Genomic DNA, 115,343 nt, shown 5'->3' with positions numbered 1-115,343 from the left:
TACTGATAGAACCCAGTTGGAAGAACAATTGGCAGAAACTGGTCAAAATGTTGGATTTACAATAAAGGTTGCCAATTTCATAAATCAAAAAACAAATCCTGATGGACAAAGCTTAAAGGAATTATTATCAAATGATAATTCAGATTTGGTAATGGCTATGATTCACAAATTTCAGGAAAATGGAGATTTGACTGGTTTGGAATTATTTCCAGAATTAAACCAAAGTCCTAATGTTTTGATAATGACTGATGAAGCACATAGGTCACAATATTCAATTTTGGCTGCAAATTTAGATAAGGCATTACCTAATGCAACATCTATCGGTTTTACTGGTACACCTACAGACAAAACTGAAAAGAAATATAAGGATTACATTGATAAATATACAATGCGTCAAGCAATTGATGATGGTGTTACTTTAGAGATAGTCTATCAAGGATTTACAAATAATGCGGAGGTAGAAGATGCAGATGGTATGGACAAAAAATTCGAAGATGTATTTAGTGAGTACAATTTAACCGAGAGAATGAAAATACTTGGTTTTGGTAGTAGAGATGCATATTTAGAAGCCATAGAAACCATACGCTCAAAGGCAAAAAGTATGATAGGCCATTATGTTGAGCATATTTTCTCAAATAAGTTTAAAGCGCAAATTGTAGCAAACTCAAGAGAATCAGCGGTTAGATATAAAGCAGCAATCGATGAAGCATTAAAAGTAAGAATTACAGAATTAAAGCAGGAAAATCCCTTGAAAGTGGATTTAACCTTATTAGAGAAATTGGAAACTGCAGTTGTTATTTCCGGTAGTCATAATGATGAACCACATATAAAAGTATTTACTAACAAAGCATACCATAAGAAAAGTATAAAAAGGTTTAAACTGCCTTTTGAGAATATTGATGAAGAAGATAATTCTATTGATGGAAATGTGGGTATTATAATAGTGAATAACATGCTGTTGACTGGTTTTGACGCACCAATTGAACAAGTTATGTATATTGATAGAATTATTGTAGCGCATAATTTATTACAAACTATAGCTAGAGTTAATCGTATTGGTCCAGAAGGTAAGGATAAAGGTTTTGTGGTAGACTATGTTGGTGTTGGTCATCATATCAAAAGAGCTTTAGACACCTATTCTGATAAAGAAGCTCAAGATATAATTAATTGTTTATCAAATGATGAAGAAGAATTGAATGAACTTAGGAAACTGCATAATGAGATTTGGAAGTTTTTAAAGGACAATGGTTTGGATGATTTAGAAGATATTGACGCGTTTTATGATGTTTTTTATGACGAAGACATACGATTCGACTATATCAACCTATATAAGCAATTAACAACGGCGTTTAATACAGTTTTACCAAGAAAGGAGGCTCTTGATTATCTCCATGATTGGCGTTCATTTACTGAAATAAATGTATTGGCAAAAAGGCATTTCAGAGATGATCGTTTTAGCATGAAAGGTATTCCAAAAAAATTGAGAGGTATTGCTGATGAGTTTTTAAAGTCTAAAGGGATTGAAGAAAAAGTAGCACCCATTTCAATAATTGCAGACGATTTTCAAAAAAATGTAACTAACAAAAAAAGGGAGAAAACAAAAGCAGCCGAAGTTGAACATGCTATTCGGCATTATATAGATATAAACATAGATGAGGATCCAGAGTTATTTGCATCCTTTTCACAAGCGTTAGAAGAGATTCTTAAAAACTTTCAGGGAAATTGGAAATTGATATATGAAGAATTGGAGAAATTGAGGGAAAAGATTAAGAACCGTGAAAAAGAAGAAACTTATGGGTTAGATAGGAAAAAGCAAATGCCATTCTTCAGGATATTTAAAGCTGAAATATTCGATAATCGTGATTTAACTGAAGATGAAATAGCTCAAAATGTTAATCTCACTCAACACAGCTATAATTTGGTCAAGACAGAGTTAGAATTAACTGGTTTTTGGGAAAGTCCACCAGCACAATTAAAATTAAAAGCAGAGTTACAAAAATTACTATTGTCACCTCAATTTAGTAAGCTGCCCAAGATAATTGCGAACAGAAAAGCAATAGTGTCAAGAGTTATGGAAGTTGCAAAAACTAATCATTATAAAATTATTGATTAATGCAGTTGGAATACATTGTAAAATATAGTGATAGAAAAACATTGAACATTACCGTTGAGAGAGATAGGTCTATAGTTGTAAGAGCGCCTAAAAGCTTATCAAGTGAGAGAATCAAAGAGATGGTATATGAAAAGAGACAATGGATTAAAGAAAAAATGAATCATATTCAGAAGTATCCACTTAATTATTCTCCAAAAGAGTTCGTTTCCGGAGAGACGTTATTGTATTTGGGGAAAAACTATCAGTTGTTAATTAAAGAAGAGGATTTTGATGGAGTAGAGTTTAATCAAAGGTTTATGATTTCAAAATGCCATCAACAAGAATCAAATCGACTGTTTACGGTTTGGTATAAAATCAAAGCGCAAGAAAAATTAGTACCTCTTGCAAAAAAGTATGCTAAAAATTTAGGGGTTGAGTTTAATGAATGTAAGGTGTCAGAAATGAAATATAGGTGGGCTTCCTGTACACCTAAAAATAACATTATTTTTAATTGGAGAATCATAAAGGCTCCAATGTATGTAGTTGAGTATTTAGTCGCTCACGAGTTGGTTCATTTAATTGAAAATAATCACACGCAAAGGTTTTGGCATATTTTATCAATTCAGATTCCTAATTACGAAAAAGCCAAAAATTGGTTAAAACTAAATGGATATTTGTTAGAAGTTGATTTTTGATTGATAAATCAACGTTCATAATATGCAGATATTGAAGAATAAGGCGCATATACTTACACCTGATTTTACACCTCAAAAAATAAACCCCTGTAAATCAATTGATTACAAGGGTTTTTGCGGAGAAAGAGGGATTCGAACCCCCGGAGGTGTGACCCTCAACAGTTTTCAAGACTGCCGCATTCGACCACTCTGCCATTTCTCCAGTGTCTTTTGCGTTTGCCTTTCAGCGGGCTTGCCCGCCGAAGCGATGCCAGAGGCATTGCGTAGGCGGGTGCAAATATAGAACCCTTTTTTAATTCTTTCAAATAAAACCTTATCTTTTTAAATAAATTTACACCATTTCACGATTGCCATATTTTATGGCCTTTTTTGAAAAAATAACGTTTTCAAACCTTATTTTTGCACAAATGGAAACAGCAATAATGGACACGGTGAAGCAGTTAAAATGGAGGTACGCCACTAAAAAATTTGATGCTCAAAAAAAACTTTCCAAAGAAAAGTTAGAGGTACTAAAGCAGGCGTTTAATCTAACCGCAACCTCTTATGGGCTACAAACCATTAAAATGGTGGTATTAGAAAACAAGGCCGTCAGGGAACCGCTGGTGGAGCACGCCTTTAACCAAAAGCAGGTTTTGGATGCCTCGCACCTGCTGATAATTTGTATCCAAAATAACATTCTTGATGAGGACGTCGTTAAATATTATGACAACATCAAGGGTATACGAAATACCGCCGAAACCATTTTGAAACCTTACCGTGAAGGCCTTATACAAATGATGGAAAAGATGTCCGTTGACGAACGCCAAAGATGGTCTACTAATCAAGCGTACATCGCCTTGGGCAACCTCATGACCGTCTGCGCTATGGAAAGTATAGATTCCTGCCCAATGGAAGGTTTCGTTCCAGCAAAGTTTGACGACATTTTAAAGCTAACCGACAAGGGCTTAAAATCCGTATTACTGTTACCCGTAGGTTATCGCGCGGAAGACGATATGTTTTCAGAATTCAAAAAAGTTAGAAAACCAATAGAGGAAGCCGTCGTAGAGATATAAATTATTTGGGCGTTACCCGCAAGGGGTCGGGCTTTCACTACTCGCTCTCTGCGAGGAGCTCAAACAGGCCGTTCAATCCCTAACGCAAAGCCCAGAAAGAAAAAAATAAGAAACATATGCCAGGATTTGAATTATTTGGAAATTTAGAGAGAAAGGAAGTCAACGACGTGTTGGACAATGGCGTCATCATGCGCTATGGATTTGACGGCATGCGCAAAGGCCATTGGAAAGCTAAAGAACTTGAGAAGGAATTGCAGAGCACCTTTCAATCCAAATATGTGCAATTGGTATCCAGTGGTACTGCGGCCGTTTCAGTAGCTTTGGCATCAGCTGGTGTTGGAGCAGGGGATGAGGTAATTATGCCCACTTTTACATTTGTGGCCAGTTTTGAGGCCATAATGATGCTCGGGGCCATTCCCATTTTGGTGGATGTGGATGACACTTTAGGCCTATGTCCTAAATCTGTAGAAAAAGCCATTACCCCAAAAACAAAAGCCATTATGGTGGTACATATGTGCGGTAGTATGGCCAATATGGATGCACTTCTGGCGATAGCTGACAAACATAATTTACTGGTAGTGGAGGATGCTTGTCAGGCGATTGGAGGCACTTACAAAGGAAAACCCCTAGGAAGTATTGGCGATTTAGGCTGTTTCTCTTTCGATTTTGTAAAAACCATTACCTGTGGTGAGGGAGGCGCCGTAATCACTGATAACGAACAATTTTACTTAAACGCTGACCATTATAGCGACCATGGTCATGACCACATTGGTAATGACCGAGGAGCAGAATCGCATCCGTTTTTGGGCTATAATTTTAGAATTTCAGAATTGCACGCTGCTGTGGGATTGGCTCAAGCTAGGCGTCTTCCTGAATTTTTGGCCATTCAAAAGCGAAATTTTGAAATTATTAGGGAGGCCTTAGCTGAGATTCCAGAAGTAACTTTTAGAACAGTTCCTGAGGGAGGAGCGGAAAGTTGTGCCTTTTTAAATTTTTCATTGCCAGATTTAGAAACAGCCACAAAAGTATCGGAGGCCTTCAAGCAAAACGGTGTGGATGCCTGTTGGAATTACTACAATAACAATTGGCATTACATCAGGAAGTGGGAGCATCTTAAAGACTTAAAATCTTTGCACCCGATTTCAAAAGAAGTCAAGGATGGACTTAGGTATCTTCAAACCAAATCATTCGAGCAATCCGATCATTTTATCGGCCGTAATATCTCGTGTTTGATAAAACTGTCTTGGACAGAGAGAGAAGTGGCAGAAAGGGCGAAAAAGATGGTTGAAGCGATAAAAGTATCTCTGTAGATTAATATTCCTCGGATTGTATTGTTTTTGTAGTGGTGGAATTGTTTTTTACCAATTGGATGATATCTAAATTTGTAAAAAACGCCATCCATGAAGAAAAAATACTATTTCTCTTATTTAGTCCTTTTCATTTGTTTACAATTAAGTTTTGCCCAACAAACCCCAATAGATTTCTCAAATAGTTCACATACATTTTCTAGTTGGGGGGGTAGTTCCTTTTCGGTTATTCCGGATCCGGTTGATTCCAATAACGATGTCGGTAACTTTTTTCGAAACACTTCGCCTTTAGAACAGGGGAATTATATTGACTTAAGTAGGCCAATAGATTTGGATGTGGAAGATGAAATTACATTAAGATTTTATGCCGACGACCCGCTTATTCATACAATTATAGTAAAGCTTGAAAATGGAACGAACCCTAGTGTTGAGGTGAGTCAAACTTTATCTTCAGAAAAAACATGGACAAATTTGACATTCGATTTTTCCACCGTTGCCGGCACTGGTCAATATAGCAGATTAACTATACGGATTGATGACGGTAGCACCACCCCTGGGGCGTTTCAAATTGATGATATCAATGATGGCAATGTAGTTACAGACCCTAATGCCTTGGACGTAATCTATAATGATTTGGTTTGGTCAGATGAATTTGATAGTAGTACAAGTCCTGAAGTTATTGATGGCTCTAAGTGGCATCATCAAACCATTGGCCCTAACGGCGGACAATGGTTCAATTTTGAAGAACAGCACTACACGGACAGAATTAATAATTCCTTTATGGTAAATGGGAACTTGCACATTGTTGCCAGAAAAGAAACGTACACCAATCAAGGTGTTACTTTGGATTATACTTCCGCTAGATTGAACTCCAAGTTTGCATTTACTTACGGGAGGGTAGACGTTAGGGCGCAATTGCCTGCGGGCACAGATGGCACATGGCCTGCCATTTGGACTTTGGGCAAAAATATTACTGAAACAGGAGCGTATTGGCAAACCCAAGGTTTTGGAACTACACCTTGGCCAGATTGTGGTGAAATAGATATAATGGAGCACGGTTTGCACGACGCTACCAACGAAACTTCGGTCGCCATACATACCCCTTCCAGTAATGGCAATACTGTAAATACGGATAAGCAAGTGTTAAGCGATGTCACTACCAATTTTCATGTTTATTCAGTTAATTGGTCTCCCAATCAAATTACATTTTTAGTGGATGGAGTGGGGTTTTATACTTATAATCCCGCAGTAAAAGACGCCAGTACCTGGCCATTTGATTTAGATCAGTATTTGATTTTGAACGTAGCTATGGGCGGTATATCCGGTGCTATTGATCCGTCGTTTACACAAAGTGCCATGGTGATTGATTATGTGAGGGTGTACCAAAATAACGGTCTGAGCATTGATGAAAATGATACAAACTTGTTCAAAGTTTATCCCAACCCTTCCGAAACCAAAATTAATATTCAAGGGAATGGCGCTATTGATAACATTGAGCTTTTCGATACCTATGGCAAGTTGATAAAACGTCAACGAAACGCCATATCCACTTTGGATGTTTCGGATGTATCCTCAGGATTATACTTGCTCAGTATTCAGTCTGGTTCTAAAACGGAAATCAAAAAAGTATTGGTTCAATAAATGCTCATTTTTTTAAGTTCGTTTTAAAAAAAATTGTAATTTTAAAGAAGTTAAAAGGCTGGCATTATTGTAATTATGTCAGTGACATTCTTTTTAGTTTCTCATCCTTTTCCATACCTGATGATAGCACAATGGTAAGTCAAAAAAGGAATAGTTTCAAATGAATTGCTATTCGCATATGATTTGTAGTGTGGTGTATTTCTATCAATTTTCAATATTGTAAGACATTACATGGTCTTTGACTCTACCATTTTTTAGAAATTATTAATCTTTTAAAAAATGTGCTATGACATCAAAAATTACAATCCTCTCCGTTTTTTAAGGTTTCGATGCTCACGTTTCGAAATAGGTTCGATGTAAAAGAAAGGAAGCAGAAATCTTAAGTCATTGTTTTAAATCGACAATCGACTTAAATACTATAAAAATTCTTTCTGAAAATTCTTAAAATGCTATTAACCAAGGAAAGGGGAGATGCTGTTTACTAGCGCTTCCCTTTTAGTATTTCACATACTCCGTAATCTCCAGCCCATAACCGATCATGCCCACACGTTTGGTTCTTTCGCTGTTAGAAATCAGGCGAAGCTTATGGATGTTTAGATCATGAAGGATTTGTGCCCCTATTCCAAAATCTCTAGTGTCCATATTAATTTTTGGAGCTTTAGAAATAATATTGTTTTGCTGATGCGCCTTCAAGTAGGCCAATCGACTAAGAATATTTGTTGCCTTTACTTCTTGGTTGATAAAAATAATAGCCCCTTTGCCCTTATCGTTAATTGTTTTGAACATGGCGTCCAGTTGCTCGTCGATATTGTTCGTAAGCGTACCAAGAATATCATTGTTCACCAAAGTGGAATTAATTCTGGTCAAAACAGGTTCGTCATCCTTCCATTGACCTTTTGTCAAGGCAATATGTATTTGGTTGTTAGTAGTCTGCTTGTAAGCTCTTAATCGATATCTTCCAAATCGCGTTTCGATTTCAAAATCTTCTTTTTTCTCGATTAAAGAATCATGTTGCATCCGGTAGGCCACCAGATCTTCAATAGACACAATTTTTAAATCAAATTTTTTGGCTACTTCTATCAATTGAGGGAGCCGTGCCATGGTGCCGTCTTCGTTCATAATCTCGACAATAACACCTGCTGGTTTAAGCCCGGCCAAACGGGCAAAATCTATAGCGGCTTCGGTATGCCCCGTTCGTCGTAAAACACCACCTTCTTTGGCAACCAATGGGAAAATATGCCCGGGTCGAGCAAGTTCAAATGATTTTGTTCCTTGATCGATGAGGGCCTTTATGGTTTTTGCTCTATCGCCGGCAGATATACCCGTGGTAACACCATTACCTCTTAAATCCACAGAAACTGTGAATGCCGTTTCCATGGGGTCCGTATTGTTATTTACCATCATGTTCAGCTCCAATTCCTTGCAACGGGTTTCGGTCAAAGGCGTACAGATTAAACCTCGCCCGTGAGTGGCCATAAAGTTAATCATTTGCGGAGTTACCTTGTCCGCTGCCGCAACAAAATCCCCTTCGTTTTCCCGATTCTGGTCATCTACCACAATGATAACCTTGCCATTTCTAATATCTTCAATGGCATCATGGATGGTGTTTAATTTGAATACAGGGGTATGGTTCGTTGTCATAGGTTCTGCTATCATTTTGCAAAGATATGTCTTATTTTAAACTCTCCAGACAATTTCGTTTTAAGTCTTCCTTGTGTTTGAATCTAAAAAACACAAAGGTTATGAAATATAGCGGAAACCCAAAAATGAGAACTAGGAGGTTGGGTTTCCTTCTAGGCTTTTTGATGTGCGTGTAAAATGTATTGAGATTCAAAATGGATTTAAGATAGTATATGGCATACAAAATAAAAGACACCATGCTAAGTTGAATAGATGCCGATGCAACTGAGGGCAATTTGTTGTTTTTGAACACAAAAAACAGAACCAATAAGATAGCTCCAATTGTGTAGAGCGTTATCGCGAATTTTGAGTGGTCTACATAATCTTTTGAAATATCCTGAGAAGTCTCAAAATCATTGCTTATTTCAATTCCTTTTTCATTGAATTCACTGGTGGGTATTTCGCGACTGTTCAAAAGTTTAATAGCTTCGTAGCGGGTATTTTCGCTGTAACCCAAAGATTCATAATTATTAATCGCATCAGCAAGTTTTTCATTTGTAAATGATTGTAAAAACTTAAAACTTTCTTTATTCTTTTCTTTGATGTTGAAAGCCCTTTTCAACGGAACAGTAATGCTGTCGAAATCGAATAGACTTCGATCTGCCGTTGCCCTTCTTGTTAGAAATACGCTTAACGGCAACATAATCAAAGTAGAAAACCAGCTGGCCAAAACAGGGTTGAAGTCTCCAGATTTGGCACTGTTCAAAGCGAAAATTCCAATAAAGTGGTAGGTTAAAAACAACAGAATAGCGATCACCATGGGCAGGCCAATACCTCCCTTTCTGATCAATGCACCCAATGGTGCACCTACAAAGAAAAGGATGACGCAAGCAAATCCTAATGCCAATTTTTCATGAAAAGCAATAATATGTTTGTTGAACCAAACCTTTTTCGGTTTTAGGGTTGACTTCTTATTACGAATTACCTGTGTGGCACTATTGACCACGCTAATGGCGTTTGTAAGGTAGCCAATGTTTTTCTTATTACTAAACAGCTCCAAAATATTCCCTGCGTAGATAGAATCCACATCAACAATCTTTTTTTTCTTGGTTTCATCGATATTATCAAAACCTACATCGTCAGGTAAACCTGCTGCCTTTTTTAGGCTTTCCCTATCTTCTGTTATTTGAACATACTTCGTAATACTGGCGCGATTGTAAAGTACTTTGCTAAACTGCTCAATGCTTTTGTCGTGCTCAATCGTGAGTGAATCAATGGTATAATCCAAATCACTTAAATTAAGCATGTTGTATTTGTTGGTATAGGACTTATCCTCAATATCCACATTGTTGAATTGCGATAAATCGATATTAATAATATACTGGTCAAAAGTGCTCTTTACGAAAGGTTTTTTCTTGCGCTCCTTTATTTTTCTTGGATACAAATCATTGTAATAGTTGCCGTCCTTTAAAATCAATTTTAAAACATCCGAATCTTCACTACCCTCCAATTCACCTGTTTTGGATACAATAGTGGTGCTATTCCGTAGGCCGCTTTTGTCTTTAATATGAATGACAACATCTTTAAGAAATTGTCCTCTGTCTCCAGACTTTTCTTCAACCTTAATATTGTAGGTGCCAATTTCGTTAAACTGTCCCTCAGCAATTGCCATGGCAGGTTTTAGCTTGGCGATGTTTTTCCTAAGGTTATAGGAATTGTATTCGGCCCATGGAATCACATTGTTTGAAAAGAAAAATGTAGTGATGGCCAAGAGTACAATAAAGACACTGAGGCCAGACATAGCGCGTTGTAATGAAATCCCGGTAGATTTCATGGCAGCAAACTCGTAGTTTTCGGCAAAATTCCCAAAAACCATAATGGAGGTGAGCAGAATGGTAAGTGGAAGCACCAAAGGCATCAGCTTCGGGAGGAAATAAACAATGAATTTGACAATTATGCCGATATCCAAATCCTTTCCCGCCAATTCCTTGATATATAGCCAAATGGTCTGTAGGACAAAAATCAAGACCAAAATGACAAAGACGCTAAGAAACGTCTTTAGATATGTGGTTAGTATGTAGCGGTCTAGAATCTTCAATTCGGCAATTTACCTAATCCAGTTTATTGATATAATAATCCTGATATTTTGAGGCATCAAAGGTAAATAAGGTTTTCGATAAAGGTTCGTTCGTTTTGAAAGAATTAACGGTTAATGTCGTTTTTGTCCCGTTTTTACCTACCTGAATCAAATTGTAAATATGCTTTGTGGTAGCATCAACGCCTAAAAGGATATATTTTATTTCAGAATTGGAATCGATGGGCGTCAGCTTCACATATTGAATTTTTCGACCCTTTATATTCTGGACGATATCCATTTCATAAGTGTATCCATCTTCATAAAACGACAGCATTTTGCTAGGAGTGATAGCATCGGCTTGGTCTTCCGCCTGTGATGAAATGGTTACCTCTTCGTCCTCTGGGCTGATGGTATATAGTGTTTTGCCATCGAACATGCGGGTGATGCCTAAAATATTCAATTTGTAATTATCACCTTGAAGAATCACATCGCCACGGGTTTCTTGTTTTACATTTTCAGCAGTATTTTCTAAAATGTATTTAAAATCAATTTCTATGTTATCGTAACCTTTCACTTTTTGGGATACTTCGTTTAGTAAGTCTTTTCCCTTATTTTGGGCAATTCCCGAAAGGATTGAAAAAGTTAGGAATAGAATCGTGATAATCGGTTTCATTTTTTTTGAATTAAATTTCGTTTTCTAACATTTGGTCCAAGGTCGTCAAATCTGGCACTAAAACTTGCCTAGCCTTGCTACCTTCAAAAGGGCCCACTATACCTGCGGCTTCCAATTGGTCAATCAATCTCCCTGCTCTATTGTAGCCCAGTTTCAGCTTTCGTTGCAATAACGATGCAGAGCCTTGCTGTGCAGTAACAATCACCACGGCTGCATCTTTAAAAAGGCTGTCCCTTTCCGATATGTCTATATCAATACCTGTGCCACTTTCCTCGCCTATATATTCAGGGAGCATATATGCATCGGGGTATGCCTTTTGGGAGCCAATAAAGTCTGTAATTTGTTCTACTTCGGGAGTGTCCACAAAGGCACATTGTACTCTTATAACGTCATTTCCTTGGGTAAAAAGCATGTCGCCTCTCCCAATGAGTTGATCGGCTCCCGAACTATCCAAAATGGTTCGTGAATCGATTTTCGAAGTTACCCTAAAAGCAATCCGTGCAGGGAAGTTGGCTTTGATGATACCCGTGATAACGTTTACCGAGGGGCGTTGTGTGGCAATGATTAAGTGAATGCCAATGGCACGGGCTAGCTGCGCTAAACGCGCAATTGGGGCTTCAACCTCTTTTCCAGCTGTCATAATTAAATCGGCAAACTCATCCACCACTAAGACGATGTAAGGCAAAAATTGATGGCCTTCATTCGGGTTTAACTTCCGTTCCTTAAACTTTTTGTTGTACTCGGCAATGTTACGGCACATGGCATTTTTGAGCAACTCGTAGCGGTTGTCCATTTCAATACAAAGGGAATTCAACGTATGGATCACTTTGGTATTGTCTGTAATAATCGCCTCTTCGCTATCCGGTAGTTTGGCCAAATAATGGCGCTCGATTTTATTGAAAAGGGTTAGTTCCACCTTTTTCGGGTCCACCAAAATAAACTTTACTTCTGCGGGATGTTTTTTGTAAAGCAATGAAGTCAAAACAGCATTTAAACCAACGGACTTACCTTGCCCTGTAGCACCTGCCATTAGGAGGTGGGGCATTTTTGCCAAATCTACCACAAAGGTTTCATTACTGATGGTTTTTCCTAAGGCAATCGGCAACTGCATTTTTGAGCCTTGAAATTTTTTGGAGGCAATTACCGATCGCATGGACACAATCGTCGCATTTTTGTTAGGCACTTCAATACCTATGGTGCCTTTTCCGGGAATAGGCGCAATAATTCGGATACCGAGCGCGGCAAGGGATAGGGCAATATCGTCTTCTAGGTTTTTAATTTTCGAAATCCGAATCCCTGCCTCAGGAACAATTTCATAGAGCGTTACAGTAGGCCCAATCGTCGCTTTTATGCTGGCAATCCCAATTTTATAGTTATTGAGGGTCTCAACAATTTTATTTTTGTTTTCTTCAAGTTCTTCTTGATTGATGGTAATACCCTCAGTGTCGTATTTCTTTAAAAGGTCAAGCGTTGGAAACTGATATTTTGCCAATTCTAAGGTTGGGTCAAACTGGCCAAAATCCTCCACCAATTTGTTGGCAATATTATTCGTTTCTGAAACCTCTTCTTTAACGGCTTCAACTTTTATCTCAAGTTCAGGTTCTTCAATCACCTTTTTTTTAGAAGGTTTAGCAACTTCTGTTTTAACTTCAACTTTAGGCTTTGAAACTACCTCTATATCCGTATCGTTTTTATCCAATGGGATTTCATATGCCGATTTGATGGATGCCGCTTCTTCGGATAAATTGTTGTCAAAAGCTATTATTGTATCTTCGGAAGCGTCATCTTTAGGTTTTGAAAACTCTGTTTTGATATTCTTTTTAGCTGATTTGAAGAGATTGGTAATGCTTTCAAAAGTCACCTTAAAACGCATAGCCAGATAGGTAATCAAGCCAAAAACCAAAAGAAGAACAGTACCGACTTTCCCTATAAAATCTTGTAAAAAAGTATTGATTTCAAACCCGATAGTACCTCCAAGGATATCATTTTCGTTACCAAAAAAACCAAAAAGGATAGAGCACCAGATCACAATAAGAGTCCCCCAAAACCAGTGCTGTCGCAGTTTCGCTTTGCGGATATTCATGAGTACGTAAACTCCCGAAAGGAATATCAAACCAGCAAAAATAAACGAGGCGATACCAAAGCCCCTCTCAATAAAAAAATGGCTTAACCAAGCACCGAACTGGCTTGCCCAGTTTTTGGTTTTGGTATCCCTGGAAGGAAAGGTGTCTATGGCACTTTGGTCGGCTTCACCAGTAAATATGAAGGAAACGAAAGAAATAAATAACAAGAGCCCCACAATCACCAAAAAACTGCCAAACACCAATTTCTGCTGGTTGGACAGCTTAAAACTGGGTTTTTTGAATGTCTTTTTAGTAGGTTTTTTAGTTTTGGTTCTCTTCGCCATTATGAGCGCTAGTTTCAGCAAAAATACAAATTACTAACGTTTATCCTAGGTGGAATAGTATTTTAATAGGGCAGTATTGTCGATATATATGGGGGTGTTTTATTTCACGATTTGATTGACGTGATGTTCCAAGTGAATGACGTAATCGTTAATTAAAAATCTCAAATCCGAAACGTGGCCTTCATTCAACTGCACCATAAAGTTTAATGTCGTTTCAGTTTGTTGCCCAATAATAAACAATATTCTTTTATTGAGGGCCAACCATAAATCGATAAGTTCTTTTGTGTCTGAGTTTTGATAATTATTTGCATTAATCAATCCTAATTGGCTATAGGGCCTGTATATGTAGGGTTTGTTTTCGAATTGAATCTCAGTAAATCGTTGTAAGTTATTAATGGCGGAATCAATTAAATGCCCTAAAATTTCTTTTTTAGACCATTTTGACGGTGAAGGCTTTCTTTTCAAATCTGACTCTGACGCATTTTTCAAATATCCGTGCCCAGCTGATATCAAGCGCTTCAGATTTTCCGGAGTCGTTTCCATTTACATATTTTTAAACAAGTTTCGGGAAGTAAATAATACAGCCGATAATCACACCAAAAACAGCCGCAAAAAAGACAGCTCCCGCCGAGATGTCCTTAATTAGACCAATTTTCTTGTGGTGTTCGGGATGGATGAAGTTTGCAATTTCCTCAATGGCCGTATTTAAACCTTCAATGCTCATAACTAGCGCAATGGTTAAAATTTGAATGACCCACTCCGTAGATGAAATTTCAAAAAGAAATCCAGCTACGGTTACCAAAAGGGCAATCACGAACTGGATTTTTATGCTGGCCTCCGTTCTTAAAAGCAACAAGGCACCTTTAAAGGCGTAGCCCACACTTTTAATCCGGTTTTGCAAAAAGGACTCCTTTTTATTCATCTAAAAGGGCTTCCAGAGCCGCTTTGTAATTAGGTTCTTCGCCAGTTTCAGGTACTTGCTCTGAGTAAAGCACCTTGCCAGAAGCGTCCGCAACCACAACACTTCGAGACAACAACGCATCAAATGCACCGCTGGTAAACATAACTCCATAGTCCTTACCGAATTGCCCAGTCTTAAAATCCGAAAGCATTACTACATTATCAAGCCCTTCGGCTGCGCAAAATTGTTTCTGCGCAAAAGGTAAATCCCTCGAAATACACAACACTACGGTATTGTCCAGTTCATTAGCTTCCGTATTGAACTGTCTTACAGATGTGGCGCAAACACTGGTATTAACACTTGGAAAGATATTCAGTACCAATTTTTTTCCCTTGAAATCCGTTAGTGATTTGGTGGACATATCCGTCGCTACTAATAAAAAGTCTTTAATTTGAGTACCCACTTTAGGTAGCGATCCGCTAGTTTCTACGGGCGTTCCGCCCAAGGTAATATTAGCCATTTTTTTATGTTTTGATTAGGGCAACTAAAATAAGAATATTTAAAATGTTAAAGCATGAAATGGTCGAATCTTTAAGAAATAATTTTTACAGTGGTTTTCCAATTATCAATAAAAACTATGGCTTCAATTTGGGTAATAAATTTTTTCAATTTTGTTATAGTTTATTAAAATGTTTTCAGGTTCAACTTATCAAAACAATTACTAATTTTAAGTACTTGAAAAATTTAAAAATTAATTAAAAACTTTACAATAAAATGCACGCAACAGACAGCAATGACATTAGTAAGTGCCCTTTTATGAGCGGCGCGCAAAAACAGCCGGCCGGTGGTGGAACTCGAAATCGCGACTGGTGGCCCAACGAACTTAAATTAAATATTTTGCGTCAACACGGGAAAGGTTCCAATCCTTACGATACCGATTTTGATTATGCCAAAGCATTTAATAGTATAGACTTTCCAACCTTGAAACAAGAGGTGATTGATTTGATGACCGATTCGCAAGATTGGTGGCCTGCAGATTATGGGCATTATGGGCCCTTTATGATTCGGATGGCATGGCATAGTGCCGGAACTTATAGAGTTGGTGATGGTCGTGGTGGTGGAGCATCTGGAACGCAGCGTTTTGCACCGTTGAACAGTTGGCCTGATAATGGAAATTTGGACAAAGCTAGATTGTTGTTATGGCCAGTAAAAAAGAAATATGGTAAGGCGCTTTCATGGGCAGATTTGATGATTTTAGCAGGAAACTGTGCGTTGGAATCTATGGGCTTTAAAACCTTTGGTTTTGCCGGAGGACGCGAAGACGTGTGGGAGCCTGAGCAGGATGTGTATTGGGGAAGCGAGACTGGTTGGTTGGATAATGATGACCGATACGATACCAGTGATGGCGATTTGGAAGGGCACTTGGGTGCCGTACACATGGGATTGATTTATGTGAACCCGGAAGGGCCTAATGGCGTTCCGGATCCTATGAAGTCAGCGCACGACATTAGAATTACGTTTGGAAGAATGGCGATGAACGACGAGGAAACCGTTGCTTTGGTTGCCGGAGGTCATACCTTTGGAAAGGCACATGGTGCCGCAGATGCGGATAAATATGTGGGTCCGGAACCTCATGGGGCGTCCATCGAGGAAATGAGCACGGGTTGGAAAAACACCTACAATTCTGGTGTTTTGGATGATGCGATAACCAGCGGATTGGAAGGACCATGGACACCAAACCCAGTACAATGGGATCACGATTATTTTGATGTATTGCTGAACTACGATTGGGAACTTACCAAAAGTCCGGCAGGGGCACATCAATGGACGCCTAAAAATTCGGATGCTAGAAAGGCACCTACGGCAAGCGGGAATGGCTCACAAGCCTTAATGATGTCCACTGCAGATATAGCCTTGAAGACCGATCCTAAATATTTAGAGATTTCAAAACGTTTTCATAAAGACCACAAAGCGTTTGAAGAGGCTTTTGCGAGAGCCTGGTATAAACTGACCCATCGTGATATGGGACCAATTGATCGCTATTTGGGACCCGAAGTGCCACAGGAAGAATTGATTTGGCAAGACCCAATTCCAAAGGTAAGTTATACATTAAGTGATTCTGATATAGCGCAATTGAAGAAAATGGTATTGGCCTCGGGCTTAACCATTTCCCAAATGGTAACTACGGCTTGGGCTTCAGCTTCCACGTATAGAGATTCTGATAAGCGAGGAGGGGCCAATGGAGCACGTATCCGTTTAGAGCCGCAACGTAGTTGGGAAGCCAATAATCCTTCTGAATTGGAAAAGGTGCTGAACGTTTTAGAAGGTATTCAAAAAGATTTTAGCGGTGAAGTATCTATGGCTGATTTGATTGTGCTTGCTGGAAATGCAGGAATAGAAGAAGCTGCAAGAAATGCAGGTCATAGTGTAGAAGTACCATTTTCTCAAGGTAGAGGGGATGCATCTCAAGCTCAAACAGATTTAGAATCGTTTAGTTATTTGGAGCCTTTAGCTGATGGTTTTAGAAATTATATAAAAAGTGGCTTGGATGTAAAAGCCGAGGATCTATTGGTGGATCGCGCTAATTTAATGAACCTGTCCATTCCAGAAATGACGGCTTTGGTCGGTGGGATGAGGGTAATTGGTGCTAATTATGATGGCTCTAAGCATGGCGTATTCACGCATAATATAGGGCATTTAACCAATGATTTCTTTTCAAATATTCTTGATTTCGCATATACTTGGAGCGCAACGTCTTCTGATGACTCCATTTTCGAAGGTAAGGACAGAAGAACAGGTATTGTGAAATTTACGGGAACGCGTGCCGATTTAATTTTTGGTTCAAATACTGAATTAAGGGCCATTGCAGAAGTTTACGGAGCCAACGACGGCGAAGAAAAATTTGTAAACGATTTTGTTAAGGCCTGGGCCAAAGTGATGGATGCTGACAGATTTGATTTAAAGTAAATAGAATGAACAACAATTGGGATAGGTGTTTTTTAGCGCCTGTCCCAATATTTTTATGCAAGACGTATGAATGAAAACGATCTGTTTTTTAATATTATAAAGTCTGGGAATGCCGAAACTGTAGAGGCCAAGCTCAAACAAAACCCAAGTTTGGCAAACATAAAGGATTCCAGGGGTTTTACGCCGTTAATTTTTGCCACCTATTTTGACCAAAAAGCTGTGGTTAAGTTATTGCTAAAACATAACGCTAAAGTGGATGCCACAGATGCTTCTGGCAATACGGCTTTGATAGGCGTGGCCTTTAAAGGGAATGTCGATTTTGCTGAACAACTTTTAAAAAAAGGGGCCAACATCAATGCGCAGAACAATTTAGGTTATACGCCTTTGATTTTTGCCACATTATACGGGCAGATAAAAATGGTGGAGCTATTGCTGAAGCACAATGCTGATACAGCTCTAAAAGATAAGGAAGGGAAAACAGCTTTGGTTTATGCTAAGGAAAAAGGGGCGGAAGAAATCGTTCCACTTTTGGAGTGATTTTAGGTGTGTGTTCTACTTAAAGGGCCTTAAGAGAAGCTAGCAGAAAAATTTTATAAGGTCAAGTTATTGCAAACAAAAAACCACCTTAATCAAAGGTGGTTTTTAGATGGCTTTTTCTATTTCAATTATGTGTCAATAGACCCCATAACACGTCCCATAAAACTATTTAAAGCTTCTTTTTTTGGTGTACCTTCTTTAGTCATTTTGTGCACTTCTATAGCGCCGTACATATTGGAAATTAACTCTCCAATAACATCCAATTCCTCGTCTTTTAAAGAAGGTACTTCGGTTAGGGCTTCCAAAGTTTCTATCGTTTCCACTATGAAATCTTCGTCGTTATCCTCGATAAAATTGGTTAAATGCTTAATTACTGGTAACTTCATTTACTAAGTCTTTTAAAACATCAAACTTGTTGGTTTGTACCTGATTTACAAATGCCCCTTTTTTAAATGTGGCAAATGTTGGCAGGTTATCCACTGTGGCCAATTTTCTAGATTCTGGGAACTTCTCCGCGTCAGCAATTACAAAAGTAACGTCTTCCAATTCAGAAGCTAGCTTTTTTACCTTTGGTTTCATGATACGGCAGTTACCGCACCAACTGGCAGAATATTGCACCACAACGGTTTCATTATCAGTAACTACTTCTTGTAAATTATCTTGATCTAGTTCTTTTACCATAACTTTTTAATTTTCAATCCCGATGACAATCGGTGCTAAGTCCCAAATTAAAAATGAGTAATTTTGGAATTTGGAACTTAAATTGTTTGGAATTTGTATTAAATGTGTGCTGCCAAATACTCAGCAACGCCTGTTCTGTTAGCATTCATTGCGTCTTTGCCTTCTTCCCAGTTTGCCGGACAAACCTCACCTTTTTCTTGAACGTGTGTTAACGCATCCACTAAACGCAAATACTCTTGTACGTTTCTGCCCAAAGGCATGTTGTTGATGCTCTCGTGTTGCACAATTCCATCTTCATCGATAATGTAGGTTGCTCTATAAGTCACATTATCACCATCCACAAGAATCACTCCAGTGTCTTCATTATAAGTTTCGCTGGTGATATCTAAAATGCCAAGAGTGGAAGCTAAATTTCTATTGGAATCAGCTAAAAGGGGATAGGTTACACCTTCAATGCCTCCGTTATCCTTTTCTGTGTTTAACCATGCAAAATGTACTTCAGGGGTGTCACAGGATGCTCCAATTATAATGGTGTTTCGTTTTTCAAATTCCCCTATAGCGGCTTGAAATGCATGAAGTTCCGTAGGACATACAAAGGTGAAATCCTTTGGGTACCAAAACAATACCACTTTTTTCTTGTTCTTAACTGCTTCTTCCAAAACGTTTAACTTAAAAGTGTCGCCCATTTCGTTCATCGCGTCAACATTTAAACTTGGAAATTTTTTCCCTACAAATGCCATAATATTCTATGTTTTAATATGATTAATAATTTCAATTTGAAGCAAATCTAGTATTTCAAAATACCCTTGAAAATAGAATACAATTATTAAATCTTATATGATAATAGTGAATGCATATCGGATAAAAAAAGAGGTTGTTTTTTTAAGAATTACATAAAAAAACAGCATTCAAATTACGGACTTCTTAACAGTTTTAGATATAGCCTGAAATATGCTTATTTGGAATTTGAAAGTTCTTTTATCTTTATCCTGAAGGCGGCAAAAAGAAGGGTCATGAAAGGACTCAGCCAATTAAAAATGGCATAGAAGAAATAGTCAAAAACACTAACGCCAAGAACGCTACTATGGTAGGCTCCGCAGGTGTTCCAGGGTATCAATGGTGAGGTTACTGTTCCCGAATCCTCAAGGGTTCTGCTCAAATTTTCTGGAGCAAGCCCTCTATCCTCAAAGGCTTTTTTAAACATTTTACCAGGAACAACCAAAGCGAGATATTGATCAGACGCTGTTACATTTATTGCCAAACAGCTCACTACTGTGCTTGCAAACAATCCAAAAGTCGATGTGGCCAGGTTTAGTAATTCTTTGCTGATTTTGGAAAGTGCGCCAATGGCGTCCATTACACCTCCAAAAACTACGGCGCAGATTATTAACCAAACAGTCCCCAGCATACCGTGCATGCCACCAGATGTAAAAAGGTCGTTTAAGCTTTTATTTGATGTGTCTATGGCAATATCAACCGTCATCGCATTCATTATGCCCTTGTAAGCAGATTGAAAAGTTAATGAGTCCGCTCCGGTAATGTCCTTAACAATTTCAGGCTGCGCAATAATGGCTACTAGGCCTCCAAGTAGCGTTCCAATAAGAAGTGCAACAAGAGGAGGTGTTTTTTTTACAATTAAAACAACAAGAACAAGGGGAACAAGAAACAACCACCCGCTAATATTGAATGTCGTATCGATGGTTGTTAGAATGGAGGAGGTGTCGGTCACCCCGCTAGTATCTACCGTAAAACCAATAATAATGAAGACTATAAGGGTAATGATTACCGTGGGTACAGTTGTTAAAGTCATGTACTTGATATGCGAGAACAGTTCGCCTCCGGCCATTATTGGGGTCAAGTTAGTGGTGTCACTAAGCGGTGACATTTTATCTCCAAAATAGGCGCCCGACAGTACAGCACCGGCTGTCATACCAAGTGATATGCCCAGAGCTTCCCCGATTCCAATCAATGCAATCCCGACTGTAGCAGCGGTCGTCCAAGAGCTACCTGTGGCTATAGAGGTAATTGAACAAATAATAACACATGCAGCCAAGAATATATTGGGATTTAAAATCTGTAGCCCATAGTACATCATGGACGGGATTATACCACTTATTAACCAAGTTCCGGCCAATGCTCCCACCATTAAAAGAATAAGAATAGCTCCGGTTGCAGATTTAATGCTTTCAGAAACTTCGTCCAGCATTATGCTGTAAGAAACCTTGTTATAAAAGCCTACAATCGCAGCAACAGCCGCACCAAGTAACAGAATAAATTGATTGGAGCCACTCAAAGCATCATCTCCATAAACATAAACATTGTAGGCTAACATTCCCACCAGGGCAAATAATGGGATTAGTGCTTCCCAAATGTTCAATTCGGTATTTTCAATAATATTTTGGTCGTTGGCTTTAAATTTAGTGATATTCTTGTCGTCTTTCATAGTCAATTTTTAGGTACGTAATGTTACGATTTTATTGACTGCTTTCAAAATGATGTGACATTTGCATAGAAATGGGTCTTAAACAATAAGAAACCTAAAAATCCCGAAAATTCTGTTTTGTGCAATTTCCATATTAATAGCAATGGCAGCATGCTTTTTCCTGTATGTGATCCTTATTATTATAGTTGTTTTAAAGGCAAAGGACTCAAGTATTAAGAATAGAACCCCAAATTTATAGCTATGTTTTTGCTTTAGCAATTTCAAGCTTTGTTTGTGAAAATTTAATAGTGCGAATGAATTAAGGTTTCTGGTATAAAGAAAGAACACTCAGATAAAAATATAAAATAATGTATCCTTTGTTTTTAGGATATTTTAAACATAAAATTGTAAAAACTACTGATTTTCAATACTATTTCAGTAATTTTTCGTTAATATTGTTAGGAATTTGTAAATATTGCTATAACAAAAAAATGAAAAGGATTCTCTCACAATTCCTTTTATTATTGTCGTGTAATGTATTTGCCCAAGTTGGTATTGGAACTACCGCTCCGGTATCAACATTGGACGTAAATGGCTCTTTTTCTGCAGATGTCTCAACTACGTCTGGAAACCTTACCTTGGATGACACACATCACACAATTGTTTTAGGTGGAAATCATAATATTACCTTACCTGTTGCGAATACCTGTGATGGAAGAATATATGTAATAAAAAATCCAACAACAAATACACCCACTATTTCAAGTTACAATGATTTAAATGGTACTGCTACCACTACTTTGCAAAGCCAAACTACAATTTGGGTGCAAAGCGATGGCACAAACTGGGAGCAGATAGGCAAAAACAAAATTGCTTACGAGAAAGTAGTAATCTGGGCAGAAGAAGCTGGTAATATCGGCAATAACAATATGCAATGGTCCTATGGAAATGGGGATGCCGGTTTTATTGGTATACCCTTACCAGAAAGTTGGGAAGCCTATGCCGTAAGTTTTCATGCAGACAACACTTCAAATGCTTCTAACACCTTGATTGTAGCTGTGGTAGATATTTCTGGTAATGGCGCATTCACTGAATTTTTTAGGTTCACTGCATCAGGTGCCAATGATAACATGTCTTACACTGAAATTTTAGCAACTCCCGTTGCTATTCCTTCTGGTACTACCTTGGGTTTTCGTTCCATTACGGAATCGGGGAATATCAACAGCGCGCGCGTTGCCGTGTGGTTGAGGCGCATCCCATAAATTTATGATACCGCAATACAAAATAGTTGGTTAACTTTGCCAACTTAAATGGATTCACTCACTCAAATAGTTTTAGGAGCCGCTTGCGGAGAAGCCGTTCTCGGAAAAAAAATAGGCAATAGGGCATTGCTGTTTGGAGCTATTGGTGGTACAATCCCAGATTTGGACGTATACGTTGGGAGTTGGATTTACGGCAATGAAATTGATGCCATGCTGTTCCATCGTGGTTTTATGCATTCTATTGTATTTTCCGTTTTGGCGGCCATTGTTTTAGGCTGGTTGGTGCATAAACTATACAATTGGGGGAAACGATTGAATATGACCACAAGAAACGACTGGATTAGTTTGTTTTTCTGGTCCTTGTTTACCCACCCCATTTTAGATGCGTTTACGCCATACGGCACACAATTATTTGCACCCTTTAGTAATTATCGAGTGGCGCTTAATAATATTGCCGTGGCTGATCCTGCCTACACTTTGCCGTTTTTAATCTGTATGATTGTTCTAATGTTTTTTAAAAGAACATCGGTTAAACGCCGTTTGTGGTTAAAATGGGGGATTGGCATCAGTTCGGCATACCTGATTTTCACTTTAGGAAATAAATTGTACGTGGATTCGGTATTTAGAAAATCGTTGAAGGATGCCGAAATCGAAGCTGTGCGGTTTACTAACCAGCCTGCAATTTTCACCAATTTATTGTGGTATGCCATCGCCGAGACTGAAACCGATTATTATGTTGGGAATTATTCCTTGTTCGACAGTAAAAACCGTTTTTTGAATTTTAGAAAGGTACCCAAACAAAGGGATTTGAATCCTGCGGATTATGACGATATCAAGGGGCTGGCATGGTTTAGCAATTGGTATTACAGTATTTATAAGTTGAAGGAAAACGAATACCGCTACAATGATTTGCGCTATCCCCTTCTAGATGAAGAAGACCCCAATACCTCAGTGTTCAGTTTTGTGCTTTACGAAAATGGAAATCGTCTCAATATGCGCCCCTTTGAACCTAAATTTGATGGGATGGGCGAGGTTTTGAAATCCATTTGGGAACGTACTAAAGGTATTTAACCCACCTTTAGTTTTTGTGCTGTGGGCAGGATATCTAATTCCTCCATGCAATCCCGCATCATTTTATAGGTGCGTTCAATGTCGGCATCCAAACCTATGGAAAAACGAATCAATCCATCGCTTAGCCCCATTTCTTTCTGTTCATCCTCCGGTATTTCAGAAGAGGTTGAAGTTCCTGGGGCTGAAAATAAAGTTTTGTAAAAGCCTAAACTTACGGCCAAATAGCCTAAGTTTCGGTGTTGCATCAGTTCCATCAACTCGTTGGCCTTATCCAGCGACCCTACATCAATGGTCAACATACCGCCGAAACCGTATTCGGCATTCATCATCGATTTAAATAAATTGTGAGAAGGGTGGGATGACAAACCTGGATAGACTGTTTTCAAACCGTCGTTTTCAAATTTTTGCGCCAAATACAATCCATTTTTGCTGTGCTGTTGCATCCGAATATGAAGTGTTCTCAGGTTTTTTAAAACGGAAGATGCCCGCAAACTGTCCATTGTAGAACCGAGCAACATGCTGGCACCGTCATTTACATTTCTCAAATGATTAATGAAATCTTGAGTACCGCAAACCACACCACCCACAGTATCGCTCGAACCGTTGATAAATTTGGTTAAACTATGAATCACAACATCTGCTCCAAGAATTGCCGGGGAAATTGAAAGTGGCGAAAAGGTATTGTCCACTACCAACTTCAAACCATGTTTTTTAGCTATGTCGGCTAGACCTTTTATATCCGCAACCTCCAAAAGGGGATTACTAATGGATTCACAGTAAATTATTTTGGTGTTTTTAGTGACAGAAGCCTCAACGGCATCCAAATTTGTAATATCAACAAAAGTGGTGTCAATTTTAAATTTAGGGGTGAAGTTCTTAAAAAAAGCATAAGTGCCCCCGTAAATGGTTCGGCTGGACACAATATGGTCGTCCGCATTACATAATTGTAAGATGGTGGAAGTAATAGCGCCCATACCAGAAGCCGTAACGTTAGCCGTTTCGGTATGCTCCATGGCTGCCAAAGCTTCACCTAGATATAGGTTGGAAGGGGAGGAGTGGCGAGAGTAAAGGTAGCACCCGTCAGCATTGCCTTCAAAGGTATCAAACATTGTCTTTGCCGATAAAAAAGTATAGGTGGAGGAATCGGAAATGGATGGATTTACCCCTCCAAATTCGCCAAAATACTGTAAGTCTTGAATGTTATTCGCTGGTTTAAAACTCATCATCTTAGGGATTTAATCATACTAAATTAGATGAAATAGGAATAAAAATCAATGATGTATTATTTATTTAGAAAATAAAACTAAAATTTAATAATTTAATAGAGTTATTATTTATATTTCGTAAATTCAAACGATACAAAGCGAAAATTTTTCAATTATGATTTTTGACCAAACTGATAAAAAATTATTGGAACTCCTTCAAACTGATAGCAAACAGACTAATAAGGAATTGTCCAACAAGTTAGGGCTTTCCGTAACAGCGGTTTATGAGCGGATTAAGAAACTAGAAAAAGAAGGTTTTATTGATGGATACACAACTTTGATCAATAAGCAGAAAATTGGCAGAAATTTTGTAGTTTTCTGTCATGTAAAGCTATTGCAACATAGCCAAGAATATGTGGTGAGCTTTGAAAGGGAAGTCAATCGACTAAATGAAGTGCTGGAGTGTTATCACATTAGTGGGGATTATGATTATTTACTTAAAGTAATTGTTGAAAATATGGAAGCGTTTCGAGAATTTATGGTGAAAAAATTGACCACCATTAACCATATAGGCAGTACCCATAGTATGTTCGTCATAAGTGAAGTAAAGCAAAATCATGTCATTCTGTTATGATCAAAACATTTTATTATAAGTGCGTAGAGTTTTTTGTTTTGTTTGTGATGTTGCCCATTAGTTTTGTGGTAGGCACCTCGCCAATCGTTAAAACCGCAACAGGCCTAATCGGTTTTCTGTATGTGGTTTATGTGCTTTTGGTAGTAGAAAAAGAAAAATTTAGACTTGCGAGGGACCTTAAATGGATTTTGTTCTGGCGGGATACCTTATTGAAGTTTTCTGTGATTATTGCGCTAACTACCATATTCGTTAGTGTAACCAATAGGGAAGCCTTGTTTCAGGTAGTGCTGAACAAACCAAAATTATGGGTTTTCATTCTTTTCGTTTATACATTACTTTCCGTTTACCCCCAAGAAATCATTTTCCGCACATTTTTCTTTAAAAGATACGAAAGGTTCTTTAGGGACAAGCGATTGCTCATTTTGGTAAATGCCATACTTTTTTCGTTGGCCCATTTGTTTTATGGCAATAATTTTGTGCTGTTGATAACCTTTTTAGGAGGTTTGCTGTTTGCCTGGACCTATGTTGAAACAAAATCCACAATAATGGTTTCCATTGAGCATGCCATTTACGGGTGTTGGCTTTTTACTGTTGGTATGGGGGAAATGTTAGGCTTTCCTACCTGAAAACTTACAGGAAATCGCACATAGTAAAATCTTTTTGCTATTTTTAAGCAAGCTATTGTTAACCAAAAACTTAATTAAATATGAAAAAATTAGGATTACTTATTGTTGGATTTATCATTGGTGCCGTGTTGACGTACTATTTTTGTCCACGTGAAGCTGCTCCGAATACGGAAATGGAGGACAAAATGGAAATTGTAAAACCAAAAGGTGTGATTTCGGTCGCCGAGGCCAAATTATTAAATGATAATTGGACGAAATTAAGGAAGAGTGTTCTGGATTCTATTACAGAGAGAAGCGTCGGGAAAGAAGACAACCGTTCAACTTGGTGGTCGATTGATGATGTTGAGAAATATATAGGTTATGCAAAAAGTGAGGCTAGTAAAAGCGGAAATACTTTGACCGGTCTGCGTGTTTACCTCGGAGTTTATGGAAGCAACGCAGGGGAAAGTAAAAAAGATTTAACTACTATGTTTGTAGTTCCAACTGGTGAAAAGTCGACTTCGGAGGCGAGTTTCATCAATTTTAGTTTACAAAACAATAATGACTTACCGATACCTCCATTAAACGAAGGCGGTGGTTCTCCACCTCCATATAATCCTTAAAGACGGATATCTTTGAAAGAGATTTTTCTTGATAACTATAGTCTCTTAACGCATATTGTAGAATCTCTGGCTGCTGGAATTGGTTTATTGTATTACAAGAAATACAAGCATTCTACAGCCAGATATTTTATTGTTTTTCTTGTATATGTGGCAATATGTGATTTTTTAGGAGCATATTCAATATTAATAGATCAAAATAAGGGATTAAGTTTTCTAAAGGGAACATTAATCGAGAAAAATTATTGGTGGTATACTTTGTTTTGGAAAATTGGTGCAATTTTATTTTTTGCCTACTATTACCGTAAAGTCATAAAAAGTAAAAAGTTCAAAACTGTTTTGAAGTTCAGCGCCTATGGTTTTCTGACGGTCTCTTTATGTCAAATAATCCTAAAATGGGAATCATTCTTTACTGGTTATTTTCCTATTATCAGTGTTTTAGGAGCAATAATCGTTTTGCTCTGTACCTGTTTTTATTTTATTGAGATTTTAAATACTGATAAGATTTTGAGCTTTTATAAATCCGTTAACTTCTACATCACATCATCTATATTCATTTGGTGGCTAATTTTGACGCCACTGGTTTTCTTTGATATTTATGGTGCTTATGAAGTAAACAGTCCATTTAGGGATAATGAATATCTTGTACTAAGAAGATATATTTACTTATTTGCCAATTTGTTTTTGTATTTAACTTTTACCTTTGCCTTGATATGGTGCAGACCGGAGAAAAATTAACAAGTACGCCGGCCGAGCGTTATTTGCTGGTGTACATGATTTTGGTGCTGATAGTGATAACGGCATTGGTTATCGTGTTTTTTGTGGTATTCCAAAGACGGAAAAACAAGTTGCTACTAGATAAAGTGAAACAGCAACAGGCGTTTGAGGAAGAAATCATTCAGGCGCAAACGGAAGCCCAAGAGCAAACCCTTAAGAATATTGGTTGGGAACTGCATGATAATGTGGGGCAATTATTGTCCTTTGCAAATATGCAATTGAGTATTTTAAAAATGCAGGTTTCTGATGAGGTTAAGGGAAAATTCAAGGATACCACCGAAGCACTCAGTAATGGGCTAAAAGAGGTGAGGGCATTGTCCCGAACGTTGAATAACGATGTGGTTTTAAATATCGGTTTTGAAAAATCAATCACCAACGAATTGGACCGATTAAAACGGATGAAGTTCAAGTCGGCAGGGATTAATATTCAAGGTGAAAGATTAGAATTTAAAGACCGAAAACACGAGATTGTTGTTTTTCGAATTCTACAGGAGTTTTTGTCCAATTCGGTAAAATACTCAGAGGCAGAAAACATAAATATCACAATAAAATATCAAGGGGACAACATTCTGATTACCGCCAAAGATGACGGCAAAGGGTTTGATGAGAATAAAGTTGAAAAAGGCGCAGGGCTTATCAACATGAAAAGCCGCGCAGAGTTGATTGGCGCTACTCTGGACTTAAAATCCCAACCTAACGAAGGAGTTGAGTTAAAATTAATTTATCCATTAAAATCCTAATTTAGCCCAAATATTTAAAGACCTTTTTAAGAAAATTCAATTTGCTAGAGTATGGCGGGTAACGGAAAGGCATATCCAGCCAAGTACCCCTTTTCAATATGGATTTTTCATGCGAAAAGGTATCGAAACCATGTTTTCCGTGGTATTTGCCCATGCCACTGTTACCAATGCCTCCAAAGGGCAAGTTTGGGTTGCCAAAATGTACCATGGTGTCATTAATTGCTCCACCTCCAAAATTGAATTTCTCAATGGTTTCAGCAACAAAATCCTTGTTTTTAGAAAATATGTAGAATGCCAAAGGTCTCTCTAAATTCCATATAATTTCTTCGATGTCCTTTTTGGTTTCATAAGTCAAAATCGGCAGTATGGGCCCAAAAATTTCTTCAGTCATAATTGGGCTTTTTAGGCCAGGATTGTCGATTAGGGTAGGACCGATATAACTGTCTGTCGCATCAATCTCTCCTCCAAATATCACGGTCTCTTGTGCTATCAACTCTTTCAGTCGATTTAAATTTCTTGAATTGATGATTCGTGGGAAATCAATAGATTTTTGTGGATTAATGCCGTATCGCCTTATAATCTCATTTTTTAGAACTTCAATTAAAGTGTCTTTTGTGCTGGATTTTACAATAACATAGTCTGGTGCAATACAAGTCTGCCCGCCGTTTAAGAGTTTGCCCCATACTATACGTCTAGCAACTAATTTTAAGTCGACCGTACCATCAATGATACAAGGCGTTTTTCCTCCCAGTTCTAATGTGGTGGGGATTAAATGTAGGGCCGCTGCTTTAGCCACGATTTTGCCCACCTTAGGGCTTCCTGTAAAGAAGATGTAATCCCATTTTTGTGCTAGCAATTCCGTGGACGTTTCCACACCGCCTTCAACACATATGGCTATTTCGGGAGGGAACACTTTGCCGATAATTTCAGAAATTAATGTGGAGGTGTTAGTTGTAAGTTCGCTGGGTTTTAATACAACTGTGTTTCCGGCTGCAATCGCCATTATAAAGGGTTCTATGGCCAACAAAAAAGGGTAGTTCCAGGGAGCGATGATTAAAACTGTACCATAAGGCTCTTTGTAAATGTAGTCTCTTGAAGGAAAGGTTAACAGGGAAGAAGAGACACGCTTTGGTCTTGCCCATTTTTTAAGTTTTTTAATGGCCAAATCCAATTCAGAAACCACTAGTCCAAGTTCGCTCAGGTAGGTTTCGAATTCAGATTTTTTAAAGTCAGCATAAAGCGCTTCGTATATTTGTTTTTCTCTATTTAAAAGCTCTGTTTTTAAATCTCTCAATAGCGATAGCCTGCATGAGATATTTTTTGTTTTCTGTGATCTGAAGCATTGCCGTTGTGCATCAACAATATTTTGAATGGTATCCAAAGAAAAATGGTTTTCATAAAGATATTTAATTTAAGATAAACAGGCATTCCAAACAGGATCACTTGGCAATGGTGCCTCAACGGAAATGGGCTCCTTTTTCACCGGATGGATAAATTCAATATGCCTGGCATGTAGATGAATACTGGCATCTTTATTGCTTCTGTCAAAACCATATTTCAGGTCGCCTTTAATCGGGCAACCAATTTTTGATAATTGTGAACGGATTTGGTGGTGTCTTCCTGTTTCCAGTTGGATTTCAAGAAGATAATAATTGTCTAGTTTTTTGATGGTTTTATAGTTAAGAATAGCCTTTTTACTGTCTCTTATTTCCTTTGGGTGAGCCGTAGATTTATTGTTTTTGGGATTTTTTTTTAACCAATGGATAAGGGTGTCCTCTCGTTTTGGAGTCTCTTTTTTTACAACCGCCCAATAAGTTTTTTGAATGTCTTTAGAAAGAAATAGTTTGTTGAGTCTTGGCAGTGCTTTACCGGTTTTAGCAAATATTACAAGACCTGTTGTAGGCCTGTCCAAACGGTGAACGGTGCCCAGAAACACATTTCCAGGTTTATTGTACTTGTCTTTTATGTACGCTTTCACCACATCACTCAAAGGTGTATCACCTGTTTTATCTCCTTGTACAATGTCACCAGCCCTTTTGTTTACCATTATGAGATGGTTGTCTTCGTATAAAACTTGAAGATTATCTTTATTTGAAACTATTTTATAGGACACAAATTTTCGAATATTTTTTGCTAAAAGCTACTAATACGACTCACTTTCATTAGGAAAATCCTGAGATTTGACATCATCTACATACTTCGAAATAGCATTGGTCATATCCTCATATAAACTTAAGTAGCGCCTTAAAAACCTAGGATTGAATTCGTGGGTCATCCCGATCATGTCATGGAGTACCAGAACTTGACCGTCTACTTCGGGTCCCGCTCCGATTCCGATAATGGGAATACTAACGCTTTCTGCAACCTGCTTAGCCAGTTTTGCGGGAATCTTTTCGAGGACAATTGCAAAACAGCCCAAACGTTCTAGCATTTTGGCATCTTCAATAAGTTGCTCGGCTTCTTGTTCTTCTTTTGCACGGACAGTATAAGTGCCAAATTTATAAATAGATTGTGGGGTTAACCCTAAATGTCCCATTACGGGTATACCAGCATTTAAAATACGTTTGATGGATTCCTTTATTTCTTTACCACCTTCTAATTTAACCGAATGCGCACCGCTTTCTTTCATGATCCTAATGGCAGAACGCAACGCCTCTTTCGGGTCACTTTGATAGCTCCCAAAAGGCAGGTCAACAACAATCAAAGCACGATAAATAGCGCGAACCACTGAAGAGGCATGGTAAATCATTTGGTCTAATGTGATTGGCAAGGTGGTTTCATGCCCGGCCATCACATTACTGGCAGAATCTCCAACCAAAATAACGTCAACCCCGGAACCGTCCACTATTTTTGCCATCGTATAATCGTACGCCGTTAACATAGATATCTTTTCGCCCGCGGCCTTCATGTCAACTAAGGATTTTACGGTAACGCGTTTGTACTCTTTCTTGGCTGTGGACATGTTGCTTCAGTTTTAGTTAGCACGTAAAAATACTAAATAAAGCAGATACTGTTAAACTTTTCTTTAAGCCTGTAATCACGGCTTGGTTATGTGCTACTTTAGTGAAAAGTTATTTTCTATGGTCAGGTTTGTTTTTTATTTAGTGCTTTTAGTTGTTTCAACCGTTCAGTCGCAATCAGTCGAAAATACTAGTGCTAAGGCAACAATTGAAACATTTTTTGAAGGTTTTCATAAAGGGGATACAATCCTAATGAAATCGGTATGGCTGATAAGGTTTTGATGCAGACCGCTTTTAGGAATAAAAAAGGGGAGGACGTTTTGATGACTGATGACCCGGCTAAATTTATCGATGCGATAGCCAACAGGCCAGCTGACCAAAAATGGGAGGAGCGTCTATTGGATTATAGCATTCAGATTGATGGAAATATGGCCAATGTTTGGACACCTTATGAGTTTTGGTTTAATGGTGAATTCAGTCATTGTGGTGTGAATTCTTTTCAGTTGTTTAATGACGGAGGGCAATGGAAGATTATTTATATGATTGATACCAGAAGACGTTCAACTTGTGATGTTGAAACAGAAAATTAAAAGGATTTTGACATTCATATAGAAACCATAAAATAGTATTGTGAATAGAAGAAAACTATTAGCCCTAATTGGAATAAGTCCGCTAGCATTTATTTCGTCCAAACTTCCAGTTACCGAAACCACCATAGTCAATATTCTTATCAAAAGATGGAAAAAATCAAAAACATATACCTTGGCTGTTTTTGAGGCCATGCCACAAGAGGCTATTGAATATAGCCCCAATATCGAGCAAATGAGTTTTGCACAACATTTTATGCATATTGGTTTTACTAATAACTCCTTTATAGGCGTATTAATGGACAAACAAACCTATCCGGATTTTGAGGGCCTCCTCAAAGCCGATTTTTTTATTGATAGGCCCGATGGGGTGAGTTTATTTCATCCCGATTTTATGAAAACAAAGGGCTCTAAAGCAAAGAAAGGTTTGGTTAAGAAATATTTGGAAGATACTTTTGATTATGTAATTTCAAGTCTTTCTAAGCTTGATGACGACACTTTAAAAAGGGGGGCAGCCAAAGAAAAGCCATGGTACTTGCAAGGACATACGCATTTAGACCTTGTTTTAAGGGCCGAAAATCATACTTCGCATCATCGGGCGCAAGCTATTGGCTACTTAAGGTTGAATGGAATTAGACCGCCAGGATATTCAAAGCACAATACTCTTTAATGACACTTATATTGAATTTACTTCCGTTTAATCAATTTAAACGTTTTTTCTTTTCCGTTTTGGTTGATTTTCAAAATATAGATGCCTACGGAAAGTACTCCCGCATTGATAGGTAAGCGATAATTTTGTTGATTTTCAGCTAAATCTATGCTATTACTGGTGATGGACCTACCCATGATGTCGTATAAATGATAGGACACTGGAGCGTTTTGCTCCAAAGCCACGATTCTAAGATTGATATCACTTTGAAACGGATTAGGATAAATAGAAGCATTAAAGCCCTCTTCTTCGTTAACCACAATAAATGGGTCTGTTATAGCTATTTTTATTTCACTCATGGCCATGCAGTCTCCCCCATAGTTTGTATTTGGAGTTATCAGCACATACCTTGCTTTTGTACCTTCAAAATCAGGTCCTTCTGCGCCTTCGTAAGTTGATGAGCCAGAAGCTTGGTCCATAGTGAAACTACCCAGATTATCCCACGTAAAACCATCTAATGAATAATCAATGGTGTATTCGTTGATGCCATAATCCAGATGTTTTGGTTGATTAGCGTTCCATATTTTGGTTTCATTCAAAACATAGTCGTATCCCAAATCATATAAAATCCAATGGGTGCTACCATAGGATGAAATAGGGTTAGGGGAAGGTTCACAGGATACCCAGCCGTCGTACCAATTGGTGCTATGCCTATCGGGGTAGCACTGAGACTGAATCGTCAAACAACCTGTAACAAAAATTAAAATAGTCAGTATGTGTAATCGTTTCATCATATCTGATTCATATTCATAAAGCCCAATGGTGGCGTACCGCTATTGGTATCATAGAATTTTGAAAGGTTCGGCAATATTGTACTTAGTTCAGAGGGTGCCACGCCAAACCAAAGGGCCAATTCGGCCATATATAAATCCGCTGCAGTGGTGGGAATCATTACGCCATCGCGTAAATCTTGTTCGCTATCCAATGCCAATGTAGGGTAGTCCCCATAAATTTCCTTTCCGTTTACAGCACCTCCCATCATAAAGGCGTTGCCACCCCAAGCATGATCGGTTCCGTTCCCATTTGACGTTAACGTTCTGGCAAAGTCTGATACACTAAATGTGGTCACGCAATCATTGGTATTCAGCTCAAACATCAAACTATTAAAATAGCTAAGCGCATCATTCACTTGCGTCAATTTATCGGCTTGATTTATCAATAATTCATCGTGGTGGTCCCAACCGCCCAGTTGTACAAAAAATATTTGTCTTGAAAACCCAAGGGTATTTCTTGAGGCAATGGTTTTGGCTACCATTCTCAGTTGTGCCGCCAAATCGTTTTCCTCCGGAAGCGGAGTTACAAATTCCGGAATACTATCGACTGCTGACTGAAATTCCAAATTGGATTCGTTTGAGGCTTTGATGGTATTTTTGTAAGTATTCTTGAAAATATCCTGATAATCCCTTTCCAATATTGAATTAAGAGCATCGGTTCTAAGGCTATTGAATAGGTCGTCTTCACCGTACCCTCTAATACCAACACTCCCTTCGTTGCCAATGGCATAGGGAATAATTTGGTCTCCACGCTGAAAAACATTACTGCCTCTTAGAGAAATGTTCATTGAAATCTTATTGCTGGAATTCATCGATTGCACTAAATCTGCAATTTTACCTCCCCAGCCGATATTGGTTCGCTCGTTGGGTCTTCCCGTTTGCCATTGCTGAATCTGGTCGGCATGAGAAAAAAGTCCCAAAGGTGTTTTGACGACATTATTTTTTATATCAGATTTGGTTGATGGTTCTATTAAAGTACCAACATTGGCCAAAAACGCCAAGTTGCCACTTTCAAAAATTTGCCTGATATCCGGCATAGATGGATGCAAGCCAAATGTTCTGCCATCACTGGTATTTGGATTTATTTGTAACACCTCGTTTTGGGCAATTGCCAAATTAGAGCGTGTGGTAGCATATTCATTATATTCGTTATTTCCTTTCGGAATGAGCATATTAAAGGAATCATTACCGCCACCTAGCATCAAGCACACCAAGGCTTTGTAATTCCCATTAGCCGTGATGACGGCCGAATTGTCCATGGCCGATGCTGCCATCGCTTTCAGATTAATCAACGATGAAAATAGTGTTGTATATCCCAGTGCTGCACAGGAATCCCCAATGAACTTTCGTCGTGACATGGTATTTTTATTATGTTTTGTCATGATGTGTCTATTTCAGTATGGCATAATCTGGGCTGACCATGATAAGGTAAAGCGCCATTTTTACCCTTAAATCCGTGTATTCAACATCTCCCCAACCTCTAAGAATTGGGTCAATGGCTTCCACGATGGTTTGTTTGGTTTCGGTTGAAAGCAGCCCATGGGTGAACAATTTATCTAATTGATTTACCAAGACTTCACTGTCTTTTGCGTAATATTTTAATTTCTCAAAATCTAGAGGAGTACCTTCCATGCCAAGGTCCCAAGTTCTCAGTACGTCATACCATCGGTTGTTGGTCCAGGCATCTACTTGATTTAAATAGTTGATACTGGTGGCGGAGTTATGAATTTCAAACTCTGGCCCAACCATTTTGGCATCGGTAAATTCTTGATTTGGGACATATTCGGGTAAAAAGAAGTTGAATACATGAGGCGCAGACAATGGTGCCTGGCCAGTATTTTTATAAAAATCCCAAGCAATGTTCCAGTAAATGCCGTCGTTGTTGTTTAAATCGATTTGCCTTACAACATTAAAATACCTTACCATCGGCTCAATTAACTTGCCGCTTGAAGGGTTTTCAATCCAGCTACAGCTTCTGGCTTCGTCATCCAGCAAAATAGCTTTAATGACCGCTTTCATGTCACCGCGAACTCCTTTTGTATTATTAAAAGCGGCACTTGCCCTTGCCACATAGGCAGGAGATGGGTTGGACTTTACCAATTGTTGAATCAATCGGGTAACGATAAACGGGCCTGTATTTGGGTGTTTGAACAAATTGTCAATGGCCGAATCAATATCCTGCATTCCTGACTGTCCGCTGGGCACTACTAGACCATTTAATAATCGTTTTTCGCCCGGTTGGTGCCACTCGTCGTACATCACCATGGGCTTAGTTTTTATGGCCACCCAATGACCCACACCAAAATCAGGTGACGATACCCACTCGTTTGGTCGTATATCTGCCGGGCCAAGACCCGTAAAAATTTTTGCAAATTCTTTGATATCATTATTGTCATAAGTCGGGATTCTATCGCCGTTGCCGTCTAAAACGTAGGTGCCATCTGGATTTAGCTCATAAAGCCCGATGCTAAACAATTGCATAATTTCACGCGCAAAATTTTCGTCGGGATGGATGTTCAGGTTTGGGACACTTTTTGGATTGTTATAATGGCTTAAATAAATGCCCATCATTGGATGAAGCGCTATGCCCTTTAATAAATCTCGGAAGTTGCCAAAGGCGTTATCTTTTAATACATCGTAATAATCGGCCAAGCCTAGGCCATAACTGGCAAGATTTGAGTCCCGCGAAATCACCAAAATTTCACTCAAGGCCAAAGCCACTTTTTGCCTTAACAAATCTTCATTATTAATATTGGCCTGCCACCAAGCAAACATAAAATGTTGCCAATCGGGGCGCTCATAATTCTCTGCATTGCCACCGTTTGCGATGAATCTTGAACGGGCCTGTTCAAAAATGGATTGGGTGAGTTGTTCCAGGGCCGGGGAATTGGCAGCGAACTGTTGGTCAATCCAATCCTCGAAAGGGTTTTCGGCAACTTGTTTAATGTATTCCAAATTTGCGCCAAAAGAAGCTTGTGCTAAAAAACGAGAGGTTTCCAATAATCGTCCATCCAAACCTGAACCGTTAATGGTGTTTATGCCACTGGCCTGTTCATTCCAATCGGTTTTAGTTTGCTGGCTACTGGAGGTTACGATAATGCCATTACTATGGCCCGCACCCAAATAGTCATTGTAGGATTGCGCTAGGATAAAAATAGGCAAGCATAAAAGTGTGGACAGTAAAGTTCTTTTCATTGCAATTTGGGTGATTTTAATAAAAATTGTAGGTTTTTTATTTCTTAAATCATTCAAATATAATTAAATATAGGTTGAAAGTATTATTTTTTCGATGAATGGTAATTCTGAATTAGGATTTCTCAACATTATGTGACTTTAAACGATAAAACTGGGTAAGGTATTGTTAATCAATGGGTTTTTGTGGAGAGGTTGGCGTTTAGAAATGTTGTTTAATGGAGGAACTGATTTTGGGACCCTTGCGCCCAAATAATCCCACTAACCCCCAAAGGGGGAATATTCATGTGTACAGAATGCTACGGTTTTTAAAGTACTGCCTACTGCTACTGCCCACTGCGACTAATCCCGATAGCTATCGAGACTGACACTGTGTCATGCTTTTTGTATTGGCATAAAGATTGACTTATGTAAATCGAATTTGAAAAACGAACATTCAACACAATAAAAAACATATTATGAGCAAAATTATTGGAATTGATTTAGGGACGACCAACTCTTGCGTTTCCGTGATGGAGGGTAACGAGCCGGTGGTGATTCCTAATGCAGAAGGAAAAAGGACGACGCCATCTGTGATTGCCTTTGTTGAAGGCGGTGAAATCAAGGTGGGCGACCCTGCAAAGCGTCAAGCCGTAACCAACCCAACTAAAACGGTGTATTCGATTAAGCGTTTTATGGGGAATAAATATTCTGAATCTAAAAAAGAGGCCGAGCGCGTGCCATATAAAGTAGTGAAGGGTGACAACGATACGCCAAGAGTGGATATCGAGGGCCGTTTGTACACACCACAGGAATTGTCAGCTATGATTCTACAGAAAATGAAGAAAACTGCTGAGGATTACTTGGGAACTGATGTGAGCAGAGCTGTAATTACTGTGCCTGCTTATTTTAACGACAGTCAGCGTCAGGCTACAAAAGAGGCTGGCGAGATTTCGGGTTTGAAAGTAGAGCGTATTATTAACGAGCCAACTGCTGCGGCATTGGCTTACGGATTGGACAAAAAAGGTACGGACCAAAAGATTGTTGTATTTGACTTTGGTGGAGGTACACATGACGTTTCTATTTTAGAATTGGGTGACGGCGTATTTGAAGTATTATCTACTGATGGTGATACACACTTAGGTGGTGATGATGTTGACGAAAAAATCATCAACTGGTTGGCTGATGAGTTTAAGGCTGAGGAGAGTATGGATTTGAGAGAGGATCCTATGTCTTTACAGCGTTTGAAGGAAGCTGCTGAAAAGGCAAAGATTGAATTGTCTTCTTCATCCCAAACTGAAATTAACTTGCCATATATTACGGCAACTGCTAGTGGACCAAAGCACTTGGTGCGTACGTTAACACGTTCTAAGTTTGAGCAATTGATTGACGATTTGGTAAAACGTACTATTGAGCCATGCCAGACGGCGTTGAAAGCGGCCGGATTGAGCAAAAGCGATATTGATGAGATTATTTTGGTTGGTGGTTCTACAAGGATTCCAGCGGTACAGACTGCTGTTGAAAAATTCTTTGGAAAAGCCCCAAGTAAAGGTGTAAACCCGGATGAGGTGGTGTCTTTAGGTGCTGCTATCCAAGGTGGTGTATTGACTGGTGATGTAAAAGATGTATTGCTACTTGACGTTACGCCTTTATCTTTAGGTATTGAAACAATGGGTAATGTATTCACCAAATTGATTGATGCGAATACAACAATCCCTACCAAGAAATCACAAGTATTCTCTACGGCAGCGGATAATCAGCCATCAGTAGAAATCCATGTATTGCAAGGTGAAAGAGCAATGGCAGCGGATAACAAAACTATCGGACGTTTCCACTTGGACGGTATTCCACCAGCAAGACGTGGTACGCCACAAATTGAGGTAACGTTTGATATTGATGCCAATGGTATCATCAAAGTATCTGCTGAAGATAAAGCGACTGGTAAGAAACAGGATATTAGAATTGAGGCATCTTCTGGATTGACCGAGGAGGAAATCGAGAAAATGAAAGCTGATGCTGAGGCGAATGCTGAGGCTGATAAAGCGGCTGCTGAACAAGCTCAAAAGCTGAATGAGGCGGATTCTATGATTTTCCAAACGGAAAAGCAATTAGAAGAGTTTGGTGATAAATTGTCCGATGATAAGAAAAAGCCAATCGAGGAAGCTTTAGAAGAGTTGAAGAAGGCTTATGAAACTAAAGATTTGGCACAGATTGAGCCTGCTTTAGAGAAAATAAACGAAGCTTGGAAAGTAGCTTCAGAAGAAATGTACAAAGCACAAGCCGAAGCACAACAAGCGGGAGGTGCGCAACCAGGACCAGATGCTGGAGCTGGAGAGCAAGCACAGTCTGAAGGCAATGATGTTGAGGATGTTGATTTTGAGGAAGTAAAGTAATTTATGTCATACTGAACTTGTTTCAGTATCTCATCAAAAGCACTCTGTGCGTCGTGGGTTCGATTCCCACAGTCTCCACAAATAATTTTTTGACTTGGGGACTTAGCTCAGTTGGTAGAGCGGCAGGTTAATATAGAGAAAAACGCAACCACTTCTGGTTGCGTTTTTTTTATTTAGCGAATTTATTAGGTAGGATTTTATCCAATTAAGCTGTTATATTATAAATTATAAAATTTATTAAAATACCTACTTATGAAAAACTTATTACAGTTAGCCTTAGTATTATGCCTTATTTGTACCAGTAGCACATTAGCTCAAGACAATAAAACCATGTATGTTTTTGGGCATAGCCTTATTGTTCATGCCACATCCTCTGATGAAACAACCGTACCCCACTGGTTGCATTTATTAGCCCAGGAAGCAGGACACACTATTTCAGTTTCAGGACAATATGGGTTTTTACCACAACATGCTGACCTACCACCTATTGCTCAATGGGGATTTAGTGAAGTGCCATCTGCATGGGAATCTGATACCCAAGAGTTTTCAGAAGCAAATTTTAATACCATCTTACTCACAGCTGCTAATTTTATACAATATCAGCCATCAAATGTAAATTACCATGGAAATCCAACAACATCTCCGCTATCAGCAACATTAGATATTGTAGATTGGATTGACAACCAAGAAGAAAGCGCGGTAACTTACATATACGAAAACTGGCCAGATATGGCTACTTTTATTGCTGGTGAGGGTTTTCCTCCTTCCGGAACTGAGTTTGAGAATTACAATAATTACACAACAGGTGATTTTCATAATTGGTGGATTGATTATCAAGATTATGTTCAAGCTGCGCGCCCAAGTGAAAATGTTAGAATGATCCCTGTTGGGCCAGTGCTAAGTAAGCTATTAACAGATACGCCTTTAAGCCAGGTCCCAATTTTAGAGCTATATGAAGATAATGCGCCACACGGAGAGCCAACGCTTTACTTTTTAGCTGGTTTGATAACTTATATGGCCATTTATGAAGAAAAAGCACCAGTAACCTATACAATTCCAAATACCGTTAATGCACTGGTTCAAAGTAATTTTCAAAGTACTATAGATTTTATTTGGAATGAGTTGCTAGCATTCAACTATAGCAATGGAAGCAGTAGGGTTTTCAATAACAATCCATTACATACTGATTCTAAAGATTATAATGAACTATCCATATTTCCAAACCCAACAAAAGATATTATCAAGATAACCAATCATAATTTTCCTTATACCTTTGAGTTGTTTGACTCAAAAGGGTTAATGGTAAATCAAAAGTTTGATAATGTTGGGGATAGTATCAATATTTCGAATTTATCAGATGGTTTGTACTTTTTAAAAATACAGATAAATGGAAATCAAGTTATCAAAAAAATAGTCAAACACTAAAAGCTGAATTTCATTGATAAACGTACCTTCATAACCATAATTTATGAAGGTATTTTTTTTGGGTTAAGGGCGATAATTTTTTAATTGATTTAAAACCGATATTTTTAGGGCACGCAAACATGTTATGCCATTCAAGACTAAAATAAAATCTAATTTTCAATCCAAAAGACTTGCAGTAAAACTGAATGCTAAAGGCGAACAGTTCGTCCTTAATGAGCACCCATGGGTGTTTTCAAATAGCATCACTAAAATCAATGCTGACGCCAAAACTGGGGATTTGGCTATTATTTTCAGCAAAAACAAAGATAGGGTAATGGGTTTGGGACTTTATGATGCGAATTCACCCATCCGAATCAAAATGTTGCATTCTGGATTTGAAAAAGTTGAAATTAATGCTTCTTTTTTTCAGAAGAAAATAGAAGAAGCTTTCGCAAAGCGAAGCCCTTTACTAGAAACAAATACCAACAGCTACCGATTGATTTTTGGCGAAAACGATGGTTTTCCTGGTTTGATTGCAGATGTTTATGCTCATGTTTTGGTGGTGAAACTCTATTCTGAAATTTGGTTGCCTTATTTGGAAGATATCCTCCCAAGTTTGCAACAAGTTTCAAAAGCCAAAACTGTCGTCATGCGTTTGAGTCGGGGATTGGAACAATCCAAAGCACATGAATTCAAAAATGGGGAAGTAGTTTACGGTACCTTAGAAAATGAAGTGGTGGCGTTTGTGGAACATGGTGTTAATTTTTCTGCAAATGTCATCAAGGGCCATAAAACGGGTTATTTTTTGGATCATCGCGCCAATAGAAAACAGGTTGGAGAGTGGAGTAGAGGGAAAAGGGTATTGGATGTGTTTTCCTATGCTGGTGGGTTTTCAGTGCACGCCTTGGCGAACGGTGCCAAAGAAGTGACAAGTTTGGATATTAGCAAGCAGGCTTTGGATATTGCCATTCAAAATGGAAAATTAAATGCCTACTCAGGAATACATAAAACCATTGCTGGAGATGCTTTTGAAGAGCTAAAAAAACTCATTAAAAAAGGAAAAACCTATGATGTAGTGGTCATTGACCCACCAAGTTTTGCTAAGCAGGCTTCAGAAATTGAGCTCGCCAAAAGGAAATATGCACAATTAGCCGATTTGGGAGAACAATTGACTGCAAAAAATGGATTATTGGTATTGGCGTCATGCTCATCGCGTATAATTGCTCAAACATTTTATGATATCAATGCCCAAGTTTTGTCTTCAAATTCCAGACGATACAAAGTAAAAGTGAAAACCCAACACGATATAGATCATCCTATTGGGTTTCCGGAAGGGGCCTACTTAAAAAGTGGGTATTACCAATTTTTGGAGTAACTCATTTTAAATAAAGACGCCAAGATTATTGGTTTTTACCGTAAAAATTTCATCTTCGGTTTTAACTTTAATACGATACTCTTGTTTTAAGTTATCCTCGTCTCGATGATATTTCACAATATATACATCTTCTACAATAGAATAATTGGGATATTTTTCAGCAATGGCTTGCAAAACGGTTTGAGGTAATCGGACGTTGTTATATTTCTCAAAAGTCTTAACAATTTTTCCATCCTTATTAAAAGAAGCGACAATGTGCCCGTTGGGAATTTTAAAGGTTACCCTGTAGATATCGCTTTTTGAGTCATAAAGGGATGATATTTTGGAATGGTCATATTTTAATAACGCCTGCTCCAATTTTTTAACGTAATGACACGAATTTTCGGAATCCAGCGAATTCAAATAGTGAGAATTGATGGAGATAACAGTTTCTGGTAGCTCTACAGTTTGCGAATTTACAAATGTGGCAAAGCAAAACCCAAAAAGGCAAAAGATGTAAGTTTTCATGATAAAGGAGTTATAAAATTTTATAGCCAAAATTAATTATGCATGCATAATAAAAAAATGATAAAAGTCATATTATCAGTTATTTATACCGTGAATTATGGGTGTTTTTCGTAACTGATTGATTATCAAATACTATGCATGCATAATATTTTGTTATATTTGAAAAAACTTTTTTCATGGCGATTTCATTAACCGAACTTCTTAATATTAAGCACCCCATTATTCAAGCTCCTATGTTTTTAGTGTCTAATGTAGCCATGGTTAAGGAAGCCATGAAAGGTGGTATTGCCGGATGTATTCCGGCTTTGAATTATCGGACTTTGGAGGAATTGCGCGAGGCTTTAAAAGAACTTAAAGAGGCCAAGGTTGAGGGAGGTTCATTCGGCTTCAACCTGATTGTCAATAAGTCAAACGTTAAGTATAAGGTGCAATTGGAAGTCATTTGTGAAGAAGGATGTGATTTTATCATTACCTCTTTGGGAAGCCCGGAGGAAACTATTAAGGAAGCCCATAAAGTAGGCATTAAGGTGTTTTGTGATGTCGTGGACCTAAAATTTGCAAAAAAAGTGGAAGGGTTGGGTGCAGATGCCATCATAGCTGTTAACAACCAAGCAGGAGGGCACCGTGGTAACTTGTCCCCAAAGGACTTGATTTCAGAATTGGTGTCTCATTGTAATATACCCGTTATTTCTGCCGGAGGAGTCGGTCAAAAAGAAGATATTGATAGGATGTTGAGCTATGGTGCGGCTGGAGTTTCTGTTGGAAGCCCTTTTATTGCTTCCGAAGAGGCCAATGTGACGGAGGAGTACAAACAAGCCTGCGTGGAATACGGTGCTGATGATATTGTGATGACCGAGCGTATTTCGGGGACACCTTGCACAGTAATTAACACACCCTACGTTCAAAAAATTGGTACGAAAGCAACGTGGTTGGAAAATCTCCTTAATAAAAACCGAAAACTGAAAAAGTGGGTAAAAATGATTCGATTTTCTATTGGGATGAACGCTACCAAAAATGCCGCCACCAAAGCCACATACAAAACCGTTTGGGTTGCTGGCCCAAGTATTGAATACACCGATGCTATTTTGCCCACCAAAAAGATTATTCAAAAGTTGACCGGTTAACAAAATTCCACCTTTATAAAATGACCTTTTGCTATTTTAAGGGTTGGATAGATCGAAACATTTTGACAATATATGTTGGGTGTTGCAAGTCCTTTTTTAGGCCATTATTTATTAAGCGCATCCGAATGTAAATTCCAAAAAATACGTAGTATTACTTATTTTCTTACTTTTGTACTTATAATTGCTAGTTAATGGACAAAATTAAAGTTGTACTTGCTGATGACCATGTTTTGGTAAGGGATGGAATAAGGGCGCTTTTGGAAGACCAGACAGGTATCGAAGTAATTGATGAAGCTTCGAATGGAAGAGAGGCCCTTGAAGTTATCCAAAGAAGTAAACCGCACATATTGATAGTGGATATCCGGATGCCAGAAATGAACGGTATTGAAGTGGTAGGTGAAATAAACAAATCAGGTTCTGATGTAAAAACTTTGGTGCTATCCATGCACGATTCTGAGGAATATGTCGTGCAGGCCATTCAAGCAGGTGCGGACGGCTATTTATTGAAAGGGGCAAGCAAAGAAGAGTTTTTAAAGGCTCTGAATAAAGTAGCCTCGGGAGGTAAGTATTTTACAGGTGATGTGTCCGCCATAATTATGAACAATTTTGTTGATGGTAATACAAGTTCTGCCGTAGAACGCAAGACTGCTCCAAAAGGAGATCCATTTAACCTTACCAAACGCGAAAAGCAAATTTTAGGCTTGGTATTGGAGCTTAAAAATAACAAAGATATTGCTGATGAACTGCAAATCAGCAAGCGTACGGCGGAAGTACACCGTTTTAATTTGATGAAAAAATTAGAGGTGTCCAATCTAAAGGAATTGACGGATAAGGCTAGGGAGTTTGGGTTGGTTTAGATAGACGATGCCCCCAAAGCTATTTAATTACTTTGCTGTTTTAGTGTTTAATGTTTAAAATTATGTAGCCTTTATTCAGGACGGGTCAAATTATCCCACATCGGTCTCGGCTCGTATGTTTACCAAAATTTTTGTCTAAAAAACTTGGTTTTTAACACAGTACCTATGAGTAGTTGCGTGGTTTAGCAGTTAACTTTGCAAGTACGCACCAAGTTGGAAATTCCGAAGGAATTTCCAAAGTAGGCGAGAGAAAGCAATTACTTATAGCCATTGTTGTGTGTAGTTTTTTATTTTCCAATTAGTTGTGTATATTTTATAATATCAATTCCAATTTCGTTTGGGTCTTCAATGGAAAGATGTCTTTCTCCCCAAGGTTCGTCCCTTATATCCACCTTTATTTCAACTCCCTTACTTTTTATTTCTTCATATAACTTATCGACATTGTCAACCTCGATAGTTAGGTACATTCCTTCTCCTTGAAAAGGTTTATGAAAAAAAGGTTGCTGAGTTGGATGATTTGGTAAAAGAAAGCTCAATGTATCTTTTTCATTAGGTGTTTTAAGAAGAAGGTAAAATTCATTTTCAACTTTGATCTTAAATCCTAGATTCTCCTTATAAAATGACTTTCTTTCTTATAGTTTTGTAGTTAGTATTCCAGCATTTAATCTCATAATGATTTCAATTGTTTTGTATTTCTGTTGTAGGTAAAAGTCTCGAATCTGCCAATCCAGCCATTCTATGACCTACATTATTCAAATAAACTTTACTCTGTGAAAAAGCCATAAATTTTTCAACTGACTCGTGTTCCATTAATAAAACAGCATCCCAGTTTTCGGAATCTGGTCCGATTAAAAAGTTTGTGCTTTTACCATAATAGATTATTTCACTCCCAATATTTTTTAATTCGGGTAATGTGTTTTCCATATATAGATTATAGGCTTCTTCGCCAGAAATCTCCGATTTAGGTTTTAATTCTTCCGTATTTGTATAATCAGCTTCTAAGCGAAATTTTAATAGGTTTAGCATTACAATTTTTCCTTTATTAACGTAATCTATATAAAATTTCTTTCCAGATTCAGGGCTTGCTTCTAAATGTTTTTTCATATTTCTTTGGGGTTTACTCAAATTACACACAACATATGTATAACAGCAACTCTAAACCATAAAATTGCTGTTATATCGATTATATTTATCATCTAAGATAATAAAAAACTCATGAATTTTATAGGTTATATGACTGTGTAAAGTGACATAACAACGCATTCATTAATTCCAAAAAATGGTCATAAAATGCTATCCTATTTACCAAATCCATAAAATCCGCACCCCCAAATTGTCAACTTCGCATAAATCAAGTAATACGTAAGTTTTTAGCACACAAATTAAGTATTAATACGTAGATTTGTACGTATAAAAGTACTTAATTATGAATGCCACAACACACACTAAATCAACGACATTAAAATTGTACAACCTAAAAAGCCTGCCTATACGCACCTTTTGGATAACGGCAATATCATTTTTCATGTGTTTCTTCGCATGGTTTGGTATTGTTCCGTTTATGCCGGACGTGGTTAAGGATTTAGGTTTAACACCTGATCAAAAGTGGAACTCTATCATTTTAGCGGTTTCGGGCACCGTTTTCGCTCGTTTATTGATTGGTAAATTATGTGATAAATATGGTCCAAGACTTTGTTATACTTGGCTATTGATTTTAGGAGCCATTCCCGTTATTCTTTGCGGTTTGGTGCAAACCCCATTACAGTTTCTAACCTGTAGATTGTTTATTGGTTTTATCGGAGCCTCGTTTGTGATTACGCAGGTGCACACCTCATTGATGTTTGCTCCGAATATTGTAGGAACAGCAAATGCTACATCAGCAGGATGGGGAAATCTAGGTGGAGGCGCTAACCGCTTAGGTATGCCGTTAATAGCGGCCGCCGTAGTAGGTTTTGGCGTTGCTGAGGCGGAAGCTTGGAGATATTCTATGGTTATTGCCGGTACGGTTTGTTTTATCATGGGGCTTGTTTATTATTTCTTTACTCAAGATACACCTCAAGGAAACTTTAAGGATTTAAAGGCTTCGGGCGAAACGATAACTACTAAAAAGGACAAAGTTGGATTCCTTACAGTGATTAAAGATTACAGAACTTGGATTCTGTTTTTAGTATACGCTTCTTGTTTCGGTATAGAATTGACGGTGTACGGCACCATGGATGATTACCTTCAAAACACCTTTCAATTGGAAAGGGTAACTGCTGGAAATATCGTATTGTCCTTTGCATTGATGAATATTTTTGCTCGAACACTTGGCGGTTTCTTCGGAGATAAGTTTGGAAAGCTGAAAGGTTTAAGAGGCCGAGTTTTATTTCTATCTGGGATTTTGGCGGTTCAGGGAGCAATGTTGATGACTTTTTCAAGTGCCACAAGTATTGTTGTTGGGATTTTGTTTTTAATCCTATTCAGTTTATCTGTCCAAATGGCAGAAGGTGCAACATTTTCGGTAGTGCCTTTCATTAACAAAAAGGCCATAGGTTCTGTTTCCGGAATCGTGGGTGCTGGGGGTAATGTAGGTGCTTTTTTAGCGGCAATGTTGTTAAAGTCACAATCCGCCGTTGCAGAAAAGGCAGCCATTGCGGCCAATCAAGGTTTAGGAGAGGAGGCCATAAAGACGGCCCAATCTGTAGCGTCATCCGGAGCTGTTTCATCAGGATATTTTATAATTGGAGCAATAGTGGTGATGACTGCGATAGTGTCCTTGGCTATCCGTTTTTCAACTGAAGATGAGGAAGTGGCTAATTTAGATACCGAAAACCTAATTCCTGTTAAGGTAGAAAGTTAATATTTATAAAGCTTAACAAAGGAGTGGATATAAAGATCGAATAAAAGTGTTTAATAAAATTGACTATTTGTGACATTGATTTTTATGAAATATTAAATATGAAAGCCCTTTTTTAAGGTATTCAGAATAATTAATGTGGCATTTGTTTTATGACATCATATTGTATTATTTAGTATTAAATGTTAAGCTGAAATGATAAAAAGTGAAGTGAAAACAACCTGTTCCTACTGCGGTGTTGGCTGTGGCATTATTGTTAAAAAGGACAGCAATGATAAGGTTTTTGTTGAAGGCGATAAAGATCACCCTGTAAACAAGGGCATGCTGTGTTCTAAGGGCATGAATTTGCATTATGTGGCCAACGATACTTCCGATAGGATTTTGTATCCCGAAATGCGATGGAGCCGATCCCATCCCCGTGAACGTGTGAGTTGGGATGATGCTCTAGACCGAGCCGCCAGCGTTTTTAAATCTATTATCAAAAAACACGGTCCGGATAGTGTTGGTTTTTATGTGTCTGGCCAGAGTTTAACAGAGGAATACTATATCGCCAATAAATTGACCAAAGGTTTTATTGGTACCAACAATATTGACACTAACTCACGTCTGTGCATGAGTTCAGCCGTGGTCGGTTATAAAAAAACATTTGGGGAGGACAGCGTACCCGTTTCCTATGAAGATATTGAATTGGCCGATACCTTTCTGATTACAGGAGCTAATCCTGCATGGTGTCACCCTATTTTGTTCAGACGACTTGAAAAACATAAAGAAGAAAACCCGGATGTAAAAATAATCGTGGTGGACCCGAGAAAAACGGATACTGCCAACTTTGCAGATTTACACTTGCAGTTACTTCCAGGAACGGATGTGGTGCTGTACAATGCCATTGGCCGTTGTTTGTACAAGCGTGGGCTAATAGATGAGAAGTTCATTAATAATTATACCGAAGGTTTCCAGGATTATAAGAATTTAATCTTTAAGACGTCTCTAAAACAGGCCTCCAAAATTTGTGGCATTCCAGAAAAGGACATTCAAAAGGCGGCCGATATGATTGGCCTTTCAAAAGGATTTATAAGCATGTGGGCCATGGGTCTTAACCAAAGTGTGGTTGGTACTGATAAGAATGTGTCGCTTCTAAATTTGTCTCTAATTACCGGGCAAGTTGGTAAACCGGGGGCTGGTCCTTTTTCATTAACAGGTCAGCCTAATGCGATGGGAGGTCGTGAGGTGGGAGGCATGGCAAACTTGTTGGCCGTTCACAAGGATTTAATGAACGAAGAGCATCGTCGTGAGGTGGCCCAGTTTTGGGGTGTGGATAAAATCAATCCCAAACCAGGATTGACTGCCACTGAAATGTTTGATGCACTTGAAAGCGGAAAATTAAAAGCTGTTTGGATAGCCTGCACCAATCCTTTGGTCAGTCTTCCCAATTTGAATCGTGTTGAAAAAGCCATGAAAAATGCCAAGTTTGTGGTGGTTCAGGATATTTCACATAAATCGGACACCGTTGCCCATGCGGATTTAGTACTGCCGGCTGCAGCTTGGCTTGAGAAAGAAGGCACAATGACTAATTCTGAAAGGCGCATTTCCTATTTGCCTAAAGAAATAGATCCGCCAGGGGAAGCACGTTCCGATGTTGAAATCTTTTGTGATTTTGCACGTCGTATGGGTTTTAGAGGCTTTAATTTTAATAGCTCGAGTGAGGTTTATGACGAGTACGCTTCCATGACCAAAGGCACCAATATTGATGTGTCTTTCCTAAATTATGATAGATTGAAGGCTGAAGGCACCTTTCAATGGCCTGTGCCAGAAAATAGGCACCAAGGCACTCCTAGGCTGTTTCAGGATAAAAAGTTTTACACGCCTTCTCGGAAGGCTCAGTTTAATCTACCAAGTACCATTGAAAATACCTCAGTTCAACCCAATCCGGATTACCCACTTATTTTAACTACGGGTCGGGTTCGGGACCAATGGCATACCATGACCAAAACGGGTAAAGTATCGCGACTAAAAACGCATTATCCAAAGCCTGTTTTGGAAATCAACCCCGTTGATGCTTTCCTATACAAGATTAAGGATAGGGACATTACTGAAATTAAAGGTGAAAATGGTACTGTTAGAGTACGCGCTAGCGTTACTGAAAGTATAAAAAAAGGCGTGGTGTTTTTACCAATGCATTGGGGCAAACAATTACAAAGTAATCTGAACAGGGCTAATAACCTGACCAATACCCATGTGGATCCAACCTCCAAGGAACCGGACTTTAAGTTTACTCGAGTTTCGGTGTCAAAATACTCTAAACCTAAAGAGAAAATCATTATTGCCGGAGCAGGAGCGGCGGCCTTTAGATTTGTTCAAAATTATCGAGAACAGAATGAGTTGGACGAGATGCATGTATTTTCTAAAGAATCGCATTTATTTTATAACAGAGTGTTGTTGCCTGAATATGTAACGGAGGAATTGACCTGGGAACAACTGCTGAAAATCAAGGAGAAAGAACTCAATAAGCTTGATGTCAACTTATATCCAGAAACCTACATTGTCAAAATCGATAGAGAAAATAAAACCGTTACCGATAGTAAGGGGGCTACCCATAATTTTGATAAATTAATTCTGGCTACGGGGAGCCGTGCCTTTATTCCGAGAGATGTACAAATTGATTTACCAGGTCGTTTCACCATGCGTAATAAATCCGACGCCGATAAATTCAAAGCTTATTTAGATGCCACTGGGTTGCCACCCGAAGAACAGCATGTGGTGATTGTTGGTGGTGGTTTGCTCGGTTTGGAGCTGGCTGCCGCTATGAAACATAAAAATGCGAGAATTACGATTGTACAACGCGCGTCTCGTTTGATGGAGCGTCAATTGGATAAGGTGTCCAGTAAATTGCTGGCTTTGGACGTGCAGGAGCGTGGTATACAGATTTATTTCGATAATGAGGTAAGTACCGTTTTTGATGATGAGGATACGGGAGAATTGAATATCAATTTAAAAAGTGGAAAATCCATTACGGCCAATGCCATCGTTTATGCAATTGGTACGATTCCTAATGTAGAGATTGCCAGATCCAACGGTATTGCATGTAGCCGAGGTGTAAAAGTGAATCAGCATTTGCAGTCCTCCCATCCGGACATTTTTGCCATAGGTGAAATAGCTGAATTCAATAACCAATTATTTGGTATTACTTCGGCAGCCGAGGAGCAGGCCAACATTTTGGCGAATTTTATGGCTGGTGATATTAGTAGCTCATATAATGGTTCTGTATTAATGAATATATTGAAATTTAACGATTTGAGTCTGTGCAGTATCGGAGATATCAACGTACCGGAGAATGATAATAGTTATGAAGAAATTATATTCACAGATATCAAAAAGCGATACTATAAGAAGTGTATCGTCAAGGATGATTTGCTTTTGGGTGCAGTTTTAATGGGCGATAAAAATGAATTTGCCGAATTCAAGGGTATGATTGAAAGTAAGATCGAAATGGCTGACAAGCGGGATAAATTGCTCAGAGGCTCTTCCAATGATGTCCCTGTATTAGGCAAACTCGTCTGTTCCTGCAGTCAGGTAGGTGCAGGAAATATTGAAGAGGCCATCGCAGGTGGCTGTACCGATTTTACCAAGCTTTGCAATACTACCGGGGCAGGCTTGGGATGTGGCAGTTGTAAAACAGAAGTTCGCGAGATACTTCAAAATTCAAAAGTATTAGCATAATGGAACCATACAGATTGATGATAAGCGGTGGTGTCGTATCGCCAGGAGAATTAAAATATATTTGCGAGGCTGCGGAAGGCTTGGGGCTTGATGCTATTTCTTTTGGTTCGAGGCAGGACATCATTTTTCCTGAAGCTATCAATGAAGAAAAATTCGATCAGTTCCCAAAAATAAAGTTTGTAAAACCAAAACGGGATAGTGTCGAAAACATCGCTTCATCCTATGTTTCCGCAGAGATTTTCCCTAGTACGCCATGGCTTACCAGTGATAGATACCTTTATGTTTTGGAACAGTTTAAATACAGGCCTAAACTTCGTATTAATGTTACCGATCCCAAACAACGCTTGGTGCCTTTATTTACAGGAAATATTAATTTTATCGCTTCAGAGCATGAGGACTATTGGTATTTGTACGTAAGACTTCCGGGTTGGGCTACTACTCAAATGTACCCGGCTTTGATTTACAGTTGGGATATGGACAAGATTGAAAAGGCCATTGAAGACATTCTCATTGAGGAGCCCGAAACCATCGAAACCGTTTTTGAATTGGTAAGTGATTTGGCCGATACCAATAACAGAACCGTGGATAAACCATTAAAAGTTCCCTTCTATCCCTTCCCGTACTATGAAGGTATGAATAGGGTAGGAACGGATCGCTATTGGTTAGGACTGTATTGGAGGAGCAATCGTTATGACATTCCATTTTTAAAGGCAATGTGCGATTTGTGCTCGGAAAACAAGATTGGTAAAATATCCTTAACGCCTTGGAAGTCGTTTATCGTGAAAGGAATTCCCGAAAAATCCAAATTGCAATGGGAAAAACTTCTGGGAAAATTCGGTATCAATGTACGTCACTCCATGTTAGAAATGAACTGGCATGTTCCTGTCAGTGACACCGAAGCTTTGAGCTTGAAAAAGTATTTAGTGACCAATTTTGATCAGAACGATATTAGTACCTATGGCTTAACTTTTGGTATCACCAATTATGATAGTGATACCTACAATTTCACGTCAGTCGTCATTGAAAAGAATAAAACTCCAGAGTCGGTAGGAAACTTTGTGATTAGGGATACTTACAATTTATTGTACGCTAAAAATTTCGATCCTAATACTCGGGAATATATCATGCACGTACAGGATGTGGATAAAGTAGAGTTACCGGGTTTGTTAATGGAGTTAAGCCAATTGTACTTTGAGCAATTAGGAAATATCCCAGAGGAGGGGGTAAAAACCATTATTCAGGAAACTTATGAAGAGGAAGTACATCAATGTTCGGAATGCATGACGGTTTACAACCCGAAATACGGTGATATAACACAAAATATTGAACCAAACACGGCTTTTGAAGATTTACCGGAAGATTACCAATGTTCGCTATGTGAGGCCCCGAAAAGTAGTTTTGAGAAGAAAACTTTAACCAAAACTTTGAAATAGACTAAGCCCGAGGCTTTTCAATTCCCCTGTCGTACATCACGATACTCCCCGCAATTGAAACATTTAAACTGAGTTGGGATTTAAACTTCACTAAAAAATGACTCTTTTCAATAGCTTTTTTTGAAAGGCCGTGATCCTCTGCACCTAATAAATACACGCAACGTCTTGGGTGATGAAAGGTTTCTAAATCTTCGGCTTCATCGGTGAGTTCCACTCCAACAAGTCTAGCGCCTTTGGGCAGGTTTTTATAAAATTCCTCAAACGTTTCATAATGAAAATAGGGCATCGCCTTTACGGCATTGTGCGTATCACAGGCCTGTTTTGCATAACGATTACCAATGGTGAAAATAAAACTGGCACCTAAATTTTTGGGCAGAACGCCAAAGCACTCCTAAGTTTTCAGGAGTTTTCCCATTTTGAATTCCTATGCCGAAATATTCATTTTCAAAATTATCATTCATGGGTTCAAAAATAGGGATTCTTTGCATTCAAATGAGGCTACAAATCCCTATTGAGGGTTGCTCTATTTAACGCCATTAACGGAAATCTCTATAGGCGTTCCCTTTTTCAAAGTTTGATAAATAATACAACTCTTCTTAACGGCATTTATAAGCATTTTAAGACCTTTCTTATCCAAATCATCTGAAGTAATTTCATAATCAATATGCATGGATTGAAACTCTACTGGAGTATTCAAATCTACTCTCAAAGTGCCTCTAACATCTACAAAAGCGGATACTTTTACTCTGGTTTTGGTGAGCCTGATATTATATCGGTTCGCAATCATTCGTGTTGTACTTTCCATGCACGAGGCTAGGGTAGCGCAGAGCATATCCCCTGGGTTAGGGTAGTCATGGTCGCCACCAACAGCCCGATGAACACCAATTTTGAAAGGTACTTTAAGTTCGGTATTCAAAGTAACAGTTAATCTGAATGGATCATCAAGATGTTCTCCTAATACTTCGGCAGTATCGGTTATCCGCGCTTTTTCTGGGTGCGTTTTATATAAGTCATTTAGCCTTAAATGTCTTTCATTAACCACAGAAGGGTTTGAATCACCTTCATTTTCCTGAGGATATGCTTTCCTGCAAATTTTACCGTTTTCATTTCAATTTTTTTTTTTGAATTTTTAAATCAATTTAAAATCTTCGTCAAACTTCAAAATTCTTTTGTTTTTTCCTTTGTAAATCGTCACTTTATACGATATAGTGGTACCAAAAAACTTGGTGTATGCCACTGTAACTTTATTGCTTTTAATAATGAATAAAGGATTTTCGTTTAGAATTTTAATTCTAAGTGATAGAGGTAGTTTTATGTTTTTATAAGTCTCTAAGCTTTTGATTACCTCTCCTTCATTGTTGAAAATAACATTAGCTCGAGAATGTTCTTTTTTGAAAGAGACATCATAGATAGCCTTTTCTGAATTGTCATAGATGCTGTTTTTAGCAATGCTATATTGGGCAATTTCATTTTGAAGGGCTTTTATTTCTGATGAGAACTTTAGCCCTTTAGTTTCATTTGAATAACTAGCTTCCGGTGTGATATTTTTATCAGTTTTGGAAGCAAACATAATTGTGTTGAAATCTATGTCGCCTATTGTAGCCGTAAAACTTTCCATTTGAGCATTTATTGTTGTCAATGCTAAGACACTTACGAATGTTAAGATTAAATTTTTCATGACCTATAGTTTTTAAATTATAAGCCAAAATTATAATCTCAAAGGAGTTTTTAGTTTTCTAAAAAGTTCAAATAGTTTTCTGAGAAGTTCAAAGCTGAAAAAGCCCTGTTTTATTGGTTTAAAACCTCTTTTCGGTACTGATTTGGTGGCAGTTTAAACTTTGCTTTAAAGCTACTATTGAAGTGAGATGAATTTTTAAATCCGCTTTCAAAGCACACATCATTGATGTTCAATTCAGGATTACCCAATAAGGTTTTAGCGTATTCCAATCTTTTGTTATTAAGCCATTTTCCCGGTGTTTCATTATAGAATTCTTTAAAATCCCTTTTGAATGTGGAAAGACTTCTACCGGAAAGTCGTGCAAATTCCTCAAGGTTTAAATCACAATGAAAGTTTTTTATCATGACTGTATCCAAATTTGACTTTTCGACTTGTTGAAGCGAACAAAAGTAGTTAACTAGGTCTTTATTGTTAGGGTTTAAGGTAACGTTATACAACAATTCATTAAACTTCATTTCCACCAAATCCTTTGGGATTTCCCGACCCTGATTCATATAATTGAATACCGAAATAAATAATGCATTCAGTGAATCACCCACATCAATAGTAAAAATCTGGTTGTCTTGAACATCATTATTTTTTGGTTTTGTAATATGCGTGTGGGTATTGATAAATCGCCTTATAAAATCCTCAGTAATGAAAAACAGCATTACGCAGTAATCTTCTTCAAAGTATTGTTTGGTATTGTAAACTCCTTGTTTTATAAAGAGCGCTTCACCTTGATGCACAGTGTATTTGCCCTCAAGGGCAGTCCAATCCTTCTTTCCGCTAATCACATAATTAAGAATTGGCACTTCTGTCCAAAGTTTGAAATTTTCAACTTCCAACGGACATTTATATTCCACAAACATATAGTCATCCCCAATAAGCTTGTTGTACTTTGGATGCCTTGTGAAATATTTGAAAACGTCAACGGTCATAAACCAAAGTTAGCTATTTCAGTTTATAAAATACAACATCACCCACCAATCGTAATCATACTGCGGTTTTTAGAGTGTAAATTTGGCTCCTGCAGTTTTTCCAAGGTATCCATGCCACCACGTATTTTAAATTTTGCTTTAACCGCTTTTTCTATTATAGGTTCAATGGATTTTCCGGCTCTGAGCGTGGACAACAAATCGGATTCCGAAGCCGAAAACAAACAGTTTTTTAAATGCCCATTAGCAGTTAGGCGCAATCTATTACAGGAATCGCAAAACGGATTAGTTACAGAACTTATAATAGCAAACGACCCTTTGTAACCTTTGATTTTATAATTTTTTGAAGTATCGTTGGGTGCGTCTTTTAAACGTAAAACGTCTTCTTTTGGATAGTTTTTGTTCACATATTCCATGACTTCCACATAGGATACCATTTTGCTCATGTCCCACTTATTGCCGTCAAAAGGCATGAACTCAATGAAGCGAATGGAAACGGGTAAATCTTTAGTGAAATTGATGAAATCGATGATTTCATTGTCATTGAACCCTTTTATTAAAACCGCATTCACTTTTATTTTAAAGCCTTCTTTAACCAGTAAATGAATATTATCATAAACCTTTTGAAACTCGTGTCGCCTCGTAATATGTTTAAATTTTGATGCATCCAAAGAGTCCAAACTCACGTTGATGTTGTTAACCCCGTTGGCTTTTAAAACGTCAACAAACCTATCGATAATCACCGCATTCGAAGTGATGGACAATTCCACTGGGAGTGAAGCCAGTTTTTCCAAAATCACGGGAATATCTTTTCTTACCAAAGGTTCGCCACCTGTCAATCTAATTTTAGTGACCCCGTGTTTTACAAAAGTTTTGGTAATATCATAGATTTCCTCATAAGTCATCAAATGGTTTTTGGGAGACAATTGGACGCCATCAGCGGGCATACAATATGTACAGCGCAAATTACAGCGTTCTGTTAATGAAATACGGAGGTAAGCATGGTCTCTACCATGAGTATCCTGTAATATGTTTTGGTTTTTATTCATTATTAGTCTCTGCTTCTGGTCTTTGCGACTTAGCGCCCCTGCCTGACGGCAGGCAGGTTTGAGAGATACTTTTCTAGTCATGTCTCGCACCTTTTAAAATTCTGAAACTATGAAGAACAGCTGGAAAAATGGCGTCCATAGATTCCTTAGCGCCATTGGTAGAACCTGGTAGTGCCAATACCAAAGTATCTCCAAGTGTACCTGCAATACTTCGGGATAGCATGGCAAAGGGCATGCGCTCTTGGCCATAACTTCTAATGGCTTCTTCAATCCCTGGAATGCGTCTTTCTAAAATTGGTATTAACGCTTCAGGTGTAACATCCCTTCCAGATAAACCTGTGCCACCCGTATAAATCACTAAGTCCAAACCTTGGTCTTGATAGGTTTTGGCTTTGTTTTGAATGACTTCTTTTTCATCAGGAATAATGACGTATTCAGAAACCTTAACATCGCATTCCTCAAGCTTTTTAATTATAGCTTTTCCGGCTTTATCTTCTTTATGACCTGCAGAAATAGTGTCAGAACACACAACAACAGCAGCTCTTAAGTCCTTTCTAAAGGTGTCTTTGAAATCAGATTTTCCGCCTTTCTTTTTCAAAAGTTTAATGGCGTGAATTTCTATGCCTTTATCTATAGGTTTTAGCATGTCGTACATATTTAATGCCACAACACTGGCACCGTGCATGGCTTCCACTTCAACCCCAGTTTTGTAAATGGTTTTTACGGTGAAAAGCACCGTAATTTCAAGGTCGTTAATTTCAAAATCAACACCCGTAAATTCAATGGGCAGGGGATGGCAGTCCGGTAAAATATCAGGTGTGCGTTTTACGCCCAACAAACCAGCCGCCTTGCTCATGGCAAAAACATTTCCTTTGGGAACCTTATCGTTTTCAATGGCCGTAATCGTTTCAGTTTTGCTCACTTTGATTATGGCCTGCGCAACTGCGGTTCTTAATGTTGTGTTTTTACTCGTAATGTCTACCATTTCAAATATTATATGTATTATTTCTAAAGTTGAGTGAACTGCCAACTGCCACTGCCAACTGCGTACTAACTATTAACTTTCCATTGATGGGTTTCATCCTCAAAAATCTCTTTCCCAAAAACAGGCACATCGGCTTTTATGGCTTCTACTATATATTCCAGTGCTTCAAAAACTACTTTTCGTCTTGGTGATGACACGAATACAAACAGGCAGATTTCACCTGCTTTTACAGTTCCCAAACTGTGATAAATATGCATACAGGTCAGTTCGAATTTCTCAAAAGCAGATTCCCTGATGTCATGGAATTTTTGGTTGGCCATGTCCTCATAAGCGGTATATTCTATGGCAGATACTGTTTTGCCCTCAATCACATCGGCACGCACCTGGCCCAAGAAAATATTATGGGCGCCAATACTGGTTTTCGTTTGGTGTTTGTAAATGGAGTTGCCTATAAAATCTGAGGAGATGGCACCTTCTCTAAATACATTTTTTGGTTTTTTTATTTCCATTTTTTTAGGTTTTCAGACTTGTTAGGTTTTTAAAACCTGACAGGTCTATTTTGAGATGTTTTTAAAATTTCTGAAGCACCTTCTTTAATACTAAAGCAGTTTTTGATGCCTTTTTCTTTTAACAATTGAACTGCTTTTTTACTACGCATTCCAGATTTACAAAAAAAGTACTTTTCTCTATTATTTTTTAACGATTGAAATTTATGTTCTAAGACACTTAAAGGTATTGAAATTACCGACAGTTCCTCAATTTTTGGTTGCTCATGAATTTCCCTAACATCAATAATTAAAATGTTTTCCTTTTGAATGATATCTTGAATTGATACCACCTCATTTTGTTCGCAATTGATGCTTAATTCTTGTTGTTCAAAATTGTGCTTTGAATTCAAAACTTGATTAATGATGTCATGGTTTCTTTTGATTTTCAAAGTAGATATCTGAGATTTTAAGGCATTATAGCATAATAATTTACCCGAAAGCACATCCCCTAGTCCCAAAATGATTTTCAAAACCTCGTTGGCCTGCATGCTCCCGATAATCCCAGGAAGTACCCCTAAAACTCCAATTTCAGAACAATTGGGTACCGCATCTTTTTGTGGCGGAGAAGGGAACAGGCATCGGTAGCTAGGTCCATTTTTATAATTGAAAACAGAAACCTGTCCTTCAAATTTATAGATAGCTCCAAATACTAAAGGTTTGTTCGTTATGATACACGCGTCATTTACTAGATAACGGGTTTCAAAATTATCCGACCCGTCTACAATAATATCATATTGCTTAAACAAATCGATAGCATTCTGATAGGTGAGGGCTTCGGGATAGGCATGGATAATGATGTCATCATTAAGGTCCTCCAAGCGTTCTTTGGCGGCTAGTGCTTTGTTTTTTCCTAAGGAAGAAGTGCCATACAAAACCTGTCGTTGCAGATTGGAACGTTCAACAACATCAAAATCAATGATGCCAAGTGTGCCTACCCCAGCTGCAACCAAATATTGCAAAACAGGGCAGCCCAATCCTCCCGCTCCAATAACCAAAACCTTGGCTTTGGAAATTTTGTCTTGGCCTTTTTGGCCGATTTCCGAAAGGATGATATGTCTGTTGTATCTACTCACTTTGTTTTTAATTGTTTATTCGTTGAAGCGTTTAAATAGAGATTAACCTCCCGAAAAAGGAGGTAATAATGCGATTTCTTGCCCGGTCAAAACTGTTTCCTTTGATACTAATTCTTGATTTTGTGCAATTTGAAAATCTTTATGTTTCAGACCGTCGTATCTGGAATTCAAAATATTTAAAAGCTCAGAAACTGTTCCTTCAGATATTTCCAAAAGTTCCTCTTCTCTTTGGGTAACTTCGGTTATTTGGCCAAAATATTTAATTGCGATTTCCATCTTCAATTAATTTAAAATCTTCTTTTGTATTTATATTCGCTGTTGTTTTCGCATCATTTTCATCTACCGCTACATTTTTGTAATTACAGCTTTTTACCGCTACTCTAAGTCGGCGTTCATCTTGTTGCAATAGGTCATAAAATTTGTTTTTTACTGCACTTCGGTAAATGGCAATTAGTGGCATAGATTTACCATCACTTTCCGCTTGGATAATTTCTGAGGTGTTATCAATGGCATGGACTAGTAACTTTAAAACTTTGTTTGATATCATTGGAATATCGCAACTCAGTACTAAATTATAATCAGTTTTTGAGGCTTCTAAGCCCGAATAAATTCCAGAAACTGGCCCCGCATCTTTTATGCGATCTTCCACACGTTTCAACCCAAATGCATCATAATCCGTATTGTCCGAAACAATTAAAATTTCAGAAACCAATGGCTTTAAGGCATCGATACTATATTGCACAAAGTACTTTCCATTCAACTTTAAAAGGCCCTTGTCCGTGCCCATTCTGGAGCTCTTTCCTCCGGCCAAAATAATGCCTGTTATGCTGATTTTGTCTGTCATTTAAGTGAAAAATAATTTTGCACAAGCTATCATTAAAACGAAAGCCAGCATATATCGTAAATGCAGATTGTTTATTTTTTTACTGCCATAATACCCCCCAAGGATACCGCCTATGACCGCAATAGCAACCAATAAAAACGAGGCCATTTCAAGCGTTACGCCGCTTGCAAATTGACCCGCCAAGCCAGCAGCGGAATTTACCCAAATAAATAATGCCGAAACCGCTGCGGCCTCTTTCATTTTACCCCAATGTAACAGTAATATGACGGGAGTTAAAATTATGCCTCCTCCAATGCCGATTAAGCCAGAAAAGAACCCGATAAAGCCACCCACGATCAGCCCTTGCCAAAGTTTAATTGTTTTGATGTTGCCGTTCTCCTTTCCAAAAACATTTGACATTTTCAGAATGGCGAATATTAATAAAACGGCCAGTATTTTTTTATAGATGGACGCATCGACTTCCAAAGTACCGCCGAGATAGGCCATCGGAATTGACGCTAAGGCAAATGGCAAAAACAATTTTTTATTGAAAAAACCTCCCCTGTAATAGTAGTAAAACGAAATTCCGGCTACGAAAATATTCAGCAATAGGGCAGTGGGTTTCATCGTTTCGGGAGCAAATGAAAACAAGGCCATCAAAGCCAAATACCCACTTGCACCGCCATGGCCCACACTAGAATACAGAAATGATACTACCGGTAGTATGATTAGAAAGAGGTATATGTTTTCGTTTTGAAGCACTTCGTTAAATTTACAATATGATGTCATGTCGACGATAGGAGACATCTCATTATTTGATGAGATTTCTCTCCCGAATCCTCGGGATCGAAATGACAAACTTTTAAATATTATCCTTTATAATTTTTCAATTTTACTTAGTTGTTCGTCCAAAAAAGCCCAACAATTTTTATTGATTTCATCAAAAGCCTTAACTAAAGAGGTGCCATAATCGGTGAGTTCCGCACCACCACCACCTTTGCCACCTACACTATTAATGGTGACGGGTTTTTTAGCCGCTCTGTTTACCGAATCCAATAATTGCCATGCTTTTTTATAGGATATGTTCAGTGATTTCGCCGCTTTTGAAAGCGAACCTGTTTCTTGTATAGCTTTAAGCAAATGCACACGCCCTTCGCCCAACAAAACATTTTGGTCGGACTCAATCCAAATTCTACTTTTAATTTTGTAGCCCATTCACTTCAATTTAAATCGGTAATTGAATGACTTCAACCGTATCATTAGGATTTATTTTCAAAACAGATTCAGGAGCAAATACCAAAGCATTCGATAACGCAAAGGTTTGTAGCATAGAAGAATTTTGTCCATCCAAAATTTCTACTTGCCCACCTTTATAAATACCTTTTAAAAATTGGGGTCTATCTCCCTTCTTTTCAAAACTATTTATAGCTTTGGCTTTCATCCTCGGCAATTCCAAATCATCACGATCCATCAACTGTTGCAAAGCGATATACACGTACACATAAAAACAAGACAATGCGGCTGCCGGATTACCGGGCAATGCAAAAATTTGAGTGTCTTTCCTGCTTCCATAAAATAAAGGTTTGCCCGGTTTTTGTTTTACTTTATAAAAGAGTTCATCTACTTGCAATTCTTTCAGGGCCTTGCCCACAAAATCGTAATCGCCCACCGAAATGCCACCGGTTATCATCACCAAATCATTATTATCGATAGCCTTTTTTAGGGTTTTAACCGTTTTACCATAATCATCTTCAACGCTATACAAAGTCACATCATAAAACTTCAAATTGTATAGTGCAGCTAACAACATTTTTGAATTGCTTTCATAAATCTTTCCGGGAGAAAGTGCCTGTCCAGGTGCAATCAATTCATTTCCTGTCGTAACGATAGCGATGTTCGGTTTTTTAAATACTGAAACTTCGGTGATACCCAAAGAAAGTAAATACCCAATGGCCGCAGGGGTCAATTTGGTGCCTTTTTTTAAAGCAATACCCCCTGAATTGACCTGTTCGCCCAAAGGACGAATATTATGCTCCAAAGGAATTTGATTGGCGATAGTGAGGTTTTGTCCGTTCGTCTCCACTTTTTCCTGCATCATCACAGCATTGGCCGTATCAGGTACTGCGGCTCCTGTAAAAATCCTAACGGCTTCACCTTTATTCAGTTCTATCGTATGGCCGTCACCTGCTTTTACCTCCCCAACTAGCTCGTAATCAAGATTATCATGTAAATTTAGGGCATAACCATCCATGGCCGACTGCCTAAATGGAGGCATATTTATAGGGGACAAAATATCTTCAAACAATTGATATCCTCCAGCTTTTTCAACCTTTTTTAAGGTAGCCTGTTGTAAGGGTTTACCATTATTTTTTACAATTGAAATGGCCTCTGAAATTGTAATCATTTAGGTTTCGTTATATCCAAGCAAATATAACGAATTGAAATTTCATCATAATATGATATTTGTCATATTATTTCCTGCTAAAATACAGGACTTTTATGTCCGAAATAAAAACCAACAACTAAATGCCGATAAAAAGTTATTTGGCACATCCAAAAACTGGGGAGAAGCAAGCACTAATTGACGCCTTATCTCTTTTTAATGAATGTGAAATAGTACCCGCTACAAATCAAGACATTGTGGTTGTGGTAACCGAAACATCAGACGACGCTTCTGATGCAGCTCTCAAGGAAAAGATAGAACAAATAGAAAGCCTAAAACTTTTAGCACTGGTTTCTGGTTTTAATACTCCAAAAAATTAACATAGGTATGTACAATTCATTATCCACCAGAAGAAATTTTATTAAAAAGATGGCGCAACTCTCTGCGATGACGGCTGCGGCAGCTATGTTTCCAGGTATTTTATTTGCCGAAGAGCAAGAAGCGGGTATTCCAGATGGTGCCAATTTAGATTGGAAAAAAGGGCCTTGTCGTTTTTGTGGTGTAGGTTGTGGTATTCTTGTAGGTACCCAAAATGGAAAAGCGGTAGCCGTAAAAGGCGACCCCAAATGTTCAGTTAATAAGGGTTTACTTTGCGTAAAAGGGTATCATCAAACTATGTGTATTCAATCCAAAGATAGATTGACTCATGCATTGGTTAAAAAGAATGGCCGTTACGTAAAAACACCATTAAATGAAGCCTTAGACCTTGTAGCCAGTAAAATGAAATCTACCATTGAAGCACATGGTAAAGATTCTGTGGCAATGTACACCTCTGGGCAGTCTACAATTCCTGAAGGATATGTGGCTTCAAAATTAATGAAAGGTGCTATTGGTACTAATAATTTAGATTGTAACGCTCGTTTGTGTATGGCAAGTGCCGTGGCAGGGTTTTTAACCACGTTTGGTGCAGATGAGCCTATGGGCTGTTATGAAGATATAGATCATGCAGATTACTTTATAACATGGGGTAATAATATGGCAGAAATGCACCCTGTGTTATTCTCCAGAATGTTAGAGCAAAAGACACGACGTGGTGCTAAAATTATTGATTTTGCTACCCGTACAACACGCTCAAGTACTGCATCTGATAAATCTATTCTGTTTGAACCCCAAACCGATTTGGCAGTTGCCAATGCCATTTGTTATGAAATTATAAATAACGGTTGGGTTAATAAATCCTTTGTAGAAAAGCACTGTAATTTCAGTAAAGGTCTTACAAACATGGGTTATGGAACTGAAGATAATTACAGTTTTAGTGACAAACCAGAAAAGATAGATTTTGAGGCCTTTAAAACATTTTTAAATGATTACACTCCTGAGAAAGTTGCCAAATATTCTAAGGTATCTGCCAAGGATATAAAGTATTTGGCTTCTATTTATGGCGACCCTAATAAAAAAGTAGTATCGTATTGGTGTATGGGTATGAATCAGCATACACGAGGGACCTGGATGAATAATTTGGTTTACAATATTCATTTATTGACTGGTAAAATTTCACAACCGGGTAACGGCCCATTTTCCTTAACAGGACAACCTTCGGCGTGTGGAACAGCGAGAGAGGTAGGAACATTTACGCACAAATTACCGAAAGGTGTGGTGATGAATGAAAAACACCGCCGTTTGGCTGCAAAAATTTGGAAAGTGCCATACGAGCGCATCCCCTCTAAACCGACTTACCATACTACAGAAATGTTTAGGGCGGTAGATCGTGGCGATATTAAGTTTATATGGACACAGGTTACCAATCCGTTGGTGTCATTGCCAAAAACAAGCCGTTATAGACCGGGTATGAAAAAGGAGTCTTGTTTTGTGGTGGTTTCAGATGTATTTCCAACGCCAACATCAGATGTAGCCGATGTGATTTTACCTGCATCATGGCATATCGAAAAAAGTGGTTTATACGGAAACTCAGAACGACGTACTCAGCACTGGAATAAAATGGTAGAAGGCCCTGGAGAAACCACTCCAGATGCGTGGATGACAATAGAGGTGGCTAAGCGCATGGGTTACGGCGATTTATTTCCGTATAGTAAGGAAAATCATGTTGAGGAAATTTATACCGAGTACCGTCAGTTTCACGAGGGCGCAAAACACGGTATGGCACCTTTGGAGGTTTTGAAGAAAGAATCGGGTGTAATTTGGCCTTATGTAAATGGTAAATCTACCCAATGGCGTTTTAATGCGAAATACGACCCCGCTTGTAAAGAAGGCTCAGATTTTGATTTCTACGGAAAACCAGATGGAAAAGCTGTGATTTGGCAACGTCCTTACGAGCCCGCAGCAGAATCGCCAGATAAAGAATACCCTTTTTGGTTAAATACGGGTCGTGTTATAGAACATTGGCATACAGGCTCTATGACGAGGAGAATCTCTGTGTTGCATAAAGCGATGCCAGGGGCTTATGTAGAATTTCATCCAGAGGATGCCAAAGCACTGGGTATACGTGATGGAGAACGTATAAAAGTAAGTTCTAGACGTGGTAGCTGCGTATTGCCGGCGTCCATTAATAAGCGTGGATTACCAACACGCGGACAGGTGTTTGTGCCCTTTTTTGATGAAAATATGTTGATTAATGATGTGACTTTGGATGCGTTTTGTCCTATTTCCAAGGAGCCAGACTTCAAAAAATGTGCGGTTAAAGTAGAAAAAGCATAATATATGAAAAAGCGACTCGGGATTATTTCACTTTTTGTACTGCTCTTTATAGCTTTTATTACCATTTGGAATTTTAGTTATCAGCAAGGTTTGGAAGAAGCCTATATTCCAGTAGAAGATAGTAGTTCTGATTACTATTTACCATCAGAAGCTGGAGTTTTTGAGCGTTCTGAATATGCTACAGAATACGCTAATATGCCTGTTGATGAAAACCATCAAAGATTATTGAAAGATTATTATAAAAACAGAGCTTATCATGGTGCACCACCAAGTATTCCGCATCCTGTTGAAGAAATGAATTTGGGTGATAATACCTGTTTGCAATGCCATCAAAACGGTGGATTTGTCAATAAATATAAGGCATATGCGCCTGTGACGCCACATCCAGAAATGATTAATTGTAGGCAATGTCATGTAGCACAAAATAGTAATACGCTATTTAAAGCGACTAATATGGCGCAGGTAAATGCTCCAAAAGTGGGTGTAAATAATGCTTTAATTGGCACACCGCCCATGATACCACACCAAATTCAAATGCGGGAGAATTGTTTATCGTGTCATGCAGGACCTGCGGCTCCCAAAGAGATAAGAGTAACACACCCAGAGCGTGTTAATTGTAGACAATGCCATGTGCCAACGGATAGAGTTGTTTCAGAAATAACACCTTTTTCAAGAACTAAAATAGATAGCAATGAATAGAAAGCTCTACGAATATAGTTTAGCATGTGCGTTTTTGTTTGTGCTTTTTTCTTGTAAGCATAACGAAGGTGAATATCATAATTTGAATGATATAATTAAAGCCGAAAGTAAAAGCTATCATGGGAGTTTATCTTCCGAAGAATTGATTGACGGTATTAAAACTGTTGAAATTACCGAAGGCGAACATACCTTCTTAATTCCTGAACGGAAGGGTCAAATAAAATCATTCGCTTGTATTGAATGCCATAATGTTGGATTGGACAAATTACAAAGTAAAGATATCAAGAAAGCACATTGGGAAATTACCTTGGCGCATGCTGATGAAAGCACGATGAATTGTGCAACCTGTCACAATGGCGAGGATATGAATGCCTTAAATACGTTAACAGGAAATAAGGTAGATTTTAATAAAAGTTATAAGCTATGTGCCCAGTGTCACTCTTCACAATTTGAAGATTGGAAAGGCGGTGCGCATGGTAAAAAAGTAGCGGGCTGGGCACCGCCAAGGGCATCATATACATGTGTGAATTGTCATAATCCGCACGATCCAAGTTTTAAATCGAGGTGGCCATCGCGCTATAATACAGAGCAGGTTGAAGCGCCTAAAGCAGAGGCTGGTCATTAAATATTAAGGTATGAGTGAAGATAAAAAATGGTATTCGCTAGATTTAGGGTTGAAGAGAAAAAAATCTGATACATCCTGCAGTTGCGGTAAAACCGAAGGTGGATGTGGTAATCATGAATCAAAGATGACTGATGATGCTTTTTTAGAAGCAGCGGTAAATGCATCTATAGGTGATGAGGTAAAGAAAGATGGGTTTGAGCAGGTGTTTGATGTTCAAATGGATAGGCGTACCGCGTTTAAAAAATTAACGGCTAGTTTGTTGATTGGTGCTGGCGCTGTAAGTACGTCATGTAGTGTGTTTTCTGGCGACGAAAGTAAAGAAAAGGCACAAATAGATTGGGAAGAGCAGTTTAAGGGCAACTATAAACTCATGACAGATGAAGAAAAGGAGGCTACGGTAAATAGATTGATGCGCTCTTATGAACTACGAACGGGCAAAAATATTAGTATTTCGCATGAGAATGCACATGACGATGTGTTGTTTGGCTATGCCTTTAATATTTCGAAGTGCCAAGGGTATATGGATTGTGTAAATGCATGTATTGAAGAAAATAATCAGGATAGAAATTCACAAATGCAATACATCAGGATTCATGAAATGAAGGATGGCAAGGGCTTTAATTTTAATGATGCCGATGATAATTATTACCACGAAGTGCCTGCGGAGGGTCATTTTTATATGGGAACTCAGTGTTTTCATTGTGATAATCCACCTTGTGTAGAGGTGTGCCCTGTACAGGCTACTTGGAGAGAAGATGATGGTTTAGTGGTTATTGATTACGATTGGTGTGTGGGTTGCCGTTATTGTATGGCTGCTTGCCCTTACGATGGCAGACGTTTTAACTGGAGTAAGCCTGAAGTTCCTGAAAATGAAATTAATAAGAATCAGCATTATTTAGGAAATAGAATGCGTAAGAAGGGCGTGATGGAAAAATGTACGTTTTGTGTGCAACGTTCTAGAAAAGGACAAAATCCTGCCTGTGTTGAAGCTTGTCCTACTGGTGCACGTATTTTTGGGAATTTATTAGATCCCAATAGTACCATTAGATGGGTGTTGGAAAACAAGAAAGTTTTCAGATTAAAAGAAGACTTGGGTACGGAACCTAAGTTCTGGTATTTTATGGATTAGCCAAGGCTCGCGTTAGGGATTGAACGGCATGTTTGAAATCCCCGACGTAGGAGGGATTGAGTAGTGAAAGCCCGACCCCATCGGGGTAACGCCCAAAATAGTAAAACTAGGAGTTGTAATAAAAATTTAAATGAGACGATTAAAAGTTTTAAAAAGTTTAGTTAGGGATAGTATAGAAACCACGACCCATGGTTCAAAGAAATACCATATTTGGATGGCATTTTTAACCTTTATGATGCTGGTTGGGATGTATTGTTATTCGATTCAGTTAGACCAAGGCCTTAGTGCCACTGGGATGACAGATCGTGTAAGCTGGGGGCTTTACATTTCCAACTTTACCTTTTTGGTGGGGGTTGCCGCTGCAGCAGTGATGCTGGTCATGCCAACTTATGTGTTAAAAGATATTGACTTTAAACAGGCCGTACTGATAGGAGAGGGGTTGGCCGTAGCGGCGTTAATTATGTGCTTAGCCTTTGTGATTGCAGATATGGGAGGCCCTTCGGTATTATGGCACATGATTCCGGGGATAGGGGTGTTTAATTTTCCAAATTCGATGTTGACCTGGGATGTTTTGGTGCTTAATGGTTATCTGTTTTTGAATCTGTCTATTCCATTTTATATCTTATTTAGGCACTATCAAGGCAAGAAATCGAAATCCAGTGTATATGTGCCGGGCGCAATTCTATCCGTGTTTTGGGCGGTGGCCATTCATTTGGTGACTGCATTTTTGTACCAAGGTTTGCAAGCGCGCCCATTTTGGAACAATGCACTTTTAGGTCCACGATTTTTAGCTTCGGCGTTTGCGGCAGGCCCTGCTCTGATTATATTGGTTTTGGCCGTCATTAGAACCTTTACAGCTTTTAAAATCGAAGATAAAACCATCAAAAAGATTGCAATGGTAGTGACGGTAGCGGCTCAAATCAATTTAATTATGCTGATTTCCGAGCTTTTTAAGGAGTTTTATGCCCCCACACACCATAGTGAAAGTGCGTATTATTTATTCTTTGGCCTACACGGGAAAGATGCCTTGTTGCCATGGATATGGACGGCAATCCCTTTGAACGTTTTGGCTACGGTGTTGCTGACCTTCCATAAATTCAGAAACAATTTTAAGATACTGTTCTTTTCATGTTTTATACTTTTTATAGCCATTTGGATTGAAAAAGGTTTTGGCTTGATTGTGCCCGGATTTATTCCAGGTCCCTATGGTAAAATAGCAGAATATACGCCAACTGGAATAGAGATTGGGGTAACATTAGGGATTTGGGCATTGGGTGCATTTGTATTCACCATTCTTGCGAAGACTGCTATTAATATTGAATTGGGCAAACTTCGGTACAAGAAATAAAATGCTTGCGTTTTCCTTATTTATCGAATATCAAAATTGCCAATTGATTAAATTTGATTACTCTTTTTTGTGAACATCCCAAAAATCAACCTTCATTTCTAAAACTAAGTATTATTACGTATTTTTGGGTTGGTTATATATTAGAGAATGTCACTTTCCGCTCCAAAACATAGATTTGAAAACAGTACTGTCCTAGACAGCACATGTGATGTGTGCGATAGTTCAGACTGTGTTATAAACGAGCATTCTGAAGTTCTTTTCAACTCTAATTTACCGCAGAGCAATACCATCTTAAAATGTAAAAAGGGGCAACAGTTTATTATGGAAGGCGCTCCAGTAAACGGATTGTTTTTTATAAAATCCGGGGTTGTAAAAGTAATTCGTACTGGTATTAACGGGCGCGAGCAAATTGTTCGATTTGCCAAACCTTGTGAGATTGTTGGCCATCGCGGTTTTGGTACACAGGAATATTATTCTATAGGGGCTATTGCCTTAAAAGATACGGAATTGCACTACTTTTCAAAGGAATATTTGCAGGACGTACTCCTTGCAAACCCTAGGTTTACCTATGATATGATGTTGTTTTACGCTAATGAACTCAACCGAAGTGAAAACAAGGTGAAATCCATTTCTCAAATGACCGTACGCGAACGCGTCATCGACTCCCTATTATATATCCACAGAAAATTTGGAGATCTTCGTGGCTATATCAACTTGCCATTAAGCCGAAAGGAATATGCCGATTATGCGGGGACAACCGAAGAGCAGGTGATTCGTGTGTTTTCTGCACTTAAAAAGGAAGAATTAATCACTGCCAAAGGGAAGAAAATCGGAATTAACGATATTGATCTTCTGAAGAAGGAGATCAGCGACCACAACTACTTCTTGGATAGTTAACAGTTCAAAACCCTTTTGTTTTCTAAGTATTTTTACGTTTCCTGCGTTTTATCAGTTTTTAAGATGTTGCAAAAGACGCTTTTCTACTGCGCAATTTCATAATCCGTTAGCATTTTAGATTCTACATTTGTTCATAGTAAGTATTAATACTTATTTTTTAAGTAAACAAATCAAAAATGTAAGAATCATGGAAGCAAAAACTATTACACTTGTGCAAGAATCATTCGAAAAAGTAAAGCCAATAGCCCCTCAAGCTGCTGAGATATTTTATGCAAAATTGTTTGAGCTGGATCCACAATTGAAACCCTTGTTTCCAAGTAGTGGTGAAGCAATGAAAGTCCAAGGTAATAAACTAATGTCTATGCTTGCGGCCGCTGTTGCAGGATTAAGCAATCTGGAAGCTCTTATTCCAATACTTCAAGATTTGGGCAAACGTCATGTGGAGTATAAAGTAGAAGCTTCTCATTACAATACTGTTGGTGCCGCTTTGCTGGGTACTTTGGAAGCCGGTTTAGGTGAAGAGTTTACCATTGATGTAAAAAATGCTTGGGCAGATGTTTATACAACGATGTCTGACGTGATGATTGAAGCTGCATATTAATCAATAAAACTACTACTATGAAAACCCTATTTAAAATTTATTTGACAATATTTTGTTTAGCATTTCTAAATTCATGCGGAGGCGTACCAGAGGAAAAATCGGAAAGCGCCGCTACGGCAAATGTTTTTTCCGTTGAAGAAGTCTTGGAAATGGTGGCTAAGGAAAATGACGTTACTAGGACATTGTACACTAAAGCCATTGTTGGCAAAGGAAAAGCACAAGGCATGAAATTTGACGAAGATTGGCGCAAGGATGATGTGGAGGCAGGACCGTTACCTGCTTTATTTTTAAGAGGCGTTGCTACTAGCATCAAGAAGGGGCCGGTGCCGCTTGGTTTGTATTTGGGATCCGACTTTCCTGTAAATGCCGCGAATAAATTTGAAGGTAGACAGGCTGAACTGTTCAAGCAAATAAAGGAAGACCAAAAACCTCAATTCTTTTATGATGAAGACCAAAAACTGCATACTGCCATGTTTGCCGACTTGGCTAGTGCTGGTGCCTGCGTATCCTGCCATAATAAGCATCCGCAAACGACAAAATCCGATTGGGAATTGGGTGATGTTATGGGGGCTACCACTTGGCAGTATCCAAAAGACTCTTTGTCCTATAAGGAAACTGTGGCGGTGTTGAATTCTTATGCCAAAGGAACAGTAGATATCTATATGGAATATTTGGATGAAATAGAGGCATTCGAAGAAAGCGAGAAGCCTGAAATAGGCGATAAATGGCCCGCAGAAGGCAATTATTTACCAACGGCAGAAGTGTTTTTGGATAGTGTGCAAAAGCTGTCCTCTTATGAAACCATGAAGCATTTGGTAGCTGTAAAATAAATTTAATTTAGTGTTGTGTTGCAATCTTGCTCATCACTTCATCTGAAAGGTGGTGGGCAAATTGCAGTATTTCCAAAGGCATAATTGATATGGCAATCAGCATTAACAAATCTACCCTTATCGGTTTAGTTCTGCTCACAGGATTTTTTCTACAGTTCTTTTTGAAACTGGAATGGAGTTGGCTTTTCCAATTGCAGCGCGGCGAAATGTTCAAGCGCTGGACGGGATTGGTTTTGGCGCTATTCATCACATTTCAATGGGTATTAACCCTTACTCGAGCCATAAAAAAATTGAGGCCCAAAGCTGTGGTCATGCAAAATATTCATAAATGGCTTGGTGCTCTAAGCCCTATCGTATTCTACATGCACAGTGCAACAATGGGCTACGGCTACCTTTTGCTGTTGTCCTATATATTTTTGGCAAACACATTGTTGGGGTATCTCAATTTGGATGTTATTAAAAGTGGTAATGAAGCATTTTTCAAAGGCTGGATGATTACCCACGTTGCCGCATCCATAGTGGTCACTATATTGATGGTTTTCCATATCACCATGGTGTTTTATTATAAATAGAGGCTATATGAAGTTGTTGGTAAAAGAAATAATTAAAGAAACGGAAGATGCCATTACCGTATGCTTCAAAAATGGCAATTTTTTTAAGAAGCTGAAATATAAACCAGGGCAGTTTTTAACCATTCATGTACCGATAGGTGGAAAAGTCCATAAAAGAGCATATTCCTTCAGTAGCAATCCTTATACCGATAAAGATTTAAAGATTACCATAAAGCGGGTGGAAGGTGGATTGGTATCTAATTATGTGCACGATCATTTGAAGGCTGGTGACAAAATTGAAGTGGACGACCCGGCGGGTTCTTTCTGTGTGGTCCCAAATAATAAAGAAACCAAACAATATGTACTTTTTGCGGGGGGTAGTGGTGTTACCCCTATGTTTTCCATTGTGAAATCTGTGCTTACCGAAGAGGAAAACTCCAAAGTGCTTTTGGTTTACGCCAATCAGCATGAAGATTCCATCATTTTTCATGAAGACATAAAAGGATTGGAAAAGGAGTACCCCGAGAATTTTAAAGTGGAGCATATCGTTTCAGGAAATAAAACCTACAAGGCAAATTATCACCCAGGACTGGCTTCAAAACTTGTTGTCGATCGGATCATGATAAAGCATAAGTTGTCCTATGACGATCATATTTATATGATTTGCGGGCCTTTCGGTTACATGGAAAAGGTAAAAGAGATTTTAGATGAAAATGGAATCACGAGGGATAAAATAAAAGTCGAAGTCTTTAAGATGCCTGTGGTTAAGGTGTCGGGCAAAGACCTGTTAAGTGAGGTTACCATAAAGCATCAAGGTGAAAGTTATGATATTCAAGTACGTGGCGACAAGACCATTTTAAACCAGGCGATGTCCAGCAATATTGTGATTCCTTATTCGTGCAGGTCAGGGATGTGTTCTACTTGCAAGGGTAAGTGTGTAGAAGGTGAAGTAAAAATGATGGACGGGCATATTCTTCCGGAAAGCGAAGTAGAAGCCGGTAATATTCTAACGTGTGTTACCTACCCCGTTAGTGAAAAAGTGGTTATTGAGATTTAATTAAAACGAAATTCATGTTTAAAGTAAGTCCGTTAAGGAAGCGTCAAGTGATAGGGGGAGGGATAGGCCTTGTATTGGGCGTATCCATATTTTATCTATTAACCTTAGATGCCACTGAAGAATATGTTTCCATTGGCCCTATGAATACTGGGCATGAGGGATTATCCTGTTTTGCGTGCCATGCGGATGCTAAAGGCAATTTGTTGCAGCAGGTGCAGTCCAATATTTCGCATGCGGTTGGGGCTAGGAAAGAAGGTGTAGATTTCGGTACACAAGACGTTACCGTAAAAAACTGCTTGGAATGCCACGACCGTCCAAATGATAGGCACCCGACGTATCGCTTCTCTGAACCCCGGTTTAAAGAAGCCCTACACAATATTGACGCCACAACCTGCATCACCTGCCATACCGAACATGAGGAAGAGCGCGTTTCTGTGGCAAGCATAAACTATTGCATGAACTGCCATCAAGAATTAGTCGTTGAAAACGACCCCTTGGATATATCGCATGAAGCCCTAATTGCACGACAGGAATGGTTTACCTGTATCCAATGTCACGATTTTCATGGCAATCATAAATACGAGGTACCGGAAAAGCTTAGCGATACCATTCCAATGGAAATAATTCAAGCCTATTTTGAAGGCGGCAAAGACCCCTACGGTACCGATAAAAAGTACATCGCGCTGTCTCAAGAAGAGTGGCTAAAAACTTTAGAGAAATAGTAGTTTAATTATTTGGGCGTTACCCTTCCCGATGGCTATCGGGAGAGTCGGGCTTTCCGCTATATCCCTGACGGTACCGTCAGGGGATGCCGTGCAATCCCTAACGCGGGGCATGTTTGCTAATTTTGTTTTAAACCCAATATTCTGTTCCTTTTTAAAAAAACAAAAATTTTTTGCAACATGTTTTAAAGCATGGGTGTCCCTCCTAATAAGGAGGGATTAAGGGAGGTGTTTTTTATTCACAGTTGCAAATATCGTTTTTACACACCCCTTAATCCCCTCTTTTGAGAGGGGAAACGTGCACTCCAAAATACACGTCATTAAGAAGTGTAAGGAAGTAATCTCATTCATGAAATACCGAAATTGTCCTTTTGTTGTTTAAGATTACCACGTCCCTCGTACCTCACTTCTTGTAATGCATTTTTGTTGAAAACCACGTGTAAGCACGTATTGACTTTGTGCCAGGAAAACACGAACTTCGCTTATCCAATATAGTTCATTAAAACTGAACCATATTTAACCATTGTGTGGCATTAGCGAAGTCAATAACTAATAAATAAAATATATATGAATATTAGAGTAGGAAAAACAATACCTTCTTTTTTTACGGTGTTATCTTTTTTTATCATCATGAGTTGTAAAAATGCACAAGAATCTGAAAAACTTAATGTTCTACTAATTTGTATAGACGACCTTCGTCCAGAATTGAAAAGCTTTGGAACAAATTATATTAGTTCACCAAACATTGACGCATTAGCCACAAAGGGGATGACATTTCAGAAACATTTCGTCAATGCCCCTAGCTGTGGGCCGTCTAGATATACCTTGTTAACAGGTAAGGTTGGTCCAGCAACAAACGACGCCCTTTTTCGTAGAGCAATTAAAATAAACAAAGACACTCAAGAAATAGATAAAAGTATGCCTGAGTGGTTTAAAAAACATGGTTATACAACAGTTTCAGTAGGTAAAGTTTCTCATCACCCAGGGGGTAGAGGTGGCAAGAATTGGAATGATAGCGCAAAAATTGAAATGCCAAATGCTTGGGATAAACATCTTATGCCAGTAGGGGAATGGGAACATCCGCGGGGAATGATGCACGGACTAGCGAATGGAGAGATTCGAATAAAATCAAGTGATATGGATGTTTTTCAGTCTGCAGAAGGAGACGATAATATCTATCCCGACGGTGTTATTGCAGATGAAGCCGTGAAACAACTAAGAGAACTTGCTACCAAAAACGAAAAACCTTTTTTTCTTGCCTTCGGAATTATAAAACCACACCTACCTTTTGGTGCACCAAAATCTTATTATGATAAATACGATAGAATTGAGCTTCCAGAAATAAAACATCCTCAAAAACCAACAGGAAAAACCACATGGCACGGGTCTAATGAGTTTATGAAATATAATCGTTGGGGTAAAAATCCTAACAAAGATATTGATTTTGCTAATGAAGTACGTCGTCATTATGCTGCAAGTGTTAGTTATGCAGATGCTCAAGTAGGTAAAATCCTTGCAGAGTTGAAAAGAACAGGTGCAGATAAAAACACCATTGTTGTACTTTGGGGCGACCATGGTTGGCACTTGGGAGAACACGCAATCTGGGGGAAGCATAGTTTGTTCGAAGAATCCTTACATGCACCTTTAATAATTCACTTTCCTAAAATGAAGCATCAAGGATTTAACACAAATGCCATAGTGGAAACACTAGATATCTTTCCTACCTTGTGCGATTTAACCGGCATTGAAATTCCTAAATATACCAATGGTGAATCGCTAAAAAAAATATTAGAAAATCCTAGCACCTCTGGTCATACTGCCATAGCATACACAAATAAAGCTACAACCATTAGAACATCAACACATCGAATGACACTTCATCAGGATGGGTTTGTAGAGTTATATGACCATACAACTGTTGATAAGGAAACCAAAAACATAGCGGATAGCCATCCTAATTTAGTCAAAGAGTTAAAGTATGCGTTAAAAGCTAAATTAAAGTAATATATAACAACGCCACACAATAATGGTAGCTGTTGTGCAACCGTTAAAAACCAATAAATCGTTTGACTTTATAAATTTATAGTTTTATTTAAAACTGGTAATCAGTATTTTACGTTAATGAAATGTTTTCAAAACATAAGTTTAAACGAAATATTTAGTTGTGCAACAGCCACATTACATAAAAATAATAGCGGTTTAATCGCTAAAACGAAAGTAAGTAAAGTTACTAGAAAGTCTTAAGTTGACCGTAAAGTTAGCGTATAAAAACCCGCTAATATTCTTATATCCGGTCGATAAGCGTACCCGCAAATCCCTCTTTTCTTTAATAACAGTATAAGCCAAAAATTCACGTAACAACTAAAAACTACGTAGTCTTCACCCCAAAACCCACCATTTCCTGTTCAAACTTTCCTGTTTTAAGTAAAACATACGTAAAATATTATTAACAATAATGTGTTTATACGTAGTGGGTTAAGTAAATCTAAGCATCATTATTTCGAAATCAATAATCTGAAAACCAATTTAATAAGAATTAAACCTGTGTTTTGATAGGTTTCAATATGTTTAAAAAGAGGTGCGTTTATGGGGTTTAACATGGGGTATATCTAAGGGTACTTATATATTTGCCTAAAAATAAGTATTTATACTTAGTTAATTTAAAAAACACATAACATGAAATCTCTATTAAAACGTACAACTTGGATTTTACCCGTGGCAGTTCTGTTATTTGCCTGTGGAGGAAAAGAAAAGAAAACTACCTTGGCTGAAAATACTGCAGCTGAGTCTACTACAAAAACATTAGAAATTGAAAAACCACAGTTAACTTTTGGCTTTATCAAATTGACGGATATGGCACCATTGGCCATCGCCAAAGAAAAAGGATTCTTTGAAGATGAGGGCTTATTTGTATCTGTTGAAGCACAATCCAACTGGAAAAATGTATTGGACCGTGTTATTGATGGTCAATTGGACGGTTCGCATATGTTGGCGGGTCAACCTATTGCGGCAGGTGCTGGTTTTGGTCGTCAAGCGGATTTGGTTACCCCATTTTCAATGGACTTAAACGGTAACGGTATCACCGTATCAAACGATGTGTGGTCTAAAATGAAACCAAATGTACCAAAAGGTGCTGATGGTAAGCCAATTCACCCTATTAAAGCTGAGGCGCTTAAGCCAGTTATCGATGAGTACAAAAACTCTGGTAAGGCTTTTAAAATGGGTATGGTATTCCCTGTATCTACGCATAACTACGAAATAAGATATTGGTTAGCTGCCGCGGGTATTCACCCAGGTATGTACACTGCCGATAATGTGCAAGGACAAATTGATGCTGAGGTTTTATTATCTGTAACGCCTCCGCCACAAATGCCTGCAACGCTTGAAGCCGGAACTATTTACGGGTACTGTGTGGGTGAGCCTTGGAATCAGCAAGCTGTATTCAAAGGTATTGGTGTCCCAGTGACTACCAACTATGATATCTGGAAAAATAACCCAGAAAAAGTATTTGTAATGACTAAGAAATTTGTTGAAGACTATCCTAATACGGCTACTGCAGTTACTAAAGCTTTGATTAGAGCTGGTAAGTGGTTGGACGAACCAGGAAACAGAGCTGAGGCTGTTAAAATCCTTTCTATGTCTCAATATGTTGGTGCTGATGAAGCAGTATTGGCAAACTCTATGACTGGTACGTTTGAATTTGAGAAAGGTGACAAAAGAGAGATGCCAGACTTTAACGTATTCTACAAGTACAACGCAACGTATCCGTTCTACTCTGATGGTATTTGGTTCTTAACACAAATGAGACGATGGGGACAAATTCCTGAGTCTAAACCAGCAGATTGGTATGCTTCTACCATTAAAGATATTTACCGTCCTGATATTTGGACAAAAGCGGCTAAGATTTTAGTTGAAGAAGGCAAAATCCCTGCAAGCGATATTCCAGAAACAGATGGCTACAAGCCTGCAACTGCAGATTTTATTGATGGTACAACGTATGACGCAAAAGATCCAATTGGATACATCAACAGTTTTAAAATTGGTAACAAAGAGAAAGCTGTACAGTAAATAAAATACTTATGTCATTCTGAACTTGTTTCAGAATCTAGTTAGGCAGAGATGCTGAAACTAGTTCAGCATGACAATAAAAACACACACTAAACACAATTAAATAAAAGAATCATGAAGCAGAGTTTAACACTAGGAAAAGTAACCAAATTTATAGGGTTAGGTTTTTTAAGTTCTTTTAAAGATCTATTCACAGGGAAGCTGGAAAAGGAAGATTTTAAAGCCTTTTTGCGTAAAGTCATTGTACCTATTGCTTCCGTTTTATTATTTATCGGATTATGGCATTTGGGAGCAAAGTCGCTTTACAATGTTGAAGCTGAATTTAGAATAGAAAAAGCACTAAACGAACAAGGACAAGTTGCTGCTGATGAAATGGCTGCTTGTATCGCTTCCGGAGATATTAGTTGTCAACCAAATACGTTGCCATCGCCTTCTCAAGTTTGGGCATCGTTTCAGTCGTTGTTGAAAGATCATGCCTTGATTAGCGCGGATAAAGCTGCTTTTGTTGAAAAGACTGCTACTTTAAATGAAAAGCGAATTGCTGAAGGTAAAGATGCTATTGTTTATACCGGTAGACCATCGTTTGTAGATCAAATCTTTAGAAGTTTAAAAACGGTGTTCGCGGGATTCTTTTTAGCCTTATTAATTGCTGTGCCTCTTGGTATTTTTATTGGATTGAGTCCAACACTTAAAAGTGCGTTTAATTGGTTTATACAAATTTTTAAACCTGTTTCGCCTGTAGTTTGGTACTTGTTAGTGTTTATGATTGTAAAAACATTATTGATAGATTCTAGTGAAGATAGCTCATTTTCAATTTCGTTTATCGCTGTTGGTTTATGTTCTATGTGGGCTACATTGGTAAACACATCAATGGGTGTGTCTTCAGTAGATAAAGATTACATCAACGTTGCTAAGGTTTTAAAACTTGGGAATTTTCAAAAGGTATTTAAAGTGGTGCTACCATCGTCTTTACCTTTAATCTTTACGGGTTTAAAAATCACCTTATCTGTAGCGTGGATGGTATTGATTGCTATTGAACTTTTAGCACAAAGTCCTGGTTTAGGATTATTTGTTTGGGAGGAATTCCAAAACGGTGCAAACGACTCGAACGCAAAAATTATAGTTGCCATGTTTGTGATTGGTATCATAGGTTTCTTATTAGACCGCTTGATGCTATCGATACAAAACTGGGTGTCTTTTGAAAAAACAGATGCGATATAAATGAATCTATGGGTCTTCCGCGTTAGGGATTGAACGGCATGTTGGAGCTCCTCGCAGAGAGCGACTAGTGAAAGCCCGACCCTTGTGGTAACGCCCAAATAAAACAAAAGATTATGGCATACTTAGAATTAAAAAATATTTATAAAACCTACGGAAATGACGAGAACGCTACCGAGGTGCTATCTAACATTAATTTGGAGATAGAAGAGGGTGAGTTTGTAGCGATTGTAGGGTTTACGGGAAGTGGAAAGACGACGTTGGTAAACTTGATAAATGGATTGCTGGAGCCTACAAAAGGTGAGGTGTTGTTTAAAGGTGAACCGGTTGTTGGAACGAGTCATGAACGCGGGGTGATTTTTCAGAATTACTCCTTATTACCATGGTTAACCGTGGGGCAAAATGTGTATATGGCGGTGAAAGAGGCTTTCCCAAAGAAGAGCAAAAAAGAGTTGAACGCTGTTGTTGCGGATTATGTAGATATGGTGGGCTTAACGCCTGCGATTAATAAAAGACCGAAAGAATTATCGGGTGGTATGCGCCAGCGTGTGTCTGTAGCGAGAGCTTTATCTATGAAACCAGAGATGATTATTATGGATGAGCCTTTAGGAGCGCTAGATGCTTTAACACGTGGCACGTTGCAGGATGAAATTTTGAACATCTGGGGAAAAGATAAGCGTACGGCGTTGTTGATTACCAATGATGTGGATGAAGGGATTTATATGGCAGATCGTATTATTCCGTTACGTCCGGGACCAAATGCAACGTTGGGACCTGAGTTTAAGATTGATATTGAACGCCCTAGGGATAAAACTGAAATGAACGACAACCCTAATTATAAGAAAACCAGAAACGCCATTATTGAGTATTTGATGGATATTGGGGAAGAGCGTAAGTCGGAAGCTTCGGAAGAATTTGTACTTCCGGATTTAGCACCAAAAGATTTTGTTAACCAATTTAAATAAGCATCAAGATGAGTACTATTATAACAGATACAGCTAAAACAACGGCACATAATGGCATTTTTCCTTCGAATGAAGTGATGCTTGATTTAAAAGATTTGAAGAAAGTGTACCCAACACCAAAAGGAGACTATGTGGTTTTGGAACACTTGAATCTTCAAATTAGGAAAGAGGAATTCGTAACTATTATTGGGCATTCGGGATGTGGTAAAACAACGATGCTTTCTATGATTGCAGGATTGAATCCGATTTCTGGAGGCAACATTTCCGTATTAGGAAAGCATATTAAAGGCCCAGGACCAGATAGAGGTGTAATTTTTCAAGCACCAAGTTTAATGCCTTGGATGACTGCTTTACAGAATGTGATGCTAGGCGTAAATCAAGTGTTTCCGCATGCTACAAAAGGGCAACGCAATGATATCGCAAAATACTATTTACAGAAAGTAGGTTTAGAAGATGCGTTTAACAAACGAGCGTCTGATTTATCGCAAGGAATGCAACAGCGTGTAGGAATCGCTAGAGCATTCGCTATAAAGCCAAAAGTATTGTTGTTAGACGAGCCTTTTGGAATGCTAGATTCATTAACTCGTGGTGAATTACAAGATATTCTGATAGAGATTTGGAATAAAGAAAAAATTACCGCGGTAATGATTACCCACGATGTGGATGAAGCGATATTTTTAGCAGACCGCGTAGTGATGATGACCAGTGGCCCCAGAGCAAAGATTGGTGATGTTCTAGATATTGAATTTGAAAGACCAAGAACACGTAAAGCCGTGTTAGAGCACGACGATTACTACAAATACAGAAAACATTTAATTGACTTCTTGGAGCATTAAATAAGAAAAAACAAAAAAGATATATTTATCCTAAAAAGGTTATGAAACATGAGAAATATCATAATCTAAAGGAGTTGACAGCCCTAAATTTGCCAACGAAATAGAAGGGCAATATCAAAAGTAATTAATTAAAACCCAAAATAATTCAAACTTAAAAACAAGGAAAAAATGAGAAAACAATATGTAATTTTAGGACTGTTGCTAGCGAGCCTGCAGTTTGTGCAAGCACAATTTTCACTAGATGGTGAATTTAGACCACGTTCGGAATACTTTGGTAATGGTGGAAACTTTACAGGAGGTTCTTTCCCGGCCCAAACGGCCACAGATGCTGATGAAGGTTTCTTGAGGACTTCGGTAAGAGCGGCTTTAAAGGCTAAATACAAGGCCGAGACCTATTCTGTATTTTTAAGTTTTCAAGAAGTGTTTGCTTTTGGAGATAGACCTCAAATTGCAACCAATGGTAATGGAAACTTTAGAGTACAAGAAGCCTGGGCGGATTTGAAATTAGGAGAAAATTCAAGCTTAAAAGTGGGACGTCAACCTTTGTCTTATGACGACCAAAGAATTTTAGGTGGTCTTGGTTGGGCGCAACAGGCAAGAACCCACGATGCTGCCGTGTATCAGCTTAAGAAAAACAAATTTACCTTATTGGTAGGTGGGGCTTTAAATACGGCGGTGGATGAAATTTATAATACCGCTAATTTGTTCTCTTACAGGGATATGGTATTTGTAAGAGCAAACAATAAAGGAGAAAAATTCAATATTTCTTTTTTAGGAATGGTAAACACCTTCCAAAATGGTGGAGACAATAATCCTGCAACGCCTCCAACTACGGACAGAAAAGCATCTCTAATTACTGCTGGCGTTCATATGGACTATAAAGCTGGTGATTTCTCATTGACTTCAAACCTTTTCTTGCAGGAAGGTGAAAGAGTTGGTGGAACAGATGTCAAAGGAGCCTACTTGGCCAGTTTAGGTGCGGCCTATAAGTTTAATGACGCCAATTCCCTTGGGTTGACTGTGGAGCGTATTTCTGGTAGAAATAGCGAATCGGCAGCATTCTTTCCATTGTATGGTACCAATCACGCCTTCAATGGTTTGATAGATAGATTTTACGTTGGAAATCATGCCAATGCTGGAGGTTTAAATGATTTTCAGTTAACATACAAGACTAAGGTAGCTGGAGTCGGTGTTACTTTGGCGGGGCACTACTTCACTGAACAATCTGACGTTGATGGATTGGCCGGAAATGATTTAGGTTCTGAAATAGACTTGGTACTGGCCAAAAAATTTAAGGAATTTAAGATAGTGGGGGGGTATTCCCACTTCTTTGAGCCAAGTGCCATAGCTGATATGCCAGGTGTAAAAAGCACTCAAAACTGGGCTTGGTTGATGTTGGTGATCAATCCTAAATTACTTTAGAATAGAAGTATTAGTCATAAAAATATTAACCCCGGTGAATGTATATTCATCGGGGTTTATTTTTTGTTATTTTGAATGTTTTAGGTGCTTGTTTTTGTTAACTAACTGAAAACCATGGTTCCCTCATTCATTTCAAGTGTTAAATAAGTGGCGATAGTTTCTAATATTTCTTATTTTTAGATTCGGGATAACAAAATTCAATTTTATGAAATGAGCCATTATCGGATTAGTTTGGTACCGAAAATTAAAAATAGTGGCGAATTGCATCTGACGGAATTAAAACATTTAAAATTTAACAGATGAAAACACATTTTAGTATCTCGATCAATAGCCCCTGCTCAGAACGGTTTAATCAATTTGAAAAAACAGTCCATGGCGGGTTCTGTAACTCATGTCAAAAAGAAATTATTGATTTTAGGCATATGAGTGATGAGCAAATCTTAGATTATTTAGAACTTAAACAAGGTAACACTTGTGGGCATTTCAAATCTTCTCAAATAAATAGAGCTATGAAAACTTCAAATTCTTCAAAATTTTTAAAAGTAGCAGCTATTGCCATTTTTGCACTATTTAGCTTGAATAGCATTCAGGCGCAAGACCAAAACAATACGAAAACCGAACAGGTACGTAGTGATTTGTTGACCGGTGTCATTCAAGATGAATCTGGGCCATTAGCAGGTGCAAGTATTGTCCTTAAGGGTACCAAAATTGGAGTAACGGCCGATTTTGAAGGTAAATTCAAATTCCCGAAAGCCCTTAAAAAAGGTGATATTTTAGTGGTGAGCTATATTGGCTACGAACATCAAAACATTGAAATCACGGACCATCAAAAGTTTCTGAAAGTACAATTGACCGGTGATGATATTGACCTTTTGGGCGAAGTTCAAACCAATAAAATTTACAGTTCAAAAGGGAGATAAGGCTTTATTTTGATGCGGTTAAAACTGTTTGTTCTGTTGTTTTGGTTGAGCTTTCAAAGCTATGCGCAAAGGTCGGATTTTGCTCATGTCAATTTTAATAAAGCAGATAGCATAGCAAAGGTTTATGGTGAGGCCTCTCTACGAAATATGCCATTGCTGGTGCATCAATTGACTAAGGATTTAGACACCCAAGTTGAACAATTTAGAGCGATTCATACTTGGGTGTGCCTAAACATTGAAAGTGACCATTATTTCAGCGAAGCTACCTTAAAAAAAGGAAGAGCCCTTCGCAATAAACCTGAGGCTTTAAAAAAGTGGAATGCGAAAACGCAGGCCAAAGTCTATAAGCGATTGCTTCGCGATAAAAAAACCATTTGTACCGGTTATGCCTATATTCTAAAGGCACTGACCGTTTTAGCCGAAATTGAATGTGAAATTGTGGATGGATATGCGCGTACTACTGCTCACAATATTGGTACGGTGGATTTCCCAAACCACTCTTGGAACGTGCTAAAATTAAATGACAAATGGTATTTTGCTGATGCCACTCAGGCCAGTGGTTATTACAACCTTGATGAAGAGAAATTTGTGAAGGATTATAACGACGGTTACTTTTTGGCAGACCCGCAGTTATTTGTACAAAATCATTTCCCCATCAATAGAAAATGGTTGCTTTTGGGGGATGATGAACTTAGTTTAATAGATTTTGTAAAAACGCCGCTTATTTATGGCGATACTTATAAATATGGTATCATCCCTAAAACGCCAACCGGCTTGGTCACTTCAATAAATGTAGGGGAATCGGTGATTTTTCGATTTAAGCTTTTGGATCCATCCTATTTAGAAAAAATTAGTTTGGTGCTCATTAGTGGATTCAAATTCAAAAAGATAAAGCCGACTAAATCCAACTATAAAAATGGTGTGTTGGAACTTAAATGTCAATTTGATAAAAAAGGGCAATACGATGTGCATGCTAAGGTAGATAAAGCTATTGTAGCGTCTTATACCGTTAAGGTAGAAAAGACTAAAAATAGAAATCCGAGAAGCTCCTAATTTGTTTTCAATTCCAATAACATTTCTTACATTTAGCGAGTAAAGAATTACTATGCTTAATAAAGTTTTTGCCAGTGCCGTTTTCGGTGTTGAGGCTTCAACCGTAACTGTTGAGGTAAATACAGATAAGGGTGTTGGCTATCATTTGGTTGGGTTGCCGGACAATGCCATAAAAGAAAGCAATTACCGAATTGCCGCCGCACTTCAAAACAACGGTTATAAAATCCCGGGAAAGAAAATTATAATTAACATGTCGCCAGCCGATTTGCGTAAGGAGGGCAGTGCTTATGATTTAACCTTGGCCATTGGGATTTTGGCGTCTTCCAGTCAAATAAAAGCCGAAAATTTAGAGCAATATTTAATTATGGGCGAATTGTCTTTGGACGGCAGTTTGCAACCCATAAAAGGGGCATTGCCTATTGCGGTAAAGGCCAGGGAAGAGGGGTTTAAAGGTTTTATTTTACCTATTCAAAATGCAAAGGAAGCGGCCATAGTAAATAATTTAGAGGTTTATGGTGTTGACAATATTAAGCAAGTTATTGAGTATTTTGACAAAGGTGAGCCTTTAGAACAGACTATTATCGATACAAGAAAGGAGTTTGAAAAAAATCTAAATTACCCAGAATTTGATTTTGCGGACGTGAAAGGTCAGGAAGGCATCAAACGTTGTATGGAAATTGCCGCCGCTGGAGGTCATAACATTATTTTGATTGGCCCACCGGGCGCAGGAAAAACCATGTTGGCCAAACGTTTGCCAAGTATTTTGCCACCAATGACACTTCATGAAGCATTGGAAACCACAAAAATACATTCCGTAGTGGGACGCGTAAAAGATACGGGGTTGATGTCGCAACGCCCATTTCGAAGTCCACATCATACCATATCGAATGTGGCGCTTGTCGGCGGCGGGAGCTATCCACAACCCGGGGAAATTTCATTATCACATAATGGTGTTTTGTTTTTGGATGAGCTACCTGAGTTTAAGCGAGATGTTTTGGAAGTGATGCGCCAACCTTTGGAGGATAGGGAAGTCACCATTTCCAGGGCGAAGTTTACTGTAACCTATCCCTCGTCGTTTATGTTGGTGGCGAGTATGAACCCGAGTCCGGGAGGCTATTTTAACGACCCCGATGCACCAGTAACCTCAAGTCCAGCAGAAATGCAACGCTATTTAAGTAAGATTTCCGGGCCATTGTTGGACAGAATTGATATTCATATTGAAGTAACGCCAGTGCCTTTTGAAAAGCTTTCGGATGACAGAAAGGGAGAATCTTCTGTGGAGATAAGAAAACGTGTTACCGAGGCTCGTGATATTCAAAGCCAACGTTTCGCCGATAATGAAAATGTACATTACAATGCCCAGATGAGCACCAAGCAAATTCGAAAATATTGTGTGTTGGATGATAATTCCAAGGAACTGCTGAAAACTGCGATGGAACGCTTAAACCTTTCGGCTCGCGCCTATGACAGAATATTAAAAGTAGCCAGAACTATAGCAGATTTGGAAGGTTCTGAAGATGTGCAAGGAGTTCATATTAGCGAGGCGATTCAATATAGAAGTTTGGACAGAGAGGGGTGGTTGGGATAACAACTGCCTTAATCAAGTTGAAACTAAACGCTCCGCAAAGTCTCCCGACTTTGAGGAACACAAATAGAATAAATATTAAAACCTAAAATTGAAAGAAGGCTACATTATAAGAGACCAAGAAAAAATTCATTTTATAACGGCAACGGTAGTTGATTGGATAGATGTGTTTACACGAAAATCGTATAAAGATATCGTTATCGATTGCTTAAGATTTTGTGTAAAAAATAAAGGAATGGTTTTGTACGGCTATGTAATAATGAGTAATCATGTACATTTAATATTGCAATCTAAAGACGGTAAGCTATCAGATTTAATCAGAGATTTTAAAAAATTTACTGCTAGAAGCATTTTAGAAAAAATACAAAATGAACCAGAAAGCAGAAGAGAGTGGATGTTAGAAAGGTTTAAAAAAGCCACAGAAACACATAGCAGAAATAAAAATTATCAATTTTGGCAATACGGGAATCATGCAGAAGAAATTTACTCGCATAAATTTATGTGGTCTAAGTTACACTATATTCACCTAAATCCTGTGCGTGCTGGTATTGTTGAAAAAGCGTCACACTATAGATATTCTAGTGCTAGTAATTATATAAATGATGAAGGCTTAGTTGATATTGAAATTGTAGATCATCCAATTGTAGATGTTTTAAATAAATCGACAATAACAAAATATAATCAATATTAGCATTGAAAGGTTTAGATAATTTTAAGAATTGTAAAGACCTCAAAGTCGGGAGACTTTGCGGAGCTAGATAAGTAGAGCTATTTGTTTTTAATAATCTTTACAAGTTCTATTATATCATCAGCTTTTATTTCGGACCGTAAAGCCAAAATTAGCATTACTGCAAATAGCCCGACTTGCCACCAGGTCCATTTTGGTAAGGGAATTTTTATATGTCTTTTTCTATTGCCCATTGATTTGGGTATGAATGGATTAAATAATAATTTTCATAAAATTAAACCAAAAACCTATCAACTTCTATTAATTACATATTTTTTCGATGTTCTGCGCATTAATGCGTAGCTTTTTTTTGATGAAATCAATTTTAATTAAATAAATCATCGATTAAATACATAATTTACAGATGAACGTAAGAAATGGATTTCTAAAAAACTCCATTATTATTAAAAATATCCTATTTTACTCGATGAAAGACGAGAGTAAAATAGTATTAACTTTTCTTTAAGACAAATGCTTTTTATCAAGAAGTGCTTCGCTACCCCGCTACCGCTAGTCTGTGACTAGTGGAGGTAGGGTAAGAAGTAAGAACAGAGATAGGACTAAAAATAATTATGACAAAAGCTTCTGTGATAACGAGTAGGCTTTTGTTTATTACAAAACCACTAGCTACAAGCTAGCGGTAGCGAGGGAGTTATAATATATTTATTGGTACTTTAAAAAAAATTCATAAGATTGATAATATTGGTTTTGAGTTGATAGATTTTACATTAGAGAAAACAGAGGAAGAATCTGGCCATATAAATGAGAGATATGTCATGAGGTTGAAGGATTCTAACAATAATAACTGGAGTTTAAAAATATATTTATCTAAGTACAATGATTGTTATTACATAACTTTGCCTGTAGATGTTAATTTCTTGAAGGAAGGTTGGTAGCCCGTTCCTCCCCACGCTACCGCTAGTCTGTGACTAGTGGCGGTAAGAGTAAGAACAGAGATAGGACAAAAAATAATTAAGGTAAAAACTTTTGTGATAACGAAGGGGCTTTTGTTTTTAACAAAACCACTAGCTACAAGCTAGCGGTAGCGTGTTGGGAAAACTAGAGTAGCAGGGGTTTAGATATTATTTCGGCCATCCGCTATTACTCGTTTGCAACGACTGGTATTTTTTCAATATAAATGCCAGCAGAATTTTTAAAACCCTCAATCCAATTGCAAACCCTTTAAAAAACCCCTAAATTGCCCATGTTATAAAGGCTTGGTTTAAACAAGTGCCTTCAAACATTTATACTTTGTTCAAAAACCTCCTAAAAAACATCGGCCCCGGTCCATTAATTGCGGCCGCATTTATCGGCCCGGGTACGGTAACGGTGTGTACGCTGGCAGGCGTAAATTTTGGATATGCACTGCTTTGGGCCATGTTGTTATCTGTGGTGGCTACCATCGTGCTTCAGGAAATGGCTGCAAGACTTGGCATTATTTCCCAAAAGGGGCTTTCGGAAATTATTAAAAGCGAAATCAAAAATCCCATTTTTAAGGGTTTTGCGGTGCTTTTGATTTTATCTGCTATAACCTTTGGCAATGCGGCTTATGAGGCAGGGAATATCAGTGGCGGGATTTTGGGTTTGGAAGCCATTTTTGGAAGTCAAAAATTGAACTTGGGAAGCTTCTCCCTTAACCTTTATAGCCTTGCCATTGGGGCAGTGGCCTTCGTCATGCTCTTCATTGGCAATTATAAAGTTTTGGAAAGACTATTGGTATCTTTAGTAGTTTTAATGAGTTTGGCATTTCTAACAACTGCCGTGATTACTAAACCCAATCTTTCCGATGTTTTAAAGGGGGCCTTAATGCCAAAATTTCCAAAGGATAGTTTGCTTACTATCATTGCCTTAATCGGGACTACAGTTGTGCCTTACAATTTGTTTTTGCATGCCTCGCTGGTCAAAGAGAAATGGCAACATGTATCCGATTTGAAATACGCCAGAAAGGATACAGTTATTGCCATCATTTTAGGGGGCATGGTATCGATGGGTATTATTGTTTCCGCAGCTTCGGTATCATCAACATCCGTAGAAAGCGCGGCCGATTTGGCTAAAGGTTTAGAGCCTCTTTTCGGAAGTTTTGCAAAAGTATTTTTGGCCATAGGCCTTTTTGCGGCGGGCATCACGAGCGCGATAACCGCTCCGCTTGCGGCGGCCTACGTAGCAAAAGGTTGCTTGGGATGGAACGGTGGGATGCGTTCACCGCGTTTTAGGAGTGTTTGGGGCTTTGTGTTGTTGCTCGGGGTGGTGTTCTCCTCACTGGGCGTTAAGCCCGTTGCCATTATTAAGTTTGCCCAGGTGGCCAATGGCATTTTATTGCCGGTTGTTGCCGGATTCCTACTATGGGTAGTGAATAAAACCTCCGTTTTGGGGAATTATAAAAACAATCTCTGGCAAAATATTTTTGGTTGTCTTATCTTAGTGCTGAGTTTGTTGTTGTCCTTTGTAGCACTCCATAAAGTGTTGCAATTAAACCTATTTTAGTGCACAATTTTATCATTGATATAAACGCAGATGTTGGTGAAGGCATTGGTAATGAATCCCAACTGATGCCTTATATTTCGTCGTGTAATATTGCCTGCGGGGGGCATGCGGGCGATCATAGAACCATGCAAAAAATTGTAAAACTTGCCAAGGATCACGGTGTAAAAATCGGTGCGCACCCCTCTTTTCCAGATAAAGACAATTTTGGCCGAGTGCCCATGGAGATGTCCTGTGCCGCCTTGTTTACAGCTATTGAGGATCAAATGGATGCCTTAAGGCATGTGCTGGAAGTTGAAAATTTGGACCTGCACCATGTAAAGCCGCATGGCGCATTGTATAATTTGGCCGCTATCGATAGCCGAACAGCCACTTGTTTTGTGGAGGCCATGAAAACCATAGTGGCGCCCGTTAAGCTTTATGTGCCTTTCAATTCCGTTATTGCCAAAATTGCAATTGAGAATAACATCCCTATTATTTATGAGGCCTTTGCGGACAGAAATTACAATGACGACCTGACTCTGGTCAACAGGACAGAGGCCAACGCCATCATCCAAGACCCTGACCTTATGTTTGAGCATGTTTTTAGGATAATTAAGGACAAGAAAGTGAAAACCATCAGCGGGGCATTGCAACCTATAGAGGCACATACCTTTTGCATTCACGGGGATAATCACAATGCGGTAAGGTTGGTTAGGGAATTGTTCCTTCGGTTGAAGGCCAAAGGTATCCAAGTTAGTTGATGAAATTCCAACCTAAATACCAAAGATTTGGGGAATGCGCTATTTTGGTGGAATGGCCTGCTAAAATTGATAAGGACATCCTTTCGGACATACTCTTATTTAAATTTTCTGTTGAAAATCGGTTAAAACATATTGTTGAGGTAAATACGGCTTATCATTCATTATTAGTTGTTTATAAAAATCATTTTTCTTTTGAAGAAGAAGTTGGGCGACTAAAAGAAATTTATCGGAATCCGTCAGAAATTAAGCCACGACCGTCGCGATTATGGAAAATCCCGGTATGTTATGATGACGATTTTGGTATTGATTTGGATGCACTTTCCAAAGGGAAAAAGTTGTCAAAAAAGGAGGTGGTTCAAATGCATTCAAAAGCTATTTATACCGTTTACTTTATCGGGTTTTTGCCCGGATTTCTGTATTTAGGGGGATTGGATGAAACGCTTCACATACCAAGAAAGGCCGTGCCTCGCCTAAAGATTGAAAAGGGGGCTGTGGCCATTGGTGGTGGTCAAACGGGAGTTTACCCAAGCGAAAGCCCAGGGGGCTGGCATATTATTGGTAATTCGCCAATTTCATTTTTCGATCCGCATAAAGAACAGCCCTGTTTTGCAAGTGCATTGGACCAAGTACAATTTGTGCCAATTTCACGTTCGGGCTATGAGGATATCAAAACTTTGGTAAAAGAAGGCTTGTATCAAATGGAGAGCGAGGTGATTGATGGTTGAGGTTTTACAGCCTGGGATATTTACGAGTATTCAGGACTTTGGCCGTATCGGTTTTCAAAAATTTGGGGTACCTTATTCGGGGGTAATGGATAGATATGCTGTTGCTGTGGCCAATACTTTGGTTGGAAATCCAGAAAACTTACCTGTATTGGAAATCACTATGATGGGCTTAAAACTCAAGTTTCATTGCCCAACTATAATAGCGGTTTGCGGTGCCGATAGTTCCCCAAATATAAATGATAAAAGTGTGCCTTTGAACCGGACAATTTCTGTCCATAAGGGAGACGTTTTATCGCTTGGAAGGCTCAACGATGGGTTTAGAAGCTACTTGGCAGTTAAAGGGGGTTTTAAAGGAGAAAAGGTGATGGGTAGTTACAGCATGTACCCGGGAATTACGGCATCCAATAGACTTAATAAGGGCGATACGATTTCAATTGACGAGACGCCCGTTGGGCTCAAACCAAAAAACGCATCCTTTAAAGTCAATCGGGATTATATTTTAAAAGATAATATTGAGGTATTTAAAGGTCCGGAATTTGATAAATTAAACAAGACGCAACAATCCAAATTGTTGGAGGAAGGCTTTACCATTTCAAAAGACAGCAATCGAATGGGTTATCGTCTGGAAGAAACAGTGGCAAATAATTTGGCACCTATTCTCACGGCTCCCGTATTACCCGGAACGATACAATTACCGCCTTCGGGAAAACCGATTATTTTGATGCGCGATTGTCAAACGACGGGAGGCTATCCAAGAATATTTCAATTGAAAGAAACAGCCATCAACGTATTAGCCCAGAAATACATGGGGCAGGCCATTCATTTCAAACTGATAGATTAATTTTTCGATATTTTACTGGTCTCAGTGGACTCTTGATTCTGCTGTTGCTCGTTGCTATCAGTATTCTCAATCGTCTGGATATACTGCTTGAAAATCCGCGTATTTCGGATTTGACGGGCATTGTACAATGATTTTATTAAAGTTGATGTGCCAATTCTGTCCGCACCTGCATCAATAAACTTCAATGCGGTTTCAAAATCGCTAATACCTCCCGAAGCTTTTATCTTCATTTTGTTTTTAACCGTTTTTTTGATGATTTTCACGGCGGTAAACGTAGCCCCGCTTTTTGCAAATCCAGTGGAGGTTTTAATGTAATCGGCGTTGGCATCAAGGCAAATTTCGCAAGCCTTGATGATGTCGTTTTTGTTTAATTCCGAAATTTCGAGAATGACCTTCAATGGTTTTTTTCCAATTGCGGTTTTTACATTCAGCACATCCCTTAACACGGCTACGTAGTTTTTGCTTTTCAAAAACCCACGATTTAGTACCATATCAATTTCATCTGCCCCATCATTTATGGCATTTTCGGCTTCAAAGACCTTTGCTTTACTGTCTGCTGATCCAAAAGGAAATCCTACAACTGTGCATACTTTAGTATTGGAATCTTTAAGGATTTGCTTCGCCATAGCCACATAGCAACTATTGACACAAACACTATGAAAATTATGCTCAATGGCCTGTTTACATAACTCAACTATATCATGTTCTGTAGCGGAAGGGTTGAGGCAAGTGTAATCAATGTACTGTGCAATATTCATAGAGGTTTTCTATTTAATAGTTTATAATTTACTTAACAAGAGGGAAACAAAAAGGGTGAATTTTATGTTGGATTTGGGACATAAAAATGTTGGGCTAAGTTAAAGATTTAATTTTAAAAAAAATGAATTTTAACGATTTATTGGACGATTGGTCGAACCGCTTTTCGACAAAATAGGTGAAGTTCCCGATGTACAGTAAAAACAAAAAAAGCAACGTTCATCTTTATAAAAGAATCGCGTTGCTTTTCTCCCGATAGCTATCGGGACCAACCAAAACTAAATTTTATGCATTTTCTACCAAATCGCTCTGATTTCTGAAGACCAATTGGTCGTCAAAGGCATCCAATAGAATAATACTGTCTGTTGTCACTTTTCCGGCCAAAATTTCCTTGCTTAAGGCGTTGAGCACTTCTTTTTGAATCACCCGTTTCACTGGCCTTGCGCCATATTCGGGATTGTAGCCTCTTTCAGCTAAATAGCTAATGGCTTCCGAAGTAGCATCAAAAGTGATGTTTTGTTGCAATAGCATCTTCGCTACATTTTTGAGCTGTAAACCTACTATGGCGACAATGTTTTCCTTTGTGAGTGGTGTAAACATAATTGTGTCATCAATTCGGTTTAAAAACTCTGGTCTTACGCTCTGTTTCAAAAGTGCCAATACATCTACTTTTGAAGCTTCAATGGCGGAATCAATATCTTTAGTCGCCTCAAATCGCTCTTGTATAATATGGCTTCCAATATTGGAGGTCATGATGATGATGGTATTTTTGAAATCAGCAACCCTGCCTTTGTTATCTGTTAAATGCCCTTCATCCAGCACTTGTAGTAGGATATTGAAAGTATCGGGATGTGCTTTTTCAATTTCATCCAACAATACCACGGAATAGGGTTTTCTGCGCACGGCTTCTGTCAATTGACCACCTTCATCGTAACCTACGTATCCCGGAGGTGCGCCCACTAATCTGCTGACCGCATGGCGTTCTTGATATTCACTCATATCAATTCTTGTCATCGCATTTTCGTCATCAAACAAATATTCGGCTAGCGCTTTTGCCAGTTCCGTTTTACCTACGCCTGTCGTGCCCAAAAACAGGAATGTACCGATAGGCTTTTGTGGGTTTTGTAATCCAGCCCGGCTACGTCTTACGGCATCACTAACGGCCTCGATGGCTTCTTCTTGGCCAACAACGCGTTTGTGCAGTTCATCCTCTAATTTCAAAAGCTTTTCGCGTTCGCTCTGCACCATTTTTGTTACGGGAATACCCGTCCATTTAGCAACTACTTCCGCGATATCATCATAAGTGACTTCTTCTTTTATTAAGGAGTTTTCAGATTGTGCTTTTAATTGCTCTTGAAGCGCTTCAAGTTGTTCTTGGGCTTCTTTTATCTTGCCGTAACGCAGTTCCGCAACTTTGCCGTAATCGCCTTCGCGTTCCGCTTTTTCTGCTTCCAGCTTGAAGTTTTCGATATCCAGCTTTGTGTTTTGGATATGATCTACCACTTCTTTTTCACTCTTCCATTTGGCAAAAATATCGTTGCGCTGTTCCTTCAAATTAGCCAAATCCGAGCGAAGGGATTTCAATTTACTCTCATCCTTTTCACGTTTAATGGCTTCAATCTCGATTTCCAACTGCATGATTTTTCTATCCAGAACATCCAATTCCTCGGGTTTTGAATTGATTTCCATGCGCATTTTGGAAGCGGCTTCATCCATCAAATCAATGGCTTTGTCCGGTAAAAATCGGTTGGTAATATAGCGTTGCGATAGTTCCACCGCACCAATAATAGCATCATCTTTTATGCGCACTTTATGGTGCGTTTCGTATTTTTCCTTAATACCCCGCAAAATGGAAATGGCACTTTCGGTGTCGGGTTCATCCACCATTACCTTTTGAAAACGACGTTCCAAAGCCTTGTCTTTTTCAAAGTACTTTTGGTATTCGTCTAATGTGGTTGCACCGATAGCCCTGAGTTCGCCACGTGCCAATGCAGGCTTTAAAATATTAGCCGCATCCATCGCGCCTTGTCCGCCACCGGCTCCAACAAGCGTGTGGATTTCGTCTATAAAGAGAACAATATCGCCATCGCTTGTTGTTACTTCTTTAATGACAGCCTTTAGTCGCTCTTCAAACTCACCTTTATATTTGGCGCCAGCGATTAGTGCCCCCATATCCAACGCGAAAATTTGTTTTTCTTTTAAGTTTTCGGGAATATCACCATCGATGATCCGATGGGCTAAACCTTCAGCGATGGCTGTTTTTCCTGTTCCGGGTTCACCTACTAAAATCGGGTTGTTTTTGGTACGACGGGATAAAATTTGAAGTATCCTTCGGATTTCCTCATCGCGCCCGATAACGGGGTCCAACTTGCCGTCCTTTGCCAATTGGTTCAGGTTTTTGGCGTATTTTGATAATGAATTATAAGTATCCTCCTGACTTTGGGACGTTACATTTTCGCCTTTGCGTAATTCTTCAATCGCCAGTTTCAAACCTTTTTCGGTCACGCCCTGGTCCTTTAACATTTGGGCAATTTTGCTGTTCGATTTAAAAACGGCCAAAATCAAATGCTCGATGGATACAAACTCATCTTTCATCTTTTTGGCAATAATCGAAGCTTCGTTTAACGCCTTTCCAGCTTCACGCGAAAGCATTAAATCGCCTCCAGAAACCTTGGCAAAACTCTCTAATTGTTTATCTAGCGCCTGTTCTAAGATAGAAACGTTGACGTTCAGTTTTTTCAAAATGAACGGCAATACGTTTTCGTCCACCTCAAAAATACCCTTGAAAATATGTTCATTTTCAATTTGTTGGTGGCCAAAGCCTTGTGCAATCTGTTGGGCTTGCTGTATGGCTTCTTGTGATTTTATTGTATAATTATTTAAGTTCATTTGTTGTATTTTCTTTTTACCTTTACGCTTCCTTTAGGTCAATTATCTTACCAATTCTAATAACGACGTATTTTAAGACAAAATGTCTTGGTTTTTCCTGAAGAACGTGACTTTTAGTCAGTTGTAAGCTATGGAAAGGATAGGCGACTTAGGGTATGAGTAAGCGCGTAAGAGTGGTGCGTTAGGGATTGCAGTGGAAAGCCCACAGCGAGGCACGAGTGAGGACTTGGAGCGTAAAGCCCGACCCCTTGTGGGTAACGCCCAAAATAAATTACACTAAAAGCGAATGCTCTACGTTTAACCATGAAAGAACAATTAATAGCATAAATGGGATTATTGAACAAATTATTTGGTGAAAAAACGGAGCGGGAGGAAAAGGTACTGCCGTGGATTCCTCTAAACGACGCCGGGCAAATCGATTATATAGGACAGAAATCTGGGGTTACTGCTCAGGTTATTTTTAAGCATTCCACGCGATGCGGTATCAGTAGTATGGTGCAGCGCCAGTTTGTTAAGGATTATAACTTTGGTGAAAAGGAGCTGGATTTGTACTATTTGGATATTTTGAGCTATCGAAAAGTTTCGGATTTAGTGGCCGAAAAGTTTCAATTGATGCACGAATCGCCACAGCTTTTGGTGATTAAAAATGGCGAGTTGGTGGCGCATGCCTCCCACGGACAAGTAAACGAGGTGGACTTACAGCGCTTCGTGTAAACTTCAATTTCACTTTTGTTTTCGGATTATTTAATGGTTTACGGCACATTGCAGAAAGGCTCTGGCAATGCCATGTCCGAATTTTTATTGCGTAATTCTGAATATGTTTGCAAGGGCTATTTTCAGGGTAAACTCTACAAAATATCGTGGTTCCCGGGTGCAACGTGTAGTGCTGATTCTGGCGATACCGTTTACGGCTCTATTTTTAAGTTAAAACATACGACCACTGTTTTCGAGGTTTTGGACGATTATGAAGGTTATGATGCTTTGGATGAGGCCTCAAGCTTGTTCAAACGGGAAATCCTCGATTGTTTTACTGAATATGGTGATGCTATAAAAGCTTGGGTGTATCTTTACAACCAGAATGTAAAAGATGCCCCCAGAATTCTTTCTGGGGATTTTTTGAAAGATGGCAACAGCTAAATTTACCGAAACTTTTTTTCACCCCTTGGACCTTGATGTGGAAATTGAACTTCCAAAGAAATTCACCTTTCCGTTTTATTATGAACCGCGCGAGTTGAGCAGGCTCGCTTCAAGGGATTTGCAAGATTACTTAGCTCAACAAACTGATTTTCAGCATAATTTTGGATTGCGTTCTGAGGCTAGGGGCTTGGTTATCGGGAAGATGTTCGGGGTGATGGTGGTGCAAAATGAAAAGGGTGCTTTGGGCTATTTGGCGGCATTTTCTGGAAAACTGGCAGAAAGCAACACCCACAAAGGCTTTGTGCCCACCGTTTTTGATACTTTGGATGCCACCGGTTTTTATAAAAAAGGAGAGGCTGAACTCAATGAATTGAACCGACAGATTGATGCATTGGAAACTGCACCTGAATTGCTAAAAGCAAAACAGGATTTAGAACAGGGACAAAACACTTTTGATGAAGAGTTAAAAGCTTTTAAAACCGAATTAAAAGCCAAAAAAAAAGAGCGCAAAGCGAAACGAGATATAGCCTTAGCCGAACTGTCACCTGCCGAATATGAAACGGTTTTAGAAAATTTGGGCCAACAAAGCATTTATTATCATTTTAGATTGAGGGATTTTAAAGCTGAAGGACAAACCAAAATCGAAAACTTAAAAGTACAACTAGAAAGGGTTTTAGCTCCGATTGAAGCCTTAAAGGAAAAACGTGCGGCTTTATCGGCTTCCCTACAAAAGCGATTGCACAAACAGTACCGATTTCTCAGTGCCAATGGGGAAACCAAAGATTTGATCGATATTTTTGACGATGCCCAAGTGCCACCTCCCGCGGGTTCGGGGGAATGTGCGGCACCGAAGTTGTTTCAATATGCTTATGAAAACAATTTAAAGCCCATTGCTATGGCGGAGTTTTGGTGGGGGGCTTCACCGAAGTCTGAGGTGCGGAAACATAAACAGTTTTATCCCTCGTGCCGCAGTAAATGTGAACCCATTTTGGGCCATATGATGCAGGGTCTGGTTGTTGAAGATAATCCTATCGACAGTGTCGCGGAGCATAATGCACCTTTGGAAATCGTTTATGAAGACCACTATTTGCTTTTGGTCAATAAACCACATGAGTTTTTATCCGTTCCGGGGAAACACATTAAGGAATCAGTATTGACACGCATGCGACGCTATTTGCCAAAGGCTAAAGGCCCTTTGTTGGTGCACCGTTTGGATATGTCCACTTCTGGATTATTGTTAGTTGCCAAAAACGAAAAAACGCATAAAAACCTGCAAAAACAGTTTATTGACCGCACCGTAAAAAAGAGATATGTCGCTTTGTTGGATGGAGAAATCACTCAAAAAGAAGGCGTCATCGATTTACCTCTCCGCGTGGATTTGGATAACCGTCCACAGCAGTTGGTGTGCTATGAACACGGTAAACCTGCTAAAACTAAATTTGAAGTGGTTGAAGTGAAACACGGCAAAACACGGATTCATTTTTACCCTATTACAGGGCGTACCCACCAATTACGGGTGCATGCGGCACATGTTGATGGGCTAAACACACCAATTGTTGGGGATGACTTGTATGGCAAAAGAGGGGGGCGATTGTGTTTGCATGCGGAGCACATAACCTTTTTACACCCTGTGACGCAAGAGGTTTTGGAGGTGGTTTGTGGGGTGCCTTTTTAATCTTCGTGGTTGCGAGTGTAACGAAGCAATCTACAATCTTTCGTATTATATTGATGAGATTATTTTGGTCGTACCTTTGCAGCAATGACGTTTAAAAAAGATTGAGTAGTGAAATGTTTACATTCACGAATTCATTAATTTGAAATATAGACCAATGAGTAAAGCCAGACCCGAGGACGGCTGTATTATGAGACTTTCTTACGTTGCATCGAGGGGAACGCCCAACTTCTCGATACGATTTTGATTAAAAAAAATCAAAATCACTCGAAGTGACGTCGGTATTCTGCCCATACCTACAACCACTTCTTCCGCTTGAAATAATACATCATTCCCAAAAAAATGAGTAACATGACGCCCCAAACGACGAAGTAGCCGTTGCGGTGCTTTAGTTCGGGGATGTACTCGAAATTCATGCCGTAGATGCCCGCGATGAAGGTGAGGGGGATAAAGATGGAGGCCATGATGGTGAGGACTTTCATGACTTCGTTCATCCGGTTGCTGATGGTGGTCATGTACATATCCATTAAACTCCATGTCATTTCCCGGTAGATATCGATGTTTTCGGTGACTTGTATTAAATGGTCGTAAATGTCGCGGTAATAGGTGAGGGTCTTTTTTTGGATGAGCTCGGTTTCGTTCTTTTCGATGCGGTTGAGGACTTCGCGCAACGGGAATATGGCTCGGCGCACCCTCAGGATTTCGCGTTTTAGGTCTTGGATGCTTCGGCTGGCGTCTTCTTCAATTTTGCCTGCAAATATTTCGGTTTCAAAATCCTCGATTTTATCGCCCAGGATTTCAATTACCGTAAAATAATGATCCACTATGGCATCAATCAGCGTATAGAGCAGATAGTCGGACTGCATATTGCGCACACGGCCTTTGGCATGGCGGAGGCGATCCCTCACGGTATCAAACACATCGCCTTCGGCTTCCTGAAAGGACAGCACATAATTTTCGCCCAAGACAAAACTGACCTGCTCGGAAACGATGTTTTTGGATTTGTCGTAATACACCATTTTCAGCACTACAAAAAGGTAGTTTTCGTATTCGTCAATTTTTGGACGCTGAGCAATGTTTACGATGTCCTCCATCACCAATGGGTGCAGTTCGTAATGTTGCCCGAGGGCTTGGATATCTTTTACATGGTTGAGCCCGTTTAGGTTGATCCAAGTGACGGATTCGGTGTTTTTGTATTCAAAACTTTCCTGAACGGATGCCAACAGTTTTTCGGTGCAATCGGCCTTTGTGTAGTCAAAGGTTTCAATGAGCAGTTTTTCCTTGGAGCGTTCGCCGGTGTAGACCACACTGCCGGGTATTTGTCCCAGTTTTTTTTTGGATCTGTAGACGCGAGGTCGAGGTACTTTTTTAAGCATAGCTTAAAGATAAGAGGATTTCAACATTTTGCCACAATTCAGGCAATAAAATTTGGCGAAACCAACGCATATTACTTTCACTCATGAGAAAGTTAAAAGAACTAGGTTGTGTTTAAATAGGTTTTGACTTTAGCCTGTCTTGAGCGCAGTCGAAAGGCTCAACCTGACATCACAGGTATTTTTGAAAAAATAGAGGACATCAAATTGTGAATAACAATAGTTACACGATATCCGAACCATCATCGTTGCCGGTACCTTCAATGGCATCCTTTTCAACCAATGTTACGGCTTTTTGGAGCATCAGGTTGTTGGGATAGGTGACCAAATCGCCATTTTCCAAACGCAGATGCAACTGGAAGGCCCGGATGTCCTCAATTATAGCGGTTATTGGAAAATCCTTGTCGTGGATTTCAATTTTATCTCCTACTTTATATGGGAAGTTAAAAAACATAATGATGCCTGAAGTGACATTGCTCAGGATGGACCATATGGCAAAAAGGGCAATACCCAAAATGGCAAAGACCGATGAAAAGATGACGGCGATATCCTCGAATTTGGCACCAAAGACGAATGCCTCGATTAAGATGGCCAAAATGAAAAGTGATACCGTTAAATAGCGCACCATGAGTCGTATTCTAGCTTCGTTGATGCCACTTTTTTTACCGATTTTTTTTATCAGAATCGTGGTGATAAAGCCGAGAATGCACAAGGCCAGAATTACAAATCCTGTAATGATTAATTCTTTTTCGTAGGATTCAAGGAAATTTGCAAACATAAAAATGGAGGTTGATTACGCCACAAAGATACGGGCAAAATTATTTTAGTAGTAGCGTATCCCTCAAAACTTCATCTTTATTATGGTTCATTTGCCAATAAGGGGATTTGATGGTTTTTAGCTTTGAAGCCTTAGTAGTCAGTGTTTTGACACTGGAGCCAAAGCCGCTTTTAAAGGTTTCCTCCCAACCTAAAATATCATAAGGAAAATTGGGATTGAAATTAATAGTCAGCGTTCGGTTTAAATTGGGATAGGAAAGGGTGTAACTACCAGTATTCAGTGTTGCTTTGGCCTCATACGCTTTAATACTAGCATGCTTCAATCTTGTGAATTCAAAAGACGGGATGACCTCAATATTTCCTGTTGGAAGGGATTGTGGGTTGATGCGCAGTTGCGTCCAAAGTTCGTTTTCCAAAACGGTTTTTTCCAGTTTAAAACGTTGGTCTGCCTCACCTTCAAAATAGGAGTGGGACATGATGTCGAACTGCTCCCTGTTGTTCATTTGAGCATACACATGGCCACACCATTCCTGCATGGAGCTGGAAATCTTGATGGCGTGTTGATGGTTCCCAACAGGGTAAAAGGTACTTTGCATGATGGAATAAGGATAAATGCCAGTGTTGAAATTTTTGGTGGCATTCAATTTTAAAACGGGAACATTTTTTGGGTTTTGGTTGTCCGCCTTTACCTGAGCTTCCGGTAAGAAATCCTCGGTAACATAAATTAAAACGGCATTGCCTTCGCGGATTTCTCCGTAACGGGCCTGTTCCAATTTGAAAGAGGTGATTTCAGCTTCGCCAGCATACCAATAGTCCTTAAATTCTTGGGTTAGGGGTGTTTTTGGTTTTTGTGTTTCGCTGGAACTGTTGATTGCCAAAAGTTCATCGGGTTTTGAATTCTTGCTGTTTTTGCATGATGCCACTAAAACCATAGCCGTGCATAAGAACAAAACTTTTAATCTAATTATTTCGGTCATCATAATTTCAATTTTAAAGAGAATCTGGTTCCTGATTTACTTTGTTATTCCAGCGATATACTACAAATAGTGATATGCAGGTAAAACACGTGGCCAATAAAATTCTTAACAATACTCTTAAGGGTCGCGTTTCATAAGGTTCATGGACTAGGTATATATAAATAGCTAAAAGACCAAAAATCACAAACAAAGACAGCTTTTTGATATTCATTAGGGATAAAACAAAATTTACCAAAAAAATAAAATAGATTAAGAGGCCAAGGGAATAGAACTCATAAATAGGCCAACTTACACCAATTTCATTCAAAGGGTAAAGCCAATCGCCAAATCGAATTACCATTTTGTAAACTACAACTTCAAAAAGGGTTAATACTCCTGAAATAAAAAGTAATTTTCTAATAGTATCCAAAATCCATCAAAATTACAAACTTATGCCTTATCTACAATGTCATTTAACGTTTTGTAAACAAGATGCACGGGGAGTCCCATCACATTGAAATAGGAGCCTTCAATCTTAGTTACGGCTATTTGCCCAATCCAATCTTGGATGCCGTAAGCACCTGCTTTATCGAAAGGCTTAAAGGTGTTGACGTAATAATTTATTTCGGCATCGGACAAGGCTTTAAAGGTCACTTTTGTGATGTTGTGCAAGGTTTTTTCATAGTCTGTTGTCGTGAAGCACACCGAAGTAATCACCTCGTGGGTGGCATTGCTTAAAGATTTTAAAATTGAAATCGCGTCCGCTTCATCGGCCGGTTTTCCTAAAGCGGTATCGTTGTGCCAAACGATGGTGTCGCTGGTGATTAGAATGTCTTTGGGTTGCAATTCATCCTTAAACGGTAGTGCCTTTAATTGCGCAAGATAATTGCTGATTTCAAAATGCGTTAATCGGGGAGGGTATTCTTCTTTTACGGGCTTTAACCGAATTTCAAAATTTAACCCTAAATCCTTGAAGAAGGCTTGCCTTCTTGGGGATTTAGAGGCTAAAATAATGTTGTGGTTTTTGAGTGTTTTGTTTAGCATTTGAAGTTTTCTCGAACTGATTTAATCTTCGTTTTGGACTGCGGGAACTTCTTTAGCCGGAAAATAGTTCTTGGTATTATTTTCGATTGTAGCCTTGAGACGCGCCAAATTAGTTTCCTCCTGTGCTTTAATGGAACTTCCCATCAGCGCCATCAACGATTTAGAAAATGGTCCATTGCCTTTAGTGGTTGTAGTTGAGCTAATTATTGTCTTTCCGTCCTTAGATGCCATGTTCAATTGGTAATCCATGGTCATGAAATCGGATTCAAACAGCATCGAAATAGATTCGTTGGGGACAATTTCTGTTATGGTTTCTTTAATCATCATTTCGGTTCCATCGGCAATAAAATACACATTTGATACCGCTTCAACAGTGCCCGGAGTCCCGCTGACGTGTTCAACTTTTTGAAATCCTTCCAACCATTCCGTCATTTTCTCTTCATCCTGTGCAACTGCCCAAGATTCGGCCAAAGGTTTGTTTGCCTGAATTTCACAATCATAACTTATTTCAGATTTGATTAATCCCAAAAGAAAAAAACCAATGACCAAAACAGCTAAAATTCCTAAGATGTACTTTAAATATTTCATGATTCTTGTGTTTATATGTTTAGTTCCATTTTATTGTCGAAGTCTTTAAGATTCCAAAAATTGAAAACGTTTTAGCACTTCTGCTTCGATGGATACTCGTTAGAACTATCCCTTCAGAAGGACATATTTGTATAAAAGTAATGAGAGAATGCCAAAAAACATAATCCATTTGTAAAGGTTGCTGATCAAAGTGGCGTCTTTTTTTGCTTTGGCACAAAATAATTTGATACTAACGTAAATCAATGGACCAATTATAAACAAAAGGAAATAGCCCACCATCACTGGGTATTTGTACAAATCCGAAATCACATAAAAGGTAATGCCAAAAAGTATTAAAAAGTTTAAGACTGTCAGCAAATTTATGGAACGTTCCCTACCAATGGCAATGGGCAAGGTGTGCATTGCCGCCTTGTAATCCCCATCGATGTCCTCAATGTCTTTGGCAACTTCGCGAAGCAGATTGATGGCAAATGCAAATAATCCGTAATCCAAAACTATTTTGAAATAGGTGAGTTGCAGGTCTCGGTTTAAAGCAGAAATATTGGGAGTGAGTTCAAATAAGCCAACAATCAAAATGCTTAGTGCCACCAAAACGGAAACAGCCACATTCCCAATAATTAGAAACCGTTTCAGATAACTGGCATACATATAAAGCAGAGCTGAAATGACCACAAAAATGGAAAAATAGGCAGGTTTCCCAATGCGACTCGACAGATAAAACCCAAGTCCAACGCCGATAACATTTAATGCGATAAATAAGTTATAAGCCGTGGCCACTGAAATAGATTTACCGACGATAACTTTATCCGGTTTATTAACGGCATCTGTTTCAATATCATATATATCGTTAATAACATTGCCAGCTCCCGCGATACAAATTGTTGCAAGAATCAATAAGGTGATTTCAAATCCATCCAAAGCCGTATTGGCCCCAAAAGGTTCCAGAAGGCTATATTTAATGAGGAGTTGCGCAACCGCAATCATTAAAAGGTTTTTCCAACGAAAAAGGTTTAGGAAATTCAAAAGTTTAAAGTTATAAGTTCAAGGTTTCATTTTAAACTTTTATCTGACTGCGAACTGCTACTGACCACTGCCAACTGAACTCAGTCATATTTAGCATCAAAATTGCCATTCCATTTGCCCTGTACCTTCAGCACCTGTTCAATCACATCCCTGGCGGCCCCTTTGCCCCCTTTTTTATGGGATACATATTTTGAAATCGCCTTAATTTCGGGTACAGCATCCTGTGGACAACAAGGCAGGCCAATGCCTTTCATTACAGGGTAATCAGGAATATCATCGCCCATATAAAGTACGTTTTCGGAGGAAACTCCTTTTTTTCGGAAATAGTCGTCCAATTGTTCAATTTTATTGTGGGCACCCAAATAAATATCCCTAATGCCAAGTCCTGACAAACGTTTTTTAACGCCTTCATTACTTCCTCCCGAAATGATGCAGACGTTAAAACCTTGGTCAACCGCAGTTTTAAGGGCATAACCATCTTTGATGTTCATCGTTCGGAGCATTTCTCCCGTAGAGGTAACGTGCACTGTACCATCTGTTAAAACGCCGTCCACATCAAAAATGAATGTGGTGATATGGTTTAAGTATTCTTTATAGCTTTTTTCCGCCATGGGTATTTTGAATGGATTGGGTGATTAATTTATAAATGTCTTTGTGCCGTTCCTTTTTCAGAAGCGCCAAATGCTTTTTAATGGTTTTTAGGTTGCCGCGCATGGCAGGGCCAGTTTGTGCCATGTAGGGTGACATATCTTGGACTTTTCGGGCGGTTTCCATAATTAGCGGTTTCAGCAGGTCGAATTCCGTAGCTTCCGACTCAGTGATTTCGTGTGCAATCCGGTACATTTGATTAGTGAAATTGTTGACGAAAACGGCTCCTAAATGCAATACCCTGCGCTGGTCGCTATTCACTTTTTTTACGGGGCTACCTAGAGATAATGCCAGAGATTTTAATAGATGATAGTCGGCTTTGTCAAGTGTTTCAATGCAAATCGGGACATCCTTAAAATCTACTTTCGCGGATTTGCTCAAGGATTGTAAAGGATAGAGTACGCCACGTTTATGCTTTTTGTCCAAATCGTGAATGTTGACGCTTCCAGCAGTGTGTACCACTAATCTATTTTCAAAAGGCAACTGCGAAGAAATACCAGCAATGGCCTCATCAGCAACGGTTAAAATATAGATATCTGCTTCCTCTAAATCCTTGATATTATCTGTAATGGAAACCTTATTCTTATAAGATGAAATGCTGTTGATGCTTCTGTTATACCATTGTTTTACAGTTGCTTGATTGGATTTGTTTATAGCCTTAAATAAATGTGTGCCAACGTTACCAGCCCCAAGAAGTACTACTGAAATCATTCTGCTAAAATAAAGAAGAATTACGATTTAAGATTTACGATTTATGATTTTTTAATGAGCGAGTATCGCTTTAAAATTCTAATTTTGAACTATGGTAAAACAGGATATAAAAACTAGGGACGATGTGTTTTTATTAGTGAAATCGTTTTATTCCAAAGTGAGGAAAGATGAAGTTTTAGCACCTTTTTTTAACGAAACGATCGAGAATTGGGATGCGCATTTTGAACTACTGACTACCTTTTGGGAATCCAGTTTGTTTTTGAAGACCAGATATACTGGCGACCCTTTGGAGGCTCATGTTAAAGTTGACAAGGCTTTTGGGCATAGTATTACCGAAATGCATTTTGGTATTTGGCTCAATTTATGGTTTGAGACAATCAATGAATTGTTTGAGGGTGATTATGCCGAAAATGCCAAGCGGCGTGCTAGAAAGATGGCAACTTTTATCCATTTGAAGATTTTTGAGGCGAGAAAGTAAATGTCATTCAGAGCGAAGCGAAGAATCTCATCCTTATCATGAGACCCTGAAACAATCCCGATAGCTATAGGGACAGGGTGACAAAATCAACTAATAGATTTCGTCATCCTATAATCATCCATCACAAAACCGTTTCCAATATCAATAACTATATCTTCTTGTTTAACAAACCCCATTTTTTCATAGGCTTTAATGGAGTCTACATTGTTTTTGTTCACTGTTAATTGTATATAGGAACAGTTTAGTTCCAATGCCTTTTGTTCAATAAATTCCATCGCTTTCTTTCCAATGCCATGGCCTCTCAGAGATTTTAGCACATAAATCTTGCTTAAGAAAAGCGCGTCTTTATCTTTTTTTATGGAAATGTAACCGGTTTCTTTTCTCTCGAATTTCAATATGAAATAGAGGTACCCTTGATGGATTTGTTCCTGAATAGCTTCAAAGGATTGAAATTTTTTCAACATGAAGTTGACTTGGTCTATTCCAATAATTGCCGTGTAGTGTTCCCGCCAAATTTTATCGGCCAGATTTTCAATTAATTTGAATTGCCTTTCCTCTGCGGCTTTTACAATCTCAGTCATATCACATAGAAAAATATCATGAAGAAATGACAAATGGCGCCCGCCAGCACAAAAAGATGCCAAATCACGTGGTTGTAGGGAATTTTTTCAATGGCATAGAATACGATGCCCAGAGTATAGGCCAAACCCCCAGCAAAAAGGAAAAGTATGCCTCCGCTCCCAATGACTTGCGACAATGCGGAAAAATCAAAAACTACCAACCAGCCCATCACGAGGTAGAGCAACACGGAAAAGAATTCAAACCTGCCCGTAAAGAATACTTTTAGGATTACGCCAAAACATGCAATGCCCCAAACCGCCCAAAATAATTTCCAACCAATGCTTTCTTCCAAAGAAATTATAGAAACAGGTGTATAGGTGCCAGCAATTAAAAGGTAAATGCTAATGTGGTCGAGGATTCTAAAATAATGTTTTCGCCGTTCTGTTTTGGAGGCATGATAAAAAGTGGAGGCCGTAAACAAAATGATAATGGAAAGCCCATAAATGATGACGCTAAATAGGCTCCAAGGTGTTTTCTGCGTTTCGTAAATGATAAGTAGCACCAAGGCCACAATTCCAAACAAAGCCCCAATGCCATGACTTAGGCTATTGAGTTTTTCTTCAAAAGGCGTTTGGATGCGCATGGCTTACTCCTCGGTTTTATTGTACAGCCATTTATCCGTCAGGTCATAAAAATCAATATCCAATGCTGATTTCTGACGTTCTAAACGTCCACTTTGGAAGTTTCGTTGAAGGATGTCTTCAATAAGGTAGTCCTCCTTTTCATTTAAAGGGTCGTATTCCTTTTTTAACGAAATGTCGAACATGGTGGCAGTGGTATTATACCAAAAGGCGCGCCAGCCACTTCGGAGTTCTTTTACCAAATCAAATGCCGTTCTGCCCGTTTGGCGATGAATCAACTTTACTAAAATTTGACCTTCGGTACGGGTAAATTTTTTCAGTTCTGCAGAAAACTCTTCCTCAATGTATTTTTGTACTTGCTTGGTATATTTTTTTTGTTGTCTTTTTTTGGTGATGGTTTTCAATCGCTGTGTTAGTGAGTCTAACCTTTCTGCGGCAAGTTTCGCGTAGGGGTAAACCTTTATGGTTTTTTTTCTCAGGATTAAATATCGAATTCTATCCTTCTTACTGTCAAATTTCAACCTATGTAGCAACATCACCTCGTCCAGATCAATAGACTTTCTGGGCACGGAATCGCCTTCAATAATGAGGTACTTGATATCTGTAGAATCCTTTTCCACATCGGTCACCTGTGACAAAGCAAAAAAAGGCAAAAGGACGAATATATATTTAAGGTAGCGCATTGCAGATTCCTTTGGAGCAAAAACAGTTCCAAAATTAAGAATTTACATTCTGTTAAACATCCATTTTGTATTTATATTATTATTTTAGTGCAAATTTTTTACATATGTCGAAGCAATCAATTCTCAACGAGAAATCTCTTGAATTTTTAGAAAAATATTTAAATAATGCGGCTCCCACGGGTTACGAATGGGAGGGCCAAAAACTATGGATGGACTACCTGAAGCCTTATGTGGATGAGTTTATAACGGACACTTATGGCACTGCGGTGGGCGTTATTAACCCCAAGGCTAAATATAAGGTGGTGATTGAAGGACATTCTGATGAAATTTCATGGTACGTTAATTATATCAGCGATAATGGGTTGATTTATGTGATTAGAAATGGCGGAAGCGACCATCAGATTGCGCCGAGTAAAGTGGTCGATATCCATACAAAAAAAGGCGTAGTAAAAGGCGTTTTTGGATGGCCTGCGATTCATACACGAAATAAAGCAAAGGAGGAGCCGCCAAAATTGGATAATATTTTTATCGATTGCGGATGCGCCAATAAGGAGGAAGTTGAAAAATTAGGAGTCCACGTAGGTTGTGTGATTACCTACCCGGATGAATTCCATATTTTGAATGAGGATAAATTTGTATGCCGTGCATTGGACAACCGCATGGGTGGTTTTATGATAGCTGAGGTGGCACGGTTATTAAAAGAGGACAAGAAAGAATTGCCTTTTGGTTTGTATGTCACTAATGCCGTCCAAGAGGAAATCGGGTTGCGTGGCGCTCAAATGATTACCGAAACCATTCAGCCTAATGTTGCTATAGTAACCGATGTTACACATGACACCACGACGCCGATGATAGAGAAGAAGAAGGAAGGCCACATGGAAATAGGTAAGGGGCCGGTAGTGGCATATGCCCCTGCTGTGCAACAAAAATTAAGAGATTTAATCATCGATACGGCTGAGGAAAAAGATATTCCTTTTCAGCGTTCGGCGCTATCAAGAGCAACGGGAACCGATACAGATGCCTTTGCCTACAGTAATGGGGGAGTGGCTTCTGCGTTGATATCCCTACCATTGCGATACATGCACACCACCGTAGAAATGGTGCACAGGAATGATGTTGAAAACGTGATTCGACTGATTTATGAATCCCTCTTAAAAATAAAGGACGGAGAAACTTTTAGCTATTTTGAATAGTGGAATAATCGTCCCAAATTAAGAAACAATTATCTTGTTTTATTATTAGGATGTTTTATATTTGCACCGCTTTAATGGTCGCGTAGCTCAGCTGGATAGAGCATCTGCCTTCTAAGCAGACGGTCACAGGTTCGAATCCTGTCGCGATCACGGATAAATAGTCCAAACAAAAAAAACGCCAAGTTTGCTTGAGCGTTTTTTTTGTTTGGACTATTTTCAAAGCGGAACGTTTTCAGGATATTCAATCCTGTCGCGATCACTACTTTAGACTAATAAAGTCTATAAAATTCTAATAAAAGACGTTAAACCTCGATATTTTCGGGTTTTTGTTTTTTGGGATTAGTCATTATATCCCATATGTTCTAGCCCTATAATTAACCCTTTTCGAAATGACTCAAAAAGAATTTAACACACACAAGTGATTAAAAGTATGAGCGAAATGTTATTTTTGAGAATCTTTAAAACAATATAGAAATGCCCTTTAAATAAACTAGAAGATAATGATGAAAAATGAATGTTTTATGATATTATAACAGCATTGAGGAAGGAAATAAACATTCTCATCAATTCTAGCGCTACTATAAATGCTTTAAGGCATCTGGCCATTATGAAAACGATACAATTATTAGGTTTATTATCAATAGCTTCCTTAGGCCTAAATGCACAAACATTTGCAGAAGTAAGTGCTGTTTCTGGAATAGATCATATCTATGATCAAATTGGAACTTTGGGTGGTGGCTGTGTGTTTTTTGATTATGATAATGATGGTTGGGAAGATTTATATATTGTAGGTGGTAGAACAAGAGATGTCTTGTATAGAAATATGGCTAATGGGACTTTTGAAATTGTTCCAAATGCAGGATTTGATATAACAGATAATTTCTATACAACAGGTGTTGTAAGTGCTGATGTAAATAATGATGGTTATAGAGATTTATTTATTACTACCTGGGGAGGGCGTAATCCTGGAAGTAATTTTAAAAGAAATCTACTTTTTTTAAATAATGGGAACGGTACTTTTACAGAGTCGGGTTTAGTTGCGGGTATTACTGAGGTTAGTTTTTCTATGGGGGCATCAGTGTTAGATTATAATAAAGATGGTTTTTTAGATATTTATGTGGTTAATTATATAGAGAATCAGGATGATTCGGAGGATGATCAAGGAAATGTAATATTTAGTCATACTTGTTTTGAAAATTATTTTTACGAGAATAATGGAGATGGAACATTTAGTGAAAAAGCACAAATATTAGGATTAGACAACACAGGATGTGCTTTGGCTGTAATGCCAACTGATTTTGATCTAGATCACGATCAAGATATATATCTGGCAAATGATTTTGGAGCTTATATTGAACCCAATGCATTATATGCCAACAATTACCCACAAAGTTTATATAGTAATGTATCTCAACAGACAAGAACCGACATTGGAATATTCGCTATGGGCATTGCATATGCCGATATCGATAAGGATAATGATTTTGATTACTATCTCACAAACCTAGGTAGGAATGTGCTTCTAAGAAATAATGGGGACCAAACATTTACCGATGATAGTACATCAGCAAATGTTGAAAACACCTATGCACAAGACGGTAATGGAAGTGAGTTTCTTACTACAGGTTGGGGAACGGCTTTTTTAGATGTAAATAATGATACATGGCCAGATTTATTTGTTGCTAATGGAAAAACACCATCAGCAAATTCAATTTCAACAGGAGAGGACGACCCAAATAAACTTTATATTAATAATAATGGTATGACATTTACCGATATATCCTTTGAATCTGGAATTGGTGATTCCAATAGAGGAAGAGGGATGGCGTATTGTGATTATGATAAGGATGGTGATTTAGATATTGTAGTTGTTGTGCAAACCCATTCGGTTGGTACGGATGCGCGAACAACATTATATCAAAACCAATTAAACCCTGGTAGTACTCAGGGTAAAAACTGGGTGCAATTTAAACTTGAAGGTGAATCAATTAACAAGGATGCTATTGGTGCAAAGGTGAAGCTTACAGTAAATGGTGAGCAACTAATTCAAGAAATCCATGGTCAAGGGAGTCACTGTAGTCAACATTCATTGGTTGTACATTTTGGTTTAGCAGATAATGATGTGATTGATAATGTAGAGATCATTTGGTCTGATGATTATAGTCAAAATTTCGAGGATGTCACTCCTAATCAACGTTACAGGATCAAGGAAGGGAATGATCTTTCAATAGAAATTTCTGGCTGTACAGACCCTAATTCTTGTACTTATAATCCAACTGCAACTGTTGATGATGGTAGTTGCCAATACTTACCGCCAAATGACATTTCAGGAAATACAGCATCTGGGTTTTACAAAACAGAAACATATACTTACAATGCCACTTCTGGTTCACAAGTATCTTGGACAGTAGAAGGAGGTAAAATTATCAATGGTCAAGGCACAAACAATATACAAATAACATGGGAATTTGTAGAACAAGGAAGAGTCATTGCTTTAGAAAGTGGCAACTCTTGTTCTAATAGTGAAGCAGAACTAATTGTAAATCTTCATATCGATAATTTATCAGAAGATACTTCTATTGCTAGGATCTGGAATGAAGCACTGCTAGAAGCTATTCGTGGAGATTATGCAAGGCCTACAGTACATGCCAGAAACTTATTTCATACCTCCGTAGCCCTGTATGATGTTTGGGCAATTTACGAAAGTACTAAGCCTTATTTAATAGGTAATGAAGTACATGGGTTTACGAGTGATTTGGTTGAATTTGAACTAGCTGAATCAATAGCTGCATCTAAAGAAAAAGCTATGAGTTATGCCGCTTATCGTTTACTTGTACATCGATTTGAAGATTCTCCAAGTGCAGATACATCTTTAGAACGCTTTAATCTAATCATGAAACAATTAGGCTATGATATTAGTAATATTTCTATGGATTATCAATCAGGAGATGCCGCTGCTTTAGGGAATTATGTTGCACAAACTATTATTAATTATGGGTTTACCGATAACTCTAGAGAAATAACAGGGTACGATAATGCTTTTTATCAGCCAGTAAATCCGGCATTGGATTTAAACGGACCTGACGCCCTAACAGGTATCGTAGCCTCTAGCAAATGGCAACCATTAACCTTTAATACTTTTATTGATCAGAGTGGTAATTTAATAGAAGGATCTACACCAGAATTTTTGAGTCCAGAATGGGGAGCAGTACATCCTTTTTCCTTATCAGATTCAGATAAGGAAACTTTTAGCAAAAATGGAAATGATTATACCGTTTACCACAATCCAGAGGCACCACCACACTTAAGTGGAGCTAGTGCATCCTCTAGAGAACAATACAAATGGAACTTTGAATTGGTGTCTTTATGGAGTTCTCATTTAGACCCAACCGATGGGGTGATGTGGGATATATCACCAAAGTCCATTGGAAATATAGATATTAATCTGTTTCCTAATTCATACGCCAACTACCCTGATTTTTATAATGAGCTAGAAGGAGGTGATATCAGTTTAGGTCATGCTATAAATCCAGTAACAGGACAAGCCTATAAAACCCAAATGGTGCCAAGAGCAGATTATGCAAGAGTATTGGCAGAGTTCTGGGCAGATGGCCCAGATTCAGAAACACCACCAGGACATTGGTTTACCATACTCAATTATGTAACAGATCATGAACTCTTTGAACGAAAGTTTAATGGACAAGGAGATGAATTAAGTCCCTTAGAATGGGATGTAAAAGCCTATTTTATATTAGGAGGAGCCTTACATGATTCCGCGATAGCCGCATGGGGTATAAAAGGATGGCATGATTATATACGTCCTATTTCAGCGATACGATATATGTGCGAGCTAGGTCAAAGTACAGACAATAACTTGCCAAACTATAACCCTGAAGGCATAGAATTGAAAGAGGGTTATATAGAAGTTGTTCAGGCTGGAGATCCATTAAGTGGAATAAACGATGAGCATGTTGGTGAAATAAAACTAAAGGCATGGAGAGGTCATAATTTTATAGACAATGCCACAACCGATGTAGCTGGTGTAGGATGGATCTTGGCAGAAAACTGGTGGCCTTATCAACGTCCAAGCTTTGTAACACCGCCTTTTGCAGGTTTTGTGTCTGGGCACTCAACTTTTTCTAGAGCCGCTGCTGAGGTAATGACTTTAATTACTGGAGATGCGTTTTTTCCTGGAGGCATGGGGGAATTTGTAGCCAAAAAAGATGAGTTTTTGGTATTCGAAAAAGGCCCTTCAGTAGATGTAACCTTGCAATGGGCAACGTATAGAGATGCTTCAGATCAAACGAGTTTGTCGAGAATTTGGGGAGGTATTCACCCACCAGCTGATGACATTCCGGGAAGGCTCATAGGTAAACAAATTGGTATTGATGCTTACAATTTTGCCTTACCTTATTTTGAAAAAAGTAATACTTCTGATGACGAATTAGAGATTGTACTGTACCCGAACCCCATTGAAGATAATCTCTATTTAAAAAATTTAAAGGGTACTAGTACGATACAGTTATACTCCATTAATGGACAACTTATATTCAATGACACAATTTCGGCAACATCAGGTAGCTTTGATTTAAAAGCATTAGCGCAAGGTGTTTATATTTTAAAAGTCACCAGTGATTCTGAAAATGTAAATCAAATTCTGATAAAGCAATAGATAGGTTTAAGCTTATTTATTTTTCCAATTTTCAAAATCAATTAAAGTTTGCTGGTCTGTTGTTGGGTAAAGACCAACAATAGTCACCTGTTCTAAAAACAAAATCTTCAAAAAGAGTCATTTCCTCACACTCATTAGCTACTTCTTCAGCTATATTAGAAGGAATAATCATGACACCATCACTATCTCCAACAACATTATCATCAGGAAAAACAGCCAAATCACCACTGCCAATAGGAACATTAATATCCATAGCTTGATGTAAAATTAAGTTGGTTGGAGCGGAAGGTTTAAATGATATGAAGTAAAATCTAATACCATAATTTCACCTAAATCTCTAAAACCACCATCGGTTACTATTCCAGAAGCACCGCGTTTCATAAGCCTAGTTATTAATATAGCTCCAGCTGAGGCTGTTCGAGCATTTTTTCTGCTATCAATAATTAAAACGGCTCCTTTGGGACATGTTTCGACAGCAACTCTTTCTGGATGATTTGCATCTCGAAATACACTAATCGGATTTAAATCTTCTCTTGCAGGAATATATCTTAAAGTGAAAGCTTCTCCAACCATATTTTGATTAGTTCTACCAAGAGGCTTTACGTTTTGAAGAAATTGATTTTCTAACACTTTCTTGAATAGGCAAGTAGCAATGGTAGCAGTACTTATATTTTGAAGTTTTTGGCGAACAGAATTTGTGAATTTCTTCATTTGTGATATTTTATATAATCTGGATTGTAAGGAATGCCAAAAACCATGTAGTGGCAGTGGTTTCCAAAAGAATGGCAAGCAATGCTATTACTGTCAGTTATGTAAAATTAGTAAATAAAAGAGTTATACGTTTTCAGGATATTTAATCCTGTCGCGTAATCACATTGAAACCGTTAAGACAGGCTCAAAATAAAGGCACTTACTTTTTTTATTTGATTCAATACTTCTATATTTATCCAGCTATACATTTTGGTTCTCGATGCTTAGGTTTCTGTTTTTAATTGTGTATTTGGGTTTTGGATTTTGGTGTGCGGGTCAACCAGGGAAGTATGCATTTAGTCACTTAACTACTGCAGACGGTCTGTCTCAAAGCTCTGCAATTGCCATACACCAAGACCGCCTAGGCCAAATTTGGATTGGTACAAGAGATGGTTTAAACAAGTACGACGGAACAGAATTTACCATCTACCGTAATGAGGAAGGTAACCCCAAATCTATTAGCAACAATGATGTTTTGGCGATCCATGAAGATGGGCAGGGAAATTTGTGGATTGGCACTTATAACGGGCTGAATAAATATAACCCCAAAACAGATTCATTTACACAGTACTTTCACCAAGAAAGTACGGACGCACTAGCCAATAATACTATTTGGAAAATATCCGAGCTATCCGATGGAAATATTTATTTGGGGACTTCTGGTGGACTTTCGGTTTATGACCCAGTTAGCAAAAAATTTAAGAATTATTTGACTGAAGGCCTTACTCCTGCAGTACGGCGCGTTATGTCGATTTTAGAGATGTCCTCGGGAAAAATACTACTGGGTACAGGGGCAGGCGTTTTTGAAGCTAAACTAAGCCAAGATTTCAGTGTTAAACGAATTGAGGGCAGTGCTATTTATAGTATCCAAGATTTAATTGAGCTCAAGGATGGTACAGTTTTATTAGCTACCCAAGAACACGCCTTGATAAAGTTTAATCCAAACAGTTACAGGTTTGTTCCGTTCATAGAAAAAGAAACTAAGAAAAGTCAAATTCAAAATATCAGACAACTTTTGTTAGACGATAACGGCTTACTTTGGGTTGGCTCTTATCAGGGGTTGATACTTGTTGAGTCCAATGAAAGTGTTAGAATATTACAAGCCGATATTGATGATGTCCGTAGTTTAAGTAAAAACTCCATAAAAGCGCTATTCAAAGATCAAAAAGGTTCTATTTGGATCGGTACATATTATGGTGGTATCAATATCTGGGACCCTTCCAATAGTAATTTCCAAAATATTACGCAAAATCAATTCGGAAAGGGGCTTAGCTATTCCGTTGTAAGTTCGATTGAATCGGATGGTAAAAATGTTTTTTTTGGTACAGAAGGTGGTGGATTGAATGTGTGGGATAGAGAAAAAAATTCTTTTTCCTATTTGACAGCGGACAATTCGGTATTATCGGACAATAATATAAAAACGCTTAATAGCCTTAATAAAGATGAGCTGTGGATAGGTACCTTCAAAAACGGATTACAAGTTTATAATACAAGGGAGAAACAATTTGAACCTTCTGCTTTACCACCTGATTTAAAGAAGTTAATTAATAATGTAGGGGTATATGCTGTAAAACAAGATTCACATCAAAACATTTGGATAGGAACTTTTGGCAAAGGCGTTTTTAAGTTTAGCAAGGAAACCGGAAAATATCAACGTTTTAAACACTCAGATTCCAAAGCCAATACCTTGTCAAATGACTTAATTCGATCAATTTGTACTGACAAAGACAATAATACCTGGATTGGCACACAAAAAGGGCTCAATAAAATTAGTACCTCAGGGACTATAACACATTATTTGTATGACGAAAAGTTGCAATATGGTGAAGATGTTGTGGCTTTATTACAAGATTTATCAAATACTATATGGGTAGGAACAAAGTCCAAAGGCCTGCTTAAGATAGAAGGAGATAGTATTAAACCTGTTTCTATTAGAATAAATGATGTAAGGGTGTCAGCGGTACGAAGTATTTTGGCAGGCGGATCCGGCCTACTATGGATGGGGACCAATCAAGGAATTGTTTCTTATGACAGTAAAACTAAAGCCGTTAAATTGTATAACCAAAGTGATGGGGTTATCAGTAATGAATTTAATGACAATGCCAGTCTAAAGGTTGACAACTCAACATTCTTTTTTGGTGGACCCAATGGGGCAACGGTCATAAGTACGGATAGGCTCCATGAAAATGAGTATTCACCCCAAGTAATTTTAACCAATTTTGAAATTAGGGATGCTGATAAAGCGAATGCCAATAATAAGATTTTAGAATACACCCTGCCTTTTACCGATGATATAGAACTGGACTATAATCAAGGAAATTTCAGCGTATCATTTTCAATTCCAAACTTCATTAATTCTAGCAATAATACTTACAAATATCGGCTAAAGGGCTTAGAGCAGGAGTGGAATATTACCCAAACTAATACGGCAAATTACACCATCCAGAAACCCGGCGAGTATATTTTTGAGGTTCAGGGTGCTAACAATGATGGGGTATGGAATAAAGATATTACTCAACTTAATATCCGAGTAGCACCGGCACCCTGGCGTACTTGGTGGGCTTTTGCAATTTATGGTATTTTAATTTTAATTGCCTTATACTTTTTGTATGGTATCCAGAAAACTAAAGCAAAACTAAAACACGATCTGCACTTGGAGCATGTTGAGGCAGAAAGAACAAA

General features: G+C 38.5%; 105 protein-coding genes, 2 tRNA genes and 2 pseudogenes (2 of these 109 running past the window's edge). 58 read left to right on the top strand and 51 right to left on the bottom strand.

Features of this window, described 5'->3' with window-relative positions:
* Positions 1 to 2,113: the 3' portion of a type I restriction endonuclease subunit R gene (locus H7U19_RS14920; RefSeq protein WP_186563668.1), read on the top strand. The gene continues 1,085 nt to the left of window position 1, outside the view; 2,113 of the gene's 3,198 nt are visible here — the last part of the coding sequence; the start codon falls outside the window, past its left edge; it ends in the stop codon at positions 2,111 to 2,113.
* Positions 2,113 to 2,787: a M48 family metallopeptidase gene (locus H7U19_RS14915; protein WP_186563667.1), complete on the top strand. Its 675-nt coding sequence runs from the start codon at positions 2,113 to 2,115 to the stop codon at positions 2,785 to 2,787. Before H7U19_RS14920 ends, H7U19_RS14915 begins: the two co-directional genes overlap by 1 nt.
* 117 nt (positions 2,788 to 2,904) lie before the next feature.
* On the opposite strand, the gene H7U19_RS14910 is transcribed toward H7U19_RS14915, so the two are convergent.
* Positions 2,905 to 2,989: transfer RNA gene (locus H7U19_RS14910), tRNA-Ser, on the bottom strand.
* 205 nt (positions 2,990 to 3,194) lie between these two features.
* On the opposite strand from H7U19_RS14910, the gene H7U19_RS14905 reads away from it, so the two are divergent.
* From H7U19_RS14905 to H7U19_RS14895, 3 genes are all read left to right on the top strand, one after another.
* Positions 3,195 to 3,839 carry an NAD(P)H-dependent oxidoreductase gene (locus H7U19_RS14905; RefSeq protein WP_246454822.1) on the top strand — a complete coding sequence of 215 codons (645 nt, stop codon included), beginning with the start codon at positions 3,195 to 3,197 and terminating at the stop codon, positions 3,837 to 3,839.
* Positions 3,840 to 3,955: 116 nt separating this feature from the next.
* Positions 3,956 to 5,149 carry a DegT/DnrJ/EryC1/StrS family aminotransferase gene (locus H7U19_RS14900; RefSeq protein WP_186563666.1) on the top strand — a complete coding sequence of 398 codons (1,194 nt, stop codon included), beginning with the start codon at positions 3,956 to 3,958 and terminating at the stop codon, positions 5,147 to 5,149.
* A gap of 90 nt (positions 5,150 to 5,239) precedes the next feature.
* Positions 5,240 to 6,787: a glycoside hydrolase family 16 protein gene (locus H7U19_RS14895; protein WP_186563665.1), complete on the top strand. Its 1,548-nt coding sequence runs from the start codon at positions 5,240 to 5,242 to the stop codon at positions 6,785 to 6,787.
* Positions 6,788 to 7,282: 495 nt separating this feature from the next.
* On the opposite strand, the gene ribB is transcribed toward H7U19_RS14895, so the two are convergent.
* The 7 genes from ribB to tpx all read right to left on the bottom strand — a co-directional run bounded on the left by ribB (position 7,283) and on the right by tpx (position 14,985).
* A complete protein-coding gene (ribB, locus tag H7U19_RS14890) occupies positions 7,283 to 8,428 on the bottom strand; it encodes a 3,4-dihydroxy-2-butanone-4-phosphate synthase (RefSeq protein ID WP_186563664.1) in 1,146 nt (381 codons plus the stop codon).
* A 31-nt stretch (positions 8,429 to 8,459) separates the two neighbouring features.
* The gene (locus H7U19_RS14885) at positions 8,460 to 10,505 is read right to left on the bottom strand and encodes an LptF/LptG family permease (protein ID WP_186563663.1); all 2,046 of its coding nucleotides are present in this window, start codon (positions 10,503 to 10,505) and stop codon (positions 8,460 to 8,462) included.
* 13 nt (positions 10,506 to 10,518) lie between these two features.
* Positions 10,519 to 11,157: an outer membrane lipoprotein periplasmic chaperone LolA1 gene (gene lolA1 / locus H7U19_RS14880; protein WP_186563662.1), complete on the bottom strand. Its 639-nt coding sequence runs from the start codon at positions 11,155 to 11,157 to the stop codon at positions 10,519 to 10,521.
* A gap of 10 nt (positions 11,158 to 11,167) precedes the next feature.
* Positions 11,168 to 13,564 (bottom strand): DNA translocase FtsK, encoded by a 2,397-nt coding sequence (locus H7U19_RS14875; protein WP_186563661.1) that lies wholly within the window; start codon positions 13,562 to 13,564, stop codon positions 11,168 to 11,170.
* A 99-nt stretch (positions 13,565 to 13,663) separates the two neighbouring features.
* Positions 13,664 to 14,107: a DinB family protein gene (locus H7U19_RS14870; protein ID WP_186563660.1), complete on the bottom strand. Its 444-nt coding sequence runs from the start codon at positions 14,105 to 14,107 to the stop codon at positions 13,664 to 13,666.
* A 10-nt stretch (positions 14,108 to 14,117) separates the two neighbouring features.
* The gene (locus H7U19_RS14865) at positions 14,118 to 14,486 is read right to left on the bottom strand and encodes a diacylglycerol kinase (RefSeq protein WP_186563659.1); all 369 of its coding nucleotides are present in this window, start codon (positions 14,484 to 14,486) and stop codon (positions 14,118 to 14,120) included.
* Positions 14,479 to 14,985, bottom strand: coding sequence for a thiol peroxidase (gene tpx / locus H7U19_RS14860; RefSeq protein WP_186563658.1), 507 nt, complete (start codon positions 14,983 to 14,985; stop codon positions 14,479 to 14,481). Before tpx ends, H7U19_RS14865 begins: the two co-directional genes overlap by 8 nt.
* Before the next feature lie 254 nt (positions 14,986 to 15,239).
* On the opposite strand from tpx, the gene katG reads away from it, so the two are divergent.
* Both katG and H7U19_RS14850 read left to right on the top strand, forming a co-directional pair.
* The gene (gene katG, locus H7U19_RS14855; protein WP_186563657.1) at positions 15,240 to 17,432 is read left to right on the top strand and encodes a catalase/peroxidase HPI; all 2,193 of its coding nucleotides are present in this window, start codon (positions 15,240 to 15,242) and stop codon (positions 17,430 to 17,432) included.
* 66 nt (positions 17,433 to 17,498) lie between these two features.
* Positions 17,499 to 17,969 (top strand): ankyrin repeat domain-containing protein, encoded by a 471-nt coding sequence (locus H7U19_RS14850; RefSeq protein ID WP_186563656.1) that lies wholly within the window; start codon positions 17,499 to 17,501, stop codon positions 17,967 to 17,969.
* Between the two features lie 128 nt (positions 17,970 to 18,097).
* Here H7U19_RS14850 and H7U19_RS14845 read toward each other — a convergent pair whose 3' ends face one another.
* The 4 genes from H7U19_RS14845 to nhaC all read right to left on the bottom strand — a co-directional run bounded on the left by H7U19_RS14845 (position 18,098) and on the right by nhaC (position 21,093).
* A complete protein-coding gene (locus H7U19_RS14845; protein ID WP_186563655.1) occupies positions 18,098 to 18,355 on the bottom strand; it encodes a DUF6952 family protein in 258 nt (85 codons plus the stop codon).
* On the bottom strand, positions 18,336 to 18,650 hold the full coding sequence (locus H7U19_RS14840; protein ID WP_186563654.1) for a thioredoxin family protein: 315 nt from the start codon (positions 18,648 to 18,650) through the stop codon (positions 18,336 to 18,338). The genes H7U19_RS14845 and H7U19_RS14840 overlap by 20 nt, the downstream gene beginning before the upstream one ends.
* A gap of 98 nt (positions 18,651 to 18,748) precedes the next feature.
* Complete coding sequence (locus H7U19_RS14835; protein WP_186563653.1) at positions 18,749 to 19,390, bottom strand: peroxiredoxin; 642 nt, start codon at positions 19,388 to 19,390, stop codon at positions 18,749 to 18,751.
* A 215-nt stretch (positions 19,391 to 19,605) separates the two neighbouring features.
* Positions 19,606 to 21,093, bottom strand: a complete 1,488-nt coding sequence (gene nhaC / locus H7U19_RS14830) for a Na+/H+ antiporter NhaC (RefSeq protein WP_186563652.1) — start codon at positions 21,091 to 21,093, stop codon at positions 19,606 to 19,608.
* 470 nt (positions 21,094 to 21,563) lie between these two features.
* On the opposite strand from nhaC, the gene H7U19_RS14825 reads away from it, so the two are divergent.
* Positions 21,564 to 22,334 carry a hypothetical protein gene (locus H7U19_RS14825; protein WP_186563651.1) on the top strand — a complete coding sequence of 257 codons (771 nt, stop codon included), beginning with the start codon at positions 21,564 to 21,566 and terminating at the stop codon, positions 22,332 to 22,334.
* Positions 22,335 to 22,382: 48 nt separating this feature from the next.
* A complete protein-coding gene (locus tag H7U19_RS14820; protein WP_186563650.1) occupies positions 22,383 to 23,405 on the top strand; it encodes a metal-dependent hydrolase in 1,023 nt (340 codons plus the stop codon).
* Here H7U19_RS14820 and H7U19_RS14815 read toward each other — a convergent pair.
* Positions 23,402 to 24,628 (bottom strand): aminotransferase class I/II-fold pyridoxal phosphate-dependent enzyme, encoded by a 1,227-nt coding sequence (locus H7U19_RS14815; protein WP_186563746.1) that lies wholly within the window; start codon positions 24,626 to 24,628, stop codon positions 23,402 to 23,404. The two genes, H7U19_RS14820 and H7U19_RS14815, sit on opposite strands and share 4 nt — an antisense overlap.
* 157 nt (positions 24,629 to 24,785) lie before the next feature.
* On the opposite strand from H7U19_RS14815, the gene H7U19_RS14810 reads away from it, so the two are divergent.
* The 5 genes from H7U19_RS14810 (at position 24,786) to H7U19_RS14790 (ending at position 27,986) form a co-directional block, all read left to right on the top strand.
* Complete coding sequence (locus tag H7U19_RS14810; protein WP_186563649.1) at positions 24,786 to 25,244, top strand: Lrp/AsnC family transcriptional regulator; 459 nt, start codon at positions 24,786 to 24,788, stop codon at positions 25,242 to 25,244.
* Positions 25,241 to 25,870 carry a CPBP family intramembrane glutamic endopeptidase gene (locus tag H7U19_RS14805; RefSeq protein ID WP_222597449.1) on the top strand — a complete coding sequence of 210 codons (630 nt, stop codon included), beginning with the start codon at positions 25,241 to 25,243 and terminating at the stop codon, positions 25,868 to 25,870. The genes H7U19_RS14810 and H7U19_RS14805 overlap by 4 nt, the downstream gene beginning before the upstream one ends.
* A gap of 80 nt (positions 25,871 to 25,950) precedes the next feature.
* Complete coding sequence (locus tag H7U19_RS14800) at positions 25,951 to 26,472, top strand: hypothetical protein (protein ID WP_186563648.1); 522 nt, start codon at positions 25,951 to 25,953, stop codon at positions 26,470 to 26,472.
* A 12-nt stretch (positions 26,473 to 26,484) separates the two neighbouring features.
* On the top strand, positions 26,485 to 27,207 hold the full coding sequence (locus H7U19_RS14795) for a hypothetical protein (RefSeq protein ID WP_186563647.1): 723 nt from the start codon (positions 26,485 to 26,487) through the stop codon (positions 27,205 to 27,207).
* Positions 27,183 to 27,986 carry a sensor histidine kinase gene (locus H7U19_RS14790; protein ID WP_186563646.1) on the top strand — a complete coding sequence of 268 codons (804 nt, stop codon included), beginning with the start codon at positions 27,183 to 27,185 and terminating at the stop codon, positions 27,984 to 27,986. The genes H7U19_RS14795 and H7U19_RS14790 overlap by 25 nt, the downstream gene beginning before the upstream one ends.
* 1 nt (position 27,987) lies before the next feature.
* On the opposite strand, the gene H7U19_RS14785 is transcribed toward H7U19_RS14790, so the two are convergent.
* From H7U19_RS14785 to panB, 3 genes are all read right to left on the bottom strand, one after another.
* Positions 27,988 to 29,367: an aldehyde dehydrogenase gene (locus H7U19_RS14785; protein ID WP_186563645.1), complete on the bottom strand. Its 1,380-nt coding sequence runs from the start codon at positions 29,365 to 29,367 to the stop codon at positions 27,988 to 27,990.
* Positions 29,368 to 29,397: 30 nt separating this feature from the next.
* A complete protein-coding gene (locus H7U19_RS14780) occupies positions 29,398 to 30,033 on the bottom strand; it encodes an RluA family pseudouridine synthase (protein WP_186563744.1) in 636 nt (211 codons plus the stop codon).
* 96 nt (positions 30,034 to 30,129) lie between these two features.
* The gene (gene panB / locus H7U19_RS14775) at positions 30,130 to 30,948 is read right to left on the bottom strand and encodes a 3-methyl-2-oxobutanoate hydroxymethyltransferase (protein WP_186563644.1); all 819 of its coding nucleotides are present in this window, start codon (positions 30,946 to 30,948) and stop codon (positions 30,130 to 30,132) included.
* Positions 30,949 to 31,209: 261 nt separating this feature from the next.
* On the opposite strand from panB, the gene H7U19_RS14770 reads away from it, so the two are divergent.
* Positions 31,210 to 31,536, top strand: a complete 327-nt coding sequence (locus H7U19_RS14770; RefSeq protein WP_246454821.1) for a nuclear transport factor 2 family protein — start codon at positions 31,210 to 31,212, stop codon at positions 31,534 to 31,536.
* A 40-nt stretch (positions 31,537 to 31,576) separates the two neighbouring features.
* Positions 31,577 to 32,203 carry a DinB family protein gene (locus H7U19_RS14765; protein ID WP_186563643.1) on the top strand — a complete coding sequence of 209 codons (627 nt, stop codon included), beginning with the start codon at positions 31,577 to 31,579 and terminating at the stop codon, positions 32,201 to 32,203.
* A 17-nt stretch (positions 32,204 to 32,220) separates the two neighbouring features.
* Here H7U19_RS14765 and H7U19_RS14760 read toward each other — a convergent pair whose 3' ends face one another.
* Genes H7U19_RS14760 through H7U19_RS14750 form a run of 3 tightly spaced genes read right to left on the bottom strand, consistent with a single transcriptional unit; the run spans position 32,221 to position 36,210 of the window.
* On the bottom strand, positions 32,221 to 32,976 hold the full coding sequence (locus tag H7U19_RS14760; RefSeq protein WP_186563642.1) for a T9SS type A sorting domain-containing protein: 756 nt from the start codon (positions 32,974 to 32,976) through the stop codon (positions 32,221 to 32,223).
* On the bottom strand, positions 32,973 to 34,397 hold the full coding sequence (locus H7U19_RS14755; protein WP_186563641.1) for a DUF1501 domain-containing protein: 1,425 nt from the start codon (positions 34,395 to 34,397) through the stop codon (positions 32,973 to 32,975). Before H7U19_RS14755 ends, H7U19_RS14760 begins: the two co-directional genes overlap by 4 nt.
* A gap of 7 nt (positions 34,398 to 34,404) precedes the next feature.
* Complete coding sequence (locus H7U19_RS14750) at positions 34,405 to 36,210, bottom strand: DUF1800 domain-containing protein (protein ID WP_186563640.1); 1,806 nt, start codon at positions 36,208 to 36,210, stop codon at positions 34,405 to 34,407.
* Positions 36,211 to 36,662: 452 nt separating this feature from the next.
* On the opposite strand from H7U19_RS14750, the gene dnaK reads away from it, so the two are divergent.
* The 3 genes from dnaK (at position 36,663) to H7U19_RS14735 (ending at position 41,358) form a co-directional block, all read left to right on the top strand.
* Positions 36,663 to 38,579: a molecular chaperone DnaK gene (gene dnaK / locus H7U19_RS14745; RefSeq protein WP_343069114.1), complete on the top strand. Its 1,917-nt coding sequence runs from the start codon at positions 36,663 to 36,665 to the stop codon at positions 38,577 to 38,579.
* A 252-nt stretch (positions 38,580 to 38,831) separates the two neighbouring features.
* Entirely contained in the window at positions 38,832 to 40,004 is a 1,173-nt protein-coding gene (locus H7U19_RS14740; RefSeq protein WP_186563638.1) for a T9SS type A sorting domain-containing protein, read from the top strand.
* A gap of 124 nt (positions 40,005 to 40,128) precedes the next feature.
* The gene (locus H7U19_RS14735; protein ID WP_186563637.1) at positions 40,129 to 41,358 is read left to right on the top strand and encodes a class I SAM-dependent rRNA methyltransferase; all 1,230 of its coding nucleotides are present in this window, start codon (positions 40,129 to 40,131) and stop codon (positions 41,356 to 41,358) included.
* 6 nt (positions 41,359 to 41,364) lie between these two features.
* Here H7U19_RS14735 and H7U19_RS14730 read toward each other — a convergent pair whose 3' ends face one another.
* Positions 41,365 to 41,865, bottom strand: a complete 501-nt coding sequence (locus H7U19_RS14730) for a nicotinate-nucleotide adenylyltransferase (protein ID WP_186563636.1) — start codon at positions 41,863 to 41,865, stop codon at positions 41,365 to 41,367.
* Positions 41,866 to 42,041: 176 nt separating this feature from the next.
* Between H7U19_RS14730 and H7U19_RS14725 the strand changes: the two genes are divergently transcribed.
* Together H7U19_RS14725 and H7U19_RS14720 are read left to right on the top strand one after the other, a co-directional pair.
* Positions 42,042 to 42,989: an NAD(P)H-dependent flavin oxidoreductase gene (locus H7U19_RS14725; protein WP_186563635.1), complete on the top strand. Its 948-nt coding sequence runs from the start codon at positions 42,042 to 42,044 to the stop codon at positions 42,987 to 42,989.
* Positions 42,990 to 43,180: 191 nt separating this feature from the next.
* Positions 43,181 to 43,846 carry a response regulator transcription factor gene (locus H7U19_RS14720; protein ID WP_186563634.1) on the top strand — a complete coding sequence of 222 codons (666 nt, stop codon included), beginning with the start codon at positions 43,181 to 43,183 and terminating at the stop codon, positions 43,844 to 43,846.
* Positions 43,847 to 44,133: 287 nt separating this feature from the next.
* Here the strand turns inward: H7U19_RS14720 and H7U19_RS14715 are convergent.
* Both H7U19_RS14715 and H7U19_RS14710 read right to left on the bottom strand, forming a co-directional pair.
* Positions 44,134 to 44,517, bottom strand: a pseudogene (locus tag H7U19_RS14715) (VOC family protein).
* A gap of 7 nt (positions 44,518 to 44,524) precedes the next feature.
* The gene (locus tag H7U19_RS14710) at positions 44,525 to 44,950 is read right to left on the bottom strand and encodes a DUF1330 domain-containing protein (protein ID WP_186563633.1); all 426 of its coding nucleotides are present in this window, start codon (positions 44,948 to 44,950) and stop codon (positions 44,525 to 44,527) included.
* 322 nt (positions 44,951 to 45,272) lie between these two features.
* Between H7U19_RS14710 and H7U19_RS14705 the strand changes: the two genes are divergently transcribed.
* The 3 genes from H7U19_RS14705 to H7U19_RS14695 all read left to right on the top strand — a co-directional run bounded on the left by H7U19_RS14705 (position 45,273) and on the right by H7U19_RS14695 (position 51,835).
* Positions 45,273 to 46,688, top strand: coding sequence for an MFS transporter (locus H7U19_RS14705; protein WP_186563632.1), 1,416 nt, complete (start codon positions 45,273 to 45,275; stop codon positions 46,686 to 46,688).
* Positions 46,689 to 46,880: 192 nt separating this feature from the next.
* Complete coding sequence (locus tag H7U19_RS14700) at positions 46,881 to 50,402, top strand: nitrate reductase (RefSeq protein WP_186563631.1); 3,522 nt, start codon at positions 46,881 to 46,883, stop codon at positions 50,400 to 50,402.
* The gene (locus H7U19_RS14695; RefSeq protein ID WP_186563630.1) at positions 50,402 to 51,835 is read left to right on the top strand and encodes a rubredoxin; all 1,434 of its coding nucleotides are present in this window, start codon (positions 50,402 to 50,404) and stop codon (positions 51,833 to 51,835) included. The genes H7U19_RS14700 and H7U19_RS14695 overlap by 1 nt, the downstream gene beginning before the upstream one ends.
* 1 nt (position 51,836) lies before the next feature.
* Here H7U19_RS14695 and H7U19_RS14690 read toward each other — a convergent pair.
* From H7U19_RS14690 to H7U19_RS14630, 13 genes and pseudogenes are all read right to left on the bottom strand, one after another.
* A pseudogene (locus tag H7U19_RS14690) lies at positions 51,837 to 52,296 on the bottom strand (RNA methyltransferase).
* 62 nt (positions 52,297 to 52,358) lie between these two features.
* Entirely contained in the window at positions 52,359 to 52,877 is a 519-nt protein-coding gene (locus H7U19_RS16945) for an OsmC family protein (RefSeq protein ID WP_186563629.1), read from the bottom strand.
* Between the two features lie 87 nt (positions 52,878 to 52,964).
* A complete protein-coding gene (locus tag H7U19_RS14680; protein WP_186563628.1) occupies positions 52,965 to 53,513 on the bottom strand; it encodes a hypothetical protein in 549 nt (182 codons plus the stop codon).
* Between the two features lie 110 nt (positions 53,514 to 53,623).
* Complete coding sequence (locus H7U19_RS14675) at positions 53,624 to 54,493, bottom strand: helix-turn-helix domain-containing protein (RefSeq protein ID WP_186563627.1); 870 nt, start codon at positions 54,491 to 54,493, stop codon at positions 53,624 to 53,626.
* Positions 54,494 to 54,531: 38 nt separating this feature from the next.
* Complete coding sequence (gene moaA, locus H7U19_RS14670) at positions 54,532 to 55,539, bottom strand: GTP 3',8-cyclase MoaA (protein ID WP_186563743.1); 1,008 nt, start codon at positions 55,537 to 55,539, stop codon at positions 54,532 to 54,534.
* A gap of 73 nt (positions 55,540 to 55,612) precedes the next feature.
* Positions 55,613 to 56,524 carry a bifunctional molybdenum cofactor biosynthesis protein MoaC/MoaB gene (moaCB, locus tag H7U19_RS14665; protein WP_186563626.1) on the bottom strand — a complete coding sequence of 304 codons (912 nt, stop codon included), beginning with the start codon at positions 56,522 to 56,524 and terminating at the stop codon, positions 55,613 to 55,615.
* Between the two features lie 65 nt (positions 56,525 to 56,589).
* A complete protein-coding gene (locus tag H7U19_RS14660) occupies positions 56,590 to 57,033 on the bottom strand; it encodes a molybdenum cofactor biosynthesis protein MoaE (protein ID WP_186563625.1) in 444 nt (147 codons plus the stop codon).
* Positions 57,034 to 57,062: 29 nt separating this feature from the next.
* Positions 57,063 to 58,145, bottom strand: coding sequence for a molybdopterin-synthase adenylyltransferase MoeB (moeB, locus tag H7U19_RS17045; RefSeq protein ID WP_186563624.1), 1,083 nt, complete (start codon positions 58,143 to 58,145; stop codon positions 57,063 to 57,065).
* Positions 58,146 to 58,187: 42 nt separating this feature from the next.
* Positions 58,188 to 58,421, bottom strand: coding sequence for a MoaD/ThiS family protein (locus H7U19_RS14650; RefSeq protein ID WP_186563623.1), 234 nt, complete (start codon positions 58,419 to 58,421; stop codon positions 58,188 to 58,190).
* Positions 58,405 to 58,989, bottom strand: coding sequence for a molybdenum cofactor guanylyltransferase (mobA, locus tag H7U19_RS14645; RefSeq protein WP_186563622.1), 585 nt, complete (start codon positions 58,987 to 58,989; stop codon positions 58,405 to 58,407). The genes H7U19_RS14650 and mobA overlap by 17 nt, the downstream gene beginning before the upstream one ends.
* Positions 58,990 to 59,775 (bottom strand): sulfite exporter TauE/SafE family protein, encoded by a 786-nt coding sequence (locus H7U19_RS14640; RefSeq protein ID WP_246454820.1) that lies wholly within the window; start codon positions 59,773 to 59,775, stop codon positions 58,990 to 58,992. It lies immediately after the preceding gene.
* 69 nt (positions 59,776 to 59,844) lie between these two features.
* Positions 59,845 to 60,183 (bottom strand): winged helix-turn-helix domain-containing protein, encoded by a 339-nt coding sequence (locus H7U19_RS14635; protein WP_186563621.1) that lies wholly within the window; start codon positions 60,181 to 60,183, stop codon positions 59,845 to 59,847.
* 10 nt (positions 60,184 to 60,193) lie between these two features.
* A complete protein-coding gene (locus tag H7U19_RS14630; protein ID WP_186563620.1) occupies positions 60,194 to 61,372 on the bottom strand; it encodes a molybdopterin molybdotransferase MoeA in 1,179 nt (392 codons plus the stop codon).
* A 122-nt stretch (positions 61,373 to 61,494) separates the two neighbouring features.
* Between H7U19_RS14630 and H7U19_RS14625 the strand changes: the two genes are divergently transcribed.
* The 26 genes from H7U19_RS14625 (at position 61,495) to H7U19_RS14500 (ending at position 90,109) form a co-directional block, all read left to right on the top strand.
* Positions 61,495 to 61,731 (top strand): hypothetical protein, encoded by a 237-nt coding sequence (locus tag H7U19_RS14625; RefSeq protein WP_186563619.1) that lies wholly within the window; start codon positions 61,495 to 61,497, stop codon positions 61,729 to 61,731.
* Between the two features lie 7 nt (positions 61,732 to 61,738).
* A complete protein-coding gene (locus H7U19_RS14620) occupies positions 61,739 to 64,066 on the top strand; it encodes a molybdopterin-dependent oxidoreductase (protein ID WP_186563618.1) in 2,328 nt (775 codons plus the stop codon).
* Between the two features lie 3 nt (positions 64,067 to 64,069).
* Positions 64,070 to 64,765: a nitrate reductase cytochrome c-type subunit gene (locus H7U19_RS14615; RefSeq protein ID WP_186563617.1), complete on the top strand. Its 696-nt coding sequence runs from the start codon at positions 64,070 to 64,072 to the stop codon at positions 64,763 to 64,765.
* Positions 64,758 to 65,390 carry a multiheme c-type cytochrome gene (locus tag H7U19_RS14610; protein ID WP_186563616.1) on the top strand — a complete coding sequence of 211 codons (633 nt, stop codon included), beginning with the start codon at positions 64,758 to 64,760 and terminating at the stop codon, positions 65,388 to 65,390. Before H7U19_RS14615 ends, H7U19_RS14610 begins: the two co-directional genes overlap by 8 nt.
* A 10-nt stretch (positions 65,391 to 65,400) precedes the next feature.
* The gene (locus H7U19_RS14605) at positions 65,401 to 66,519 is read left to right on the top strand and encodes a 4Fe-4S dicluster domain-containing protein (RefSeq protein ID WP_186563615.1); all 1,119 of its coding nucleotides are present in this window, start codon (positions 65,401 to 65,403) and stop codon (positions 66,517 to 66,519) included.
* 130 nt (positions 66,520 to 66,649) lie between these two features.
* A complete protein-coding gene (dsrP, locus tag H7U19_RS14600; protein WP_186563614.1) occupies positions 66,650 to 67,867 on the top strand; it encodes a sulfate reduction electron transfer complex DsrMKJOP subunit DsrP in 1,218 nt (405 codons plus the stop codon).
* A 147-nt stretch (positions 67,868 to 68,014) separates the two neighbouring features.
* Positions 68,015 to 68,764 (top strand): Crp/Fnr family transcriptional regulator, encoded by a 750-nt coding sequence (locus H7U19_RS14595; RefSeq protein ID WP_186563613.1) that lies wholly within the window; start codon positions 68,015 to 68,017, stop codon positions 68,762 to 68,764.
* A 187-nt stretch (positions 68,765 to 68,951) separates the two neighbouring features.
* Positions 68,952 to 69,365 (top strand): globin family protein, encoded by a 414-nt coding sequence (locus H7U19_RS14590; protein ID WP_186563612.1) that lies wholly within the window; start codon positions 68,952 to 68,954, stop codon positions 69,363 to 69,365.
* A 17-nt stretch (positions 69,366 to 69,382) separates the two neighbouring features.
* The gene (locus tag H7U19_RS14585) at positions 69,383 to 70,195 is read left to right on the top strand and encodes a c-type heme family protein (protein ID WP_186563611.1); all 813 of its coding nucleotides are present in this window, start codon (positions 69,383 to 69,385) and stop codon (positions 70,193 to 70,195) included.
* A gap of 89 nt (positions 70,196 to 70,284) precedes the next feature.
* Positions 70,285 to 70,767, top strand: a complete 483-nt coding sequence (locus H7U19_RS14580; protein ID WP_186563610.1) for a hypothetical protein — start codon at positions 70,285 to 70,287, stop codon at positions 70,765 to 70,767.
* Between the two features lie 7 nt (positions 70,768 to 70,774).
* On the top strand, positions 70,775 to 71,803 hold the full coding sequence (locus H7U19_RS14575) for a ferredoxin--NADP reductase (protein ID WP_186563609.1): 1,029 nt from the start codon (positions 70,775 to 70,777) through the stop codon (positions 71,801 to 71,803).
* Positions 71,804 to 71,817: 14 nt separating this feature from the next.
* Positions 71,818 to 72,525: a cytochrome c3 family protein gene (locus H7U19_RS14570; protein WP_186563608.1), complete on the top strand. Its 708-nt coding sequence runs from the start codon at positions 71,818 to 71,820 to the stop codon at positions 72,523 to 72,525.
* Between the two features lie 567 nt (positions 72,526 to 73,092).
* Positions 73,093 to 74,529 carry a sulfatase gene (locus H7U19_RS14565; protein WP_186563607.1) on the top strand — a complete coding sequence of 479 codons (1,437 nt, stop codon included), beginning with the start codon at positions 73,093 to 73,095 and terminating at the stop codon, positions 74,527 to 74,529.
* 672 nt (positions 74,530 to 75,201) lie between these two features.
* A complete protein-coding gene (locus H7U19_RS14560; protein ID WP_186563606.1) occupies positions 75,202 to 76,593 on the top strand; it encodes a CmpA/NrtA family ABC transporter substrate-binding protein in 1,392 nt (463 codons plus the stop codon).
* 114 nt (positions 76,594 to 76,707) lie between these two features.
* Complete coding sequence (locus H7U19_RS14555; RefSeq protein ID WP_186563605.1) at positions 76,708 to 77,814, top strand: ABC transporter permease; 1,107 nt, start codon at positions 76,708 to 76,710, stop codon at positions 77,812 to 77,814.
* A gap of 113 nt (positions 77,815 to 77,927) precedes the next feature.
* Positions 77,928 to 78,776, top strand: coding sequence for an ABC transporter ATP-binding protein (locus H7U19_RS14550; RefSeq protein WP_186563604.1), 849 nt, complete (start codon positions 77,928 to 77,930; stop codon positions 78,774 to 78,776).
* Positions 78,777 to 78,784: 8 nt separating this feature from the next.
* Complete coding sequence (locus H7U19_RS14545; protein ID WP_186563603.1) at positions 78,785 to 79,612, top strand: ABC transporter ATP-binding protein; 828 nt, start codon at positions 78,785 to 78,787, stop codon at positions 79,610 to 79,612.
* 168 nt (positions 79,613 to 79,780) lie between these two features.
* Positions 79,781 to 81,034: an alginate export family protein gene (locus H7U19_RS14540; RefSeq protein WP_186563602.1), complete on the top strand. Its 1,254-nt coding sequence runs from the start codon at positions 79,781 to 79,783 to the stop codon at positions 81,032 to 81,034.
* A 299-nt stretch (positions 81,035 to 81,333) separates the two neighbouring features.
* A complete protein-coding gene (locus tag H7U19_RS14535; RefSeq protein WP_186563601.1) occupies positions 81,334 to 81,954 on the top strand; it encodes a carboxypeptidase-like regulatory domain-containing protein in 621 nt (206 codons plus the stop codon).
* 12 nt (positions 81,955 to 81,966) lie between these two features.
* Positions 81,967 to 83,007, top strand: coding sequence for a transglutaminase domain-containing protein (locus tag H7U19_RS14530; RefSeq protein WP_186563600.1), 1,041 nt, complete (start codon positions 81,967 to 81,969; stop codon positions 83,005 to 83,007).
* Between the two features lie 52 nt (positions 83,008 to 83,059).
* Positions 83,060 to 84,595: a YifB family Mg chelatase-like AAA ATPase gene (locus H7U19_RS14525; protein ID WP_186563599.1), complete on the top strand. Its 1,536-nt coding sequence runs from the start codon at positions 83,060 to 83,062 to the stop codon at positions 84,593 to 84,595.
* 88 nt (positions 84,596 to 84,683) lie between these two features.
* Positions 84,684 to 85,283 (top strand): REP-associated tyrosine transposase, encoded by a 600-nt coding sequence (locus H7U19_RS14520; RefSeq protein ID WP_186563598.1) that lies wholly within the window; start codon positions 84,684 to 84,686, stop codon positions 85,281 to 85,283.
* 1,287 nt (positions 85,284 to 86,570) lie between these two features.
* The gene (locus H7U19_RS14515; protein ID WP_186563741.1) at positions 86,571 to 87,803 is read left to right on the top strand and encodes an Nramp family divalent metal transporter; all 1,233 of its coding nucleotides are present in this window, start codon (positions 86,571 to 86,573) and stop codon (positions 87,801 to 87,803) included.
* A complete protein-coding gene (gene pxpA / locus H7U19_RS14510; protein WP_186563597.1) occupies positions 87,803 to 88,543 on the top strand; it encodes a 5-oxoprolinase subunit PxpA in 741 nt (246 codons plus the stop codon). Before H7U19_RS14515 ends, pxpA begins: the two co-directional genes overlap by 1 nt.
* A complete protein-coding gene (gene pxpB, locus H7U19_RS14505) occupies positions 88,543 to 89,268 on the top strand; it encodes a 5-oxoprolinase subunit PxpB (protein ID WP_186563596.1) in 726 nt (241 codons plus the stop codon). Before pxpA ends, pxpB begins: the two co-directional genes overlap by 1 nt.
* Positions 89,261 to 90,109 (top strand): 5-oxoprolinase subunit C family protein, encoded by an 849-nt coding sequence (locus H7U19_RS14500; protein WP_186563595.1) that lies wholly within the window; start codon positions 89,261 to 89,263, stop codon positions 90,107 to 90,109. Before pxpB ends, H7U19_RS14500 begins: the two co-directional genes overlap by 8 nt.
* Here the strand turns inward: H7U19_RS14500 and deoC are convergent.
* Together deoC and clpB are read right to left on the bottom strand one after the other, a co-directional pair.
* Entirely contained in the window at positions 90,106 to 90,867 is a 762-nt protein-coding gene (gene deoC, locus H7U19_RS14495) for a deoxyribose-phosphate aldolase (RefSeq protein WP_186563594.1), read from the bottom strand. The genes H7U19_RS14500 and deoC overlap by 4 nt on opposite strands.
* A 283-nt stretch (positions 90,868 to 91,150) precedes the next feature.
* Complete coding sequence (clpB, locus tag H7U19_RS14490; RefSeq protein ID WP_186563593.1) at positions 91,151 to 93,754, bottom strand: ATP-dependent chaperone ClpB; 2,604 nt, start codon at positions 93,752 to 93,754, stop codon at positions 91,151 to 91,153.
* A gap of 327 nt (positions 93,755 to 94,081) precedes the next feature.
* Between clpB and ytxJ the strand changes: the two genes are divergently transcribed.
* From ytxJ to H7U19_RS14475, 3 genes are read left to right on the top strand one after another with little or no spacing between them, the layout of a single operon-like run.
* Entirely contained in the window at positions 94,082 to 94,468 is a 387-nt protein-coding gene (ytxJ, locus tag H7U19_RS14485) for a bacillithiol system redox-active protein YtxJ (protein WP_186563592.1), read from the top strand.
* A 15-nt stretch (positions 94,469 to 94,483) separates the two neighbouring features.
* The gene (locus H7U19_RS14480; RefSeq protein WP_186563591.1) at positions 94,484 to 94,891 is read left to right on the top strand and encodes a gamma-glutamylcyclotransferase family protein; all 408 of its coding nucleotides are present in this window, start codon (positions 94,484 to 94,486) and stop codon (positions 94,889 to 94,891) included.
* The gene (locus H7U19_RS14475) at positions 94,878 to 96,566 is read left to right on the top strand and encodes an RluA family pseudouridine synthase (protein WP_186563590.1); all 1,689 of its coding nucleotides are present in this window, start codon (positions 94,878 to 94,880) and stop codon (positions 96,564 to 96,566) included. Before H7U19_RS14480 ends, H7U19_RS14475 begins: the two co-directional genes overlap by 14 nt.
* A 293-nt stretch (positions 96,567 to 96,859) precedes the next feature.
* Here H7U19_RS14475 and corA read toward each other — a convergent pair whose 3' ends face one another.
* From corA to H7U19_RS14430, 9 genes are all read right to left on the bottom strand, one after another.
* Positions 96,860 to 97,939 (bottom strand): magnesium/cobalt transporter CorA, encoded by a 1,080-nt coding sequence (gene corA, locus H7U19_RS14470; protein ID WP_186563589.1) that lies wholly within the window; start codon positions 97,937 to 97,939, stop codon positions 96,860 to 96,862.
* 220 nt (positions 97,940 to 98,159) lie between these two features.
* Complete coding sequence (locus H7U19_RS14465; RefSeq protein WP_186563588.1) at positions 98,160 to 98,714, bottom strand: mechanosensitive ion channel domain-containing protein; 555 nt, start codon at positions 98,712 to 98,714, stop codon at positions 98,160 to 98,162.
* Positions 98,715 to 98,754: 40 nt separating this feature from the next.
* The gene (locus H7U19_RS14460) at positions 98,755 to 99,690 is read right to left on the bottom strand and encodes a septum formation inhibitor Maf (RefSeq protein ID WP_246454824.1); all 936 of its coding nucleotides are present in this window, start codon (positions 99,688 to 99,690) and stop codon (positions 98,755 to 98,757) included.
* Between the two features lie 13 nt (positions 99,691 to 99,703).
* Positions 99,704 to 100,099, bottom strand: coding sequence for a hypothetical protein (locus tag H7U19_RS14455; protein WP_186563586.1), 396 nt, complete (start codon positions 100,097 to 100,099; stop codon positions 99,704 to 99,706).
* 20 nt (positions 100,100 to 100,119) lie between these two features.
* A complete protein-coding gene (locus H7U19_RS14450) occupies positions 100,120 to 100,713 on the bottom strand; it encodes a Maf-like protein (protein ID WP_186563585.1) in 594 nt (197 codons plus the stop codon).
* A 21-nt stretch (positions 100,714 to 100,734) separates the two neighbouring features.
* On the bottom strand, positions 100,735 to 101,301 hold the full coding sequence (locus H7U19_RS14445; protein WP_186563584.1) for an SRPBCC family protein: 567 nt from the start codon (positions 101,299 to 101,301) through the stop codon (positions 100,735 to 100,737).
* 105 nt (positions 101,302 to 101,406) lie between these two features.
* Positions 101,407 to 102,324 (bottom strand): geranylgeranylglycerol-phosphate geranylgeranyltransferase, encoded by a 918-nt coding sequence (locus tag H7U19_RS14440; RefSeq protein WP_186563583.1) that lies wholly within the window; start codon positions 102,322 to 102,324, stop codon positions 101,407 to 101,409.
* Positions 102,325 to 102,404: 80 nt separating this feature from the next.
* The gene (locus H7U19_RS14435) at positions 102,405 to 102,935 is read right to left on the bottom strand and encodes a KdsC family phosphatase (protein WP_186563582.1); all 531 of its coding nucleotides are present in this window, start codon (positions 102,933 to 102,935) and stop codon (positions 102,405 to 102,407) included.
* Positions 102,916 to 103,683, bottom strand: coding sequence for a Rossmann-like and DUF2520 domain-containing protein (locus H7U19_RS14430; protein WP_186563581.1), 768 nt, complete (start codon positions 103,681 to 103,683; stop codon positions 102,916 to 102,918). Before H7U19_RS14430 ends, H7U19_RS14435 begins: the two co-directional genes overlap by 20 nt.
* 91 nt (positions 103,684 to 103,774) lie before the next feature.
* On the opposite strand from H7U19_RS14430, the gene H7U19_RS14425 reads away from it, so the two are divergent.
* Positions 103,775 to 104,161, top strand: a complete 387-nt coding sequence (locus H7U19_RS14425; protein ID WP_186563580.1) for a group III truncated hemoglobin — start codon at positions 103,775 to 103,777, stop codon at positions 104,159 to 104,161.
* Between the two features lie 86 nt (positions 104,162 to 104,247).
* On the opposite strand, the gene H7U19_RS14420 is transcribed toward H7U19_RS14425, so the two are convergent.
* Genes H7U19_RS14420 through H7U19_RS14410 form a run of 3 tightly spaced genes read right to left on the bottom strand, consistent with a single transcriptional unit; the run spans position 104,248 to position 106,046 of the window.
* Positions 104,248 to 104,742 (bottom strand): GNAT family N-acetyltransferase, encoded by a 495-nt coding sequence (locus H7U19_RS14420; protein ID WP_186563579.1) that lies wholly within the window; start codon positions 104,740 to 104,742, stop codon positions 104,248 to 104,250.
* A complete protein-coding gene (trhA, locus tag H7U19_RS14415; protein WP_186563578.1) occupies positions 104,739 to 105,365 on the bottom strand; it encodes a PAQR family membrane homeostasis protein TrhA in 627 nt (208 codons plus the stop codon). The genes H7U19_RS14420 and trhA overlap by 4 nt, the downstream gene beginning before the upstream one ends.
* 3 nt (positions 105,366 to 105,368) lie before the next feature.
* The gene (locus H7U19_RS14410) at positions 105,369 to 106,046 is read right to left on the bottom strand and encodes a DUF4294 domain-containing protein (RefSeq protein WP_186563577.1); all 678 of its coding nucleotides are present in this window, start codon (positions 106,044 to 106,046) and stop codon (positions 105,369 to 105,371) included.
* 104 nt (positions 106,047 to 106,150) lie between these two features.
* On the opposite strand from H7U19_RS14410, the gene H7U19_RS14405 reads away from it, so the two are divergent.
* From H7U19_RS14405 to H7U19_RS14395, 3 genes are all read left to right on the top strand, one after another.
* Positions 106,151 to 107,239 carry a M42 family metallopeptidase gene (locus H7U19_RS14405; protein ID WP_186563576.1) on the top strand — a complete coding sequence of 363 codons (1,089 nt, stop codon included), beginning with the start codon at positions 106,151 to 106,153 and terminating at the stop codon, positions 107,237 to 107,239.
* Positions 107,240 to 107,315: 76 nt separating this feature from the next.
* A tRNA-Arg gene (locus H7U19_RS14400) sits at positions 107,316 to 107,389 on the top strand.
* Positions 107,390 to 107,777: 388 nt separating this feature from the next.
* Entirely contained in the window at positions 107,778 to 111,911 is a 4,134-nt protein-coding gene (locus tag H7U19_RS14395; protein ID WP_186563575.1) for an FG-GAP-like repeat-containing protein, read from the top strand.
* 37 nt (positions 111,912 to 111,948) lie between these two features.
* Here H7U19_RS14395 and H7U19_RS16810 read toward each other — a convergent pair whose 3' ends face one another.
* Positions 111,949 to 112,164, bottom strand: coding sequence for an RraA family protein (locus H7U19_RS16810; protein ID WP_222597448.1), 216 nt, complete (start codon positions 112,162 to 112,164; stop codon positions 111,949 to 111,951).
* A 14-nt stretch (positions 112,165 to 112,178) separates the two neighbouring features.
* Positions 112,179 to 112,622, bottom strand: a complete 444-nt coding sequence (locus H7U19_RS16805) for an RraA family protein (RefSeq protein WP_222597447.1) — start codon at positions 112,620 to 112,622, stop codon at positions 112,179 to 112,181.
* A 259-nt stretch (positions 112,623 to 112,881) separates the two neighbouring features.
* On the opposite strand from H7U19_RS16805, the gene H7U19_RS14385 reads away from it, so the two are divergent.
* Positions 112,882 to 115,343, top strand: the 5' portion of a protein-coding gene (locus tag H7U19_RS14385) for a hybrid sensor histidine kinase/response regulator transcription factor (protein ID WP_186563574.1). It continues 1,588 nt past the right edge of the window; the window shows 2,462 of its 4,050 coding nt (coding positions 1-2,462); it begins with the start codon at positions 112,882 to 112,884; its stop codon lies off the right edge, out of view.

The sequence above is a fragment of the Hyunsoonleella aquatilis genome (assembly GCF_014270105.1).
GTDB classification, from domain to species: domain Bacteria; phylum Bacteroidota; class Bacteroidia; order Flavobacteriales; family Flavobacteriaceae; genus Jejuia; species Jejuia aquatilis.
This window is presented reverse-complemented; position numbering and strand designations above follow the sequence as displayed.

Coding starts and splice junctions, on each gene's coding strand:
- H7U19_RS14820 (WP_186563650.1), top strand. CDS start 22,383: ATGGATTCACTCACTCAAATAGTTTTAGGAGCCGCTTGCGGAGAAGCC.
- H7U19_RS14605 (WP_186563615.1), top strand. CDS start 65,401: ATGAGTGAAGATAAAAAATGGTATTCGCTAGATTTAGGGTTGAAGAGA.
- H7U19_RS16810 (WP_222597448.1), bottom strand. CDS start 112,164: ATGGATATTAATGTTCCTATTGGCAGTGGTGATTTGGCTGTTTTTCCT.
- H7U19_RS14850 (WP_186563656.1), top strand. CDS start 17,499: ATGAATGAAAACGATCTGTTTTTTAATATTATAAAGTCTGGGAATGCC.
- pxpB (WP_186563596.1), top strand. CDS start 88,543: ATGAAATTCCAACCTAAATACCAAAGATTTGGGGAATGCGCTATTTTG.
- H7U19_RS14800 (WP_186563648.1), top strand. CDS start 25,951: ATGAAAAAATTAGGATTACTTATTGTTGGATTTATCATTGGTGCCGTG.
- H7U19_RS14770 (WP_246454821.1), top strand. CDS start 31,210: ATGGCTGATAAGGTTTTGATGCAGACCGCTTTTAGGAATAAAAAAGGG.
- H7U19_RS14825 (WP_186563651.1), top strand. CDS start 21,564: ATGAAAAGGATTCTCTCACAATTCCTTTTATTATTGTCGTGTAATGTA.
- H7U19_RS14915 (WP_186563667.1), top strand. CDS start 2,113: ATGCAGTTGGAATACATTGTAAAATATAGTGATAGAAAAACATTGAAC.
- H7U19_RS14540 (WP_186563602.1), top strand. CDS start 79,781: ATGAGAAAACAATATGTAATTTTAGGACTGTTGCTAGCGAGCCTGCAG.
- H7U19_RS14815 (WP_186563746.1), bottom strand. CDS start 24,628: ATGAGTTTTAAACCAGCGAATAACATTCAAGACTTACAGTATTTTGGC.
- H7U19_RS14625 (WP_186563619.1), top strand. CDS start 61,495: ATGCCGATAAAAAGTTATTTGGCACATCCAAAAACTGGGGAGAAGCAA.
- H7U19_RS14560 (WP_186563606.1), top strand. CDS start 75,202: ATGAAATCTCTATTAAAACGTACAACTTGGATTTTACCCGTGGCAGTT.
- H7U19_RS14465 (WP_186563588.1), bottom strand. CDS start 98,714: ATGTTTGCAAATTTCCTTGAATCCTACGAAAAAGAATTAATCATTACA.
- moaA (WP_186563743.1), bottom strand. CDS start 55,539: ATGAATAAAAACCAAAACATATTACAGGATACTCATGGTAGAGACCAT.
- H7U19_RS14635 (WP_186563621.1), bottom strand. CDS start 60,183: ATGGGCTACAAAATTAAAAGTAGAATTTGGATTGAGTCCGACCAAAAT.
- H7U19_RS14845 (WP_186563655.1), bottom strand. CDS start 18,355: ATGAAGTTACCAGTAATTAAGCATTTAACCAATTTTATCGAGGATAAC.
- H7U19_RS14680 (WP_186563628.1), bottom strand. CDS start 53,513: ATGAAAAATTTAATCTTAACATTCGTAAGTGTCTTAGCATTGACAACA.
- H7U19_RS14580 (WP_186563610.1), top strand. CDS start 70,285: ATGGCAATCAGCATTAACAAATCTACCCTTATCGGTTTAGTTCTGCTC.
- tpx (WP_186563658.1), bottom strand. CDS start 14,985: ATGGCTAATATTACCTTGGGCGGAACGCCCGTAGAAACTAGCGGATCG.
- H7U19_RS14425 (WP_186563580.1), top strand. CDS start 103,775: ATGGTAAAACAGGATATAAAAACTAGGGACGATGTGTTTTTATTAGTG.
- H7U19_RS14620 (WP_186563618.1), top strand. CDS start 61,739: ATGTACAATTCATTATCCACCAGAAGAAATTTTATTAAAAAGATGGCG.
- H7U19_RS14900 (WP_186563666.1), top strand. CDS start 3,956: ATGCCAGGATTTGAATTATTTGGAAATTTAGAGAGAAAGGAAGTCAAC.
- H7U19_RS14840 (WP_186563654.1), bottom strand. CDS start 18,650: ATGGTAAAAGAACTAGATCAAGATAATTTACAAGAAGTAGTTACTGAT.
- H7U19_RS14805 (WP_222597449.1), top strand. CDS start 25,241: ATGATCAAAACATTTTATTATAAGTGCGTAGAGTTTTTTGTTTTGTTT.
- H7U19_RS14460 (WP_246454824.1), bottom strand. CDS start 99,690: ATGACCGAAATAATTAGATTAAAAGTTTTGTTCTTATGCACGGCTATG.
- H7U19_RS14700 (WP_186563631.1), top strand. CDS start 46,881: ATGATAAAAAGTGAAGTGAAAACAACCTGTTCCTACTGCGGTGTTGGC.
- H7U19_RS14525 (WP_186563599.1), top strand. CDS start 83,060: ATGCTTAATAAAGTTTTTGCCAGTGCCGTTTTCGGTGTTGAGGCTTCA.
- H7U19_RS14695 (WP_186563630.1), top strand. CDS start 50,402: ATGGAACCATACAGATTGATGATAAGCGGTGGTGTCGTATCGCCAGGA.
- lolA1 (WP_186563662.1), bottom strand. CDS start 11,157: ATGAAACCGATTATCACGATTCTATTCCTAACTTTTTCAATCCTTTCG.
- nhaC (WP_186563652.1), bottom strand. CDS start 21,093: ATGAAAGACGACAAGAATATCACTAAATTTAAAGCCAACGACCAAAAT.
- H7U19_RS14875 (WP_186563661.1), bottom strand. CDS start 13,564: ATGGCGAAGAGAACCAAAACTAAAAAACCTACTAAAAAGACATTCAAA.
- H7U19_RS14780 (WP_186563744.1), bottom strand. CDS start 30,033: ATGGTAAACAAAAGGGCTGGTGACATTGTACAAGGAGATAAAACAGGT.
- H7U19_RS14585 (WP_186563611.1), top strand. CDS start 69,383: ATGAAAACCCTATTTAAAATTTATTTGACAATATTTTGTTTAGCATTT.
- H7U19_RS14755 (WP_186563641.1), bottom strand. CDS start 34,397: ATGACAAAACATAATAAAAATACCATGTCACGACGAAAGTTCATTGGG.
- corA (WP_186563589.1), bottom strand. CDS start 97,939: ATGCTTAAAAAAGTACCTCGACCTCGCGTCTACAGATCCAAAAAAAAA.
- H7U19_RS14710 (WP_186563633.1), bottom strand. CDS start 44,950: ATGAAAAAACATTTAGAAGCAAGCCCTGAATCTGGAAAGAAATTTTAT.
- H7U19_RS14730 (WP_186563636.1), bottom strand. CDS start 41,865: ATGAAAACTTACATCTTTTGCCTTTTTGGGTTTTGCTTTGCCACATTT.
- moaCB (WP_186563626.1), bottom strand. CDS start 56,524: ATGGTAGACATTACGAGTAAAAACACAACATTAAGAACCGCAGTTGCG.
- H7U19_RS14630 (WP_186563620.1), bottom strand. CDS start 61,372: ATGATTACAATTTCAGAGGCCATTTCAATTGTAAAAAATAATGGTAAA.
- H7U19_RS14410 (WP_186563577.1), bottom strand. CDS start 106,046: ATGCGCTACCTTAAATATATATTCGTCCTTTTGCCTTTTTTTGCTTTG.
- H7U19_RS14555 (WP_186563605.1), top strand. CDS start 76,708: ATGAAGCAGAGTTTAACACTAGGAAAAGTAACCAAATTTATAGGGTTA.
- H7U19_RS14760 (WP_186563642.1), bottom strand. CDS start 32,976: ATGATGAAACGATTACACATACTGACTATTTTAATTTTTGTTACAGGT.
- H7U19_RS14865 (WP_186563659.1), bottom strand. CDS start 14,486: ATGAATAAAAAGGAGTCCTTTTTGCAAAACCGGATTAAAAGTGTGGGC.
- clpB (WP_186563593.1), bottom strand. CDS start 93,754: ATGAACTTAAATAATTATACAATAAAATCACAAGAAGCCATACAGCAA.
- H7U19_RS14500 (WP_186563595.1), top strand. CDS start 89,261: ATGGTTGAGGTTTTACAGCCTGGGATATTTACGAGTATTCAGGACTTT.
- H7U19_RS14675 (WP_186563627.1), bottom strand. CDS start 54,493: ATGACCGTTGACGTTTTCAAATATTTCACAAGGCATCCAAAGTACAAC.
- ytxJ (WP_186563592.1), top strand. CDS start 94,082: ATGGGATTATTGAACAAATTATTTGGTGAAAAAACGGAGCGGGAGGAA.
- H7U19_RS14735 (WP_186563637.1), top strand. CDS start 40,129: ATGCCATTCAAGACTAAAATAAAATCTAATTTTCAATCCAAAAGACTT.
- katG (WP_186563657.1), top strand. CDS start 15,240: ATGCACGCAACAGACAGCAATGACATTAGTAAGTGCCCTTTTATGAGC.
- H7U19_RS14535 (WP_186563601.1), top strand. CDS start 81,334: ATGAAAACACATTTTAGTATCTCGATCAATAGCCCCTGCTCAGAACGG.
- H7U19_RS14705 (WP_186563632.1), top strand. CDS start 45,273: ATGAATGCCACAACACACACTAAATCAACGACATTAAAATTGTACAAC.
- H7U19_RS14430 (WP_186563581.1), bottom strand. CDS start 103,683: ATGATTTCAGTAGTACTTCTTGGGGCTGGTAACGTTGGCACACATTTA.
- mobA (WP_186563622.1), bottom strand. CDS start 58,989: ATGACAGACAAAATCAGCATAACAGGCATTATTTTGGCCGGAGGAAAG.
- H7U19_RS14640 (WP_246454820.1), bottom strand. CDS start 59,775: ATGTCTCCTATCGTCGACATGACATCATATTGTAAATTTAACGAAGTG.
- H7U19_RS14650 (WP_186563623.1), bottom strand. CDS start 58,421: ATGGAAATCGCAATTAAATATTTTGGCCAAATAACCGAAGTTACCCAA.
- H7U19_RS14790 (WP_186563646.1), top strand. CDS start 27,183: ATGGTGCAGACCGGAGAAAAATTAACAAGTACGCCGGCCGAGCGTTAT.
- panB (WP_186563644.1), bottom strand. CDS start 30,948: ATGTCCACAGCCAAGAAAGAGTACAAACGCGTTACCGTAAAATCCTTA.
- H7U19_RS14740 (WP_186563638.1), top strand. CDS start 38,832: ATGAAAAACTTATTACAGTTAGCCTTAGTATTATGCCTTATTTGTACC.
- H7U19_RS14720 (WP_186563634.1), top strand. CDS start 43,181: ATGGACAAAATTAAAGTTGTACTTGCTGATGACCATGTTTTGGTAAGG.
- H7U19_RS14595 (WP_186563613.1), top strand. CDS start 68,015: ATGTCACTTTCCGCTCCAAAACATAGATTTGAAAACAGTACTGTCCTA.
- trhA (WP_186563578.1), bottom strand. CDS start 105,365: ATGCGCATCCAAACGCCTTTTGAAGAAAAACTCAATAGCCTAAGTCAT.
- H7U19_RS14405 (WP_186563576.1), top strand. CDS start 106,151: ATGTCGAAGCAATCAATTCTCAACGAGAAATCTCTTGAATTTTTAGAA.
- H7U19_RS14725 (WP_186563635.1), top strand. CDS start 42,042: ATGGCGATTTCATTAACCGAACTTCTTAATATTAAGCACCCCATTATT.
- dsrP (WP_186563614.1), top strand. CDS start 66,650: ATGAGACGATTAAAAGTTTTAAAAAGTTTAGTTAGGGATAGTATAGAA.
- H7U19_RS14810 (WP_186563649.1), top strand. CDS start 24,786: ATGATTTTTGACCAAACTGATAAAAAATTATTGGAACTCCTTCAAACT.
- H7U19_RS14870 (WP_186563660.1), bottom strand. CDS start 14,107: ATGGAAACGACTCCGGAAAATCTGAAGCGCTTGATATCAGCTGGGCAC.
- H7U19_RS14545 (WP_186563603.1), top strand. CDS start 78,785: ATGAGTACTATTATAACAGATACAGCTAAAACAACGGCACATAATGGC.
- H7U19_RS14660 (WP_186563625.1), bottom strand. CDS start 57,033: ATGGAAATAAAAAAACCAAAAAATGTATTTAGAGAAGGTGCCATCTCC.
- H7U19_RS14475 (WP_186563590.1), top strand. CDS start 94,878: ATGGCAACAGCTAAATTTACCGAAACTTTTTTTCACCCCTTGGACCTT.
- H7U19_RS14450 (WP_186563585.1), bottom strand. CDS start 100,713: ATGCTAAACAAAACACTCAAAAACCACAACATTATTTTAGCCTCTAAA.
- H7U19_RS14570 (WP_186563608.1), top strand. CDS start 71,818: ATGTTTAAAGTAAGTCCGTTAAGGAAGCGTCAAGTGATAGGGGGAGGG.
- H7U19_RS14750 (WP_186563640.1), bottom strand. CDS start 36,210: ATGAAAAGAACTTTACTGTCCACACTTTTATGCTTGCCTATTTTTATC.
- H7U19_RS14905 (WP_246454822.1), top strand. CDS start 3,195: ATGGAAACAGCAATAATGGACACGGTGAAGCAGTTAAAATGGAGGTAC.
- ribB (WP_186563664.1), bottom strand. CDS start 8,428: ATGACAACGAACCATACCCCTGTATTCAAATTAAACACCATCCATGAT.
- H7U19_RS14550 (WP_186563604.1), top strand. CDS start 77,928: ATGGCATACTTAGAATTAAAAAATATTTATAAAACCTACGGAAATGAC.
- H7U19_RS14420 (WP_186563579.1), bottom strand. CDS start 104,742: ATGACTGAGATTGTAAAAGCCGCAGAGGAAAGGCAATTCAAATTAATT.
- H7U19_RS14590 (WP_186563612.1), top strand. CDS start 68,952: ATGGAAGCAAAAACTATTACACTTGTGCAAGAATCATTCGAAAAAGTA.
- H7U19_RS14445 (WP_186563584.1), bottom strand. CDS start 101,301: ATGAAATATTTAAAGTACATCTTAGGAATTTTAGCTGTTTTGGTCATT.
- H7U19_RS16805 (WP_222597447.1), bottom strand. CDS start 112,622: ATGAAGAAATTCACAAATTCTGTTCGCCAAAAACTTCAAAATATAAGT.
- H7U19_RS14895 (WP_186563665.1), top strand. CDS start 5,240: ATGAAGAAAAAATACTATTTCTCTTATTTAGTCCTTTTCATTTGTTTA.
- H7U19_RS14835 (WP_186563653.1), bottom strand. CDS start 19,390: ATGGCATTTGTAGGGAAAAAATTTCCAAGTTTAAATGTTGACGCGATG.
- H7U19_RS14615 (WP_186563617.1), top strand. CDS start 64,070: ATGAAAAAGCGACTCGGGATTATTTCACTTTTTGTACTGCTCTTTATA.
- H7U19_RS14530 (WP_186563600.1), top strand. CDS start 81,967: ATGCGGTTAAAACTGTTTGTTCTGTTGTTTTGGTTGAGCTTTCAAAGC.
- deoC (WP_186563594.1), bottom strand. CDS start 90,867: ATGAATATTGCACAGTACATTGATTACACTTGCCTCAACCCTTCCGCT.
- H7U19_RS14575 (WP_186563609.1), top strand. CDS start 70,775: ATGAAGTTGTTGGTAAAAGAAATAATTAAAGAAACGGAAGATGCCATT.
- H7U19_RS14435 (WP_186563582.1), bottom strand. CDS start 102,935: ATGGCGGAAAAAAGCTATAAAGAATACTTAAACCATATCACCACATTC.
- H7U19_RS14610 (WP_186563616.1), top strand. CDS start 64,758: ATGAATAGAAAGCTCTACGAATATAGTTTAGCATGTGCGTTTTTGTTT.
- H7U19_RS14565 (WP_186563607.1), top strand. CDS start 73,093: ATGAATATTAGAGTAGGAAAAACAATACCTTCTTTTTTTACGGTGTTA.